This is a genomic window from Streptomyces sp. SP17BM10 (genome assembly GCF_036322405.1).
Taxonomy (GTDB): domain Bacteria; phylum Actinomycetota; class Actinomycetes; order Streptomycetales; family Streptomycetaceae; genus Kitasatospora.
On record NZ_JAQYXB010000539.1, the window covers coordinates 1 to 114,703 of the forward strand.

A 114,703-nucleotide genomic window follows, 5' to 3' on the forward strand; every position below is an offset into this window, starting at 1 on the left:
CCGCCCCGCCACCACCGTCCCCACCGGGATGTCATTGCCCGCACCCAACCGCGACAACAACACCGCCCACCCCGCCCGCAGCACCATGAACAACGTCGCACCGCACTCACGCGCCAACCCCACCAACCCGGCGTGCACGTCGGCGGGTATCGCGAGGTCCACGGTGTCGCCCGCGAAGGTCGCCACCGCGGGCCGCGGCCGGTCCGTCGGCAGCGCCAGCTCCTCCGGCAAGCCCGACAACCGATCGCGCCAGAAAGCGATCTGACGCTCCATCAGTGAACCGGGGTCGTCCTCCTCGCCCAGCACCTCCCGCTGCCACAACGCATAGTCCCCGTACTGCACCGGGAGTTCGACGGGCCAGGCCGGCGCCTCGCCCGTCGCCCCGCGCGCGCCGTACGCGGCGGCCAGGTCGCGCAGCAGCGGGCCCATCGACCAGCCGTCGCACGCGATGTGGTGCACGACGAGCAGGAACACGTGCTCCTGCGGCGCCGTCCGAAACAGCGAGGCCCGCAGCGGCAGTTCACGCGCCAGGTCGAAGGCCCGCGCCACGGTCGCGTCGACCAGGCCGGACACCTCCCCCTCGGCACACTCCCGCACCTCCAGCGGCACCAGCGGTTCGCCCGTCACCGGCACGACCTGCTGCCACGGCACGCCGTCCACGGCCGGGAACACCGTCCGCAGGCTCTCGTGCCGGCCCACCACGTCCTCCAGCGCCGCCCGCAGCGCCCCCTCGTCCAGCTCGCCCCGCAGCCGCACCGCGACGACCTCGTTGTAGACGGCCGCGTCCTCCTCCAACTCCCGCAGGAACCACAGGCGTTGCTGCGCGTACGAGAGCGGGAGCAGCTCGGGGCGCGCCATCGCCTGCAGCGGCGCCCGCTTCTCCGCCGCGCCGCTGTCGAGCAGTTCGGCGACGCCCGCGACACTCGAGGCGTCGAAGAAGTCCCGGATGCCGATCTCCACCCCGAAGACCGCCCGGATCCGCCCGAGCAGCCAGGTGGCCAGCAGTGAGTGCCCGCCGAGGTCGAAGAAGTCGTCCTCCACCCCGACCCGCGGGCGCTCCAGCACCTGCTCGAACAGCCCGCACAGCACCTCCTCGCGCGCCGTCCGAGGCACTCGGGTCTCACCGGCGAAGGGCTGGTCGGGGTTGCTCGGCATGGCGTCACCTCATCGGGATCGTGGGGCTGTGGGGGCTCCCTGGGCGGACGGGCGCAGGGGCGTCGCAAGGGGCGTCAGAAGGGGAGAAGCGCGCGGCTCAACGCGCGGGGACGGACGAACCGCCGATGCCGTCGCAGCGCATCATGACCCGGGCGGCCGGGCGTCCACCAGGCCCGCGGTCAGCCGAGCGCCAGGACGAACTCGACCTCCGGCGGCTCGCCGGCGTCCGGGGCGTGCCGGGCGAGCGCCTCGCGCACCGCCCGTCGCCACTCCTCCGAGACGGCGGGCGGCACCAGTTGCTGACGGCACCCCGCGCCCGGCGCCGTGACGGGCACCGCGACGCGGTAGTGCGCCTGCCCGTCCGCGTCCGGGCCCGGGAACCACGCGTCGTAGTCCCCCGGCCGCCCGTCCGGGTTCCAGCGCAGCCGGACGGGCCGCCCGTGCCGCTCGGCCAGGCGGTGGACGGCCTCCGGGTCGAGGCCGGGCGCGCACGGCCCGTCGGCCGGCTCGGCCCGCCGCGCCGCGTGCAGCCGGCGGGCCTCGCCCAGGCGGGCGTTGGCGATCCCGCTGACGCCGAACCCCGCCGCGTCGCCCGCCAGCAGCCGGTCGAGCTCGTCCAGGCCGATCCGCGCGGCGGGCCGCCACGGTCCGGTCCGGTCCGGGGCCGGGCAGCCCACGTGCAGGACGGCGTCGTAGCGGAACAGGGTCATCTCGGTGGGCGCCGCGCCCAGGCGCGGAGCGAGCTCCACCGCCGTGATCGTCGGGAAGCGCCGCGGCAGGTCCGCCAGGTAGGCGGGGTCGACGCTCAGCTCGACGTCGCCGGCGAGTTCGACCGCCACGTGGTCCAGCCGCAGCCCGCTGCGCGGTCCCGGGTCCCGCCGCAGCTCGTGCTTGAGCACCGCGAAGTGCTCCAGGAGGCGGGAGTCCCGCAGGTCGCCGAGGAACACGTGCCCGCCGGGCGCCAGCCGCGGCAGCGTCGCGGCGATCACCGACTCCAGGTACGCGACCGAAGGGAAGTACTGGACCACCGAGTTGAGGACCGCCGTGTCGTACCCGCCCGGCGCAGCGGCCGGCGGCGCGGGCACGTCGGCGGCCGCCTCCGCCACCGTGATCACGGCCTCCGGCCGGCCCCGGCGCAGGTCGTCGCCCAGCCGGCGCAGCAGGCGCCCCGCCTCGGCGGAGAAGTCCGTCGCCGTGTACTCGCGGACGCCGAGGCGCTCGACCAGCGGCCGCGCGAGCAGCCCGGTGCCGGCGCCGATCTCCAGGACGGCGCGGGGCCCGAGCCGGGCGAGCCGCTCCACCGTGGTGTCCACCCACTCGGCCATGTGCGCGGCGCCGATCGGGCGGCCGGTGAAGCTGTCCGTCCACCCCGCCAGCCGGCCCGCCTCCGGGCCGTCGTCGTCCGCGACCAGCCCGTACGCGTCCTCGAACACCGCCTGCCAGGACTCCACCACGACGGCCTCGTCCTGCGCGTCGCCCGCCGGCCCGGGTTCGGGCAGCACCTCGACGACCAGGCGCCGCACCCCGGCCCCGCCGGCTCGCACGGTCACGGCACGCACCGGTACCAAGGGGGCCAGCGCGGCGGCGACCACACCGGACAGGTCCGGCAGGGCGTCGTTCTCGTGCTCACGCTCTCGCACTGACACAGCATCAACTCCGCGCTAGGACCGGAGGACCGCCCGCGAACGGCGGGCCACTGCTGCGCCATTTACCTGGAGCCCCGAACGGTCTGTCAATCGACCACCGCGGCCCCGGTGTCCAACCGCGCACGCCCGCAGTCGAACACCCCGCACCCCCCGGCCACCCGCCTGCGGACGCCCGCCCCGCGCTGCTACGCTCGCGCCGCAACCGTCCTCCGCACCAGGTCGACCGGCGCCCCCGGCCGTTTCGACCACCCCCTGGGGGCCCGCGCGCCATACGCTTGACCTCGTCGTCCGCGCCGCCCCGAGGAGAACCGTCATGGCCGACCAGACCCGCGCCCACCTGCTCACGGCCATCGAGATCTCGGCCTCCGCCCGGGCCCACGGCAACCACCCCTTCGGTGCCCTGCTGACCGACCACTCCGGCGCCGTCCTGCTCACGGCCGAGAACACCGTGCTGACCGACCACGACGTCACCGCCCACGCCGAGACCAACCTGGTCCGCCAGGCCTCCCGCCACCTGGCCCCGCCCCAGCTGGCCGAGGCCACCCTGTACTCCACCACCGAACCGTGCGCCATGTGCGCCGGAGCGATCTACTGGAGCGGCATCCGCCGGGTCGTCTACGCCCTCGCCGCCACCGAGCTGAACGCCATCGCCGGCGCGGACCCGGACGAGCCCGTCCTCGACCTCCCCTGCCGCGAGGTCTTCGCCGCCGGCGGCCACACCGTCACCGTCTCGGGCCCCCACCTCTACGACGAGGCCGCCGCCGTCCACACCGGCTACTGGAGCTAGCCTCCTGGGGGGCGACCTCCCACCCCTCCGACACCGACACCGCCGTCACCGTGCGGCTCCTCGACCCGTCCCGGCCCGAGGACGACCGCGCGCCGTACGCCGTCGAGACATCCGCATGCGGACCTACCGACTGCTGTTCCATCGACGTTCAACCGCGTGCTCCTGACGCCGCCCCGCGCACCCCCTACCTTCCGTGGGGGACTGCGAGAAGGGGCCATGACAGACGGACAACTTGCCGTACGGGCATGTGGATTGACGAAGCATTTCGGTGACGTCGTGGCGCTCGACGGGGTCGGGCTCGACCTGGCGGCCGGGCGGATCCACGGGCTGGCCGGGCCGAACGGGGCCGGGAAGACGACGCTGCTCGGGCTGCTGCTGGGCCTGGCCGTCGCCGACGGGGGCGAGTTGGAGGTGCTGGGCAGGCCCGTCGGACGGGCGCTGCCCGCGCCGCACGGCGTGGCCGGGTTCGTTGACGGTCCCGGCCTGTACCCGTCCCTCACCGCCCGCCGGAACCTGGCCGCCCTCGCGGCCCTGACCGGCCAGGACGCCCGGAGCGGACGCATCGACGAGGCCCTGGCCGAGGTCGGGCTGACCGACGTCGCGGACGACCGCGTGCGCGGCTTCTCCCTCGGCATGCGCCAGCGCCTCGGCCTGGCCGCCGCGTTGCTCACCAACCCGCGCCTGCTGGTGCTCGACGAGCCGTCCAACGGCCTGGACCCGGCGGGCAAGCAGCACGTGCACCGGGCGCTGCGCCGCCTCGCGGACGACGGCGTGACCGTCGTGCTCTCCAGTCACCGCATGGACGACCTGGAGGCGCTCTGCGACGAGGTCACGATCCTCGCGACCGGCCGGGTCCGCTTCTCCGGCCCGCTGGAGAAGCTCGCGGCCGGCGGCCCCGCGCTCGACCACCGTCTGCTCACCTCCGACCCGGAGGCCGCCCGGGCCGTGGCGGCCGAGACCCCGGGCGTCCGGGCCGTCACCGACACCGGACCCCGGCACGCGGCCGGGACGCTCGTCGTGCGCGCGGCGGCCCCGGCCGTCGAGCGGTTCGTGAACGCCCTGGTGCACGCGGGCGTGGGGGTGCGGGAGGTCGCTCCGGTGGTCCCGCCCCTGGAGGCCGCGTTCCTCGCCCTCACCGGTCAGCAGGAGGACACGCGATGAGCACCGCGCCCGCCCCCGCCAGAACGACCCCCGGCGCGACCCCCGGCGCGACCCCGGTGCCGGTGGCCCGCGTCTACCGCTTCGAGGTCGTCAAGCTCGTCTCCCAGTGGCGGATCCGCCTGATGGTGCTGGCCTGCTGCACACTGCCGGGCCTGTTCGTCGCCGCCGTCGCCCAGCAGGGCACGCTGCCGTCCGACACGCTGTTCGGCCGCTGGATGCACGCCACCGGCTGGGCCGGCCCGCTGGTGGTGCTCGGCTTCGCCGGCTCGTGGGCCCTGCCCCTCCTCACCTCCGTGGTCGCGGGCGACGTCTTCGCCGCGGAGGACCGTCTCGGCACCTGGCGCCACCTGCTGGTCGCGATCCGATCCCCGCGCCGGATCTTCGCGGCCAAGGCGCTCGCGAGCGCCACCGTGCTCGTCCTGCTGGTGGCCGCACTGGTGGCCTCCGCCACGGCCGGCGGGCTGGCCGCGGTCGGCGACGGACCGCTGGTCGGCGTGGACGGCCACCGACTGGCGCCGTCCGACGCCGCCGGCGGCGTCCTGCTCGCGTGGACCTGCGCCCTGGCCCCGACCTTCGCCCTGGCGGCGATCGGACTGCTCGGTTCCGTCCTCCTCGGCCGCTCGCCGATGGGCCTGCTCGTCCCCGCCCTGACGGCGGTCGCGATGCAGCTCGCCCAGCTGCTGCCGCTGCCGGTGGCGCTGCGCCTCGCCCTGCCCGGCTACGCCTTCGTGGCGTGGGACCGGCTGTTCGCCGACCCGGCGCACCTCGACGAGCTGCTGATCCCGGTCGCGGTGAGTCTCGTGTGGGCGGTGGTGGCGACGGCGGTGGCCTACCGCCTGTTCCTCCGGCGGGACTTCACCAACGGCAGCGAGGACGGCGGGGAGCGCCGCGCGCTCAGCGCCGGCGTCCTGCCGCTGGCCGGGCTGCTCGCGCTGACCTTCGGCGCGGTGGCCGTGGCCACGCCGTCGACGGGCTCGGGGATCACCCAGGCGAAGGTGCAGCAGGAGGTGTCCACGGTGTTCGCGCACCTGTACCGGTTGCAGACCGAGCAGCTCCACCGCCCCGTTGTCACCGAAGAGCGGCTGCGGGTCACGTCGGCGTGCGACCGCGGCGACGGACATGTCGGCCCGAAGGGCCCCGGCAACGACTGGCGCTGCGTCGTCACCTGGCACCTGCCGGGCGTGGCCGCACCGGGGACGGCCGTCTACCAGCTCGACGTCGCCCCGGACGGCCGGTTGACGGCCGACGGCGACGGGCCCAAGGAGGTCAACGGCTACTTCCTGGTCCGGACCCCGCACGGGGACGCGCCGAACCCGCTGTGGCAGTTCGACGGCCAGCTCGCACTGCTCTCCCCCTCGCCCCGCTGAACGCACCGCTCACCCGCCCCACCTTCCGATCCGCCCCACTCAACGAAGGAATGACGCCATGCAGGTAACGCGTCGCCGCCGCGTCCAGGAGGAGCACTCCGCCCTTCTCGGCCGGCGCATCGGCCGCCGCGCCACGCTCGCCACGGCGTGCATCACGGCGGTGGCCGTGGCCACGGGCACGGCTTTCGCGACCACCCACCAGTTCGGCACCGACCAGGTCGGCCAGGTCACGGCCAACGGCCAGGTGATATCCAGCGACCAGTACATCGCCCCCTACGGCAACCGGTCGGTCCTCAACGACGGCAAGATCATGGGCTCGCGGGTCAGCCCGGACGGCGCCCACCTCGCCGCGTCGCTCGCCGACGGCGGCGCGTCGCTGGTCATCGTCGACCTGGCGACCGGGCAGGTACGCCAGCGCATCGGCACCGCGAAGGCGGACGACCTCCGGCTGACCGACGGCTCGGTCGGCCAGGAGGCCCCGGTGTACTCGCCGGACGGCAAGCAGCTGTGGCTGGGCCAGCTCGACGGCTACACCCGCTTCACCGTGAACGCCGACGGCACCCTGGCCAACCCGGTGAAGGTCGCGATCCCGCCCGACGGCGCCAAGCACGCGCTCGCCTCCGGCGCGGTGTTCTCCGCCGACGGCTCGACGCTCTACGCGGCCGTCAACGGCCAGAACCGGGTGGTCGCGATCGACGCGGCGAGCGGCGCGGTCAAGCGGAGCTGGACGGTGGGCAACGCGCCGCGCGGCATCGCCCGGGTCGGCCACGAGCTGTACGTCGGCAACGAGGGCGGCCGCCCGGCCACCGAGGACGACGACACGCTCAACTCCTACGGCACGCAGGTGCCGGCCGACCAGGACACCGGCGCCACGACCTCCGGCACCGTCAGCGTGATCGACCTCGGCGACGCCTCCGCCGCCGTCGGCTCCATCGACGTCGGCCTGCACCCGACGGCGCTGTACGCCAAGAACGGCGTGCTGTTCGTCGCCGACACCGGCTCCGACACCGTGTCGGTCGTCGACACCGCGCGGGACCGGGTCGTGCAGACCGTCTCCACCAAGCCGTGGCCGGAGGCCTCGGTCGGCTACGAGCCCACCGCGATCACCCTCACCGACGACGGCCGCCTGCTCGTCACCCTGGGCCGCGCCGACGCGGTGGCCGTCTACCGGTTCACCGGCGCGCAGGAGCCGGTGAGCTACGTCGGCCTGCTGCCCACCGACTACTTCCCGGCCGAGATCACCACGGTCGGCTCGAAGGTCGTCGTCTCCAACACCCGCGGCGTCGACGCCCGCCGTCCCCACTCCTCCGGCGCGCACAACACCCACGACACCACGTCGAGCATCACCTGGTTCACGCTGCCGGGCGACCGGGAGATCCGGGAGCAGACCGCCAAGGTCTTCCAGCAGAACGGCTGGACGAACGGCGCGGTCCAGACGGCCGACCACAAGAAGGCCAAGCCGGTGCCGGTGCCCGCGCGGATCGGCGACCCGTCGCCGATCAAGCACGTCTTCATGATCGTCAAGGAGAACCGCACCTACGACCAGCTCTTCGGCGACATGGGGAAGGGCGACGGAGACCCGAAGCTCGCGCAGTTCGGCGCCGACGTCACCCCCAACCAGCACGCGCTGGCCCGGCAGTTCGGCCTCTACGACAACACCTACGACATCGGCACCAACTCCGCCGAGGGCCACAACTGGCTGATGCAGGCGGACGACCCGGAGTACACCGAGTCCTCGGCCGGCGAGTACCAGCGCAGCTACGACACCGAGGACGACGCCCTCGGCCACCAGCGCTCGGGCTTCCTGTGGACCGGCGCCCAGGCCGCCGGCAGGGACGTGCGCGACTTCGGCGAGTTCCACCAGTTCCTCACCAAGCCCGATGGCGCGAGCTGGCAGAACCTGTACTGCGACGCGAAGACCATGGACGCGACCGGGCAGGACACCGCCTACCCGCTCAACTCCTCGTCGCCGATCCCCTCGCTCAACGCCGTGTCGGTGCCCGGCTTCCCCAAGTTCGACCTCGACGTGCCGGACCAGTACCGGTACCAGATCTGGAAGCAGGACTTCGAGCAGAACGGCCCGGCCGACCTCACCATGCTGTGGCTGTCCAGCGACCACACCGGGGGCCCGGCGAGCCCGGCCGCGCAGGTCGCCGACAACGACCTCGCGGTCGGCAGGATCGTCGACGAGATCTCGCACAGCGAGTACTGGAAGGACTCCGCGATCTTCGTGGTCGAGGACGACTCCCAGGCGGGCCTCGACCACGTGGACGGGCACCGCGCCCCGATCCAGGTCATCAGCCCCTGGGCGCAGCACGGGGCCGTCGACAGCCGCTACTACTCGCAGATCACCATGGTCCGCACCATCGAGCAGATCCTCGGGATCCACCCGATGAACCAGAAGGACAGCGCGGCCAGCCCGATGACCACGGCCTTCACCGACGAGCCGGACTTCACGCCGTTCAGCGCGGTGCCCAACCGGACGTCGCTGACCGACGGCCTGAAGACGCCGCCGTCCTGCGGCGTCGACGTGCCCGGCGCGGGCCCGGACCGCGCGGCGGCCCCGGCCCCGGCCACGGTCGCACCGCCGGCGGCGCGGCAGGGCGTCGCGGCGCAGTGGGACGCCTGGAAGTCCGAGCAGCGCCTCACCGGCTCGAACGCCGCGCCGGACCGCGCGAACCCGGCGCAGATGAACCACCTGACCTGGTACCAGACGCACAACTGGACGACCCCGTACCCGGGCGAGTCCGAGATCCACGCCCCGAACGACGTCCCCGGCGCGTACATCCCGTCCCCCGAGAACGACGGCTGATCCTCATCTGGAACCCTCACCGGGCGCACTGAGCGGGCCCCGGGCCGGCGCGTCGACGCCGCCCCGGGGCCCGCGCGCATGCGTCCGGGTCTGCGCGATGCACGACTCACCGTTGTTGAGCAGGGAGGAGAACTTCAGCCCGTGCACGGCCTTCGCGATGTCCGCGTCCGGCAGGATCACCGCCGCCGGCCTGCCGCCGAGTTCGAGGCTCACCCGCTTCGGCTGCTCCCCCGCGATCGCCGCGATGCGCCGGCCGGCCCGGGTGGAGCCGGTGAAGGCGATCTTGTCGACGTCCGGGTGGGACACCAGGTGCTCGCTCGTCTCGCGGTCCGCCGGCAGGACGTTCACCACGCCCGCGGGCAGGCCCGCCTTGTCGAGCAGCTCGGCCAGGAACCCCATGCTCGGCGAGTTCTCCGGACAGACCTTCAGAACGACCGGGTCGCCCGCCGGCAGCGCCGGGATGAGCTCGGACGTCGCCGAGGAGAACGGCGAGTTCCACGGGATGACCGCGGCCACGACCCCGACCGCCTCGCGCCGCACCACGCTGCGCACCGGCGAGGCGGGGTCGGACGGCACCAGCCGTCTCCTCCCAGCCGAACTCTTCCGCCGGCTTGGGAGTCCGATACGCCTTCAAGTGACCCGTTAAGCGGGTTACCAACTGGACCCAAAACGGCATCACAGCCGACAGAAATCCAGCCATCCGGCACCAAAATGGCAGCGTATTCAGCCAGTTGGACCAGCCGATGCCTTGACAGTCGCCCAGTCGGGATCAATAGTCGTCACCAGCCAGACCGGTTACCGCTATGGCGGCTCACCGGACGCGAGAGTCAGCGCGAAGCGCAAGCAGAGCAAGAGGAGACAGGGCCATGGCAGTCAGCTACACCGGCGTGGTCACCGTGACCGGCGAGGGCCGCAACGGTGGGCAGGTCGTCGCCGACGACGGCAACCTCACCACGGCACTCGCCATCCCGAAGGAGTTCGGCGGCTCCGGCGGCGCCACCAACCCGGAGCAGCTGTTCGCGGCCGGCTGGGGCGCGTGCTTCCTGGGCGCCGTCCGCCGCGCGGCCGGCGAGCGCAAGGTACGGCTGACGAGCACCGCCGTGAGGGTCGAGACGACCCTGACCCACGGCGACGACGGCGAGTTCGGCCTCGGCGCGGTCCTCAATCTCGAACTGGGCGGCGTGGACCAGGCGACGGCCGTCGAACTGGCCGCCGCGGCCCACCGGCTGTGCCCCTACTCCAAGGCGACGCGCGGCAACATACCGGTCACCGTCAACGCGACCGCCGTCGCCGGCTGACGCCACCACAGACCCCGCCCGGATCCCCGACGGGCCCGGGCAGCGCGATTCCCCCGGCGGGCGTCCTCCTCCGGCGGCAGCACCACGCCCGGCGGCCCCGAGACCCCAGGCCTCACGGCCCTGAGGCCCAAGGGGGCTGTCAGCTCCCGGAGTTGCCGTGCTGACGCGCCCGGTAGGTCGCGGCCTTGACCCGGTTCCCGCAGGTCCGCATGGCGCACCACTCGCGCCGGTAGCCGCGCGACCGGTCCAGGTAGACCTGGGTGCACTCCGGCCGGGCGCACTCGCGCAGCAGCACCGCGTCGTCGCCGCCGAGGATCCCGACGGCCTCGCGGGCCAGCGCGGCCAGCCCCTGCGCCACGGACCCCGTCCTGGTGGCGCCCGACGGGTGCAGGCGCAGCGTCACCGGCAGTCCCGCCGCGTGCCGGTTCACCTCGGCGATCGCCCGGGTCGGCATCGGCTGCCCGTCGAGCCGGGAGGCGACGAGCGCGTAGATCGCCTCGCGCAGGTCCAGGGCGATCTCGAGGTCCGTCGCGTCGGCGCCGGGCGCGGCGTCGAACATCCCCGACTCGACGAACCAGGCGTCGAGGTGACCGGGCGCGGCCAGCTTCTCCAGCGGCACCTCGTTGCGCCGCGCGCGGTAGGTGCCGACGAAGTCGAGGGGCAGGGTTCCACAGGGGAAGGCATGCATCACGTCACCATACTGACCAGTGACCGACCGATGCGCAATGCCCGCGCCCCGGCCGCTGCCCTTGCTCCGGCCCCACCACCATCACTGCCCAGATCACCGCCCAGACCGGTCACGGCGTAGGACGGCTGCTCGATGCCGACAGTCAACTGACCGATGTCACCCACGAGCGCAGCGGACGAGTGACCTGCGCTCCTCCCCACCTCCTCGAAAGGAAGCACATGATCGACAGGCGCAGCTTCACCAAGGCCGTCGGCGTCGCGGTGGCCACCGCCTCGCTCACCGGCCCCCAGGGCGTCGCCGGGGCGGCACCCGCCTCCGGGCCGGCCCCCGTCGTGCCGGACACCGCACCCGGCACGCACACGTCCTTCCCCACCCTCAAGCAGGTCACCGCGGGCGTACTCGACGTCGGCTACGCCGAACTCGGGCCCGCCGACGGGCCGGTGGCCCTGCTGCTGCACGGCTGGCCGTACGACATCCACAGCTACGTCGACGCGGCCCCGCTCCTCGCCGACCTCGGCTACCGCGTGCTCGTCCCCTACCTCCGCGGCCACGGCACCACGCGCTTCCTGTCGCCGCGCACTCCCCGCAACGGCCAGCAGGCGGCGATCGCCCACGACATCATCGCCTTCATGGACGCCCTGCGGATCGATCGCGCGGTCGTCGCCGGCTTCGACTGGGGTGCGCGCACCGGCGCCATCATGGCGGCCCTGTGGCCGGAGCGGGTCAAGGCGCTGGTGTCGGTGGGCGGCTACATCATCACCGACCGCGAGGCCCAGATGAGGCCCCTCGCGCCGGGTGCCGAGCGCACCTGGTGGTACCAGTTCTACTTCGCCACCGAACGCGGCAAGGCCGCCATGGAGGACCGCACCCACCGCCGCGACCTGACCCGGTTCGTCTGGCAGACGGTCTCCCCGACGTGGCACTTCGACGACGCCACCTTCGACCGCACCGCAGCCGCCTTCGACAACCCCGACTACGCGGCGGTCGTCATCCACAACTACCGCTGGCGCCTGAGCATCGTCGAGGGCGAGCACCACTACGACCACGACGAGCACCTCCTGGCCCGCAAGCCCACCATCGCCGTGCCGACCGTCACCATGGACCCGGTCCTGGACCCGTTCACCGCCACTCCCACCGACGGCTCGACCTACCGCGCCATGTTCACCGGCCCCTACGACCACCGCACCCTCACGGACGTGGGCCACAACCTCCCCCAGGAAGCCCCCACCCGCTTCGCCCAAGCCGTGGTGGACGCCGACCACCTCTGACCCCCGAGGGCCTTCGGAGGCCGGGAACGGCCGTGGAGACACGGGCTCGATCACCCCCAACCAAACGCATAACCGCTCTGAACAGTGATTATGCCGGCGATCACCCGACGCCCCGTCAAGGAGCGCCAGTCACACGGCCGCCCCGGAGACCCACCGCGGCCACCAACCCGAACTGGTACGCTGACGAACCGCGAGAACCTCGTGACCGACACGTGGAGCAGACATGGCAGGCGACGACGACATCTCCGGGTGAATCCCGGACCAGGAGGCCGTAGCGGGTGCGTGGCACCCAATGCTTCGGCCCGATGTGTCGCGCCCAGCACCCCTGTCCTCCCTGTCCTTTCGGGCCGGACATGCCTCCGCCCACTCACTCTCAGGTCGCCTCCATGTCCTCTGCTTCCATCGTCTGCTCCCACCTCTCCTTCTCCTGGCCGGACGACACCCCCGTCTTCCGCGACCTCTCCTTCGCCGTCGGCCCCGGCCGCACCGGCCTCGTCGCCCCCAACGGCTCCGGCAAGTCCACGCTGCTCAGGCTGGTCGCCGGGCAACTGCCGCCCACCGAGGGCACGGTGGCGACGGCCGGTACGGTCGCCTACCTCCCCCAGGACCTCCCGCTGACGGCCGGCCTCACGGTCGCCGAGGTGCTCGGCGTCGCCGAGGTGATCCGCGCCATCGACGCGGTGGAGTCCGGCGACGTCGCCGAGGAGCACTTCACGGCCATCGGCGACGACTGGGACGTCGAGGAGCGCAGCCTCGCCCAGCTCGAGCGCCTCGGCCTCGCCGGCCTCCACCTCGACCGACCGCTCGGCACGCTCAGTGGTGGCCAGGTCGTCCAGCTCGGCCTCGCCGCCCAACTGCTGCGCCGCCCTGACGTGTTGCTGCTCGACGAGCCGACGAACAACCTCGACCTCGGCGCCCGGCGCCGCCTCTACGACGTGCTGGACGACTTCTCCGGCTGCCTCCTGCTGGTCAGCCACGATCGCGCCCTGCTCGACCGGATGGACCGCATCGCCGAACTCGACTCGGACGAACTGCGTCTGTACGGCGGAGACTTCACCTCCTACGAGGAGACGGTGCAGGCCGAGCGCGAGGTCGCGGAGAAGAACGTCCGCAGCGCCGAGCAGGAACTCAAGCGCGAGAAGCGCGAGATGCAGCAGGCCCGCGAGCGCGCCGAGCGCCGCGCCGGCAACGCGGCCCGCACCCTCAAGAGCGCCGGCCTGCCCCGCATCTTCGCCGGAAACATGAAGCGCGGCGCACAGGAGTCCGCGGGCCGCTCCGGCCAGGTGCACGCCGCCCGCGTCGACGAGGCCAAGTCCCGGCTGGACCAGGCGGAACGCGCCGTCCGCGACGACCAGCGCCTCACCCTCGACCTCACCGGCACCCGGGTACCCGCCGGCCGCGACCTCTTCATCGGCGAGGACCTGCAAGTGCTGCGCGACGGCGCCCCGTTGTTCGCCGGGGACGGCGTCGGCCTGGCCGTCCGGGGCCCGGAGCGCATCGCCCTCCTCGGCCCCAACGGCGCCGGGAAGACCACCCTGCTGCGTCTGATCGCCGGCGACCTCACGCCGGACGGCGGGCGGGTGAAGCGCGCCGACGGCCGCGTCGCCTACCTCTCCCAGCGCCTGGACCTCCTGGACCCGGACCTCACCGTGGCGCAGAACTTCGCCGCGGCCGCCCCGGAACGACCGGAGGCCGAGCGGATGAACATCCTCGCCCGCTTCCTCTTCCGCGGCACGCGGGCCCACCTGCCCGTGCGCGCGCTCTCGGGCGGAGAACGCCTGCGCGCCACCCTGGCCTGCGTGTTGTGCGCCGAGCCCGCCCCGCACCTGCTGCTGCTCGACGAGCCGACGAACAACCTCGACCTGGTCAGCATCGGGCAGCTCGAAGGCGCGCTCGACTCCTACCAGGGGGCGTTCCTCGTGGTGAGCCACGACGAACGGTTCCTCACCGGGATCGGCGTCGACCGCTGGCTTCGACTGGCGGACGGGGCCCTGGAGGAGACGAACACTCCCATGATCTGACGATCCATCAAGAAACAGGGGCGGCCGACACATGCGCCTTCCGGCCACCACCACATGCGCGAACGTCACCTGACCGAAGGGTTATTTCGCGTTCGACGACGTGCGTCGGCGCTATACCCGGGTACCATGCGCAGCAACGTCCAAAGGCAGGAGTGACCGGTCGTGACCAGCCAATCAGCCGCCTCGCTCCGATCGCGGTACGCCGTACAGGCCGCGTCGGATCTCGAGGGGAACCGCCGTCGGCAGCAGGAGCTCGCCGACGAACTCACCAAGCTCCGGCAGGAGGAGGCGCTCCTCGTCGACATCATGTCGGTGGCCGAGCGCCACAGCGACGGCACCGGGACCGCTCCCGTCCAGGGACAGGCCCCGGAGTCGTCGCCCGCCGCGGAGCAGCCCCGCACCCAGGACGGGCCGGCCCCCGCCGACGCGTCCGCTTACACACCCAGCGACACACCCAGCGACACACCCACCGAGGCACCCGCCGAAGCGCCCGCCGCGAAGGCACCGCGTCGCAAGCGGGCGCCGCGCACCCCGTCACCGCGGGCCGGCTCCACGGCCGCCTCCACGGTGAAGGCGGCCGCCAAGTCCCGCCGCGTCGCGAAGGTCCCCGCGCAGCGCCCGCTGCTGGGCGACGTCCTGACGCAACTGCTCGCCGGCCACGGCGAACCCCGCACCGCCAAGGAGCTGCGCGACGAGTTCCTGGTGGCGCACCCGGACCGCGAGCCCACCCCGCAGGTCGTGCGCAACGCCCTCGGCGCGCTCGTCGCGAAGGGCCGCGTCGAGCGCCGCAAGGACCAGCGCTCGGTGATGTACAGCCTCGTCGAGGACGGCGGCACCCAGGCCGGCTGACCCTCTCGGGAAACACCAGCGGGGCGGCCCGGGAACCGACCACTGTCGGTCTCCCGGGCCGCCCGCCGTCTTCAGGCGCCTCTCGGCCACGCCGCCGTCGATCCCTTGCGAGCGATTCCTCGATCCCGCCGGACGTCCATCGGCCTGCCCGGCACCCGGGGCCCCGGGCATCCCGGCTCTCCCGGCCCCGTGCGGCACCACATCGGTCATCTGACGGTCGACCCCACGCCGCGACGCCTGCAGTCATCCCGGACACACCACCCGCCGCCCGAAACCCGCCGCGGCCACCGGCCATCCGAACGAGTGATTCCCGAGACGGCTACACGTGATCGACTTGAACACCTCGTTCGAACAGCACCGTCATCACTGTCCGCGAGCCCGTCGGCCGGGACAACTCCACGTCCGCACACCGGACTTGCCGAGCCCGCCCGCACCCGGCGCGACCCCTCGCGTTCGAATCGCCTCCCACTCTGGAGACCCCCATGGCAAACCCGCTGACCCTCGTCGTCGGAGTCCACCTCGTGCTCGTCGAGGAGGAACACGTCCTGCTCGGCCTCCGGCGGAACACCCCCTACGCCGCCGGTCTCTGGCACGTTCCGAGCGTTCACTAGGCAAGGCTGCTGTCGAGTTTGACGTTGTCGAGTTTCGAACCCACCGTACCGGTCGAGGAGAGGACGAGGGATATGTTGGACGCAGGTCCGCTGACAACCACTGGATTGAGCGAGAGCCTGCTGAACTACTGGTCCGTCCGTGAGCAGCTCGTCGAGGCCGGTCTGGCGACGAACCCCAGCGACCCGATTGGTGGACTGGCCGAGGCGCTGACAGCGGCTGCCTTGTGGCCAGGCCGCTCCGTCCAGGACGCCTACGTGCGGGCTCGGGGAGTCCGGACGAGTTTCGACGCCTCGGGCACCTACGGCCCCGCCCTCGGGTCGATGCCTTCGTCGGCGACCAGGCGGCGCAATCCACTCGTGGTCGATCTCGCTGTGTCCTGGAAGGCGATCGCTGAAAGGGTCGTGTCGATTCGCGACTTCGCTCGGCAACGCCGAGGGGAACGCTGGGCCTGGGACACGGCGACCAACACCGCGCCCTGCAGCAGTGCTGACGTGCCGCCAGAAGACCGCTACTCGGGTTTGGCTCGGGTTCAAGTCAAGGCGCGCTTCGCGCCCGACGCACCATTCCACGGCGACCTCGATGCTCTGCCATTCAGTGCAGTTCGAGATGGTGCCATCCCGGCCAACGATCTGTTCGTGCTGGTCATGTTCGCTCGCATGGACGAACTGGAACGATCCCTTCAGCACGCAAACTTCGTCTGGACGGCGATCCTGCTCTCCAACGAGTGCGTGCGCTCACTTGACCCGGGAACTGGCTCAGCGAAACTGAGTTGGAGGACGGTGCATGGTTGGTACGGGGAGGCTGGCATGCCCCCGGCGCAGTTGACGTGACGCCGTTGCTCAGGGCAGTCCCTCTCCCGAACTGGTGAGCCGCCCACGACGCTATGGCTCTTCATCGTCTTGGACCAGTCGGGCCCACCGGCGGTGGCCCATGCGCTCGGTCTCGTCACACACGATGCGGGTAACGGTCCATTCCGGTCCGAGGGGGTGGTTCCCGCGATGGTCCGTCGAAACCGCCACCGTCTGGAATCCACGGGCCGGCGAGCCGAGAAGAGCAGTGGCCTGGTGGTAACCGCCCCAGTCGAGCCCGTTCAAGAATGGGTCGAGGAGGAGCAAGGTCGGGTGAGCCCGTGCGTACGTTTCAGCGAGCGCGACCAGAACCTCCAGTCCGACGAGAGGGTGAAGCCGGCGATCACCGTTGCCTGTTTCAACACAGCTTCCGAGCACGAAGTCGGCGCGGATCCGATCGTCGACTATCCGGGTGCGCTTGACCGCCCCGCCGACGATCTCAGGAAGGTCTGAGATCACCTTGCGCATCACCCAGTGGTCAAGGCCCAGGTCCGTGGCAAGGTCATGGACGTCGGCGGGAAAGTCACCGCTCCACCGGGGTACTCGGACCACTTGGTAGGGGGAGGCCACGAATGGAACCTCATGACCGTCGGCGAAGAAGTGGAGCCTGTCACCCTCCGCCTTGAACTCGGCCCGCCGCGGCTGAGGGTCATACCAGGTGAGTGCCGCATGTACACGGGACTCCGGGCGGGCGACCCGCTCCATGATGTGGGACGGGGCTGCCAGCCCCGACAGAAGCGAGATGAAGTGACTTTTCCCGATTCCATTCGTGCCCAGGAAAATGTTGCACCGGGAGAAGCGCACCGTAGTCGGCTCCTTCAGCCACACGTCCTCCGTGATCTCGATCGAGTGGATCCATCCGAAGGGTCGGGCGACGCCCCCGTGCTCCATACGGACCCGGGCCTCGTGGAGATCTCGCCAGCTTCGCAGAAGCGACGCGGGATAGGCGTCGCCGGCGTTGGTATCGACAAGACGCGCGCATCGGGCGCAGAGCCAGATGCCGTTGAGAGGATCGCTTCGCTGGCCGGCGTTCAGCCCGCCGGTACCGCGGGGCCCGCCCGGTGCCGCGGCATAGATGTGAGCGGCGGTCCCGGTCATCTCGACGTCGTCGATGCCCCTTCCGGGCCCGATGGTGAGTGCCCCGCAGCCGGGATTCGAGCAACGAAAGGCCGCCCGAAGCGCGAGGGCACGCTTCGTTACCTCACTGAAGTCAGCGCGTCGGCCAGACCCAGTCCCCATTGCTCCCCCACCCATCTCGCTCTCAGCACACCGTAGCCCTGCCGACGGGCAGTGACCGAGTGTCAGCAGCCACCCTGGCTAATCGAAAGCGCGGCGGAGTCCTCTTCGACCCTCGCGGCCCCGCGCCCGCTGGGCGAGCCGAGCTAACTCAGCAGCCCCTGTGCGTTCACCAAGGACCGGGGAGACTCCGAGGCGTAAGCGCCAGCCGCCGGGTAACGAGAGCTCGGAGGTCGGGCCGTGTCGACCGGACACGGTCAGCCGTGCACCAAGTGAACTCATCGTGTTCTGTCTGGTTGATCCGGACCGGCCATTGACCGGGCGGTTCCTCGGCGGCGAAGAAGAACCCCCTGCTGGCGGGCAGCAGGGGGTTCTCGCGGGCTGGGTAGTCCAGGTGGCCGATGTACAGCGCGCTGGCGATGGCCAGCCCGGCCTCCTCCTGGACCTCACGTGCGAGAGCTTCGGCGAGGGATTCGCCGGTCTCGACGCCGCCGCCGGGCGGTTCCCAACGGCCGGCCCAGGAGTCCGACGCCGTACGTCGGAGCATCAGGAGCCGGCCGTGGCGGACGATGAGTGCACCCACGCAGAAGGCGTCGTATCCGTCTCCGCGGGCCTGGTCAATGAGCTCATGGTGCACGATCAGCGGGTGACGAGTTCCCGTACGGCGTCGCTGACGGCTGGGATCTCGTCGGGCCCGGCCCACTCGTGCGCGTCGTGCTCGGTGAGGGTGACCGGGCCGGTCCGGGTGACAGTGACCTCGAAGGTCAGCTGCCGGGTGAGGGCGCCGCTGCCGGACGTGTAGTCGAAGTGCCCGAGGTACTTCTCGACCGCGTCGATCCGCAGGCCGGTCTCCTCGTCGACCTCCCGCAGCAGGGCCTGCTCGATGCCCTCGCCCTTCTCGACCTTGCCCGACGGCAGCTCCCACAGGCCGGCCATGAACTCGCCGGCCGGGCGCCGCAGGAACAGCATGCGGTCGCCGTCGGCGATCACGGCGGCCACGACGAACCGCTCCACCCCGTCCGTCTCGGCGGCGACACGGATCGTGTCCTCGAACGTGGGGTCGGCGAAGGGAGAGTTCACAGCAGCTCCTTGTGGTGGTCGCTCACCTTGATGGCCGCGCTGATGTACTGCTCGGCCAGCGGACGATCCTGTTCACGATGCCAGACCGGGAGCTTGATCGTGTGCGCGTGGGTGTGCTCGGCGACCGGGAAGTCCCCTACCTGGTAGCGGCGGTGGGCGTGCGGGTGGCCGGGGAACAGCATGGCCGGGCTCTGGTACAGCGGTAGCTGGTTCATGGGGCAGGTGGAGCCCGGCCGGTCGAACTCGACCGCGCCCTCGGCGACCAGGGCCTGGTGGAACCGCTCGACACTGAGGCCACCGAGCTCCTGCGGGCGGTAGGTGAGCGTCAACCCGTACCAGGACGGGACCACTCCTTCGGGCATCGGGATGACCTCGAGCCCGGGGATGCGGGCGAACTCCTCGGTCAGGTAGCGGGCGATCTCCGCCCGTCCGGCGAGGTAGCCGTCGAGGCGGCCGAGCTGGTCGTGCGCGATGGCGGCGGCCAGCGGGTGGATCCGGAGCTTGAGGCCGGACCCGGTGACCGCGTACTTCGCGAGCGGGTGCTTGGCCGGGATCTCGGACTTGGCTCGCTTGTTGTAGTGGCCGAACGTCAGGAGCCGGTAGTACGTGTCGTCGTCGTCCGTGAGGACGAACCCGCCCTCGCCGCCGGACAGCGGCTTGGGACCGTTGAGCGAGAACGCGCCGCCCAGCCCGAAGGTGCCGACCTTCTTGCCGCCGTGGGAGGCGCCGTGGGCGTGGGAGCCGTCCTCCAGCAGGAGGAGGTTGTGCGTCATGGCGATGGCCTGGATGGCGAGCATCGCGGCCGGCCTGCCCCACAGGTGGGTGACCATGATGGCGCGGGTGCGTGGAGTGATCGCGTCCTCGATCGCGGTGGGGTCGATGTTGCCGTCCGGGCCGGTCTCGACCAGGACCGGCACCGCCCGCAGGTGGAACAGGGGCGAGGCTGTGGCGTGGAACGTCCAGGCGGGGACGATCACCTCGTCCCCGGCCTTGATCCTGGCGGCGTCGTAGGTGGCGTGCAGGGCCGCAGTGCCGGAGCTGAAGGTGACCGCGTGCCGGACGCCGAAGTAGTCCTGGAGGGCGTCCTCCAAGTCGGCGACGACGCCCGAGCGGCCGGGGATGGAGATGGCCGAGCGGAGCTGGGCAATGACCTTGCCCTCGGTGGTGTCGTCCATCGGCGGCCACTCGAAGTGCGTGCCGCCGGCGGTCACCGCGGGCTCGCCGCCCAGCAGGGCGAGGTTGTTCGTCACAGCATCTCCTTGGGGTCGATGTAGCGGCCGGCGGCCTTGGACTCGTAGCAGGACGCGATGAAGGCCATGTGGCCCAGGTGTTGTTCGGGCCCGGCGGTGTTGGGGCGTTCGCCGTCCAGGACCCGGCAGAAGTAGTCGATCTGGGCGGTGGCCGCGCTGGCCGGGGCTTGCGGGCGCGACAACTCGTCGACGATTTTGCCGTGCACATCGAGGCGCTGGACCTGGCCCTTCGTCAGCAGGACGGAGCCGCGGGTGCCGACCACGTGCAGTTTCTCGGTCTTCGGGGCCATCCAGCGGGACAGGAGCACGGTGCCGTACAGGTCGTTGTCGTAGCCGAGCTGGATGACGGCGGTGTCCTCGGCGTCGTACCCGCCGTCGGGCAGCGCGGCGGTCGAGAAGTCGGCCATGATCCGGTTGGGCATCCCGAAGTACCACAGCAGCAGGTCGACGATGTGGTAGCCCATGTCGATGATGCAGCCGCCGCCGGCCTGGCTGACGTCTCCGCGCCAGCCCGCGCCGGGGTCGTCGGTGTGGAAGGTGTACTGGCCGTCGATGAGGAACGGGGTGCCGATCTGGTCCAGGAGCTGGACCACCGACGCGTGGAGCGGGTTGAAGCGCCGTTGGAGCGTGACCATCAGCTCTACCTGGGCCTGCTGGCAGATCGAGGCGAGCTCGCGCGCCTCCGGCAGGGAGGTGGCGAACGGCTTCTCCTTGAGGACGTGCACGCCTCGGACGGCGCACTCCTCGATCACGGCCCGGCCGGCGTGGTGCGGGACCGCGACGATGACGAAGTCCGGCGCCACATTGTCCAGCAGGTCGGCGGCCCGGGTGAAGCCCGGGACGTCGTGCGTGTCCTGCTGGGCCCGCAGGGTGTCCGGGTCGTTGTCGCAGACCGCGACCAACTCGGCCCGGTTGGAGGCGAGCAGGCCGGGAAGGTGGTCTTCGAGTGCCTGGTGTCCGAGGCCGATGACCGCCGCGCGTCGTTTCATGGGCTGACTCCTTCCGCTTCGTGAGGGAACTTGTCGATGCGTGTCGAGTACAGCGCCAACTCCGCTTTCCTGGACAGGCATTGTCTGTAGTCCCGGGGTTGTCCCGCGCTCGCGCGCAGTAGGCTGCCTGTCACTGTCGATGATGGAATTGGCCCCGTGGACGACCCGATCCGGCACCCCCTCGCCTACGCCCGCGAACTGCGCGGGTGGTCACAGAACGACCTCGTCGTGTTCCTCGACCGGGCCGCCCGCAAGCACGGGCTCCGCTCCGGCGCGGACAAGACGGCCGTCAGCCGGTGGGAGAACTGGCGCAAGCAGCCGAACCTGGACTCCCAGATCCTGATCGCGGAAGCCTTCGACGTTCCGATCGCCGACATGGAGCTGTTCGGGTGGCCCGATTGGCTGCCCGGCCGCGAGGTTCCGCTGCCACTGGGATCGGCGTACACCGTCCAAGCACTTCGAGATGCACAGAGAGCCGCCATGGACCGCCGCAGCTTCATGACCTTCAGCGCCGTCTCACTGGCCGGCCTCGCCGCCCAGTGGGCCACGATCGAGCCCGATCGCCTGACTTCCGCCCTGGACGGCAGGACGGCCGTGGACCCCGGGCTCGTGGACTGGCTGGAGGAAACCAGCGCGAAGCTGACGACGCTGCCCACCGAACAGCGCCAGCACACGATCAAGCTGATGGACGCTCATCTCGCCACCGTCACTGACCTGATCGAGGGCGGCGGCCACGCCGAGCCCGTCGCCAAGCGGCTGCACCTCCTGGCCGCGTCACTGGCCACCACCTGCGGCTGGTACCGCTTCGACCAGGGAAAGCACTTCGCCGCGGGAAAGCTCTGGGCAGGGGCCTTGCAAGCCGCCAACGCCGCAGGTGACCGCGACTTCGGCGCCGGTGTGCTCTCCGACTTCGCCTACCAGTCGAACTGGATCGGCCAGCCGAACATCTCGGTGGACCAGCTCGGCCACGCACTGTCCGGTACCAAGCATCCCACCGCCCGGTCGCTGCTGTTCCTCCGGCGGGCCAGGGCCTACGCCGCGCTCGGCGAACGCTCCGCGTGCTACCGCGACCTGTCCGACGCTGAGACTGCGCTGTCGACGGGGGCTAGCGACCCCGCGCCAGGCTGGTGCGCGTGGATGAGCCCAGCGGACCTCGCGGTCGACTCCGGCCAGTGCCTGCTCGATCTCGGCCGGGCCGACGAGGCGCACGTCAGGATGGCCGAGGGCCTGGCCCTCCTGCCCAAGGCCCGGGACAAGACGCGTGGCATCTTCCTGACCTACCAGGCCAAGGGCTTCCTGCAGTCCAACGACGTCGAGCAGGCTCTCGCCGTCACCACCGAATCCCTCGATCTGGCCACCCGCATCGGCGCCGAGCGGTGCGTCACCCTGGTCCGCGAACTCGCGCCGGCGTTCAAGCCGTACCGCCGGGTTGACGGCGTCGCCGATCTCATCGAGCGCGTCCGGGCTGCGTGACGGGCGCTCGGATCAGAGTCGCGGTGATCAGCGGCCCGGAGAGGATGATCCGAGCCGCCGTCGTCAGGAGGCTGCCAAGCGCCAGTCTGCGATTCCCGGCCCCATGCGGGTCGCGGGGCCGGGCTTCGCGCCGCTGTCAGCGAGAAGTGCCGGATGTGCTCGCAGGAGCGCACGTCTTGGGGGTGGCGTCGTGGTGGTGTCCGGCGAGCCAGAGCCCGGCGAGGAGTCCGGCGATCGCCAGGACCTTGTGCCGGTTCTGCTTCCACCATGACGGTGATCCGGCTGCCATGAAGCGCAGTTGTGTGTACTCAGGATGCTCGCGGGGCGGCGTGTCCTTGAACAGTGCCATCTCCGGTGAACCTCCTCTCCCCCTTGGGAGGTTCATGACCATACGGCGCTCTCTGCCATGATCGCAGACATTTACTGTATTTCCACAGCACGCGGATGCCCGGAGAACGGCCGGCCACCTGGAGGCCGGGGAGACGGTGACCGGGGCGATGGCGTGCGAGGCGGCCGAGGAACTGGGCATCACCATCGCCCCGGAGGACCTCCGTCTCGTCCACACGCTCCACCACCTGGACCCCGACGACGGATCCGACCGCCTCCAGCTCTTCTTCCGCCCGGTCCGCCACGACGGCGACGCCGGCGACCGGGAGCCCGAGAAGTGTGAACGCCTCGCCTGGTGGCCGCTCGACCGGCTGCCCGCGAACACCGTCGACTACACCGTCCAGGCCCTCGACGAGATCCGCCTCGGCAACACCCTCTCCGTCGCCGGCTGGCCGCTATAGCGCGCGGGCGGAGAGCCCCGCCTCCCGCAGGAAGCCCGTCGGCGCCGACCGCAGGACCACCGCGGGGTGCGGGCCGTCCGGCTCCAGGGCGGCCAGCACCTCGGCCGCCGGGTAGCCGAAGAGATCGACGTCCCCGAGCACCACCGGCACGGCGGACGGCCCGGTCGGCGAGGAGTCGTGCCGCAGGACACAGACGGACGCCAGCCCCTGTACGTCCAGCTCGGTACGGCCGTACCGGTCGACGACGTCCCCGTAGGCGAGCACCTCCAGGCCCTCGTACCGGGCCGAGAAGGCCCAACCGACCTGGCAGACCCAGTACTCGTGGACGTCCGCCAGGGTAGCGGCGGCCCACTGCGCCTCACGCTCGGACATGCCGAACCGCAGCACGCCCGCACCGCGGGGCAACACGAGGCCGGTCTCCGGCAGCAGCTCGAACATCCCCCGATCCTGACCCGGCCGCCCTCACCCGCGCAACGCGGTACCGGACCGCACACCTGCCTGGGTACCCGCTCCCCGATCCGCGTATCCCTCGGCGGCGCTCCTCGCCTTCCTGCTCACTGTCCTCAGCCGAAACCCCGGACGTAGCGAACGCCTGGCGGCGGCTCCCGGGCCCCACACCGGGCCCCGGGAGCCGCCGCCGCAAACCCCAAGGCCTCAGCCGATCGCCCAGCGCTGGAGCGCCGAGCCGCTGTCCGGCTGCTGGCTGACGAGCGCGCCGTCGCCCGTCGAGGCGGTGGTCAGCAGGAGGCCGCTCTTCTGCGAGGCCAGTGTGTACCCGCCGCCCGCCACCGGTGTCGCGATCCAGCGCTGGTTGGCCGCGCCGGTGCAGGGCCACTGGATCACCTGCGCCCCGGCCGCCGTCGAGCCGCCGCTGACGTCGGCGCACAGCTTCGACTCGCCGTTCGCGAGCTGGTAACTGCCGTCCGCCTGACGGGTGAAGACCCAGTTCTGGTTCCGGCCGCCGTTGGGCGTCCAGGTGATGAGCCGGGTGCCCTGGCCGGTGGAGTGGCCCGGGTCGTCCAGCGCCTTGCCCGAGGCCACCACCGTCCGGGGGCCGTCGAGCCCGGTGCCGGCCGGGCCGAGGGCGGTGAGCATCAGGGTCTGCTCCGCCGCCGTGCGGCCGCCGCCGACGGTGCTGCCGCTGCTGTCCGTCCAGCTCCGGTTCGGCGTCGTCTCGGTGAGCCGGTGGGCGTTCGCCGAGAGCCCGAGGACGAGGCCGCTGTAGCGGTTGACGATCCGCAGCACGCCGGTCGCGGAGCCGTCCGCCGCCGTGCCGGGCACGAGCCACCACTGTTGCCCGACCGTCGGCCCGCCCGCCGGGGCCGCTCCGACGACGGGCCGGGCTCCCCACGCGCGCCCGCCCACCGCGCCCGAGTCGACCCCGAGCAATCGCCCGCTCGCGCCGTTGGCGATCCGGTACGACCCGTCGCCGTTCGCCGTGAACGTCCAGGACTCCCACGCCGAGCCGGTGGCCGCGACCAGCGAGGTGGTGTCCGGACCGCCCGCGACCTGTGCGAGGACCCGCCCGTCCCCGTTCGCGATCCGGTAGGCCCGGCCGGTGTCGACCGGTGGCGCGGCGGGCACCGACGCGTCGATCGTGACCGGCACGTACTCGCCGTCCGCCCCGCCGGAGCAGCCGAAGGCGCAGTAGGCGCGGAACGTCCGCCCGACGACCGCCGAGCTCGTCCGGTTGGCACCGTCGAGGAACCAGCGGTACCAGGAGGCCGTGTGGTAGGCGCCGGTGTCGCCGATCGGCACCCACTTCTGGGTCGAGAGGTCGGCGGTGGCGTAGTAGTGCTGGGGCGCGTTGCCGCTCTGGTCGACGGCCTGGGGCTCGCCGACGTAGAGGCCGAGGTGGGCGTCGTAGGTGACGTCCATGACGAACAGCGGCGAGGTCGCCGGCATCGTCCCGGCGGCGATCTGTTGCTCCGAGGTCCCGGTGTTGGCCGGGTCGTACTCGTCGGAGGCCGCCGTGTACCCGGTGGAGCCGTCCGCGTCGACGGGCACCATGTTGCTCTCGCGGCCGCCGGTGCCGGGCTCGGCCCAGGAGCCGTCGTACCACTTCCGCCAGGAGCCGGGCGCCATCTTGGAGGCGATCGGCGCGCGGGCGACGTGGGAGTGGAACGCCTTCCAGCCGCCGCTCTTGTCGACGATCCGCGAGCCGTAGAAGACGTAGAAGTACCCGGAGGCGGTGTCGACGAGCAGCCGCTGGTCGCCGTCGCCGTAGGAGTAGGTCTCGTTGGGGAACTGCGCGGTGTCGCTCCGGGTCGTGCTGTAGGGCGAGGTGATGACGTGGTCCCTGATCGCCCAGGTGCGGCCCTGGTCGGTGGAGACGGCGTAGTCGACGGCGTCGTAGTGGAGCCCGTCACCGAACGGCTGCGGGGTGAACTCGTTGTGCACCAGCCCGTACCAGTCGCCGGTGTCGGGGTCGATCCACACACCGGACAGGTCGCAGTAGTTCTTCTGCGCGTACCCGCTGGCGCCCCCGGCGAACGTCGCCGTCCGCCCGGTGGGGCTGTTGTTGCAGCGCGAGGTCGTGTCGTCGTTCCGGTCGGCGGGGTCGGCCGGGTTGACTGCGCCGCTGATCGCGGCGGACCGGGTGGCGGTGTCGAAGTCCGTGCCGGTGAAGAAGTCCCAGTAGCGCGGGTCGTTCTTGCCGTAGAGCGCGGCGGACTGCTGGAAGTAGAACGTGCCGTCCTTGTCGACGTACGGGACGGCGGGGGTGTCGGTGGGATGGCCGAAGGGAGTCGGCGCCCCGACCGTGACGGTGTAGGTCACCGGGCCGTCCGGCTCGTCGGCCGAGGCGGTGGCCGGCAGCGCGGAGGCGGTGGCCGCCAGCAGGACCGCGGCCGTCAGCAGGGTGGCGAATCTTCGAAGGGGGCGAGGGGACACGGGCACTCCTTAGCGGCAGCCGTACTCGCACACGATCGTCGCGAACTTGCTCAACTTAACTCTGATTCAAGCAACTTCGAGCATGACAGTGACAGGATGAGCCACCCGGGTCAAGACCGCCGACGAACCCGCCCCGCCGCAACGGCCCCTGGCACCTGCCGTCGGCACACCACCCCCGCCTTCACCGGACAACGGCCCGTCATCACTGAATAAGCCGCCCGTAATCTGTTCAGCAGGAAATCCGAGATCGCAACAGCCCGCCCGCGTGCGGATTTTCCGAATCCGTGGACTTCAGATGAAATCCCTTTACTCGTACGGCCGTTGACCCCCATTTCCCGGCCCTGCTTTGCTGTGCCGTGGCAGGCTGCGCTGTTCTCCCCACCCCCTCCACCAGCGCGTCCGGCGATCGGCCGGGCCATGCTCCGGCGCGGCCCGTCGTCCTCAGTCCTCACCCCGCACAGCCCCGCTGCCACCAGGCACGCGGGTGGTCGGCATGAGAGAGGCTCCCCCACCATGGGTATTTCCCGCACGCCCCACAAGGCGGGCAGACCGACCCGCAAGGCCAGAACGTCGGTGCTGTCCGGCGTCGCGGCGCTGGCCCTCGCGGCCGCCGGATTCGCCTCCACGGCCGCCCAGGCCCAGCCCGAGGCGGCCGGCCGGCCGAGCGCGTCGGCGGCGAACCCGTTCAGCCCGCAGTACCAGCACCCGTACCGGCACGGCGCCGTGCCGACCATCGGCCAGAGCGCCAAGATGAAGGCCTGGGCGGACACCCACGCCGGCACCGCGGCGACCGGCCCGGAGACGCTGTCCTACGGCGGCGGCATCAACGGCGTCGGCGTCCTCGACGGCCACGCCAAGGTCTACCTCGTCTTCTACGGCAGCCAGTGGGGCAGCCAGGGCACCAACAGCAGCGGCGACGCGACCTTCTCCGGCGACCCGGACGGCGCCGCCCCGGTCACCCAGGAGATGTTCAAGGGCATCGGCACCGGCGGCGAGCTCTGGTCCGCCGACCTCACCCAGTGGTGCGACGGCCCCAACGTCGCCTCCGGCGCGGTCAGCTGCCCGTCCAACGCCAGCTTCGTCCCCTACCAGAGCGGCGGCGTCCTGGCCGGCGTCTGGTACGACAACTCGGGCGCCTCGCCGAGCGCGGCCAGCGGCAACCAGCTCGGCCAGGAGGCCGTCAAGGCGGCCGGCCACTTCGGCAACACCACGGCCGCGTCCAACCGCGACGCGTACTACGTGGTCCTCTCCCCCACCGGCACCAACCCGGACAACTACCAGAACCAGTACTGCGCCTGGCACGACTACACGGGCGACACCACGCTCACCGGCGGCGCCGTCAACTCGCCCTACGGCGACCTCGCGTTCTCCAACCAGCCGTACAACATGGACTCCGGCGCCGGCTGCGGGGTCGGATTCGTCACCTCCCCCGGCACGCTGGACGGCTGGACGATGACGCTCGGCCACGAGTGGCACGAGACGATGTCCGACCAGTTCCCGGCCGGGGGCTGGACCAACCACGTGTCCGGCAGCAGCTACAACGGCCAGGAGAACTCCGACGAGTGCGCCTGGCTCTCCCCCGGCACCACGGGCGGCGCGGCCATGGTCACCATGGGCACCGGCTCCTTCGCCGAGCAGGCCAGCTGGTCCAACGACACCAACTCCTGCGCCATCTCGCACCCGATCGTCGGCGGCGGCACCGGCCAGAACACCGTGACGGTGACCAACCCGGGCAGTCAGAGCAGCACCGTCGGCACGGCGGCGAGCCTGCAGATCCACGCCACCGACTCGGCCTCCGGCCAGGCGCTCACCTACTCCGCCACCGGCCTGCCGGCCGGCCTGTCGATCAACTCCTCGACCGGCCTCATCTCCGGCACCCCGACCGCGGCCGGCAGCTCCTCCGTCACCGTGACCGCCAAGGACAGCACCAACGCCTCCGGCAGCGCGTCCTTCGGCTGGACCGTGGGCACCGGCGGCGGCAACACCATCACCAACGGCGGCTTCGAGACCGGCAACCTGTCCGGCTGGACCTCGACCGGCTCCACCTCCGCCTCCACCTCCGCGGCGCACAGCGGCGGCTACGGCGCGATGGTGGGCTCGGCCAACCCGAGCGCCACCTCCTCGATCGCCCAGACGTTCACCGCTCCGGCCGGCTCCAGCAAGCTCTCCTTCTGGTACAGCAACACCTGCCCGGACACCGTGACCTACGACTGGGCCACCGCCACCCTGAAGGACAACACCACCGGCACCACCACCACGGTCCTCGCCAAGACCTGCGCCGCGACGTCGGCCTGGGTCAACAAGACCGCCACCGTGACCCCGGGCCACAGCTACACCCTGACCCTCACGAACCGCGACGACAACTACCCGGGTGACCCGACCTTCACCTACTACGACGACGTGACCGTCTCCTGACGTCCGTCCGACAGCCGGCACCACCGCCCCTATCGAGAACCAGCGAGAATGCGCCGCCCGTTTCCCCCGTCCCCCCGACGGGGGAAACGGGCGGCTCTCGTCATTCGACCCTAATCGAGCCCGTCTTACCGAACGCTTACCAACCGCATTCTCCCGCCCCGGCCCCCGTCAGGCCCCTCCACCACCCGCGGTCTAGGCTCGGGCACGATCAAACGAAAGAGCGGAAGGAACCACGTGGGCAGCTGGGAGCGCGCGCTCGACGCCGCGGGGATCGACGACCCCGGACTGCGCGACGACTACGGCCGGCAGCGCGGCCAGGTCGCCGCCTACCGCCGCGAGGCCGCCCTCGCCGCCGGCCTGCTCCTGCCGCCCCGGCTCGTGCCGCACGTGATCGCCGCCACCGCCTTCATGCACCGCACCGACGCCCTCCTCGACAGCGGTCCCCTCGACGGGCGGAAGGCCGCATACGCGCGCTGGGAGCAGGAGGTCGTCGAAGGCCTAGCCACCGGCCGCACCGACAACCCCGAGCTGCGCCCGCTGCTGGCCTCCGCCGCCGCGCACCCCGTCCTGCGCGACCGCGTCCCGGGGCACCTCGCCGGGGCCCTCGCCGACCTCGACTTCACCGGGTTCGCGACCGAGTCCGACTATCAGGCCTACCTCGACGGCTACGCCCTGCCCGCGTTCATGGTGGTCGCCGCCCTGCTCGGCCCCGACGGCGACCAGAGCGCCTACGAGGCCGCCTGCCGGGTCTTCATCGACGCGAGCCAGCGCCTCGACTTCGTCAGCGACCTCGCCGAGGACCTCGCCGACGGCCGCCTGACGATCCCCGCCGAGACTCTCGACCGGCACGGCGTCACCCGCGCCGACCTCGAACAGGGCCGGGACACCCCGGCGTTCGGCGCCCTGATCACCGAGCAGCTCGACCAGGTGGATCGCACCCTCGCCGCCGCCTGCACGGTGGTCGACCTGGCCCCGCCGGCCCACCGCCCGATGGTCCGCTGCATGGTCGGCCTGGAGGGCCTCACCAGCACCGCCGCCCGCGCCGACGTCCCCGCTCTGCTCCACCGCTCCGCCGGCCCGTCCAAGCTCGGTGCCCTGCGCCTGCTGGCCCGCGAGTACGTGCGGGCCCGCCGCGTGGCCCGCTGACCACGCAGGCCCCGGCCCCCGCCCGAGCGGGCGGGGGCCGGGGGCCGCCGGTCAGCAGCTGGGCACGTCCGGCAGCCACGCCGGGGTCGCCGGGCTTCAGCACGCTGGTGTCGGTGCCCCCGCCGTCACCCGTGCAACGCCCGTCAGAGGTGCTTGAAGTCCTCGATGGCCGTCCGGATCACCTGGTTCAGCTCCTCGCTGCCGGCGTGCCCGGAGTCCTCGATGATGTGGAGCCGGGCGTCCGGCCAGGCCTTCGCCAGCTCCCACGCCGTGTTCGGCGGGCCGCCCATGTCGTGCCGGCCGTGGGCCAGCACGCCGGGGATGCCGGCCAGTTTGTGGGCGTCGCGCAGCAGTTGGTCGGGCTCCAGCCAGGCGCCGTTGCTGAAGAAGTGGGAGCAGATGCGGACGAAGGCGATCTGGTCGTCGACCTCGCGGTTGCTGTACATGCCGGGGATGGTGTTGGGCTCGCCCGAGATGACCGCGTCCTCCCAGGCGAGCCAGTCTGCGGCGGCCTTCGCCCGGACGGCCCGGTCGGGGTGCTCCATGAGCCGGGAGTAGGCGGCGAGCAGGCTGCGCCAGTCGCCGTCGAGGGCGTCCCGCTCGTCCTCGGGGACACCCTCGCGGAAGCGGTCCCAGGCCTCGGGCCGGAAGCGGGCGGCGCCGCGGTAGAGCCACTCGGTCTCGGCGGGCCGGGTGGTCGTGATGGCGGCGATGACGATCTGGGTGACGCGCTCGGGGTGTTGCTGCGCGTACGCGAGGAGGAGGGTCGAGCCCCAGGAGGCGCCGTTGAGCAACCAGCGCTCGATGCCGAGGTGTTCGCGCAGGCGCTCCATGTCGTCGATCAGGTGCTGCGTGGTGTTGAGGCTCATGTCGGCGGCCGGGTCGCCGGCGTGCGGGGTGCTGCGGCCGCAGTTGCGCTGGTCGAAGCGGATGACGCGGTAGCACTCCGGGTCCCAGGAGCGCGCGGGCCTGCGCATCGCGCCCGAGCCTGGCCCGCCGTGGACGATGAGGGCGGGCTTGCCCTCGGGGCTGCCGAGTTGCTCGTAGTAGATGCGGTTGCCGTCCCCGGTGTCGAGGAATCCGGTGTCGTAGGGCTCGGTCGGAGGATAGAGATCAACCATGGCCGTCGAGCCTATGGGTTGCGACCGGCGAACTCACCTGATTTGTTCGTTGATTGACGCAGGCTCAGCGGCGGCCGAGCAGGTCGTCCAGCTCGGCGGCGTAGAGCAGCGCGGGGTCGAAGCCCATCCCGGTGAAGTGCCCGGCGAGCTCCAGGGACAGGACGCCGTGCAGGCGGGTCCAGAACGACAGCGCCCGGTGCAGCACCTCGGGCGGGGCGGGGTGCCCGCCGTCCCAGGCCCGGTGGTCGGCGAGGTGGGCGTCGAACGCCGTCGCGGGCGCGTGCGGGGCGGAGGCCGTCCAGGCGTCGAGGAGGATCGCCATGATCTCCCCCGAGATCGCGGTGGTGTCGTCCGGCGCGTGGTAGCCGGGCACGGGGGTGCCGTAGATGAGGAGGTAGCGGTGCGGATGCTCCAGTGCCCACCCGCGCAGCACGTGCGCGAGCCCCGGCAGGTCGGCCCCCTTGGCGACGGCGGCCCCGAGGGCGTCGGCGAGCCCGCGGTAGGCGTCCCGGACGAGTTCGGTGATGAGGTCGTCCCGGCTGGCGAAGTACCGGTAGAGCGCCGGCCCGCTCATGCCCATCTGCTTGGCGATCGCGTTGAGCGACAGCGCCGAGGCCCCGGCCGAGGCGATCTGCTCCCAGGCGTGCTGCTTGACCTCTCCCCGCACCTGCGCCCGGTACCGCTCCCGCGGGGTGTCCGCCCCGGTCGTCGCCATGGCCGCTCCGCTCCCGTCGCTACCCGTCGCTACAGATTGAAGGTTTCGCTAGAAGCTATCACGCCATGCCGGGAACCGGCCCGCACCGGGCCCTTGACCCGCCGCACGGCGAGAGTTAGACCTTATAGCGAGAGCGAATGGCTATGCCGATCGGGATCGGCACCTCATCCAACCACCGGAGGACCACCATGCCCAGCCATTCGCACTGCCCTGGCCGGCGTCGCCTTTGCCGCGAGCCTCCTCGGCCTCGTCGCCTCACCCGCCTTCGCCGACCCTCCCCGCGCCGCCGGCGACTCGCTGACGTGTCGTGGGGAGGGTGTTGATCCGGGCGCCGCCGTCCGGTACCGGGCCTCGGTCGTCGTCCATGCCCCTCTGGGCACCGTCTGGCGGCTGCAGACCGACGTCGAGCGCCGGCCCTCCTGGCAAGCGGCGGTCGGTTCGGCGGAGCGGCTCGACGACGGGGGACTGCGGCGCGGGTCGGCCTTCCACTGGACGACGCCGATTCCGCCGAAGCTGCCGACGACGCCCAGGCCGTCGATGACGATCGCGAGCACGAAAAGGCCTTCCTCACCGGTGGCTTGACGGCCGGTCGCGACGGGCGAGCCGGCCTTCGACGAACCCGCGGAGGGAAAGACGGACCAGCAAGTCCAGAAGGCGACGGGCGGATCTCCCTGGGCGTCACGCCCAGAGCGGCTCCCCCAGGACGGAGCCCTCCCGGGCGCCGGGCAGGACGTAGGCGACGGCCGAGGCCGTGTGGTCCAGGAACGGGTTCAGGGCGTCGCGCGCGGCGAGGCGGGTCTGGACGCGGGTGAACTGGACGGGGTCGCGCATGAACGCGCAGAAGAGCAGGCCGCGGTCGGCTGGGCCGTCGTCGAAGCTGTAGCCGCGGCGCAGCATGCGGGCGCCGCCGTCGAGGCGGGGGCTGCTGAGGCGGACGTGGGCGGTGGCGGGGATGACGTAGGAGCCGTCGGGGTTCTTGGCGTAGATGTCCGGGTCCTCGTGCTCGGCACTGCCGGTGAGCGGGGCGCCGTCGGCCGCCCGGCGGCCCATCGCCTGGTCGCGACGGTCCGCGGGGAGGGTGGCGAAGGCCGCGGTGTCCATGCGGATGCGGCGGTAGACCAGGACGGTGCCGTTCTCGTGCGGGCCCGGCGGGCCCCACACCCACTGGCGGGCGGCGTCGTCGTCGGGGTTGGCCGTGCCGTCCTTGAAGCCGAAGAGGTTGCGCGGGGTCACGCCGGAGGGTGTGGGCGGCAGGAAGCCGGACTGCGACCAGCGGGGCGTGGCGCCGGCGGCGCGGGTGGCCGTGCCGACGAGTTCGGCGACGACGGCCAGGCTCCAGCGGTCGTCGGCGCACAGTTGCAGGAGCAGGTCGCCGCCGCTGCGCGCCGGGTCCAGGTGCTCCCCCGGGAAGGGCGGCAACTCCCCCAGTGCGGCAGGGACGTTGAGGCCGAGACGGGAGGCGATCGCGGGTCCGATGCCCACCAGTGACGTGAGCCGGCTGCCGGTTCCGTGCTCCAGGCGCGGGTCGGACGGCCGATCGGAGACGGCCCCGGCGAGGACGCGGGTCAGCTCGGCGAGGAGGGCACGAAGGGCATCCCGGTCGGCGGCCCGGGAGGTCTGCGGGAGGTCGAAGGCCAGGAGTTGCGTCGTCTCCTGCTGAGGGAGCGTCACGCCTGCTTGTCGGACGCCGTGGAAGGGCGTCGGAGCGGGCGGAGGAGTCGCCGGACGTCCCGACTCGGGCTCATCGCGCACCAGTTGACCGGCCGCTGCTCCCACACCCGCGGCGAGCACCGCCCCGGCGGCGAACAGCGCCCTCCGCCGGCCGAAGCCGGGGGCGGCTTCGCGGGCCGGTTGCTGCGCGTTTTCCGGTTCGGTAGGCATGCGCGCTATTGGAGACGATAGAACACTGACTATGCAACTCCACACCTCCGGACGTGTGTTCGCCGCCCTGCTGACCGCCACCGCGCTCGCGGCCGGCGGGTGTTCCGCCACGGGTGCCGGTGCCGGCTCCGACGACGCCGAGCACCCGGCCGGGAGCGTGCTGCGGGTGCCGCAGGACTTCCCCACCGTCCAGAAGGCCGTGGACGTCGCCCGGGACGGCGAGACGGTCCTCCTCTCCCCCGGCGTCTACCGCGAGAGCGTCCGCGTCACCAAGGCGCGCCTGACCCTACGCGGCACGGACCGCAACGGCGTCGTCCTCGACGGCGGGCTCAAGCTGGTCAACGGCGTCACGGTGACCGGGCCCGGCTCGGTGGTCGAGAACCTCACCGTCCACGGCTACCTCGCCAACGGCGTGCTGTTCACCGGCGTCACCGACGAGAAACTGCAGCAGCGAGGCGCCGGCGGCTCCGCGTACGACCCCCTGGACACCGCCCGCTTCCCGGTCGTCCAGGGCTTCCGCGCCAGCCGGGTGACGGCGTACGACAACGGGCTGTACGGCATCTACGCGTTCGACGCGCGCGGCGGCGTGATCGAGGACTCGTACGCCTCCGGGCAGGCCGACTCGGGCATCTACGTCGGGCAGTGCAAGCCGTGCGACACCCTGGTGCGCGGCAACACGGTGGAGCGCAACGCCGTCGGCATCGAGCTGACCAACGCCTCGGACGGGCTGTCGGTGCTGGGCAACCGCGTCGTCGGCAACCGGGTCGGCGTCACCGTCAACTCCAACGACCTGGAGGCGCTCGCCCCGCAGCACGGCGCGGTGATCGCCGGGAACGTCGTCGCCGACAACAACGCCTCCGACACCCCCGAACAGGCGGACGGGGGCTTCGGCATCGGCATCGGGATCGGCGGCGGGACGGCCAACGTGGTGCGGCGCAACCTCGTCCGGGGCAACCGCGCCGCGGGCGTGATCGTCACCGACCCGGCCGGGCACCCTGCGAGCGGCAACCGCGTCGAGGGCAACCGCACCGACGGCAACGGCGCCGACCTCGTCCTGGCCTCGGCCGACCCGGGCAACTGCTTCACCGGCAACCAGCCGGCCGTCCAGAGCCCGGAGGGGCTGGAGGGCCTGGCGGCGTGCGGTGCCCAGGGTCGCGGTGCGGTGCCCGGCGGGCGGGCGGCCCCGGTCCAGGCGCCGCCCGGCGTGCCGTTCAGCCAGGTCGCCGCGCCGCCCGCACAGCCGTCGCTGCCGGATCCGTCCGCGCCCGCCCGGCCCGCCACCGACCTTCCGGGGACGGTCGACCCGGAGGCGTACCCGCTGCCGACGGACGTCACCGCCGTTCCGCAGCAGCCGAGTTGAGCCAACCGGCGGTCACGCCGTCGCCGTCCAGGTGACGGGCAGCGCGTGGACACCGTAGATCTGCATGTTCGTCCTGAGTTGCACCTCCTCGGCGGGGACGGCGAGCCGGAGGTCCGGGAAGCGGCGCAGCAGCCCGGCGAACCCGGCGCGCATCTCGATGCGGGCCAGCATCTGGCCGAGGCACGCGTGGACGCCGTGGCCGAAGGACAGCTGGCCGCGGGCCTCGCGGTGGACGTCCAGGGCGTCGGGGTCGGCGAAGCGCCGGGGGTCTCGGTTGGCGGCGAGCAGGGAGACGAGGACGGTCGAGCCCTCGGGGATCGTCTCGCCGCCGAGTTCGAGGTCCTCGGTGGCGTAGCGGTAGAGGACGTCGACGACGGACAGGTACCGCATGAGCTCCTCGACGGCGCCGGGCACCAGGCCGGGGTCGGCGCGCAGTTCGGCGAGCTGCTCGGGGTGCTCCAGGAGCGCGAAGGTGCCGATGCCCAGCATGTTGGCGGTGGTCTCGTGGCCGGCGAGCAGCAGCAGGAAGGCGATGCCGGTGAGTTCGTCGAGGCCGAGGTCCTCGTCGCGGGCCAGGTCGGAGAGGAGGTCGTCGCCCGGCTCCGCTCGCTTGCCGGTGACCAGTCCGGCGAGGAAGGCGCTCATGGCGCCGTACGCGGCCATCTTCTCGTCGAACGGCAGCTCCCGGTCCATGAACCGGGCCGTGTCGGCCTGGAAGCGCTCCCGGTCCGCGTAGGGGACGCCGAGCATCTCGCAGATGACGAGCGACGGCACCGGCAGCGCGAACTCCATGACCAGGTCGACCGGCGGGGCAAGCCGGGCCATGGCGTCCAGCTGCCGTTCGACGATCGCGGTGATGTGCTCCTCCAGCTGCTTCATGCGCCGGACGGTGAACGCGCCGGTGAGCTTGCGTCGCAGCCGGGTGTGGTCCGGCGGGTCCATCGCGATGAACATGCCCGGCACCTGCGGGGACGGTTCGGTGATCTCGGGCATGCCCGGGACCTCGTGCGGCACGTGCAGGACGCCGAGGTCCTGGCGGGAGCTGAACCGGTTGTCGGCCATGAGGCTGCGGACCTCGTCGTAGCCGGTGACGATCCAGCCCTCGTGGCCGTCGGGGAAGAGCATCGGGCTGACCGGACGGGCGTCGCGCAGCCGGCTGATGGCGCCGGGCGGGGCGAAGGGGCCGGCGTCGCGGTCGGTGGGCAGGCCGTGCGGGACGGGGACCTGGTCGCTCATGGGGCGTCCTCTCGTGGTGGTCGGTGCGACCACTGTCCCCGGGGCGCCTGACACCGCGCTGACACAGCTCTGACACGGGCCGGGCCCCGGCTCAGCCGGTGAGCCAGGGCGCCTCGGGGAGCTTGGCCTCGCCGGCGTGCCCGGTGAACTCCACCGCGGTGGGCGTGCCGAGGCCCGCCAGCCGCATCGTCACCCGGCGCAGCGTGCCGTCGCCGTCGACCCAGTACGTGAGGGGCGAGCGCCCGCCGTCGGGGGCGGCGCCCTGCGCGCGCGGGCCGGCGAAGCGGTCGTAGTCGCGGCCGTCGATGCGGTCGTGGCCGAGCCGGCGGGCGCCGGCCTGGGCGAGCAGCAGGGGGTTGTCGGGCCGGTCCGCGCCGAGCTGGACCATCAGCTGGAGGCCGGAGTCCAGCGGGTCGGCCGTGTAGGTGCGCGGCGACCAGCCGGCGCGGGGGACGTGCTCGGCCTGCTCCCAGGGCTTGCCGTCGTAGCCGGGCGGTTCGGGGGCGAGGCCGAGGCCTCCCGTGTCCCAGACGACGAGGCCGTGGTCCGGCTGGGTGCCGGGCCCGCTGGTCGTGTAGCGGCCGACGCCCCGGCGGGTCCGGTAGTCGACGACGCCCTCGACGCGGATCTCCACTCCCCCGCCCTCGGCCGCGGTGAGGACCACGCCGACGGGGCTGGCCTGGTAGAGGTTCAGCCGCGAGAGGGCGAGCCTGGACGCCTCCTCCGTGGTGACCGGCCGCTCGGCCGTCTCGTCGGAGACCGTCCGGTGGATGACGAAACCACCGACGGCCAGGGCGCACACGACGACGGCGACGAGTGCGCCGAGCCGGGCGCGGCGTGGTGTGCGGGGCATGCGGCTGCCTTCTCTCTCGGATGAGTCACGCCCGTCGGGCGGGCCTCCCGGACACCTCCGGGAGACCCGCCCGATCGAGCCCTTCCGGACCGTCAGCGCCCGGACTTTCGCCTGCGGGTCAGCACGAGCAGCGCGGAGCCGAGGACGGTGAGCACCACGGCGCCGGCCACGGCCACGGGGATCGCCCGGCTCGCACCGGTGCCGGGCAGCGTGCCGGGCACCGGCCGGGGTGCGGACGGCGGCAGCGGGTAGTCCGGGTTGCCGGGGTTTCCCGGGGCCGGGTTGCCGGGGTTGCCGGGCACGGCCGGGCCGGGCTGGGCCGGCGGCGAGGACGGCGACGGCGTTCCGGTCGGCACCGGGGTCGGCGTCGGCGAGGCCGTGGACGTCGGCGTGGGCGTCGGGGTCGGGGTCGGCGTGGCGATGAGCCGGTTGACCATCGTCACCGAGACCCCGGCGTCGAGGTTGTCCGCGGTCAGCACCAGCGGCGCGGACACCGACGGGTCCGGCGCGGAGTAGCCGTCCGGCGGGCTCACCTCCTGCCAGTAGTACGTCCCGGGTGTGCCGCTGCCCTGGCACACGCCGTCCGCCCCGGTCGTGCAGGGCTCACCGACGGGCGTGTCCGGCTTGTCGCCGGTCGTCTGGAGGCCGTCGGTGCCGTTGCTCTCCTTCCAGAGCCGGAACGTGGCGCCGGCCAGCGGTCTGCCGTCCTGGTCGTTCTTGACGACCCGCAGGACGCCCTCCTGCCGGCGGTAGCCGAAGTCGTACGTGTGGTCGTTCTCGCCGGGTCCACCGGTGGTCAGCGACCGTTCGGGGAACCTCGCCCCGGCCGGGACGACGCCCTTGGAGTCGATGAAGTGGTTGTCCCCGACGTCGGCGGCGGTGGGCACCCACTGGTAGAGCGGGCCGCCCTTGGCGTAGTCCGCCGGGTTGTCGATCCGGATCGTGTACTTCGTCCGGGGTTTGAGGCCGCCGGTGACGTCGGAGTCGTCGAAGTAGTACTCGCCGCGCCCGGTCGTCGTCGTGGTGCCGACGACCTTGCCCGACTCGTCGTAGAGGTGGACGGTGGCGCCCGGCACCGGGCGCTGGCCCGGGTTCTGGATGCCCTTGCGCTCGGGGTCGTACCAGACCCGGTTGCCGATCTGCAGCGGCGCCCGGTCGCAGAGCACCTCCAGGTCGCCCATGGAGGCGCCCTTGCCGAAGGGCGCGTTGTCCTTGGCCGGGTTGAGCCGGAAGCCGAGCTTCGGGTCCTGCTTGCCGTCCGCCCGCTGGAGGAACGACGTGCCGTACCCGAGGGCGGTGTGGTTGGGGTCGAAGGCGGAGACCGCGATCGTGTCCTCCACCTTGGAGAGCGCCATGCCGGCGAACGCCGTGTTGTGGTGGCCCACTCCGGCCCAGGCGGTGTCGAAGAAGCGGTTGCCCCGGGGGGCGAGGCCGCAGCCGCCGTTGGTGTCCAGCACGTACGTGCCGTTCACCGGGCACGCCTTGTTCAGGTCGCCGCCGGACATGACGCGGGCGGGGGCGCCCGGGTTCGGGGCGCCCGGCGCGCGGTCGCCGAAGCGGTCGCGGAAGGCCAGCAGCATCGACCCGTCGGTCTCGAAGCCGATCTCGCCCAGCTCCGGTTCCGGGTTGGCCATCGTGTTGAGACCGCACGGACGGCCGCCCTGAGCGGTCGGGAAGGTGCTCGTCCACGGGAACCAGCCCGCGCCGTCGCACGGGCCCGAGCCCACGGTGGACTTGCGCGGGTAGTCCAGCGGCTGGTCCAGCACCGGCCTGCCGAACACGCCGGTGCCGAGGTCGAACGGCAGGACCACCGCGCGCACGTCGGTGAGCTTGCCGGTGGACTCGCCGGAGCACACCCCGCCGAGGTAGCCGGTGCCGTCCTGGAGGCCGAGGCCGAAGGGCCGCCAGTCCCCCGCCGCCGGGCACCCCGGATCGGGGATCGGGTAGGCGGCCGACGGCGCCCCGGCGCTCGGGGCGGTGGCGTCGTAGCGGTACAGCCTGCGGTCGTTGAGGTTGACGACGAACAGGCCCCTGCCGTCGTCGGTGATCTTGATGCCGCCGAGGCTCTCCTTGCCCGGGGCGTCGGTGAAGGCGTCGTCCGTGCCGTCGCCGTGGATGCTGGTGCCCGCGTCCGGGACGGTGGTGAACAGCGTCGTCTTCTTCTGCGCGAGGTCGGTGACGTAGATGCCGCCCGCACCGCCCGGGCCGTACCCGGTGGTGCGCTTGGCGACCGCCGTGGAGAACACCCGCCGGTCGGCCTTGTTCCAGGCGATGCCGAACAGCGTGCCGGTCTCGGCGTTGGTGGCGATATTGGTGGCGCTCACGCCGTCGCCGTCCTGGCCCCGTGCGCTGTACGGGAAGGAGACCAGCGTGCGCTGGGCCCCGCCCTCGCGGGCCATGGGCTGGCAGGTCGTCACCAGCGGCGCGTTCTTCTGGCAGTAGTCACCGGGGTTCCACAGCCCGGTGGTGTAGGACACGTTCTTGCCGCCGGAGAGGTCGACGAACTCCTCGTTGCTGCTCAGCGCGCCCGGCGCACCGTCCAGCCCCTGGCGGGAGGCGAAGGCCGGGAACAGCACGCCCGGCTTCGGATTCACCACCTGCACGCGGTACTTGCCGCCGCCCGCCTTGCTCGTGGCCGGCGCGAGCGTCACCAGGCCGTTGGCCGCGGTGGTGCCCTCGATGCCGACGCCCGCGTCGTCCGTCAGCGTCACCTTCACGCCCGCGATGCCGGGCTCCAGCGCGGACTTGTACACGCCGCTCGTGTCCACGGCCCGGACCACCCGGACCGTCACGGACCCGTCGCCCGGCTGCGGGAACGCGGCCGGGGCCGCCAGCAGTGAGCAACTGCCCACCCCGACGGCGAGCACCGCGACGCTGCCCGCCGCGCGGCGGCCGGATCTGCGCCCCCGCCTCCGGGCCGGGCCGCGCGCGGTGCCGTTGGGCTCTTCGTCTGTCGTTGTCATCCCCTGCTCTCATCGTCCGGAAGGGCCTTGCGGCCCGGCCTCGTCGGGGCGTCCACGGAGTGACGTGAAGCCGTCATCCTTAACGGGAGCTTAAAGCGATTTGACGCAACCTGGATGAAAAACAGGAACTCTGACGGCACATCAGGCAGAAGCGGGCGCCCTGATCGAACGCTTCCTCGATTGCACACATCTTCTCCGGCACCTGCCCACACGCGCCGGACGGCAACTCCAAGCGCTTCTTTGGAGTCGCTAAAGTTTCCCCAATATACGGCAAAACGGACAGAGTTGACGTAGTGTCAGATGTTTGCAAAGTGGCTGGTGCGGCCGCTGGGAAGATCTTGACACCCCTTCGTCACAGCGGTTTCACTGACAGCGCTCCTGCCGGAGCCACATCTTCCTGAGCCGCACCGAGGGCCGGACTCCCGTACCGAGATCACGTCCTCGCACCGAGATCACGTCCTCACCGAGATCCCGCACGTTTGCGCTCGGAACCACCAGGAATGGGAGAAGCCAGATGGGGAGCGGACAGAACACCGACGGTGGCTGTTGTCCCACCGAGTCACCCGAAGCCGATGAGCCATTCCCGCTGACCGAGATCCAGTACGCGTACTGGGTCGGGCGCGGGCCCAACTTCGTCCTCGGCAACGTCGCACCGCACGCCTACTTCGAGCTGGAGGGCCGTCGCCTCGACCCGGACCTCCTGAACCGCACCTGGCGCCGCCTGCTGGAGCGCCACGGCATGCTGCGGGCGGTCGTCCACGAGGGCGGCGAGCAGCAGATCCTCGCCGAGGCCCCGCCCTTCGAGATCGCCTTCGAGGACCTGTCCCGGGTGCCCGCGGAGGAGGCCGAGGCGCGGCTCGCCGAGGTCCGCCTGGACCTGTCGGAGCGCGTCTACGACCCCTCCGTGTGGCCGCTGTTCGACGTCCGGCTGACCCGCCTGCCCGAGCACGACCGGCTGCACGTGAGCCTCGACCTGCTCATGGTCGACCTGGCCAGCATCGCCGCCCTGTTCAGCGAGTGGAGCGCGCTCTGCCGCGACGAGCGGGCCGAGCTCCCGCCGGTCGACGTCTCCTTCCGCGACTACGTCCTCGCGCTGGAGAACGGCACCCGGTCGCCGCGGCACAAGCGCTCGATGGAGTACTGGGTCTCCCGCGCCGAGGAGCTCGCCCCGCCGCCGGAGCTGCCGCTGGCCAAGCCCCCGGCGCGCATACCCAAGCCGCGCTTCACGCACCGCGAGTACCACCTCCCGCCGGCCCTGTGGCAGCGCTTCCAGGCGCGCTCGGAGGAGGCGGGCCTGACCCCGACCGCCGTCCTGGCCACGGTCTTCGCCGAGACGCTGCGGATGTGGAGCGGCACCCCGAAGTTCGCGCTGAACCTCACGCTGTTCAACCGCCTGCCACTGCTCCTCGCCGAGAACGCGAAGGGCCACCGCACCGTCCACCCCCACCTGCAGAACCTGATCGGCGACTTCACCTCGATCTGCCTGCTGGAGATGGACACCACCGGCGACCTCCCCTTCGAGGACCGCGTCGCGCGCACCCAGACCCAGCTCCAGCAGGACCTGCGCCACCGCTACGTCAGCGCCCTGCACGCGCTGCGCGAGCGCCGCCGGCGCGGCCTGCAGACCAACTTCGAGACCATGCCGGTCGTCTTCACGAGCGGCCTGGGCACCGTCGCCGACGTCTCCGGGCCGATGGCCTACTTCGGCGACATCACCTACCGGCTCAGCCAGACCCCGCAGGTGTGGCTGGACCACCAGGTGGTCGACTTCACCGGCTCGCTGGACCTCACCTGGGACGCCGTCGAGGAGCTCTTCCCCGAGGGCCTCCTGGACGACATGTTCGCCACCTACACCGCGGCCGTCCGCGCGCTCGCCGAGGACGACGCGGTCTGGACGGCCGGCCCCGCCCTCGCCCTGCCCGCCGGCCAGGCCGCCGCCCGCGACGGCGCGAACGCCACCGCCGGCGAGCTGCCCGAGGGCCTGCTGCACCAGGGTCTGCTGAAGGGCGCCGCCGAGCACCCCGAGCGGCCCGCCGTGCTGCACGGCTCCGGGACCGTCACCTACGGCGCCCTCGCCGCGCAGGCCGCGTCCGTCGCCGAGCGGGTGCGCCGCACCGCCGACGGCGCCGGCCTGCGCGACCGCCTGGTCGGCATCACCCTGCCCAAGGGCCCGGACCAGGTCGCCGCCGCCCACGGCGTGCTGCTCGCCTCGGCCGCCTACCTGCCCGTCGGTCCCGCGCTGCCGTCCGCCCGCCGGTCGGCGCTGCTGACCGACGGCGAGGCGCTCGCCGTCGTCACGGACGCCGCGCACCTGGACGCCCCGCACTGGCCCGAGGGCCTCCCGCGGCTGGACGTCGAGGGCGCCGCCGACCCGGCCGCCCCGGCGGACGCCGCGCGCCCCGAGGACCTCGCCTACGTCCTCTACACCTCCGGCTCCACCGGGCGCCCCAAGGGCGTCATGATCGAGCACCGGGCCGCGCTCAACACCGTCGCCGACATCAACGAGCGCTTCGGCGTCGGCCCCGCGGACCGCGTGTTCGGCCTCGCCGACCTCGGCTTCGACCTCTCGGTCTACGACCTCTTCGGCACCTTCCTCGCCGGCGGCGCCCTCGTGCTGCCCGACGAGGACAAGCGCCGCGAGCCGGGCCACTGGGCCGAGCTGATGGCCCGGCACGGCGTCACCGTGTGGAACTCCGTCCCGGCCCAGATGCAGATGCTCGTCGACCACGTCGAGCTCACCGGCGACGTCCCCGAGGGCCTGCGGCTCGTCCTGCTCAGCGGCGACTGGATCCCGCTGGACCTGCCCGAGCGCATCCTCGCGCTGTGGCCCGAGGCCCGCGTGATCAGCCTCGGCGGCGCCACCGAGGCGTCCATCTGGTCCAACTGGCACCCGGCCGACCAGGTCCCCGAGGGCTGCCCGAGCGTCCCGTACGGCAAGCCGCTGCGCAACCAGGCCTTCCACGTGCTCGACGAGCGCATGGAGCCGTGCCCGGTGTGGGTGCCCGGCGAGCTGTACATCGCCGGCACCGGCCTCGCCCGCGGCTACTTCCGCGACCCCGAGCGCACCGCGGCGAGCTTCGTCCACCACCCGCGCACCGGCGAACGGCTCTACCGCACCGGCGACTTCGGCCGCTACCTGCCGGACGGCGTGCTCCAGTTCCTCGGCCGCCGGGACGGCCAGGTCAAGATCGGCGGCCACCGCATCGAGTGCGGCGAGGTCGAGGCCGTCCTCCAGCGCCACCCCGGCGTGGAGAACGCCGTCGTCGTCAAGTCCGCCGACGACCCGACCAACGCGCGCCTGCTCGGCTACGTCGTGCCCGACCGCGCCGACGGCTCCCTGCTGGTCACCGAGACGGCCGACCCCGCCGAGACCGGCCGCCGCCGCGCGGCCCTCGCCTCGGCCGCGACCTTCGCCGCCCCCGGCCCCGACGCCGCCACCCTGGTCGGCGCCTGGTCCGCGCTCGACGACCTGCACGCCGCGGCCGCCGCCGTCGCCTTCCGCACCCTCGGCCTGCCGCACCTGCCCGGCGAGCGGTTCGACCCGTCCGCCGCCACCGCGGCCGGCGTGGCCACCCGCTACGAACGCTGGCTGGCCCGGGCCACCGACGCCCTGGTGCGCCACGGCGACCTGCGCACCACCGAGGACGGCCTCGAAGTGGCCGTCGAGTTCCCGCAGGCCGTCCCCGACGCCGTCGCCGAGGCCGCCCGCAGCGCGCTCGGCGGCACCCTGGACGTGCCCGCGGACCTCGTCGACTGGATGCTCTCGCTGGCGGGCAACGTCGCCGCCGTCCTCACCCAGTCCCTGCACTCGGCCGAGCTCTACGCCTCGGACCGCACGCCGGAGGTGTACGCCCGCCTCTTCGGCCCCGCCTACGCGGTCGCCACCGAGGCGGTGGCCCGGCTCGTCGCCGACTGGCCGGCGGACCGCCCGCTGCGCGTCGTCGAGGTCGGCGGCGGCTACGGCACGCTCACGCGGCACCTGCTGCCGCTGCTGCCCGCCGACCGCACCGACTACCTGTTCACGGACATCTCGACCTACTTCACCGACCGCGCCCAGGAGAACTTCGGGGAGTACGAGTTCGTCCGCTACGGGCTGTTCAACCTCGACCAGGAGCCCGAACTCCAGGGCCACGACGGCCTGTCGGCCGACCTCGTGATCGCCGCCAGCGTCCTGCACGACACCCGGGACATCGCCACCAGCCTCGCCACCCTGCGCTCCGTCCTCGCCCCCGGCGGCCTGCTGCTGATGGTCGAACAGACCGCCATGCACCCGTGGTTCGACCTCACCATGGGCCTCCAGCAGGGCTTCGACGGCTGGACGGACACCGAGTTCCGCACCTGGGGCCACCCGCTGCTCGACTGCCCGCAGTGGGCCGGGCTGCTTACCAAGTGCGGATACGGCGACACCGCGGTCCTCACCCGCGAGGGCGACGGACCGGCCGCGGTCGGCTTCGACGTCCTGGCCGCCGAAGGCCCCGCGGAGCAGCGGCGGTTCGACCGCGACGCGCTGCTGGCGCACGCGGCGGCGCACCTGCCCAAGCACATGGTCCCGGCGCGGCTCAGCCCGCTGGAGCGCATCCCGCTCAGCGGCACGGGCAAGATCGACCGCTCGGTGCTGGCCAAGGCCGGCGCACGGGGCGTGCAGCGCGGGCGGCCGGTGCGTCCGCCGGTCACCGACCGGCAGGCCAAGCTCGTCGAGATCTACCGCTCGATCCTCGGCGTGAACCAGATCGACCTCGCCGACGACTTCCTGGAGGCGGGCGGCGACTCGCTGCTCGCGGCCCGGATCGCCGTCTCCCTGCAGCGCACCTTCGGCATCGAGGTGCCGGTCGCCGTCGTCCTGCAGAACTCGACGGTGGCCGACGTCGACGCGTGGTTCGAGCCGCAGCTCGGCCCGGCGAACCCGCTCGACGTGCCGGCCGCCGACCGGTCCGAGGCTCCCAACGCATCTCAGGAGGACGTGTGACACGCGAGAAGCTCGTCGAGTGGCTCGCCGACTACATCGCGGAGCTGCTGGACATCGCGGTCGAGGAGGTCGGCACCGACCTCCCGCTGACGGCGCTCGGCGTCGACTCCGCCACCACCCTGGTGCTGGCGGCCGACCTCGGGACGAAGCTGCGCCGACGGGTGCGGCCCAAGGAGATCCTGGAGCACCCGACGATCGACGGCCTGGCCGAGTACCTGGCGTCGACCGGGGCCGAGGCGGACGTCGTCGCCGCCGGAACGGCCGAGGTGAGGTGACGTGACCGGCATGGCGGAACCGCACACCCCCCAGTGGACCATCAGGGCACCCGGCCCGTCCGGGCCGCGCACCGTGTACTGCTTCCCGCACGGAGGCGGTTCCGCCGCCGAGTACGTCCGGTGGGGCCGCCAGCTGGAGGGCCTGAACGTCCTGGCCGTCCAGCTGCCCGGCCGGGGCTCCCGGCTCGACGAGGAACCGTGCACGTCGATGGCCGACCTCGTCGACCAGCTCGCGAAGGAGATGCCGCTCAGCACTCCCTTCGTGTTCTTCGGGCACAGCTTCGGCGCCCTCGTGTGCTACGAACTCACCCACCGACTCATCGAGTTGGGTCGCCCGCTGCCGGAGCGGCTGATCCTCTCCGGCTACCCGGCGCCCGAACTCGCCCGGCACGAGCAGGGGTTCCACCTCCTTCCGGACACGGAGCTGCTGAGCGCCGTGAACGAGCGGCACGGCGGCATCCCCGAGGAACTCCTCGCCGACCCCGAGCTGGCGCGGCTCTCGGCGGCCGGGCTGCGGGCTGACTACCGGATCCTGGAGACCTACCGGTGGCAGGAGCGGCCGCCGCTGCCCGTACCGTTCACGGTGCTCGGCGGCGACCGCGACCTCATCTCCGAGGAGCAGCTCACCGCGTGGGAGCGGCACACCGACGCCGGACCGGTCCCGGTCCGGCTGTTCCCCGGGGGCCACTTCTACTTCCGCGAACGGCAGCACGCGGCCGTCCTGCGGAACGTCCGGGCGGCGGCATGCTGACGTTCGCCGTCGCCGCGCTCGTCCTCATCATGATCCCCGGCCCCGACCAGGCGCTCATCACCCGCAACGCCCTGGTCGGCGGTCGGGGCGCCGGGCTGTACACCACGCTCGGCGGCATGCTGGGGCTGAGCGTGCACGTGTCGGCCGCGTCGCTCGGCGTCTCGTCGCTGCTGGTGGCGTCCGCCGTGGCGTTCACCGTGCTGAAGACCGTCGGGACGCTGTACCTGGTGTGGATGGGCATCGGCACGCTGCGCGCCGCCCGGAAGTCCGCGCGGGCGACGGCCGACGCGGCGGCGCCGGACACGGCCGGGAACACGTGGCTGACGTACCTGCGGCAGGGCTTCCTGTCGAACGCGCTCAACCCGAAGGTGGCGCTGTTCTTCGTCACCTTCCTGCCGCAGTTCCTCCCCACGACCGGGCACACCCTGGGCCGGGCGCTCGTGCTCTCGGCGGAGTTCGTGGTGCTGTACCTGCTCTGGTTCGGCCTCTACACCGTCACCGTCGACCGCTTCGGCGCCTTCCTGCGCCGCCCGAAGGTCCGCAGCCGCATCGAGCAGGTGACGGGTGTGCTCCTGATCGGCTTCGGTGTGCGGCTGGCACTGATGCAGTGACACCGCCGTGGGGGCCGCCCTCCACGGCGGCTGTTCCGGCCACGGCCGGGGCCGGGTTCCGCCCGGCTCCGGCCGTCCTGCATCATGTCGGCTTCCGACGTCATTTCGGGTGGGGAACGGGGGAACGGTGCCGCTGAAGGATCCCAGGACCCGGGCGGGGCGATGGCTCGTCGTGCCGCTCGTGGTGCTGGCGGGGCTCGTCATGGTGCTGGCCGGCGTGGCGATGGCCACCGTGTGCCTGCGCACCATCGAGTACCCGCTCCGCCTCGCCGGGGAGCCCGGCCTGCTGGCCGTCTCGGGCTGCGTCACCGAGGGCAGCGGCAAGCGGGCCCACACCACCTGCTTCGGCACCTTCACCCCCGACTCGGGCGCCGCCGCCGTACCGACGTCCTACGACGGCTCCCTGTCGGCCCGCGCCCGTGTCCCCGTCCAGTACGTCCCCTCCGAGGACACCACCTACCGCGTGGGCGTGGCCTACACGGGCGTCCGCGTCCTCGGCACCTGCTTCGGCCTGTTCACCGTCATCGCGGGCGGCCTCGGCCTCGCCCAGGCCGTCCGGATCGCCGCGCCCGGCCGCGCCGCCCGCCGGCGCGAGGCCTTCCCCGGTCGCGCCGTCGGGTGGGTCGTGGCGGTCCTGCTCGTGCTGACGGCGGCCTCGGGCCTGACCAGCCTGGTGGCGTACCTGATGGCGTACCTCCTGGCGGACTGACCGGCGGCGGGGGCTGGGGCCCGTCGTCGAACCCCCGCCTGCCCTGCGTTCCGGCCGTGGCACTCCGCCGCGACCGTCCCGCTGACCGTCGCGGTCGTGGTCGCGGCCGGTCGCCATCACCTCACCGCTCGGGGATGGCGACCGGTCCGTCGACCGGGGCGACCGGGGTGCGTCAGCCCTTGCCGAGCGACACCGTCGGCGGGGTCGGCTCCAGGGCCTGCGCCGGCTCCGGTTCCTCCGTGCCGCCCGGCTCCTCGATGCGGTTCAGCAGCCGCGCGACGGCGTCCGTGCGCTCCCGCAGGGCCGCGACGTGGGCCGCCCGCGCCGGCTTGACGGCCTCCTCGGCGGGCCGCACCACGATGCCACGGCGGCGGGCGGTCGCGATCAGGCTCTCGCCGACCTGGCCGGACACGACGAGCGTGGCGACGGCGAAGCAGCCCGCGTCCAGGGTGCGCTGCCGGCCGAGCAGGCCGCGGTACACGATCCGCGCGGGCACGGCCAGTTCGTCCAGGCGCTGCTCGACCGACCCCCGCTCCAGCGCCGCGAGGACGACCGTCGCCAGCGCTTCGCCGATCTTGGTGACGGCCCACTTGCGGCCCGGCACCGGCGGCAGGAACTCGCGGACCTTGTCCACCTCCTGCTCCAGGGCGGTGGTGGTGAGCACCTCGAAGGCGTTGCGGGTCTGCACCTCCACGACCTTGTCCCACTCGATCTCCTCACCGTCGAACCCGGCCTTCACCGGGCCCAGGTGCACGGCCCCGACGCCGTCGAGGAGTCCGAGTAGCTTGTGCACCGCGGCGGGGGTGCGGGGGTGGCGCCCGAGCAGCGTGCCGACCGACAGTTTCCACGGCTCGGTGGCCGGCACGGGCGGCGGCGCGACGGACGTGAGCGCCGTCAGCGCCCACCGGCCGCCCGCCACCGACCGCCCGCCGCGCAGCGCGGCCTGCCAGCCGGCCTGCAACCCGGCCTCGCCCCGCTCGGCCGCCACGCCTATCAACCGCCCCAGACCACTCATCAGCTCCCCGTCCTCACATCGGCAACCCGCCGATGGTAGGCGGTCGGGCGTGCGGCGCCCGCACCGGTCACGCCCTCACGGGGCACGCAGGCCCGCCAGGACCGCCCGCTCCACCGGGGACGGATCGGCGGCGGCCAGGTCGAGCAGCCCGGCGGGCTCCAGCGGCGGCTGGGCGATGAACCGCGGCACCGTCCCGCCGTGGCGCTGGGCGGCGTGTATCAGGAAGGGGTGGCACAGGTAGACGTCCCCGGCCGCGCCGGTCGCCACCACCTCCTGGCGGCCCTCCGAGACCGGCACGGCCTCCCCGCACAGCGAGAACCACTCCCGGCCCTCCTCCCCCGCGGCGGTGAGCAGCGGCGGCACGTCCAGGTGCGAGCCGACCCGGATGCGGGTCGGGGCGTCGTCCGGGCCGACGTCGGAGAACAGGAAGAGCATCAGCAGCGCGCGTCCGCGCGAGCGCAGGCCCACCCGGTACTCCCCCGCGTCCCCGGTCCAGCCGGCGTCGAGGTGCCAGCCGTCGTCCCCGGGGGCCTTCTCGCTCGGGAAGCGGATCGGGAAGGTGCCCATCCCGAGCGGCGCGCGCCACCGCCCCGCGCCCACCAGCCGGTCGTACGCCTCGTGCAGGGCGGGCGTGTTGGCCGCCTCGACGAACGCCGGCGTGGCCATGCCTCCGATCCGCACGACCGGCTCCGTCCACGTCCCGGGATCGTCGGGCGAACACCCGCTCGCCGCCCAGAGCTGCGCACGGCACTCCTCCACCACGGCCCCGGGCACGGCCCCCGGGACGCGGACGAACCCGTCCGCGACGAAGGACTCGATCTCGGCTTCGGTCAGCACCGACACGCTCCAGGGACTCGGCAGGTCAACTGCCCCGCAGCCTCGTCGACGCCCCAGGTGACGGCAACTCAATTTCCGAGCCTGTGGACAACCCCGCACAGCAGTGCCCTGCCACGCGACGAGGGGGTACCGGGCACGGCCGCCCGGGCCAGTTCGACGTGCCGTCGGCATTCCCGCCGGTTACCGTGACCGGAGCCGAGGAGCGCAGGGCCGACAGAGGGGTGCCGATGACGGAGGTCGCCGGACGCGGGGAGCGCGCGGGCGGAGCGGGCGGAGCGGGCGGAGCGGGCGGAGCGGGCGGAGCGGGCGGGCCGGATCCCAGGGCGCGACTGTTCGCGCAGACCGCGGTGCTGTGTGCGGTGGCGGCCGTGGTCGCGATCGCGTTCACCGGCCTGCACGGCCTGCTGGTGGTGCTCACCGAGCTCGCCGGGCTGGCGGTCACGGCGGTCGGCCTGTGGTGGGCGATCTCCCGGCGCGGCCTCCTGCGCGCCGCCGGTGTCGTCCTGGCCGTCGGGGCGCCGGTCGGCGTCGTCGTGCTGGCCTACCACGCGCACGCGTTGCTGCTCTCCCTGGCCGTCCTGGTGCTGTGGCTCGCCGCGCTCGCCTGCGCCCGATCCGCGCTGCGGGCGGCCCGGCCGCCGAAGCCGATGCCCGTCCGGGAGACCCCGCCGCCGCGGCGGCCGGTGCTGATCATGAACCCGAAGTCCGGCGGCGGCAAGGTCGAGCGCTTCCGGCTCGCGCAGCGGGCCGAGGAGCTGGGCGCCGAGGTGGTCCTGCTCGACACCTCCGCGGAGCAGGACGTGACCGCCCTCGCCCGCATGGCCGTCGCCGACGGCGCCGACCTGCTCGGCGTCGCGGGCGGCGACGGCACCCAGGCGCTGGTCGCCGCCGTCGCCGCCGAGCACGGGCTGCCGTTCCTCGTCGTCTGCGCCGGCACCCGCAACCACTTCGCGATGGACCTCGGCCTCGACCGGGACGACCCCGCCACCTGCCTGGACGCGTTGCGCGACGGCGTCGAACTCACCGTGGACCTTGGCCGGGTCGGCGACCGGCCGTTCGTCAACACCGTCTCCTTCGGCGCCTACGCGGCCATCGTCCAGAGCCCGGAGTACCGCGACGCCAAGACCGCCACCGCCCTGGACGCCCTGCCCGACCTCCTGATGGGCACCGACGGCCCGCACCTGACCGCCGACGCGGGCGGGCGGCGGATCGCCGCGCCGCAGGCGCTGCTCGTCAGCAACAACCCCTACGCGGGTGGCGATCCCGTCAACCTCGGCCGCCGCCCGCGCCTGGACCGGGGCGTCCTCGGTGTCCTCGGGATCCGCGTCGACGGCGCCGCCCAGGCCGCAGAACTCGCCCTGCGCGGCGACCGGGCCGCCGGTGTGACCGTGCTGTCCGCGCGGCAGGTCACCGTGCGGGCGGACGAGCCGGAGATCCCCGTCGCCGTCGACGGCGAGGCGCTGCTCCTCCCGACCCCGGTCGTCTGCTCGCTCGACCGCGGCGCCCTGCGGGTGCGCGTCCCGCGCGACCGCCCCGGCGCCGATCCGGCCCAACAGCCGCACGCCCCCCGCCTGGACTGGCGCCGCGTCGCCCGCCTCGCGTTCGCCCGGACGGAGACCCGCGCATGACCACCCCTCCCACCGCCACGGTGCTGCACGACCTGGCGGCCGTCGACCGCGCCGTCTACGCCGCCATCGCCGCGACCGACACGCCGGCCCTCGACGTCGGCCTGCGGCGGCTCTCCGCCGCCGCCGACCACTCGAAGATCAACCTGTCGATCGCGGCGGCCCTGCTCCTCGCCCCCGGCCGCTACCGCCGCGCCGGCCTCGCGGGCGCGGCGGCCGTCGGCCTGGCCTCCTTCACGGCGAACCTCCTCGGCAAGGAACTGGTGCGCCGCCCGCGCCCGGACCGCGACGCGGCGAGGGTGATCGCCGGCCGCCACGTCCCGATGCCGGTCTCGGCGTCCTTCCCCTCCGGGCACACCGCCTCGGCCTTCGCCCTGGCCACGGCCGTGGGCACGCTCCTGCCCGCCACCGCCACCCCCCTGAGCCTCCTGGCCTGCGCCGTCGGCTACTCCCGCGTCCACACGGGCGTCCACTACCCCGGCGACGTGGTGGCCGGTGCCCTCCTCGGCAGCGCCTGCGCGACGACCGTCCTGGCCACGGGCCGGAAGCTCTTGCTTCGCCGGAGCCACCTCGCGGCTCGGTGCCACGGGTCCTGACGGATCGGGCAGGCGGCGGGGCCGAGGAAGGCCTCCTGCATGGCGTCGCGCCGTTCCCGGCGGATGCGTAGGCGGCGGGAGCCGTCGGGCCGGGCGACGGCGCGCTCGACGTTCCAGCGGTGGGCGCCCAGGTCGGAACGGCGCGGCGGGAGAGCGGTGGGCGGCCCGGGGAGCCGCCGACGGAAGGCACGGCGACCACGGGGGCGGGCGGCGAGCAGCCCCCAGTTGAACACGTTCAAAGATGTGCGCCATGATGATGCCCAGCGGGCACCTCCCGGCCGTGACCACCGGTGCGGGCGGTCCCGCGCTGCCCCGCCGCACCCCGGCGCGGTCACGCGCCCCGGCGAGGCAGCAGGAGGAGGGGGGAACCGTGACGGTACGTCAGGACAGGCTCGCCGCCGGGGCGGTGGCGCTGATGTGGGGCTACGAAGGGCTCTGGTGCAAGATCTGGCCGGGCCGGGCGGACCAGCGGGCCATCGTGGAGTCGGTGCCGCTGCTGCCGGGGTGGGCGGTGACACCGGTGCTCCTGGCCGTCGGGGCGGCCGAACTGGCCCTCGGCCTCTGGGTGCTGACCGGCCGCCGGGCCCGCCTCTGCGCCGTCGTGCAGACCGTCCTCGTGGTCGGGTTCAACACCGGCGGCCTGCTGTTCGGCGCCGACGAGATCCCCGAACCCGGCCGGCTGATCGTCCAGGACCTCGCCTTCCTGGCGCTGATCCGGACCGTCGCCACCACCCGGCACCACCCTGGCGCCCGTGCGGCAGTGACGGCGTGAGCACCGCGACGCCCTGGGCCGACGGCCGACTGCTGAGCCTGCGACCCCGCCGCCCCGGCGTGCTGTTCGGCCGGATGTACGAGGACCCCGGCGTCGACCTCGCGGCCTTCCCGCCGCCCGGCGCCCGCGTCCTGTGCATCGCCTCCGCCGGGGAGACCGCCGCCGCGCTGGCCGCCGCCGGCCACCACGTCACCGCGGTGGACCTCAACCCCGCCCAACTCGCCTACGCCCGAACCCGCCTGGCCACCGGTGGACCCCCTGAGACCGGCGCCGCGGAACGGCTGCTCGCCCTCGGGCGGGCCGCCGCCGCGACCGCCCTGCCGGCCTGGCGCCCGGCGGCGTTGGAACGGTTCCTGCGCCTCGACGACCCGGCCGCGCAGGCCCGTCACTGGCACCGCCGCCTCGACGGCCCCGGCCTGCGGCTGCTGCTCGGCGCCGCACTCCGCCCGGCCGGCGTGCTCGCGGGCGGCCTGCACCCGGCGTTCCGGGCCGTGCTGCCGCGCCGCTTCGACAGCGTGCTGCGGGCCCGACTGGCCCGCGGCTTCGCCCGGCACCCCAACGCCGACAACCCGTGGGCCTGGCGGCTCCTGCTCGGCCGCGAACTGCCCGGCGCCGGTCCGGTCGGGGCCGGGCCAGTCGAGGCCGGGCCAGTCGGTGCCGGGCGAGTCGGCCGCGAGCCGCCGGGCGGCGGGCCGCCCGTCCGGCTGCTCCACGTCGACGTCCTGGAGCACCTCGAATGCTCCCCCGCCGCCACCTACGACGCGGTGACGCTCTCCAACGTCCTGGACGGCCCCGACCCGGCCTTCGCTCGCCGGCTGCGCGCCGCCGTGCGCCACGCCGTCCGGCCCGGCGGGGTCGCGGTGCTGCGCAGCATCCGCGAACCGGGACCCGCCGGCCCGGGGGCCGCCGCCGAGGACCGCTGCCCGCTGTGGGGCGTCGTCCGGGTCGTCCGCCTCTGAAGCCCAGGTGCAGCCCACCCGAACCCCGGTACAGACCAACGGAGTCGACCATGCGATACCTCCTCCAGCGCCACCCCGTTCCGATCCGCACCCGCTTCGCGCACTCCCTCGTCCTCACCTACGCGCTGCCGCCCCGGCTGCTCACCCCACTGGTGCCGCCCGGGCTCACCCTGGACACCTACACCGACCCGGCCGGCACCGAGCACGGCTTCGTCGCGGCCGCCGTGGTCGACACCCGGGCGCTGCGCCCGGCCGCGCTGCCGGCCCGGTTCGGCCGCGACTTCATCCTCACCGGCTACCGGGTCTTCACCCGGTTCCCCACCCCCGGCGGGCGGACCATGCGCGGGCTGCGGATCCTGCGCTCGGACACCGACAGCCGGCTGATGGTCGCCGGCGGCAACCTCCTCAGCCGGTACCACTACCGTCACGCCCGGATCGGCACCCGGGTGGTCGGCGACACCCTGGAGTTCAAGGTCCTCAGCGGCGACGGCCACGCCGACCTGCACGTGCGCGCCGACCTGGGAAGCGCTCCGGCCGCCCTGCCGCCGGGCAGCCCCTTCCCGGACGCCCGGGCAGCCCGGCGGTTCGCCGGTCCGCTGCCCTACACCTTCGAGTACGAGGAGCGGACCCGCTCGGTGATCGTGGTCAGGGCCACCCGCACCGAGTGGCAGCCCGTGCCGGTGAGCGTCGAGGTCCCGCGGCTGACCTTCTTCGACCACGGCCCACTGGCCGGCAGCCGGCCGGTACTCGCCAACGCCTTCCACGTCGCCGACATCGACTACGGCTGGCATCCCGGCAGCCGCCGCACCATCGAGGGGGCCGCCCTGTGAGCACCGCCCCACCGCCCCGGCGCCCGTCCGGCGTCCGCGAGGTGATCCGCTACAACTGGCCGCTGTACGCCGCGGGCGTGCTCACCGCCGCCGGCGGCTGGGCGGCGGCCCGCCACCTGCCCCGGCCGGCCGCCGTGCTCGCCCGGGCCGCAGCCGCCACCGCGGTCGCCCACCTCACCGTCAGCACCCTCGCCACCTGGCAGGTCTACGACCGCTCCGGGCTGTACGGCTTCGACTGGCTGCCCGCGCTGCTGCCCGACGGCCCCGGCACGCACCTGGTGGTCTCCGCCGGGCTGGACGAGGTCAGCCACCCGATCTCCGCCCGCCATCCGGACGCCCGCCAACGCATCGCCGACCTGTACGACCCGGCGCTGACCACCGAGGGCTCGATCCGGCGGGCCCGGCGGCACCGCCCGCCCGCCCCCGGCAGCGTGCCCGCGCGCCCTGACGCGCTGCCCGCAGGGACCTCCTCGCTGGACACCGTGTTCGCCGTCTTCGCCGCCCACGAGCTTCGCCGACCCGCGGACCGCCGCGCGCTGTTCGCCGAGGTCGCCCGCACGCTGCGCCCGGGCGGCACCCTGCTGCTGGTCGAGCACCTGCGCGACGCCGCCAACATCGCCGCCTACGGCCCCGGGGCCTGGCACTTCCTGCCCCGGGCGGTGTGGCTGCGCCACGCGGCTGAGGCCGGGCTGCGGCCGACCTCGGAGCGACGGATCGCCGGGCTGGTCGCCGCCTTCACCTTCCGGAGCACCGAGAGATGAGCGAAGTCCTCAGTCTGGTGGGCCAGTTACGGCTGGTCGGGCTGGTCCTGGTCGGGCTCGGAGTGGGCCACGCGGTGCTGCCGTGGGCCATCGGCTGGCCCGCCGACCTGACCGGCACCACCCTGCTGACCCGCCAGGTCTCCTACGTCCACGTCTTCTTCATCGGCCTGGTCTGCGCCCTGTTCGGACTGCTGCCGCTCTGCCTGGCCCCCGACCTGCTGGCCGGCGGCCGGCTGGGCACCGTGCTGCTGGCCGGTCAGACCCTGTTCTGGGGCCTGCGCTGGCTCTTCGAGTTCGTGGTCTTCTCCCCGAAGCTGTGGCGCGGTGACGCCCTGCGCACCGCCGCCCACGTCGGTCTGTCCCTGCTCTGGACCTGGGTGACGGCCGTGTTCGCGGCCGCCCTCTGGCAGGTGCGGTGAACGGCCGGCGGCGGGCCCCGTGTCGATTCGGGTCTCGAGAGTCGGGTCTCGAGGGCCGGGCCTCGGCGGGGCCCCGCCGGCCGTGTCCACAGGGGCTCAGCCGCTGACGCTCGCGGCGCCCGTCTCGATGTGCCCGGTCGCGCGGCGGGTCCAGGACTGGTCGCTGCTCACGGTGACGGTGAAGTCGTACCAGCCCTTGGCGATCGTCACCGCGTTGAAGTAGTCGCTGACGGTGGCGCCGGGGGCGACCCGGTAGGTCCAGGTGCCGGTGCGGTAGTTGGTGGCGGTGATGGTGAACGTGACGGTGCCGGTGCCGGTGTTGGTCATCGTGAACCACAGCGCCGGCTTGCCGGTGTCCGGGGCCGGCGCGTAGGAGGTGGTGGCCTCCGCGGTCTTGCCGGCCGTCGTCGCGTTGCCGGTGAAGCGGCGCAGGAAGCGGTTGGGGCCGAGCACGGTGAGGTCGTACTGACCGTTGCCGTCGTTGGCGCCGATGTTGAAGTAGTCGCTCGCGCGCCCGTCGGTGCCGGAGGCGGCGTCGTACGGCGCGACGGTGTACTGCCACGGGCCGCCGCCGCGGTAGGCGTTGGCGTGGATCGAGTAGTGCGCCCAGGAGGTGGCCTGCGGGCCCTGGTTGGCCATGTCGACCCACAGCAGGATCTGGTTGTCGGCGTCGTACTCGATCCGGTCGACCCACGCGTTCGGCTGGTAGGGCAGCGCGCGGGCGGGCTTGGTGCCGGGTTCCTGGACGGGCATGGAGTTGGTGCCCGGGGCCGGGTTGATCTGCAGGTTGGCGGTGGCCTGGCTGATGGTCGCGCTGGTGTCGGGCAGCGCGGGCACGCCGTAGACGGGGTTGGCGAAGTCGAAGGCCCCGGTGAGGTCGCCGCAGACCCGGCGGCGCCACGCGCTGATGTTCGGGCAGACGGCGGGGGTGCCGATGGCGGCGGTCCAGGTCTCCAGGAAGCGCAGCACGGACGTGTGGTCGTAGACGCGGGAGTCGACGAAACCGCCGCGGCTCCACGGGGAGACCACGATCATCGGGACGCGGAAGCCGAGGCCGATGTTGGTGCCGTTGTAGAACTCGCCGGCGGTCCCGGCCGGGGCCACGGGCGGGGGCACGTGGTCGAAGAAGCCGTCGTTCTCGTCGTAGTTGAGGAACAGGACGGTCGAGTCGAAGACGTCCGGGTTCGCCGCGAGGGCCTGCAGCACCAGGTTGACGAAGTGCGCGCCGTTCTCCGGCGGGCCGTCCGGGTGTTCGGAGAACAGCTGGTTGGACACCACCCAGGAGACCTGCGGCAGCGTGCCGGCGACCGAGTCGGCGCGGATGGCGGCGGCGATGTCGTCCGGGGTGGAGCCGGTGCCGGGCACCGAGCCCATGCCGCGCTGGGCGAGCGGGCTCGAACTCGGAGCGCTGGTGAACTGGTTGAAGTACGCGAGGGCGTTGTCGCCGTAGTTGTCGTTCGCGTTCTGGTAGACCCGCCAGCTGACGCCGGCGTCCTGCAGCGCCTCGGCGTAGGTCTGCCAGCGCAGGCCCTTCTCGTCGCCGCCGTCGTAGGCGGGGCCGCCCGCGGTGCCGGCCGGGTCGATCTGGCCGGACCACAGGTAGGTGCGGTTGGGACCGGTGGCCGACAGGATCGAGCAGTGGTACGCGTCGCAGACGGTGTAGGCGTCGGCGAGCGCGTAGTGGAACGGTATGTCCTCGCGGGCCATGAACCCCATGGTTCTGTCCGAGCCCTTGGCGGCGATCCAGGAGTCCATCTTCCCGTTGTTCCACGCCTGGTGCTGGGTGGACCACGAGTGGTCGAGCGAGCCGTCGCACTGCGCGAGCTGTTCGCCGCTGACGCCCCACCACCACGTGCTGGTCCTGCTGAGCTGCCACGGGTACTGCCGGCCGCTGCCGTTGGGCTGGTTGAAGACGCTGGTGCCGCCCGCGATCTGGATCGCGGTGCGGTCGCCGAAGCCGCGCACGCCCTTGAGGGCGCCGAAGTAGTGGTCGAAGCTGCGGTTCTCCTGCATCAGCACCACCACGTGCTTGACGTCGCGGATCGTGCCCGTGGTGGCGGCGGAGGCGCTCGGCACCGCGCCCGGCAGGGCGGCGTCCAGGCCGATGGCCGCGCCGAGGGCGGCGGCCGAGCCGAGGAAGGTGCGGCGGGTGACTGGCGACACGTGAGGCCTCCGAGAAGTATGGACAACTCCGGCGCACTGTCCGGCAGCGGAGACTGTCGGGCAGCCAGATGGCTACCGGTCGGTAGCCGGGTGGCGGAGAAGTTACACGCGGCCGACGGTTCGCGGAAGCCTCGCGGCATGAACACGCCGCCGCGGCGGTGATGACCGGTCCGCCGCCGGTGCCGGGAGGCGGGGAGGGCGGAGAACGGCCGGGGCTCCTGCGGGCGGCGGGTCGACCTGCCCCGGGCCGGACGTTCGGCGGCTGCGACTGCGACTGCGGCTCGCTCAACGCGATGATCCACGCCCGGCGCGCCCGTGCCGAGCCGCGCGGGAACACCCACGCGCCCACGATCACGGCGGCGGAGAAGGCGGCGGACCCGATCGGGGGCGGGTCCACGTCCTGATGCCCCATCGAGTCGGCCGCCCGACCGGCACGGGCGGGAGCCGCGCACCGCTCGTGGCCTTCACCCGTCCGGCCTATAGTGGGAAGCGCGGCCGCCCGTACCCGGACACCGGGACGACATTCCGAGCGGGGAGGCCCAAGTCGTCCGCCGTGCGCCTCGACGTGAGTCCGTCCGCCGCTTCACCCGCGCGTGGCAGGAGACCGTCCATGTCGAACAACGGCCGGTTGGACCAGATCGACCACCTCGTGGTCCTGATGCAGGAGAACCGCTCCTTCGACCACATGCTGGGGTTCCTCTACCCCGACAAGCAGACCCCGTCCGGGTCTCCCTTCGAGGGCCTGAAGGGAGACGAGAGCAACGCCGGGCCCGACGGCGAGCACACCGTCTTCAGGATCCTCCGCACCACCCCCGACGCGTACTTCATGCCGGGCGCCGACCCCCGCGAGGGGTACAAGCCCACCAACACCCAGCTGTTCGGGACGGAGGACCCCGGCACCCCCGCCCCCGCCGCGACCATGTCGGGCTTCGTGACGAGCTTCGTCGACGCCCTGCGGTTCGACCCTCCGCACGGCCGCCCGGTGCGCCCCGGCACCGGCCCTGGCAGCATCATGGGCTGCTACACCCCCGACGCCCTGCCCGTCCTGTCCGGCCTGGCGCGCGGCTACGCGGTCTGCGACCACTGGTTCAGCTCCGCGCCCACCGAGACCCTGCCCAACCGGGCGTTCGCGCTCGCGGGCACCAGCCAGGGCCGGATGGACGACCACCAGCAGGCCGGCACGCCGCCGTTCGACTTCCCGAGCGTCTTCGGCCTGCTCGGCAAGAACGGCACGGACTGGGCGATCTACAGCGACGGCAAGCAGCTGACCCGCTTCGACTTCCCCGACACGACCCAGGCCGACCCGAGCCACTTCGGCGCCTTCACCCAGTTCCGCAACGCCGCCAGGAACGGCACGCTCCCCAAGGGCTTCGTCTTCCTGGAGCCCGACTGGGGCCTGGCCGGCAACGACCAGCACCCGGTCCACGACGTCTCGCACGGCGAACAGCTGATGCTCGACGTCTACACGGCGCTGCGCACCGGGCCGAACTGGAACAAGACGCTGCTCGTCATCACCTACGACGAGCACGGCGGCTGCTACGACCACGTGCCCCCGCCCTCCGGCGCGGTCCCGCCCGACGGGGCCGAGGGCGAGTTCGGCTTCGACTTCACCCGCTTCGGCGTCCGCGTGCCCGCGGTGCTGGTCTCGCCCCTGATCCCCGCCGGGACGGTCTACCGCCCCGCCGGAGACACCCCGCTGGACCACACCTCGTTGCTCAAGACGATCGAGCAGCGCTGGGACCTGCCCCCGCTGAGCAACCGCGACAAGGCGGCCCCGGGCTTCGGCGACGTCCTCACCCTGGACGCGCCGCGCACCGACGACCCGCTGACCCTGGTCCCGACGTCCGGCGGTAAGACCATGGCCGCGCACAGCGAGTCCTACCTGGACCGGGTCTGCGACGCCTTGGCCCGCCAGGCCTGAACCCGCCACGCCTCAGCCCGCCACTCGTGAACCCGGCAGGCCTGAGCCCTGCCCTCAGAGGGCCTTCGCCTGCCAGTACGTGAAGCGCTCGACCGGGTCGCCCTCGAGCGACCACGGCCACGCGGCGACGGTCTCGCCGATCGCGTCGAAGACGGCGCCGCCCTCGCGGACGCGGCCGGCCTGGACGAGCGCGTAGGCCAGCACGTTCAGGTCGGCCAGGGCCGCGGCGTGCCGCAGGTAGCCCTCGCGGGGCCAGGTGACGAGGGCCGTGTCCAGCGCGCCGGCGGCCCGGCTGTGCGTCCAGAGGCGGCGGGCCAGCAGCGCCTCGACGCCGCCCTTGGCGGTGGTGCGGTCGTGCTCGTCGACGAGGGCCGCCAGCTCCACGCCCACGGTCGGCGAGACCGGCGGCGCCGAGGCCCTGAGCGTCTCCACGAAGTCGAGCTGGCCGCTGCGCGAGCCGCACTCCTCCGGCGAGAGGTAGCGCAGCATCTGCAGGTGGGCCTCGCGGTTCCAGGGGTCGCGCGCGGTCACCTCCTGCCAGACGGCGTACAGCTGGCGCGGCTCGGCCCGCATCAGGCGCAGCATCCCGAGCAGCACCACCCAGGGCAGGGGGTCGGCCGGGGCGAGCTCGGCCGCGCGGTAGCAGTGGTCGGCGGCGGCCCGGGCGTCGTCCATCCGCCCGGCCGCCCGGCCCCGGACCAGTTCGACCCAGCCCTCGAAGACCATCGGGTCCGAGCCGCGCCTGCGCAGCCGCCAGGACCGCGCGAACGCCGTCGGCGCGGCCGTCTCGGCGAGCACGGCGAAGCGGTGGGCCCGGCGGTCCGGGTCCCGCCCGGCGTCCTGGAGCAGCCGCTCGACCTGGTCGATCTGGATGTCGTCCGGCCCCAGCCGCCCGGCGGAATTCATTTGCCGCCGCACGCGGCCGAGTTGCACGTCATCGAGTTCCGGCCGCACCCGCGGACCGGAAGCGCGGAGCCTTCGGAATATCGACACGCGCCGCAGCGTAGAACCGGTGGGGGAATTTCGAACAGCCCCGGGCGGCCCCCGAGAGCGAATTGTTATTTCCGGCCGGTCCGGCGAACCTACCGCCCCGTACGGCAACCGGCCGCCGGGATTGTTCAGGCAGGTTCCGCAATAGTCCCTCGCGCGGGCGGACCTTACCACCCCCGGCCACTACGGGCCAGTACCGCACTTCACAAATCGTTCACCGCCTCGGCTTGCACTTTCAGGGCCCCTGGGCAGAATGCGCCGATTTCTTCCACCGCCCCATCGACCACGCCGGGCGAAGAACGCGCAGAATTCAACCGGGAAGAATTCCGGAGAGATGCGCGTGAACCTTCGCACCCAATGCCCGATCAGAAACCCCACGGAACCGATGAATTCCCGGCCACGCCTCACTGGCGCGATCCTCTCCGCTGTCGAGCCGCACGCCGCCGAGCACCCGGCGTCCGGGCGACGCCTCCTGGACCGCCGGCGGCCCGGCCGCGACCACGCCGAGATCACCGTGCGGACCGACCGGCCGTACCCGTTCACCAACGGGCAGTTCGTCAGCTGCCGTTCGACCGCGTCCACCACGCCCCGTTCGTCCGGCTCGACGTCGCGCTCCGCACCCGCGTCCGCCGGGCCACCGGGAGTCGTCCTCCCGGTTCGACGCGCCGAAGCTCCGAATCCGCTCCTGATTTGACAGTCGTTCGCACCCTGCAGAACAGTTCCCCCGCGGCGGACGATCTTCCACACCACCGGATCCGCCGCAGGGGGAGGACTTCACCGATGCGTTCCGGATTCCGGCGGACCGCCGTCTGCGCCGCCGCGGCCCTGGTCGCCGCGACGGTCACACCGCTCGTCGGCGCGGCGGCGGCCGAGACCGCGCCGACCGCCGACGGCTACCTGCAGATCGTCGCCCACCAGGACGACGACATCCTGTTCATGAACCCCGACCTCGCCCGCCAGTACAGCGCCCCGTCCACCACGGTCTACCTGACCTCGGGCGAGCAGGCCACCAAGACCGAGAGCGCCTGCCTCTACGCGCAGCACCGCGAGGAGGGCGCGCGCGAGGCGCACGCGAGACTGGCCGGGGTGGCCGACGACTGGGACTTCGACACGCTCACGCTCGGCAACGGCAAGACCGTCGAGCTCGACACCCTGCGCGGCACCCCGAACCCGGTGCGCCTCGTCTTCTTCCGGCTCTACCAGAGCGGCGACCCGGGCGCCCCCGGCGAGACCTCGCTGGACGACCTCTACATCGGCCCCGTCCCCGTCGACGGGAAGCCCGTCACCCCGAACCCCAAGCGGACCCTGGGCAGCCTGACCAGTGACGGCGAGGAGTGCCGGAGCGCCCCCGGCGACCCCCGGCGGACCCCCGACTACCGGCCCTTCGGCCACCAGACCTACACCCACGAGGAGCTGGTCGCCGCCCTCACCGACCTGATGGGGCGGTACAACCCGAGCGTCCTGCTCGCCCAGGACCCGAAGGTCTATCCGCTGGGCCGGGGACACGACGGCGACGACGGCTACGACTACCGCACCGACCCGCTCAACTTCGGCGACAACTCCGACCACCGCGGCGCCGCCCGCTTCGCCGGCGAGGCCGCCACCGGGTACCACCCGGCGCAGGGCAACGTCCTGCTGCGCTACTACCGCGACTACAACATCCGGCTGCGCCCGGCGAACGTGGACCCGCGCCAGGCCGCCGCCAAGTGGAGCGTCTTCAGAGACGGCTACCTGCCGCACGACTCGGAGCTCCACGAGAGCGGCGCGGCGAGCTGGCAGAACCACTACGCGATGTACGAGTACCGCTCGTACCCGCGCTGGTTCAACGGCACCACCTGGTCGGCCCAGGACGGCAACGGCCTGCTCAACGCCTTCGCGGTGGTCAACGGACAGCCCTCGCAGTGGAAGGAGACCGCGACCGGCGGGGCCTGGACCGGCCCGGCGGGCCTGGGCGGCGGCGGGCAGTTCGCGCCCTACCTGACCGTGGCCAAGGACGGCACGGGCCTGCTCCACCTCTTCGGCATCCGCCTGGCGGACGACAGGGGCAGGAACAACCACGACGAGGTCGTCACCCTCGCGCAGACGTCCGTCGGCGGCGGCTGGGGCGCCTGGACCTCACTGGGCAACCCCAATGCCGACGACGTCGGCGAGATGATCGGCTCGCCGGTCGTGTCGGCCAACGCCGACGGCGCGCTCACCGTCTTCGTACCCAACGCCGGAGGCGGCGTCAGCGCCGTCACCCAGCAGCGGAACGGCACGTGGCCGGGCGGCTGGGACGACCTGCGCGGCGCGTGGGTCCAGGACGGCCTCGCGGCGAGCCTCGGCACCGACGGCCTGATCGACCTCTTCGCCCCCACGGTGACCGGCCAGGGCGGCATCCTGCACTGGCGCCAGTCCACGAGGAACGGGCCCTTCGTCCAGGACACCGCCTTCAGCGCGCCGACCCCGGCCGGCCCGATCGGTGTCGCGCGGACCGCCGGCGGCCGCAAGGAGATCCTCTTCTCGCACCCCGACACCGGCAAGACCGTCAACCAGTGGGTGCGGGACGACCGGATGTGGACCCCGGTCTCCTCGTCCACCGGCGGCCCGGTCAGCGTGGACGGCCCCGCCGTCGCCACCGCCAACGGCCGCGTCGTCGTCGCGACGCGCAACGGCGGCGGCGGCCTCAGCCTGGCCACTCAGACCGAGGCCGACGGCGCCTTCACCACCGTCTGGCAGGACCTCGGCTCGGTGATCGTCGGCGCGCCGTCACTGGCCACCGACGCCACCGGTCGCGTCGTCGTGCTCGCCCTGGGCACCGACGCCCAGCTGCACCTGCGGCGCCAGAGCGACGCCCGGGCGGACAGCCCGTTCGCCGACTGGCAGTCGGCCGTGTCCTCCTAGCGCTTCCCGTGCACCTGGACGACGGCGTGGCGCCCGCTGGTGCGCCACGCCGTCCCCGAGGCGTCGAGGCGCCCGACGGTCGGGGCGTCGAGGCCGACGATGACGTCCGACTTCAGCGTCCGCAGGGCCGCGACGGGCGACGGGAAGTACCCGGCCGCCCGGGCGAAGCGGGTGGTCGGGGGCCAGAGCCGGTCGCCCACCAGACGGCGGTAGTTGAGGTCGCCCTTGAGGATCGTCAAGGCCGCCCCGGCGAACTCCGCGCGGAGGTCGACGGGCATGTCGGCGTACGGCAGCGGCGCGCAGGAGAACGGGTGGGCGCGGACCACGAGCGCACCGCCGTTCATCGCCTCCCACAGCCGCGTGCCCACCGCCGACGCGGCCGACTCCGTTGCGGTGCACAGGCGTTGGAGCGCGGCGAGGACGTCCTCCATCGTGGCGTCCGACACGAAGTACGGCTGCGGCTTCACGTGCAGGACGACCTGGCCCGCCCACCCGCCGGTCAGGAAGTGATCGATCAGCACGAGGTCCGGCAGCAGTTCCCGCCCCGCGTTGTCGGCGACGACGCAGACCCGCCCGCCCCGCGCGTGCTCCAGCACGGCCCACAGCTCCGCGCTGTCGTCGGCGACGAGGTCGTACTCGCCCGGTCCGCCGGTCTGCGCGGTGAGCTGGAAGCTCAGGTCCGCCCGGTTGCCCCACAGCGCGGAGGACAGCAGGACCTCGGCGCGCCGCGCCTCCGGCAGGCCGTCGAGCCCGCCGAGGGCGGCGAGTTCCTCGTCCACCGCCGACCCGGCCAACTCGGCCCCCTTGAACGGCGCGAACGGGTCGACGCCCTGCCACGCCCCGGGCCGGAAGTACCCGGTGGCCTCGAGCAGCCGCCGGTGGAAGTAGCTCTCCGCCCAGAGGAACGGCGCCTCCTCCCACGGCGTGCCCCAGAGCCCCGCGCCCCACTGCGCCCACAGCGCGGCGTCCGGAGCGTCGTCCGCCGGCGGCTCCAGCACCCCGGTCCTGCTCTCCTGCAGCAGCCGCTCCACGGCCGCCCGCTCCCCCGGCCCGTAGGGCAGGGCCGCGAGCAGCCGCCGGACGAGTTCGGGATGGCGCTCGTGGAAGACGTCCCGGGCGAAGGAGCCCGGGACGTCGATGCGGATCACGGGTGCGTTCGACACGCTGGGGCTCGTCTCCTCGATCGGGGCCGCGACCCGGCGACGGTAGCAGCGGGCCCGGCCCGGCTCAGCCGCGGGTGAAGGTCCCGAGGCCCTCGTGGTCGTACTGCTCGGCCACGGCCTTCGACGCCCGCCCGTCGGCGCCGACCGTGAAGGTCAGCCCGGTGAGGCCGACGGCGTTCTCGCCCTTGCTCTGGTAGCTGAAGACGTCGCCGCTGTAGTGCTGGAGCGGGAACTGCTGGTTGTCCGGCCCGAGGGTCATCACCAGCCCGCCGTCCTTCTCGGTCACGGTCATCGGCCCGTAGTAGTCGTTGGTGTACGTCCCGGTGTAGGCCGCGTTCGGCTTGGCCGGGGCGGCGTCGGCCGGCGGCGTGGCGTAGTCGGTCGGCGAGGAGGCGGGCGCCGCGGTGGCGGGGAGGAGCTTGCCGAACAGGCCGAGCCAGTCGACCGTCTCCCGGCCGTGCTGCGCGATGTCGAAGAACTCCTCGGCCACCGCCTCCGGGACGCCGATCGGCTGGCCGTTGGTCAGGACGACGACGCCGAGCTGCTCGGTCGGCAGCAGGGTCACCACGGTCGCCGCGCCGAGGTCGAAGCCACCGGAATGGTTGAGCCGCAGCCGGCCGAGGTTGTCGTAGCCGACGTTCCAGCCGAGGCCGTAGAAGCCGGCGTTGCCCGCCGGGGACCTCGGCGGGCTGTTGACGGCGTGCGGCACCCGGGTCTCGTTCAGGCCGGCCGGGTCGATGACCTGCTTGCCCTCGAACGTGCCGTCGGCGAGCTGCATCCGCATCCACCGGGTGAGGTCATTGGTGGTGGAGCTCACACCGCCGGCCGGCGCCTGCGGGTCCGCGTTCTCGGTGGTGCTGACCTGCCAGCCGCCTGCGGTCCTGACGTGCGCCGACGCCTTGTTCGCGGCGCTGTCGTAGGCGGAGCGCAGGGAGCTGGTGGAGTTCATCCCCAGCGGCTTGTAGAGGACGTCGGCCGCCAGGTCCTCCCAGGCCACCCCCTTGGCCTTCGCCACCGCCACCGCCGCCTCGGTCAGGCCGTAGTTGGTGTAGGCGTAGGTCGCGCGGAACGGCGACAGCGGCTGGTTGCGCAGGTGCTGGAGGATGTAGTCGCGCGGATAGCCGAGGTCCTCCAGCGCGTCCCCGGCGTGGTCCGGCAGGCCGCTGCGGTGCGAGAAGAGGTCGGCGACCGTCACGCGGCTGCTCACCCACGGGTCCGCGAGCGCGAATCCGGGGTCGTACTTGGTGACCGGGTCGTCCCACTGCACGGCCTTCTGGCCGACCACCCCGGCGACCACGGTCGAGGAGATCGGCTTGGAGACCGAGGCGAGCTGGAACACCGTGTCCGGGTCGACCGGCTCCGGCCGGCCCAGCTGGCGGACCCCGAAGCCCTTCGCGTGGATCACCTTGTCCTGGTGGACGACGGCCAGCGACAGGCCCGGGACTCCCGTCTTCGCCATCACGTCCTGCACGTAGCCGTCGATCCGGTCCACCGCCGAGGACACCTGCTGCTCGGTCAGCTGGGGCGCCGGCTGCGCGGGCGGCGCGGTGGCCGGGGCGGACGACGGGCTCGGCGTGGGGGCGGCCTCGGGACCGGTGCCGGCCGCGGACGTGCACCCGGCGAGCAGCGCGCCGGCCAGCAGCGGGGCCGCGGTGCGCAGCCCCGGCCGGGTTGCGGTCCGACCCGGCCCGGCGACGGTCCGCGGGGCTGCGCCGTGACGATGCATGAAGGTCCTCCCTCGTCCGGGCGGCATGGCCCGGAATCCGGCGGCACCGCCGTCCGCCGCGCGGCGCCGAGTGGTCGACGGCCCATACCCGGCCCGGCCGCCGGGCTGCACCGCCGCGCCCGCATTCCACCCGTCCGGCGGCGCCGGTCACTCGACGTAGTCGACGATCTGCATCATGCCGAGGTCCTCGTGCTGGAGCTGGTGGCAGTGGGCGACGGTGCGGCCGGTGAAGTCGTCGTACCGGACGAGGAAGGTGACGCGGTCGCCGGGTTCGCCGCCGGCCAGGCCGACGGTGTCGTGCCAGACCGGCGGGTCGAGCCGGGTGCCGTTGCGGTGGGTGACGAGGACGTGGTTGGTGTGCAGGTGGAAGGGGTGGTTGAAGGCCGGGTTCGTCTCGTCGGTGCGGACCGTCCACCGTTCGACGGTGCCGAGCTTCAGGGTGTGGTTGACGTACCGGGGGTCGAACAGGCCGTGGGCCGGGTCGCGGGCGGGGTCGCCGGTGGGGTCCGCCGCGGGGGTCGGGTGGGTGCCCAGACAGCGGAAGGCGTTGGGGAACGGGGCCGCGAAGACGCCCGGGTCGACGTGGAAGACGACCTCGCGGGCCGCGTCCGGGTCGGCGACGTCGCGCTCGTCGAGGAAGGGCTTGCCGGGTGGCAGCGCGGTCGGCAGGGCCATCGGCGGTTCGACGGGCGGGCCCGCCACCTCGACCGTCATCAGGGGGACGGGGACTCCGGCGGCGCGCAGTCGGTACGTCCCGGGCTCGCAGCCCCGGACGAGGACGTCGGCGCGGTTGCCCATGGCGAGGGTCAGGGCGTCGGAGGCGACGACGGCGGGGAAGGTCACGCCGTCCTGTGCGATCTGGTGCAACGTCATGATCGATTCATCACACGTGAGGTGGAGCTCGAGCGCTCCGAAGGCGGTCGCGGCGACCAGCCGCCAGCGCTGGACCTCTCCCGGGCGCAGCGTGAGGGTGGGGTTGACGGCGCCGTTCACGGTGTAGGTGGCGGGCACGGCGGCGAGCGCACCGCCCGAGGTGAAGTCGGGCACCCGGCCGTCCTTGAGCCGGAGTTCGTTGACGCACACGACGACGTCGGCCGCCGCCGCGATCTCCGGCACCTCGTCGACGTCACCCCCGACGACGAGGACCCCGGCCATGCCGCCGACGATCTGCGCGGACGTGGCCCCGTGCAGGTGCGGGTGGTACCAGAAGGTGCCGGCCGGGTGGTCGGCCGGGATGTCGATCGTCGTGACGTAGCACGGCTCCGGGGCCCCGGCGGTGACCTCGGCGGCGGTGCGCGGCGCGAACGAGCGGTGGACGTTGTCGGCGTCGCCGGACGGGGAGACGTGCAGTCCGTGGGTGTGCAGGTTGAAGCTGTTGAAGTCGTGCGGCCGGTTGTGGTCGCCGGTGTGCTCCGGGTTCGGCGGCAGGCCGTTGACCTGCGTCAGCCGCAGGGTGTCGCCGCCGCGCACGCGCAACGTCGGGCCCGGGATCGTCCCGTCGTAGGTGCGTGTGGTGACCTGTCCGCAGCCCGGGACTTCGACGTCCGTGAAGCGCACGTCGAGGGTCTGCTCGAGGACCCGGGCGGACGAGCCGGGTACCGGCTGCGCGGCCCACACGACCGGCTGGGGGAACTCGACCGGGGCGGAGGGCGGTAGGGCGGAGGGCGGTGGGGCGGAGGGCGCCACGGGCGCCGCCGCGCTCCGGCCGGCGAGGAGCCCGCCGGACGACGCCGCGAGGACGGCGGCCGCGGGGATGGCCTTGAGCATCGATCGACGGACGATTCCCTCTTTTTCGCTCATAGCCGGGCAATCTAGATCAACCGGACAGGGGCGGTCCGGAGGCACACCGCAGCCGGCGGCGCTCAGGCACTGCTCAGGCGGCGGGCGGGTAGCCGCGCGTGCGGACGAGGTCGTGGGTGAGGCGGGTGAAGGCGCGGGCGGCGGCGCTCTCGTAGGCGTCGGTGCGCCGGAGGAGGGTGACGGCGCGGGTCGGGAGGGCCGGGTCGAGCGGGACGGGGGTGAGGCGGGGGTGGTCGTGGGTGACGGCGTCGGGCAGGACGGTCGCGAGCGGCGTGCGCTGGACGACCTCGGTGCGCCTGGATGGAGTCGGCCTCGACGGCGATGCGCGGGCTGACGCGGTGCCGCGCGAAGTAGCCGTCGATGTGACCGCGGGTGGCGAAGTCTGCGCTGAGCGGGGCCAGTTGCCGGTCGGCGAGCTCCCGGACCGGCAGCGGGCGGTCGGCGGGGCCGGCGGCCGGGTGATGCGGGCCGGTGACGAGGGTGAGCGTCTCGGTGAACGACGCGGTGGCGGTCAGGCCCGCCGGATCATACGTCTTGGACACTATAGGCACACGCTCGTCGTGGCGAGCGCGGACGACCGGATCGTCCCGCCGCACCACCAGCGCGAGTTGGCCGAGGCCATCGAGGGCGCGGAATACGTCGAGGTCCCCGGCGGACACGGCCTCCCGTTCGAGGACCCGGCCACGCTCTTCACGCTCCTCGCCGACTACGCCGACCGCCGCCAGGCGCAGGAATCCGCTCAGTAGGCGCACCCCACCGAGCCCACCAAGGCTGCTGTCGGCGGGGGTGGTTAGGGTGCCTGGCATGACCGGTGAATTCCCGAGGGGTGGTCCGGGCCGCGAAGTCGTGGCCGCGGGTGAGCGGTTGGCCGATCCGGGGTGGCTGGTGAACGGCGACCCGGAGCAGGTCGTGGCAGCACTGGACGGTGCCACCGGGCGGGAGGAGGCGATCGCGGCCGCCGTGTACCGGGCGTCGGGGCACCTGCACCGCGGATCCGGCGCGCGGGTGCGGCGGCAGGTGCTGGCGCTGGACGCCGCGCGCTGCGGGGACCGGGAGCTGGCGGGGCGCCTCGCCGCGGTGGCGGTCGGCGGGGACGGCGGGGACGCCTGGGCCGTGCGGTGGGCGACCGGTACCGGGGTGGACTCGCGGCTGCGGTACGCGTTGCCCGCCCCGGACGAGGTCCTCGTGGTGGCGGCCGTGGTCGCGGAGGGCCGCGGGATCGCCGTCGCCGGCTGCGGGGACAGCACGCTGCACTGGTGGGACGTGACCACCGGCCGGAAGCTCGGTGCGCTCGCGGCCGACCCCGCCGACACGGTGCGCGCGCTGGCGGCCACGGTGCTGGACGGCCGTCCCGTCGCCGTCACCGGCCACGCCGAAGGAATGGTCCGGGTGTGGGACCTCGTCGAGGGAAGACCGGCTGCCGCGCATCAGGGCGCCGCCGGCTCCTGGGTCAACTCGCTGGCCACCACGGTCATCGAGGGCCGGCCGGTCGTGGCGAGCGCCGCCACCGACGGCATGGTGCGACTGTGGGACCTAGCCTCCCCCACCCGGAGCAGCGAGCTCCTGGGCATCCGCACCGGCTCCGTGCACGCACTGGCGACGGCGGTGCTGGACGGCCGTCCGGTCGCGGTCACCGGCCACGCCGAAGGAACCGTCCGGAGGTGGGACCTGCTCACGGGACGGGAGCTCGGTGACGCGCCCGTCCCCGAGGCGGGCGGGAGCGTCGGCGGCGGACGCCACTGCGCCACCCTGGAACTCAACGCCAGGACGCACCTCGTGGCGACGGACCCGGCGTCGACGTACCCGCTGGCCGTCAGCGCCAACTCCTACGAGAGCCACGTCCGGCACCTCACCACCGGCGAGCCCGCGGGCGAGCCCGGCCCCGGGTTCGTCGAGGCGGCGGCACTGACCACGATCCGGGACCGCCCCGCCGGCCTCTTCGCGTTCAGCGGCCACGGACCGGTCGAGGTGTGGGACCTGTCCACCCGCACGCACCTGCGCCAACCGCTGGTCGGCCACGAGGGCACCGTCCGGGCAGTGGCGACGGCGGTGGTGCGGGGGCGCCGCCTCGCCGTCACCGGGGGCGACGACGGATCGGTGCGGGTCTGGGACCTCGACGGCGAGCGGCGGGCGGATCGGCCGCCCGGTCACACCGGGCTCGTGCAGCGGGTCACCACGGCCGTCGTGGACGGCCGCACCGTGATCGTCACCGGCGGCTCGGACCGGCGGGTGCGGTTCTGGGACCTCGACAGCGGGGAGCAGCTGGGGGAGCCCCTGGCCGGACACACCACCGCCGTGGGCCTGATCACGGTGGGCACGGTGGACGGCCGGCCCGCCCTCCTCACCCGCGGCCGGAACGACGAAGTGCGGCTCTGGGACCTCGCCACCCGGGAACACCTGCACGGACGCTCGACGAGCGAGTACGCCAGCTCGTACATCAGTCTCTTCGCGGCGGTCGACGGCCGGTTCGTCGGCGTGACCGGGGAAGGACGCGCCTGGGACCTGACCACGAGCCGGTGGATCGGCGTGCGTCCCGCGCACGGCGGTGCCCTGGCCCTGGAGCCGCTCGAAGGCCGCCACGTCGTCCTGACCGGCGCCTGGACGGACACGGTCGACCTGTGGGACCTGGCCACCGGTGAACGGATCGGCCCGCCCCTGTCGGGGCACGCCGGCAAGGTGCGGGCGGGCGCGGTGGGGCTGCTGGCCGGCCGCCCCGTCGTCGCCGCCGGAGGAGACGACAGGACCGTGCGGCTGTGGGACGCCACCAGCGGCCGGGAGCTCGGCACGTACGCCTTCCCGGCCCGCATCCGCGGACTGGCGGTGGCCCCGGACGGGCGGCTGGTGGTCGGCTTCGGCGCGGATCTCGCGGTCGTCGCCCCGCGTCGACCGCTCGCGGAGCCGCGCCCCGGACCGGCGTCCGGCTGATCGTCGCGGTGCACTGGGGACACTTCGGGTAGCCGCGGGCACCACGGGGCTCCCGTCCGTCACGCCCCGCCACCCCGGGGGCCGCCCAACTCGTGCCGGACGGAGTCCGGGGCCGGCTCCCCGAGCTCGATCCCGTTCTCGTCCAGGGCGTTGACGATCCGCAGGCGGCGCGGCGCCCGGTGACCGCCGTCGTCGGTGCCGAAGTCGTCGCCGAAGTCGAACTCCACCCCGACCGTGCCGACGTCCAGGTAGCACCGTCCCGACTGCGGTCGCCGCTCGACGAGCGCGACCCCGCGCAGGTCCCGGCCGACGAACGGTTCGAGGCGGTCGTCCCGGTGGGACCACTCCGGCGTCAGCTCGGAGTGCTCCCACCCGGAGACGGCCGAGGCCGTGTCGATCGTGCCCCACCCGATCGAGAGGTCGTGGAGCCTGGAGTGGCAGACCTCCACCCGGACACCGTCGAAGTCCAGCACCACCGGGCAGTCGGCGAACCAGTCCCCGTCCTCGGCGAAGCGCACCACCGCGAATCCCGTCAGCCGCCGCCCGACGAGCGCCGCCAGACGTGCCGCGTGCTGCTGCCGAACGGCGTCGATCCCGACGAGGAAGGTCGGGCTGAAACCTGAGATCCCCATGTCCACGGGCCCCAGTCTCGCCTCCGCCCGCTCCAACGGACAACCCGTGGGCGGTAGTACGGTGAGCGGACGCCACGCGTGCGCGACGAAACGACCTCTCCTGCGACACCCGCCGCCCCGCGCTCTCGCTCGACGCCGCCGCGGACGCGCCCGGCCGGCCCTCCGACCTCAGCGGGCCTGCGCCGACGGCGACTTGACGGCCGCGAACCGCAGCGCCCGGTCCGTCACCGGCCCCTCGATCAGCCGCTCGACGTCCTTCTCGTACGCCATCTCGACCGTCCACGGCCCGCGCGTGCCCGCCCGCGGGAAGGCCGCGATCCCGCGCTGGACGTAGCCGGAGCTCAGGTCCAGGAACGGCACGCGCTCCACCAGCGGGTCGTCCAGGACCGGTTCGACGACGTCGTGCCCGTGGGCGTCCATGTGGTCGAGCAGGCGGCAGAAGTGCCGGCAGACGAGGTCGACCTTGAGCGTCCAGGAGAGGTTGGTGTAGCCGAAGGCGAACGCGAGGTTGGGCACGCCGGAGAGCATCATCGCCTTGTAGACCGTCGTGTCCGCCGGGTCGACGGGCCGGCCGTCGACGCTCAGGCGCACCTTGCCGAACGGCGACAGGGCGAGCCCGGTCGCCGTCACGACGAGGTCGGCGGGGAGTTCCTCGCCGGAGGCGAGCAGGACGCCCGTCCTGGTGAACCGCTCGATCCGGTCGGTGACCACCGAGGCCCGCCGGGCCGAGATCGCCTTGAACAGGTCGCCGTCGGGCACGATGCACAGCCGCTGCTCCCACGGGTCGTAGCGCGGCGTGAAGTGCGTGTCGACGTCGAAGCCCTCGGGCAGTCGGCGGCGCACGTCGGCGATCAGCACGCGCCGCATCAGCTTCGGCGCGCGCATGCAGGCCCGGTAGAGGCCGCGGCCGAGCAGGATGTTCTTGCGGCGCACGATCCGGTGGGCGAGCCGGGGGCCGAGCAGCCGCAGGAGCAGCGCGGCGATGCCGTCCTCGGCCCGCGCCGAGAGCACGTAGCCGGGCGAGCGCTGGAGCATCGTGACGTGCCCGGCCCGGACGGCCAGCGCCGGGACGAGCGTGACGGCGGTGGCTCCGCTGCCGATCACGACGACGCGCTTGCCCTCGTGGTCGAGGCCCCGCGGCCAGTGCTGCGGGTGGACCACCTGGCCCTCGAAGTCCTCCAGGCCGGCGAACTCCGGTGCGTAGCCCGCCTCGTGGTCGAAGTAGCCGGTGCCGAGGAAGAGGAAGCGGGCCGTGAACGTCACCGGTTCCGTGCTCCCGGCCGCCTCGGCGGTGACGGTCCAGCGTCCCGTTTCCGTCGAGAACTCCGCGCCGACCACCCGGTGCCCGAAGCGGATCCGCCCGGCGATCCCGAACCGGGTGACGGTCTCCCGCAGGTAATCCAGGATGCTGTCGCCGTCCGCGAGGAACTTCCGGCTCGTCCACGGCCGGAAGCCGAACCCGAAGGTCGGCATGTCCGAGTCGGAGCGGACCCCGGGGTAGCGGAACTGGCGCCACGTGCCGCCTATCGAGTCGTGCGCCTCCAGGACGGCGAAGGACGTGCCGGGGCGGCGCGCCTTGAGGTGGCAGGCGGCGCCGATGCCCGAGATGCCGGCACCGATGATCAGCACGTCGACGTCCGTGCCGGGAGCCTCGCTGGTGGTCCTGGTCGTCACTCGTGCCTCCTGGGCGTCGCCGTGCGCGGGACATGTCAGTATCGAGCATCCCCCCACAGGGCCGAAACGTTCCACCCCGCAATCACGCTCATTCGTCCGGGGCCCGGCACCGGCCACACCGGCACCGGGCCCCGTCGACGGCGTCACCGCGGGCGGAGGTCCAGGACGAGCTCGCGGGGCAGGCCGTGGGTGTCGTGGAGGTAGTGCAGGTCGTCCTCGGAGAGCGGGCCGCGGAAGCGGGGGCGGGAGAGCACCTGCCGGCCGCGGTCCAGGAGGCGGCCGAAGCGCTGCTCCTCGTCGAGGAGGATCCGGCGGACGACGCACGGGTCCACGTCCTGGCGGAAGCGGTCCAGGGTGTGGCGGATCACCTCGTCCGGCAGGTCGCCGAGTCCGCGCCGCGGGTCGTCGCGGCGCAGCACGGTGAGCACCCGGCGCACCAGGCGGCGCAGGACGTAGCCCCGGCCGGTGTTGGACGGGCGGACGCCGTCGCCGATGACGACGATGCCCGAGCGGAGGTGGTCGGAGACGAGGCGCAGGGACGGCTCGTCGAGGTCCCAGAGGGTCGGCATGAGGCGGCGCCAGGGGTCGAAGACGTCGCACTCGAAGACCGATCCGCGGCCCTGGAGCAGCGAGGAGAGCCGTTCCAGGCCGAGGCCGGTGTCGACGTTGCGCTGCGGGAGCGGGACGAGCGAGCCGTCGTCGAGGCGGCGGTGGCGCATCATGACGTGGTTCCACACCTCCACCCATCGGTCGTCCTGCGTGGGCGTCGACCGCGGCGGGGTGTCGCCGGTCCACAGGAAGATCTCGGAGTCGGGGCCGCAGGGCCCGGTCGGCCCGTTGGACCACCAGTTGTCCTCGACGGTGAGCTCGACCGGGACGCCGCGGTCCTGCCAGAGCTCCAGCGAGCCGGTGTCGGGGCCCACCTGGTCGTCGCCGCCGAAGACGGTGACGTGGAGCAGGCCGGGGTCGATGCCGAAGCCGTCGGTGAGCAGGCCGTAGCCCCAGTCGAGGCTCTGCGGGCCCTCGTAGTCTCCGAGGGACCAGGTGCCGAGCATCTCGAAGACGGTCAGGTGGGTGCGGTCGCCGACCTCGTCGAGGTCCGTGGTGCGCAGGCATCGCTGCACGTTGACGAGCCGCCGGCCGAGCGGGTGCGGGCGCCCCTCCAGGTGGGGTGTGAGGGGGTGCATGCCGGAGGTGGTGAACAGCACCGGATCGCCGGGCGGGGGCAGCAGGGTCGAGCCGGTGATGCGGCGGTGGCCGCGGTCCTCGTAGTACTCGATGAAGGTGCGGACGAGCTGGTCGGTGTTCACGGGGTGGCTCCTTCGCGTGGGCGCACGCACGTGCGCTGGAGGGATGGCACCGGAGAACGGGCCCACGCGATCGTCGGAACCGAGGAGGGAACACCTCGAAGGCACCACCGGCGGACCGTTTCCGGTCGCCGGGGAGAGGGGGTACGTCAGGCGGCGGCAACCGGCGAGCTGGTCGCTCGCGCGGCTGCGGTGGTGCTTCGGTCCATGACGTCCATGCACCCCAGGCTATCGCCCGGGGTGCACCACGTGCCACGGGTTTTGCGCTCAGCCGCCGGCGGCGTCCGGGCGGGCGGCCTCGGACGACGAGCGGCTCCCGGGGCCGCCCTCGGGCCCCGGGAGCCGTCCTCACGCGGCGGCGGACGTCACATGTTGATCATGTGGCCGGCCAGGCCGTGGATGGCCTCCTTGACGGCCTCGCCGAGGGTCGGGTGGGCGTGGACGTTGCGGGCGACCTCGTGGACGGTGAGGTCCCACTGCTGGGCGAGGGTCAGCTCGGGGAGCAGCTCGGTGACCTCGGGACCGATCAGGTGGGCGCCGAGCAGCTCGCCGTGGGTGTTGTCGCAGATGACCTTGACGAAGCCGATCGGGTGGCCGAGGCCGTGCGCCTTGCCGTTGGCGGTGAAGGGGAACTTGGCGACCTTGACGTCGTAACCGAGCTCGCGGGCCTGGGCCTCGGTGTAGCCGAAGGAGGCGATCTGCGGCTGGCAGTAGGTGGCGCGCGGGATCATGGCGAAGTCGACCTCCATGGTCTCCGCCCCGCCGATGGTCTCGGCGGCGATCACGGCCATCGTCTCGGCGGCGTGGGCCAGCATCAGCTTGGCGGTGACGTCGCCGATGGCGAAGATGTGCCCGGCGCTGGTGCGGCCCCGGCCGTCGACGGCGATGGCGCCCCGGTCGGTGAGCTTGACGCCGGCGTTCTCCAGGCCGTAGCCGTTGACGCGCGGCGCGAAGCCGATCGCCTGGAGCACCTTGTCGGCCTCCAGCACCTGCTGCTGCCCGTCCTTGGTGACGGTGACCCGCACCTTCGCGTCGGGGTCGCTGTCGTCGATCGACTCCACGCGGGTCGAGGTCAGCACCTCGATCCCCAGCTTGCGGTACTGCTTGGCGAGTTCGGTGGAGACCTCGACGTCCTCCAGCGGCACCATGCGGTCCAGGAACTCGACGATGGTGACCTTCACGCCGTAGTTGTGCAGCACGTAGGCGAACTCGACACCGATCGCGCCGGCGCCCGCGATGATGATGCTCTCCGGCAGCTGCTCGGTGAGGATCTGCTCCTCGTAGGTGACCACGCGCTCGCTCAGGCTGGTGCCGGGCAGGAGGCGGGTGGTGGCGCCGGCCGCGATGATGCAGTGGTCGAAGGTGACGACGTCGAAGCCGCCACCGCTGAGCGCGACCTGGAGGGTGTGGTCGTCGACGAACGTGCCCCAGCCGTCGTACTCGGTGATGCCGTTCTTCTTCATCAGGTAGTGGACGCCCTTGACCCGGCCGTCGGCGACGGCGCGGCTGCGGCGGAACGCCTCGCCGAAGTCGAAGCTGACCTGGCCCTCGACCTTGATGCCGAAGGTCTTGGCCTCCTTGGTGAAGATGTGCGCCAGCTCGGCGTTGCGCAGCAGGGCCTTGGAGGGGATACAGCCGACGTTGAGGCAGACGCCGCCCCAGTACTTGGCCTCGATGATCGCGGTCTTCAGGCCCAGCTGGGCGGAGCGGACGGCGGCGGTGTAACCGCCGGGGCCCGCGCCGAGGACGACGACGTCGTAGTGCGTGCTCATGGTGCTGACTCCTCCGAGGGTGTCACGGTGTCGTGATCTCGGTCCCATGGTGGCAGGACCGGGCCCGGCGCACCCACCGGGTCTCGGCGGGCACGCTCCGCGCGGCACCGTACCCGCCCGGGGGCGGACTTGTCAGTGGCGGCCGTCGCCTTGAGCGATGTCGCAGGCCACCGGGGTGGGCCGGACGACGGGCCCGCGGTTCCGCGGCCGGCGGAGACGCGCGGGGCGTAGGAGATGGCCGTCGGTGGCCGCGGGACGCCGTCGGCGCCGGGCTGACGGCCGGGTGGGCCCGCCGCCCGAGGACGGCAGCGGGCCCACCCGGTCGTCAGGCCGCCACCTCGTGGGCGTGGTCGGCGCTCAGGCCGCCGCCGGCACCGCCGCCGTCCGCCTGCGGCACCACCGTTGCCGGCCGGTCGAGTTCGCCGAGGTCCCAGGCGAACGTGCCGACGGCGTGGGCGATCACCGCGATGTTCTCGCCGAAGGCGTCCCGGTCGAGGTTGTTCAGGTCGTCGCAGGCCTTGTGGTAGCACGGGTCGAAGGCGGAGCCCGCCGTGCCGCCGTAACGGGCCTGTTGCGCGGGCGACTTGACGGCCTCGGCGCCGGTGTCGGTGCCACCGGCCGGGATGCCGGCGTCGATGAACGGGCCGTAGTCGGAGCGCCCGTTGAACGCCACCGGCTCGTGCGGCACGCCGCGGCCGTCGAGGAAGTCGGAGATGTGCCGCTGGATCTGCGCCGAGCCCGCGGGACCGGCGCCGCCGCCGGTGCTGCCGGAACCGTCGTAGACGAACTGGGCGTGGTTCGGCGAGGCGATCATGTCGAAGTTGAGGTAGAGCCGGATCTTCTTGCGGTCCGCCTCCGACAGCGACTTGACGTACGCCTCCGAGCCCTTGAGCCCGAACTCCTCGGCGGACCACCAGGCGAACTTCACCTTGTTCCGCACCGGCCGGACGCCGAGGTTGCGGGCGACCTCCAGGATGCCCGCCGAGCCGGAGCCGTTGTCGTTGACGCCCGGACCGGCCGGGACGGAGTCGAGGTGGGCGCCGACGAAGACGGTGTCGTTCCCGTCGCCGCCGCGGGTCTCGGCGAGGACGTTCCAGGTGGTGCGCGGCTCCATGAAGGTGCGGATGTCCAGGTCCACGTCGACCGGTCCGGCCGCCGCCTTCGCCGCCAGCGCCTCCCCCGCCGCCTTCGAGACACCGCCGACGGGGATGCGCACCCCCGCGTTCGGCTCGCCGAGCGTCCCGTTCAGGTCGCCGTCCGCGGTGTTGTAGACGATCGCACCGGCCGCGCCCGCCGCTGCCGCCGCGGCCTGCTTGACGGCGAACCCGCAGCCGCCGCGCCGGATCAGGGCGATGCGGCCGGCGAACTCCCCCGCCGGGTAGTCCGCGGCCGCGCAGCCGGTGGCCGCGCTGACCGGCACGACCGCCAACTCGCCCTTCACGCCCGACTCCGGGCCGCTCGGCGAGTACGTCATGGCGATCACCGGCACCTGCTCGGCCTGCGGCGACACGACGTCGAGGCGCTGGGTGCGCGCCTCGAAGAACGTGTAGGTGAAGTCCTGCCGCGAGACCTTCAACCCGGCCCGGCGGGCCTGCTCGTAGACGTAGCGGGCCGACTCCTCGTGGCCCGGCGAACCGGCCGCCCTGGTACCGCCGTTGCGGTCGGCGATCCGCTGGAGGGCCTTGAGCGTGTCGAGGGCGTCGTCGGCGCTGCTCCGGGCGACCAACCGGGCGGCGAGCTGCGCGCCCCGGCGGGCCGGGTCCGGGTCGGCGCCCGCGGTGCCGGCCCCGGCGAGCAGCAGCGGGACGGCCAGGGCGGTCGCCGTCAGGGCGGCTCCCGCGGGGTGGGCGAGCGGGGTTCTCGTGCGGCGGGTGCGCGGGCGGCGGGTGCGCGGGCGGCGGGTGCGCAGCGTCAAGGCGAGTCCTTCCGACGGTCCGTGGACTCCGATTTGACATGACCGTCACCAGGCCTGCCAAGACCACCGCGTCCGTCCGGGGAGAGGGCGCCACGGCGCGACGGGATGCGGACCGGTCGCCGCGCGGTGATCCTGGAGAGGCGGGGGACCTCTTCCAGGAGCGTGACCATGTCCATGCTGGATAAGCTCAAGCACATGCTGAAGGGCCACGAGGACCAGGCCGAGAAGGGCGTCGACAAGGCGGGCGACACCTTCGACGAACGCACCGAGGGCACGTACAGCAGTCAGGTGGACACCGCCCAGGACAAGCTCAAGGAACAGTTCCGCGACCAGCCGCCGCAGTAGGGCCGCCGCTGTCCCGAGACCCGAGGCCCCGGTCCGGCCGCCGTGCCCGGCCGGGGCTCAGTCGTCCCTATCGCCGTCTCCGTCGCCGTCGGTGCCGTCGTCGCCGGGCTCCGGTCCGGCGCCGCAGTTCTCGCACGGCCCGGGCCCGGGCCGCTCGCGCAGCCGCCCGCACTCGGGACACACCCGGTCCAGCCAGCAGGCCGCCTCTCCGCCATCGTCCATGCCGTCGATTGTGTCGCGCGGCGCCGCACGAGGGCGAGTAGACACTGTCTACTACCTCTTGGTAGACAGTGTCCATGACCGAAGAGGAGAAGGACCTCCGCACCCGCCTGGTGGCCGCCGGAGTCGAACTGCTGGCCCGGGACGGCGTCCAGGCGCTCGGCCTGCGCGAGATCGCCCGCCAGGCCGGCGTCTCGCACGGCGCGCCCCGCCGTTACTTCCCCACCCACCGCGAACTGCTCGCCGCCATCGCCCGGCACGGCTTCGGCAAGCTCACCGACACCCTCGCCACGGCCGACGCGCTCGCCGCCACCGACGGCCTCCCGCCCCGCGAGCGGCTCACCGGCCTGGCCCGCGCATACCTCCGCTTCGCCGCCGCCAACCCCGGCATGTTCGAGCTGATGTTCCGCCACGACCTGCTGGAGGGCAGCGGCGCCGACCTGCGCTCGACCTCCCTGCCGCTCTTCCGCACCTTCACCCGCCTGGTCGGCGAGGCCAGCCCCGAGCGCGACGCCACCACCACGGCCGTCGCCCTGCTCGCCAACCTGCACGGCCTCGCCCAGCTGCGCACCTGGGGCAGCCTGCGCCTGCTCACCGGCGACGACGACGTGGCGCCGCTCCTGGCGGCGATCGTCGACGCCCACGTCGGCGCCCCGGCGCAGCGGTGAGCGCCGCCCGCCGTGAGCGGCTCGCCCTCGCCGCGAGCATCACCGGCGCCGTCGTCGTGGCCCTGGACGGCACGGTGCTGTCCGTGGCCCAGCCCAGCCTCCAGCACGACCTCCACACCACCGCCGGGGCCGTCCAGTGGACCAGCACCGGCTACCTGGTCGCCGTCGCCGCCCTGCTGGTCTTCGCGGGCCGCCTGGGCGACCGGTACGGACACCGGCGCGTGTTCACCACCGGCGTGGTGGGCTTCGCCGCCGCCTCGGCCGGGATCGGCCTGGCGCCCGGCATCGGGTGGGTGATCGCCCTCAGGGTCGTGCAGGGCATCGCCGGGGCCCTGCTCCAGCCCGCCACGCTCGGCATGCTGCGCGCGGTGTTCCCCGCCGACCGGCTGGCCGGGCCGATCGCCCTGCGCACCGGCGCGATCGGGCTCGCGGCCGCCGTCGGGCCGCTCGTCGGCGGCGCGCTCACCGCCCACTTCGGCTGGCGGGCGGTGTTCTTCCTGACCCTGGTGCCCGCCGCCGGCGCCGGGCTGCTCATCCTCGCCGTCCCGCTGCCCGGACCCGCGCGCGGCGAGGACACCGGCGGGCTCGACCTGCCGGGTGCGGCCCTGCTCGCGCTCACCCTCGGCTGCCTCGTCCAGTCCCTGGTCGGCCTCCCCTCCCCGGGCAGCGCGCTCGGCCTGGCGGCTGCCGCCGCCCTCGGCCTCGCGTTCGCCCGGCACGAGCGGCGCACCGCCCGTCCGCTGCTCCCGCCGGCCGTGCTGCGCTCCGCCGGGGTGGCGCCCGCGCTGGGCGCCCTGCTCGCGGCGTCGGCGGCGCTGTCCGGGACGCTCTTCCTCGGCACCTACTTCCTCCAGGACGTCCTGGCCCTGGACCCCCTGCGGAGTGCGCTGCGGGCGCTTCCGCTCGCCGTGACGATGGTGCTCGCGGCGCCCGCCTCCACCTGGTTGGCGAAGCGCCATGGCGCTCGTGAGACCGTCGTGTCGGGGATGGTGCTGGTCGCCCTGGGCGTGCTGCTGATCTCCGGCTCCGACCGGTCGTCGGGGCCGGTCGAGATCGGAGCCGGTTTCCTCCTGCTCGGCGCCGGGTTCGGCACGGTGCTGGCCACCGCCACGGCGGTCGTGGTCCGCGCCACGGCGGCCTCCCGGGCCGGGGTCGCGGGCGGCCTCCAGCAGACCGCGATGAACGTCGGCCCCGCCCTCGGGGTCGCGCTGGCCACCACCGTCGCCGGACCCGCCGCCGTCGGCACGGCGCTCGGCGCCGCGGGCCCGGTCCTGGCCGCCGTCGCCGCGGGCGGCGCGCTACTGGCCGCCCGCATCCCCGGCGCGCAACGGGGCGCGGCCGTGCCGGAAGGGCGCTGAGCGCCCTCGGCGAGCCCTCTCCAGCGCCCGCACGCGTCCGGGCCTGCGCCCCGTGCGGGCGCTCCCGAGGGCACCGGGCTCGACCGGCCCTCACCCGTTCAGCCGACATAGGCTGGCTCTGACCACCACCGCCCCGACCGCCGGAGGGCCGATGAGCAGACGCCGCCCCGCCGGCCAGCCGAGCGCCGACGACCTGCTGACCCAGCTCGAAGGGCTCACGGCGCGCGCCCTGGCGCACGCCGAGCTCCAGCGGGCCCAGGTCGAGCTGGCCGAGGCGCTCCAGCGGGAGCTGCTGCCCTCCGCACTGCCGCAGCGGCCGGAGCTGCGGGCCGCGGCCCGGTACGCGCCGGCCCGGCACGGCCTGAGCGTCGGCGGCGACTGGTACGACGGCTTCCCCCTGCCGGACGGCTCGCTGGCCTTCTCGCTCGGCGACGTCCAGGGCCACGACGTGGAGGCGGCGGCGCTCATGGGCCAGGTCCGGGTCGGCCTGCGCGCTGTGGCGGCCACCGCCGCCGACCCCGGCGAGGTCCTCGCCCGGGCCAACGACCTGCTGATCTCCCTGGACAGCCGCCGCTTCGCCACCTGCAGCTTCCTGCGCTACGACCCGGCCACCGGGGACCTGTCGCACGCCCGCGCCGGCCACGTCCCGCCCGTGTGGGCCAACCGCGACGGCCGCTGGGGCCACTGCGCCGACGAGGGCGGCCCGCCGCTGGGCGTCCTGCCCGGCGCGACGTACCCCGTGACGCACCGCTCGCTCACCGGGAGCGGGGTCCTGGCACTGGTCACCGACGGCGTGATCGAGGGACCCGCGTTCCCCATCGAGGCCGGGCTGGACGAGGTCGCGGCCGTCCTTCGGGCGGGGGTCGGGGCCGACCCGGACGAGCTGGCGGCGGCCGTGCTCCGGGTGGCGGACCTGACCGGGCACACCGACGACGCCGCCGTCCTGGTCCTGCGCCACGACCGGTAGCGCCCTGGCCGGACAGGTCCACCGCGTTGCGACGCCCGGCACGGCACCGGACACGCCCCAGCGGCTTCGGGCGTGGCCCCGGGGAGCGGGCCACGCGTGTCACGCCCGCATCGCCGCCCGGGCCGTAGTGAGATGCTGCCGTGCCGCTGACTACGCCGTTCCGCGCCCGCGCCCCGCGCCACCTGGCGGTGACCGCCATACGACTGCTCGCGGTCACCGCCGCCTACCTCGCCGCCGGCAGGCTCGGCCTGCTGCGCCAGGTGGTGATCGCCGGGGCCAAGGTCACCCCGCTGTGGCCGCCGACCGGGATCGCGCTGACCTGCCTGCTGCTCCTCGGGCTCGGCATCTGGCCGGCCGTCGCGCTGGGCGCCTACCTGGTGGTCATCACCACCGGGCCGGCGCACTGGAGCTCGCTGGGCATCGTCGCCGGCAACACGCTCGCGCCGGTCGCCGCGTACCTCATGCTGCGCCGGGTCGGGTTCCGGATCGAGCTGGACCGGCTCCGCGACGGGGTGGCGCTGGTCTTCCTCGGCGCGTTCGCGGGCATGCTGGTCAGCTCCACCGTCGGCGCCACCGTGCTGCTCCTGAACGGCTCGCTGCCGGCGGACGGGTTCTGGTCCACCTGGTCGGCCTGGTGGACCGGCGACGCGATGGGCGTCCTGGTGATCACCCCGCTGCTCCTGGCGCTGCGCACCGCCCGGCCGCCCGCCGATCCGGGCCCGCTCGACTGGGTGGAGCCGGTCCTTCTGCTGGCCGGGACCGCCGCCGTCACGCTGATCGCCACCTCGACCACCGTGAACCTGCTCTTCCTGGTCTTCCCCTTCCTGATCTGGGCGGCCCTGCGCTTCCGGCTGATCGGCGCGGCGCCCTGCGTGCTCCTGATCTCGGTCATCGCGATCATCGCGGCCACCGACCGCAGCGGCCCGTTCGCCCGGCACGGACTCGTCGCCGACATGGTGGTGCTCCAGGCCCTCAACGGCTGCGCGGCGCTGACGGGCCTGCTGCTGTCCGCGATCATCGCCGAGCAGCGCAACACCTACCGCCGGATCGAGCAGGCCTGCGTCGAACTCGCCGAGGTGGTCAACCGGTTGGCGCCGGGCAAGGCGGACACCAGCCAGTGGCTGCCGCCCGAGGACGGCAGCCGCTAGCCGGGCGCTCAGCGCCTGGTCGCGACGGGCCCGGCCGCCCGCGCGGCGTCGACGGCGCCCTCGACGGTCGTGCTGGTCGGCTGGCGCCGGGTGAGCGCCACCAGGAGCGCCAGCTGGACGACCGCGCCCACCGTGAGCCCGGCCCACACGCCGTCCACGCCGAGCGGGCCCGACAGGGCGGCGGCGGAGCCGAGTTGGGCGCCGAGGCCGGCCGTGACGGAGACGACCAGCGCCCGCCCGGCGCCCGCGGCCTGGTGCACGCCGCCGACCGCGACGACGAAGGCGTACGGCAGCAGGTAGGGCGCCGCCAGGTGCAGGAAGCCGGCGGACTGCCCGGCCACGGCGGGGTCGTCGGTGAACAGCCCGCTCACCGGGCCGCCGAGCGCCGCGCACAGCACGGCCGCGACCGCTCCCAGGAGGGCGGCGAACCAGCCGGTGGCGCGGGCGAACCGGCGGAGCTCGGCTTCCTCCCCCGCGCCGGCGAGCCGGGCGGCCCCGATCGCTGCGGCCTGGCGCAGCGCGTAGAACGCCATCGTGAGGACGAGCAGCACGCGGTAACCCACCCCGTACCCGGCCACGGCGGCCACGCCGAAGCCCGCGACGAGGGCCAGTTGGGCCGTCCCGACGGCCATCCGGGCGGTGAAGTCGAGGCCGAACGGCGCCCCGGCCCGGGCGATCCGCCGCAGCTCCGGTCCGACGCCGTCGACCGGCCCGCCCGCCCGGCGCCTCGCCAGCAGCCGCAGCGTGACGGCGAGCGCGGCGGCCCGGGAGGCGGTGAGCGCGAGCGCGGCACCCGTCACGCCGAGGCCCGGGACGGGTCCGGCGCCGAGGACGAGCAGCGGGTCGAGGGCGAGCAGCAGCGCGTTGGAGAGCAGCGCGATCCGCATCGGGGTCCGGGTGTCGCCGGCGCCCTTGAACAGTTCGTCGGCGACGCGCTGGCCGGCGAACAGCCCGAACGCCGGGAAGGCGACGGCGAAGTAACCCGCGGCGAGGCCGGCCGCGGGGCCGTCGAGGAACCCGGCGGCGAGGCGCTCGCGCAGCAGGAAGCCGGGCACGGCCAGGGCGGCGGTCACGAGCGCGCAGAGCCGCCACGCCGCGCGCGCCGTGCGGGCGGCCCCGGCGGCGTCCCCGGCCCCGAGGGCGCGCGAGAGCCGCAGGCTCGTCCCGGAGGCGACCACGAGGACGAGGCCGAGCAGCAGGTTCTCGACGGTGCCCGCGAGGGTGACGGCGGCGACGGCCGCGCCGCCGAGCCCGGCCACCCAGAAGGCACCGATGACGGAGGCGACGACGCCGGACAGGAGTTCGGCGTAGACCGGTCCGGCCAGGGCGGCCAGTCGTGCCAGGTGTGTGCGCATGTTCCCTCTCCCGGCAGCACCGCGGCCGCTCCCCTGAGCCGCCTCCCCGTCTGCCTCGAATAGAGATACCTCGGATCGAGGCACATCGACAAGAGGTAAAGTAGCGCGCGCACCGGGCGCACTCCGACGAAAGGGCTTCACCGTGCTGACGCTCGCGATCCTGGGGTTCCTCTACGACCAGCCGCTGCACGGCTACGAGCTCAAGTCCCGGATCACCGGCCTGACCGGACACGTCCGGCCGGTCAGCGACGGCGCGCTCTACCCCGCCATCACGCGGCTGGAGAAGGCCGGCCTGCTGGACCGCAGGACCGAGCCGGGCACCGGCGCCGTCCCCCGCCAGACGCTGGCCCTGACCGCGGCCGGGCGGGCCGAACTGCGGCGCCGGCTCGCCGATCCGGAGCAGGCGGAGATCACCGACCAGATCCGCTTCTTCGCCCTGGCCGCCTTCCTCCACCACCTCGCCGACCCGGCCCGCCAGGCCGCGGTGCTGCGGCGCCGGCTCGACTTCCTGGAGGCGCCGAGCAGCTTCTTCTACGACGGGCGGGGCCGGCCGGTCACCGCCGAGCGCGAGCCGAACCCGTTCCGCCGGGGCATGCTGCTGGTCGCCCGGGCCTCCGGGGCGGCGGAGCGGGCGTGGCTCGCGGAGACGATCGAGCAGCTGACGGGGGCGGGCCCCGGGGGATCGGCAGGCTCAGACTCGGCCGGCTCCGGCGCGGCGGAGCCGGGCGCGGCGGACTCGGGCGCGTAAGCGGGGCTCCCACGCCCCTGCCGAACAGCACAGAAACGGCACCGAAACAGGACCGAACGGGACCGAACGGCAGGGTGCGCAAGCGGAATTGCCCCCCTCGCCACCTGGTCCCACCGGGCCCCTCCGTCGCTATGATGATCCGCCTCACGCCCGACGGGTCCGAGCGGCACCGGTGCGGCGTGACCCCGCCACCGGGCCCCGCCCGCTCCCCTGGAGGCCGCCGTGACCACGTGCGAGACCGCAGCCGTCCAACCCGCCCCGACGAAGCGGGACGACATCCCCGGCTGGTTCTTCAGTCTCGACCGGGCGGCCTTCGGGCACCTGCTCACCGCCCAGAGCGCGGCCGGGGTCACCGGCGACATCCTCGAACTCGGCAGCTACCTCGGCCGCAGCGCCGTCCTGCTCGGCGACCACCTCCGGCCCGGCGAGCGGCTCACCGTCTGCGACCTGTTCGACTCCGACGCGGGCGACGCCGACAACGCCGCCGAGATGGAGATGTCCTACCGCAGGACCCTCACCCGCGGCGCGTTCGAGGCCAACTACCTCGCCTTCCACGCCGCGCTGCCGGAGATCATCCAGGCCCCCACGTCCGTGCTGGCCGACGGCCGGATCCCGGCCGGCAGCTGCCGGTTCGTCCACGTCGACGCCTCGCACCTGTACGAGCACGTCACCGGGGACATCGCCGTCGCCCGCGCGGCGCTCGCCGACGACGGCCTCGTCGCGCTCGACGACTACCGCCAGGAGCACACCCCCGGCGTCGCCGCCGCGGTGTGGGAGGCGGTGTTCACCGGCGGCCTCCGGCCGGTGCTGCTCACCCCGTCGAAGTTCTACGGCACCTGGGGGGACGCCGCCGCCGCACGCGAGGTCCTGCTCGGCCGCGACTGGCGGGCGGAGGGCTACACCGTGGACGAGGACACCATCGCCGGGGCGCGCGTCCTGCGGCTCAACCACCAGGTCAAGGTGCCGGTCCAGCCCTCCGCCCCGCGCCGGCTCGCCCTGGACCTCCTGCCGCCGGTGGCCACCCGCGCCACCCGGCGCGTGCTCCGGACGCTGCGCGAGCGCCGCGCCGCCCAGGCGGTGCGCCCCGCCTAGGAGCGCGCGGGACAGCGCCCCGACGGGGTCGGACGCCGGGCGGCGTCCGGCCCCGTTCGCGCGTGCCCACGTGGTGGCGCCCCATTGCCGTAATGGCCGATTTCGCATCACCCACACGGGTGAATCACCCTAAAAGATTTGCCCAAGGAACATTAAAGAGCACATAGTGATGCCACCTCGACTTGGTCTAGGAAACGCCAAGTCCAGGCAAAGTCATCGCGGGTGAATCACGTGAAACACGAGTGGATCGCGAGTTGATCGCGGGTGAGGAGAAGGCCTTGTTCCACGGAAGCACGGCGGGCGGATACGGTCAGCGCCTGCGCGAGGACATCGCGCGGACGGGAACCACGCCGCCCATCGGGGTGTACGACATGTACTCGGCGTCCATCGCGGCCGAACACTACGACGGAATGTTCGTCTCCGGATTCGGTTTCGCCGCCTCCTACTACGGCCTGCCCGACATCGGCTTCATCGCCTGGCCGGACATGCTCTCCTTCGTCGAACGACTGCGTGGCGCCTTCCCGCACCACCACCTCCTGGTCGACATCGACGACGGCTACGTCGATCCCGAGGTCGCCTGCCACGTCGTGCGCCGGCTCGAACGCACCGGCGCCTCCGGCGTGATCCTCGAGGACCAGAAGCGCCCGCGCCGCTGCGGCCACGCGGACGGCAAGCTCGTCCTGCCGCTCGACGAGTACCTGGAGAAGCTGAACCTCGTCCTGGAGAACCGCACCGACCTCGTGGTCGTCGCCCGCACCGACGCCACCGAGGAGCAGGACATCCTGCGCCGCGCCCGCGCCCTGGCCGAGACGGACGCCGACGTCGTCCTGGTCGACGGGGTGCGCAGCGAGGAGTGGATCCGGCGGATCCGCCGTGTCGTCGGCGACAAGCCGCTGCTGTTCAACCAGATCGCGGGCGGCAAGTCGCCCCGGCTGTCGCTGTCGGAGCTCGGCGACCTCGGGGTGGACGTCGCGATCTACAGCACGCCCTGCCTCTTCGCCGCGCACCGGGCGATGGACGAGGCGCTCGCCGGGCTGAAGGTCAGTGACGGCCGGCTCCCGGCCGCCCCGGCGAACGGCCAGCCGGTGGGTGTGCGGGAGTCCACCGAGTTGTTGGAGCGGAACATCGCCCGCTCCCGGGGGCTCGTGGAGGTCACGGCGTGACGCTCGGGTCACCCGGTCCGGTCCGTCACCGGGCACACGCCCGGTGGCGGACCGGCGCCGCCGGACTCGCCGGGGCGTGTGCGCTGCTCGCGGGCGGTGCACCGCCCGCGGCGGCGGGCGGACTGATCACCGTCATCGACAACTCGAACGCCGACTCCTGGCTGGAGGTCGACCGCACCGCCAACGTCCAGCAGGGCGGCGGCTCGGCCGGCAGCGACCACGACGGCGCCGGGTCGGTGGTCGGCGGGGCGGTGGTCGGCGGGGCGGGCGCGCTGCTGGGAGCGTCCGGGCCCGGGACGAAGGGAGGTGATCGATGAGCCTGCAGTGGCTGCGGCGGCGCGGCGTGGATCCGTACATGGCGGCGCTGGCCGGCACCGTCGGGCTGGCCGCCCTCTTCCCTGCGACCGGCAGCGCCGCCCGCGCGGCCGCGGTGGCCTGCGACGTCGCGGTGGCGCTGCTGTTCTTCCTGTACGGCGCGCGGCTGTCCACCCGCGAGACCCTGGCCGGGCTGCGCCACGTGCGGCTGCACGGGCTCGTGCTCGCCTGCACCTTCGTCCTGTTCCCGCTGCTCGGGCTGGCCACGGCCCTGCTGACCCCCGCCCCCCTCACCGATCAACTGCGCACCGGCGTGCTGTTCCTGTGCCTGGTCCCGTCGACGGTCCAGTCCTCGGTCGCGCTCACCGGAGCGGCCGGGGGCGACGTCCCGGCGGCGATCTGTGCGGGCACGTACTCCAGCCTGGCCGGACTGGTGCTGACCCCGCTGCTCGCCGCCTGGCTGCTGGGCTCGCACGCCGCGCTCTCGGCCGACGGACTGCTGCGCATCGCGGCCCAGTTGCTCGCGCCCTTCGTGCTCGGGCAGGTGCTGCGGCAGTGGATCGGCGGCTTCCTCGGACGGCACAAACGGCTGCTGACGCCGGTCGACCGCGGCTCGATCCTGCTCGTCGTCTACACGGCCTTCAGCGCGGCGACGGCCCAGGGCATCTGGCGCCTCGCCACGCCCGGCGCCCTGCTCGGCCTCGCGGGGGTGCTGCTCGCCCTGCTCGCCGCCTCGCTGGCCGCCGCCCGGCTCGGCGCGCGGGCCCTGGGGCTCGGCCGCCCGGCCGTCGTCGCGGCGATGCTGTGCGGCTCGCAGAAGAGCCTGGCCAACGGCCTCCCGATGGCCACCGTGCTGTTCGGCGCGGAGGCCGGGCTGATGGTGCTGCCACTGATGCTCTACCACCAGCTCCAGTTGGTGGTCGGCACGGTCCTGGCGACCCGCTGGTCCCGCGGCCCGGGAGAGGCGCCGGCACCCCGCGACCCGGCGCAGACCGGCCCGGAGCAGACTGCGTCGGCGCTGCGGGGCTGAGTGCCGGGCCGGCGCCGGGGTGGCACCGCGTCCTGCCGCCCCGGGCCTGGAGCTGACCGGCAGGTGCGGAGGAACCGGTCCGCCCGGCCGCACCGGGGCCGGTCAGCGGATGTAGTACGGCCGGTTGTGGGCGGCGACCGGCGGGGACTGGTAGGTCCACACGCCCGCGGCCGGCGCGTCGGCGACGAGGTGGGCGAGGTCGCGGGCGGGCTCCTCGGCCGGGTTGCCCACGTCGAGGCGGACGCGGTCGGCCGAACGGTCGTCCAGGGCGTGGAAGCGGTAGGGCTGGTAGACGTTGAGCGGCCCGGCGAGCAACCGCCCCTCGTCGTCGGTGCCGTACCCGGTGATCGGCGTGTTGGTGACCGGCTCGGCCGCGAGGCCGGTCAAGTCCGCCTCCAGCGACAGCAGTTCCTCCTCGTGGCGCTGGAGACCGCCCTCGTCGATGCTGCCCCGGCGGCAGGAGACGGACCAACGCTCCTGCACCGAGGGCGCGTTGAGGGAGGGCATCAGCGTCTCGAACCAGCCCGCCCGCTTCGGCTCGGCGTAGAGGAGACGCCCGGCGTCGATGGCGAGCGGGTTGTCGCACAGCACGTGCAGCCGCGCGATGCCGAGCAGTTTGGTCTGGTCGTAACCCCGGGCGTACTGCCCGTAGGTCAGCTCGGGCAGCCGCTCCTCGGCGAACTCCGGGTGGGCGACGAGGTTGATCTCCACCTCCTGGGTCATCCCGCCGCCGCCCGGGTACTGCGCGAAGTACAGCTGGTAGTTGACCGACACGCAGGCCCGCCCGTCGAACAGCGCCGGCACGAGCCCCGGATGGCGCTTGCGCAGCAGCTCGCGCGCGCGCTCGGGCGCGATCAGGAAGTCGACGCCGATGTTGTGCAGGGCGCCGTAGTGGAAGGGGAGGTAGTACGGCTCCGGCACGGGCGGGAGCGGAAGGCCGGTCATGGCGTCTCCGGGTTCGGGGCGGGGCGGTTGGCGCTGGACGGCGGGGTGGCCGCACTTGAGGCACCGACGGCGAGCGGGCGGCGCAGCTCCAGCAGGTCGAGGTGCATCCGCTCCGCGCTGCGCAGCGCGAGCGCGGCCATGCTGAGCGTCGGGTTGGAGGTGCCGAGGGAGGGCATCGAGCCGCAGCCGACGGCGTACAGGTTGGGGTGGTCCCAGCTGCGCTGCCACTGGTCGACCACGGACGTGCCGGGGGTGTCGCCCATGACGTGGGTGCCACCGGCGTGGCCCGCACCCCGGTAGCCGTACACGGCTCCCTCGTGCTCGACCCGGCCGGGCCACTGCGATCCGGCCGGGTAGGCGGTGTGGTCCTCCGCGCCGAGCAGCGCGAACAGCTGGTCGGAGACGGCCCGGGCGGAGGCCATGCCGTCGCGGACGTACGCGGTGAGGTCGTAGCGGATCGCCGGGCTCGGCAGGCCGAGCGGGTCGCGCCGGTCGGGGTCGAGGGTGACGCGGTTGGCCGGGTCGGCGGGCTGCTCGAGCTCGAACTGGAGCGAGAACTGCCGGCCCAGTCGGTCGCCGAGGCGTTCGCGCAGCTCCTTGCCGCGCAGTCCCGCGGCCAGCGCGGCGCGCGCCTCGGACTGCGGGTCCCCTCCGGCCCAGGACCAGCCCCAGTTGCCGATCTCGATGCGGAACGGCGCTCGCCGCTCCCGTCCGGCGCCGAAGCGGAAGGCCTCGAGGCCGCTCGTGGAGCCCGGCCCCCGGTAGGGCCCGACCGGGCCCGGCATCAGGCCCCAGGTGAGCAGCGCGGGGTGGTCCATGAGGTTGCGCCCGACCTGGTCGCTGCGGTTGGCGAGCCCGGAGAGGAGCAGCAGCCGGGCGTTCTCGATCGCGTGCGCGGCGAGGACGACGAGGCCCGCGTCCACGCGGTGTGCCTCGCCGCCGTACGTCAGGTACTCCAGGCCGGTGGCGCGGCCGGTCACCGGGTCGGCGAGGACGCGGCTGACGACGGCCTCCGTGCGCAGTTCGACGCTCGCGGACCAACCGGCCTGGGTGCGCCGCGGCGTGTACTTGGCACCGGTCGGGCAGGCCGGGACGCAACTGGCGCTGCCGGCGCAGAGCGGGCCGGTGGCCTCGCCGGGCCGGGTGGGCCGGCCGTTGCGGGCGTGCGGGGTCGCGGTGACGGCGACGCGGGCCGGCGCGCGCACGGCCGGGTCACGGACGGTGCGGCCGTCGAGGTCGCGGGCGAGTCGACGGTCGAGGTAGGAGGGCGGGAGGGCGCGCATCGGGAACTCGTAGCCGTCGGGCAGGGGCAGTCCGACGGCGGTGCGCTGGTCGTGCGCGTCGGCCGCGACGCCGAGTTCGCGTTCGGCGTCGCGGTAGTGGGGCTCCAGGTCGTCGTAGCCGATCGGCCAGTTGCGGCCGTGCCCGAGGTCGGCGGTGCGGAAGTCCTCGGGGTGCATGCGCGGGGTGAGGCCGGTCCAGAGCAGCCCGGTGCCGCCGTTGGCGCGCAGGTAGCCGCTGGCGTAGGGCAGCGGGCCGTGCTGGACGAGGTGGCCGCCGGGACCGGCGAGGTCGCCGACGTCGGGTGAGGGCGCGTCGGGGTTGTGCGGGTACGGCGAGGTGGGCGGGCCGCCGCCGGCGGCGCGGTAGGCGGCTGCGGTCTCGGCGGCGCCGGGGACGGTGCGACCGGCTTCGAGCACGAGCACGCGCCAGCCTTGCGCCCCCAGCCGCTGGGCGACCAGCGAACCCGCGATGCCCGCCCCCACGACGACGGCGTCCCAGCGTACGCTCACAGCTCCTCGCCTCCCCGGGGCGCGTCGCCCCAACTCCCGTGCCCCGGCGCGGCGGCGCCGGGCGGGTCGGCGTGGAACGTCCGCCACACCAGCGCCCCGTCGTACGCCCGCGCGGAACCGGGCGACTCCCCCGGCCAGGCCCCGACGTACCAGAGGTGGACGAGCGCGTGCTCGTCGCGCACCCGGTGCGCCAGCACGGTCCGGTGGTGCTCGTGCGCCATGCCGGTGGCCCGCAGCTCCGGTTCGTCGAAGCCGGTCAGTCCGGCGCAGACCCGGAGGAACTCGTCGAAGTCGGCGAGCTCGTCCAGCCCCTCGAGGTCATCGAGTTCGTCGGTCCCGTCGTGGTCGTCGAGGTCGTTGTCGAAGTCGTCGTGCACACTCAAGCGGGCACCCCCACGCAGTCACCGACAGGTGGCCAGGCCATGACACCCGAACCCGCCCGCGATCCTGCCTCCTGCGCCCACCGTCAAACCATCCATGCCAGAAAGCGCCCGAAATCGATCACACATGATCGCTGCTGGCGTGATCGCGCATGACTCCCGATCATGACGTGCCCGGGTGGGGCACTCAGTCCGGGCGTGGAGCACCCAGGGATCTCCCAGGAACCCCCTGCAATTCGTTATCGCCCGGTAACTCTTCACCGCCGACGCGCGGCGTTACCGTTGTCGACGCTTGGTCAACTCCACTCCCTCACACAGGAGTAGCCATGTCCATAGCCCGTCGACGCACGCCCCGACGCGCCCTCGTCGCCTCCTCCGCCGCCCTGCTGACCGTCCTCGGCGGCGCGGCGCCGGCCCTCGCCACCACCGCCCCCACCATCGTCCACGCCCCGCTCGGCCACCACGGCGGCGGCGTACTGCGCAGCACCAGCAGCAACTGGGCCGGTTACGCCGCGACCGGCGGCAAGTTCACCAGCGTCAGCGCCAGTTGGGTCCAGCCGTCCGTCTCCTGCTCCGGCACCGACACCTGGTCCAGCTTCTGGGTCGGGATCGACGGCGACGGCAGCAACTCGGTCGAACAGCTCGGCACCGAGGCGGACTGCTCGGGCGGCTCGCCGGTGTACTCGTCCTGGTACGAGATGTACCCGGCGTACCCGGTGAACTTCTCCAACTCCGTGCGGCCCGGCGACCACTTCACCGCGAGCGTCACCACCAACGGTTCCGGGTCGTTCACGCTCACGCTCTCCGACACCACCCAGGGCTGGAAGCGCAGCGTCAACAAGACCCTGCGCAGCGCCGCCCTGGCCTCCGCCGAGGTCATCGCGGAGGCGCCGTCCAGCTCCACCGGCGTCCTGCCGCTGTCGAACTTCGGCACCGTCGGCTTCACCGGGGCGACCGCCAACGGCCAGAGTCTCGGCTCGGCCGGCGCGTCGAGCATCACGATGGCCTCGGGCGGCACCACGAAGGCCACGACCTCCGGGCTCAGCGGGGGCAACGCCTTCTCGGTGACGTGGAAGCACAGCTGACGTAGCGCCCGCCCTCCTGGCGCGTCGCCGCTACCGGCGGCGCGCCGGCAGGACGGGCTGCTCCAGAGCTGCGGGCCCCGGTGCAGCCGGCCTCAGAGCAGCGGGCCGAGGACGGGCAGCACCGGCTTGCACGGCACGGGAACGGGATGCGCCGGGTCGAGCGCGTTGCGGACGTCGGCCAGCGCGATCGGGTCGTACGGGCCTTCCAGGTGGTCGGTGGCGTCGGCCACGCACTGGTCCTGGACGGTGAGGTTCGTGACGTGCGGCCCGGGCGGCAGGTAGGAGTTGGTGTACGGGGTGATGACCTCGTCGAACCTCGACGCGATGACGGTGTACTCGACGCCCGGGAGGGTCGCGCCGCCCGCGTCGAGCGCGGCGATGAACGGCGACCCGGCCTCCTGCTCGACACAGGCCGGGCAGGCGGTGTCGAGCACCGCGTTCGCCCGCTTCACGAGGCGCAACTCCAGCGCCAGCGCGCTGAGACCGTCCAACGTCGTGCCCTCGTTGCTGGGGGTGATGCCGACGAGCTTGGCCACCTTCGCGGCGCCGCCGTCGTTCTTCAGGTAGTAGCGCGGCAGCACGCCGCCGCCTTGGGAGTGCCCGACGAGATCGACCTTGGCCGCCCGCGTGGACGCGAGGACCGTGTCGACGAACGCGGACAGCTGCCGGGCGGAGTCCTCGATCGGCCCGAGGCCCTGCATCGGCGCACCCGCGGCGCCGCCGTAATCGAACGCGTAGACGCAGTACCCGGAGTCGGCGAGCAGCGGGGCCGCGCCGCGCCAGTTGTCGTTCATGTTCTCGGCGGTGCCGTGGACGAGGACGACCGGCTCCGGATGGGCGGCACTCGGCCGGCACGACCAGTCGTTCGCACCGGGCGGGCTGACGTCGGGGGTGAGGAAGCCCGCCGGGTATCCGACCGCGAAGTGGTACTCGACCGGGTACGCCGGAGCCGCTGCCGCCGGGAGGACGACGGTGCCCAGCAGGCCGCCCCCGGCGGCCGCCGTGACCGCGAGCGCCCGTCCTCGACGCGTTCTCATGGGGCACGCCTTCCGGCTGCGCTCTGGAATTCCCGGCGATGCCCCGGCATTCGCCTTTTCCCGACTGCCGATAATCCATTCTGCACGAACCAAAAACTAGCACCGGAGCACGCCCGGCGCAGGTCATGGACCGCTGGACCGTCGCGTTACCTCTCTGCTGGAACATTGAGTGATCAGCAGCCGATCAGACATTCACATGGCGTGACCATGCCTTCGCCGCAAGAGGTTCCGGAATTCCCGAGCCGGATATGATCAGGTCGATTCGTCCGCCTCCCGCACCCACCTGACGCGTCGCAATCGTCATATCCGTGTCCTTGCCGCCGTCCCCGGGCCGATCAGGCCGGGGGGTGCGCAGCAACAACGGACTCCTCAGCCCGCGAGCGCCTCCGGGACCGGGGAGGCCTTCTCCGGGCTGCGCGACACGGTCAGCGGGCCCGCCGCGAAGACGGCCAGGCCGGCGAGGACCGCCAGGCAGGCGCAGACGGGCCAGAGCAGACCCGGGGCGGACTGGTAGAGGGCGCCGCCCAGCGGAGGCGCGAGGACGGTTCCGCTGGTGGAGGCCCCGGCGTAGAGGCTCTGGAAGCGGCCCTGGTACTCGGGCGGCGCGGCGTCCGCGACGAAGGCCGTCGCCGGGGTCTTGTAGAGGATCTCGCCCGCGGTGACCACGACCATCATCACCACGGTGGTGAGGACCGACGCGCCCGCGACCAGGGCCGCGAAGCCGGCGCCGACCAGCAGCAGGCCGGTGCCGATGATCCGCAGCGGCGCCCGGTCGCGCAGCGCCATGGTGACGACCACCTCCAGCGCGAGGATCAGGCCGCCGTTGATCGCCAGCACCACGCCGTACACGCCGGTGCCGATGCCGTGGTCGGCGAGGAACACCGGCAGGACCGAGTACTGCTGCCGGTAGACGGTGTCCACGACGACGATCGCGGGCAGCAGCACCAGCACCGCCGGCCGCTCCCGCAGCGCCGCCCACAGGCCGCCGCGGATGACGGTCCGACCGTTGCGCGGCCCGTCGGCGGTCAGCACCCTGGCGGCGTACGCGGCGAACAGCAGGGACCCGAGCCCGTCGATGCGGAACAGCCACTCGTACGACCAGTGGGTCGCGATGAACGCGCCGAGCACCGGCCCGATGGTGAAGCCCGCGTTGCCCGCGAAGCGCATCACGGCGAAGCCCTGCCGGCGGTCGCCGGGCGGCACGGCCACCGCCACGAGCGCCGAGTTGGAGGCGCGCACGGTGCCGGCGGCGTACTGGAAGACGGGCAGCAGCACGAGCAGCGCGGAGGTCGGCAGCACCGGCAGGGCGAGCAGGCCGGCGCCGGAGACGGCGGAGCCGGTGAGCAGCGTGCGGCGGTGGCCGAAGCGGTCCCCGAACCAGCCGCCGGTGAAGTTGCCCGCCACCAGGCCGAGTCCGCCGGCCCCGGCGATGGTGCCGGCGGCCGCCGTGCTCAGCCCGCGCGGGCCGGTCAGGTAGACGAAGAGGTAGACGAAGGTGAAGGACACCACCATGTTGGCGAAGCCGCCGGCCGCCAGCAGCCAGACCGTCCTCGGCAGCGCGCGCAGCGCGCCCCCGTTCCGCGCGCCGCCGCCGATCCCGTTCCGCTCGGCCACCCGGCCACCCCCGTAGTCCGTTCATGTAAGTTCCTTCTGGGAACGGACTATGTCAGGCTGACGGGGCTAAGGTCAACGCCGTACCCACCCCCGGAAGGAGACCAGGATGGTCCGGCGCGGCGGCCCGGCGGACGACACCTGCGCGATCGCCCAGGCCCTCGACGTGGTCGGGGACGCCTGGACGCTGCTGATCGTCCGCGACGCGGCCCGCGGTCTGCACCGCTTCGAGCAGCTCCAGCAGGAGCTCGGCCTCTCCCGCAAGGTGCTCGCCGAACGCCTGCGCCTGCTGGTCGACTCCGGCGTGCTCGCCCGCGAGCAGTACCAGGACCGCCCGCCACGCCACGAGTACCGGCTCACCCCGCGCGGGCGCGCGCTGCTGCCCGTCCTCGTCGCCCTCCAGGACTGGGGCGACAGCTGGGTCCTGGGCGACGGCACGCCGACGGCCACCGCCGCCGAGCACTCCCGGGAGGCGGAGCGCGTCCACGCGCTGCGCGGCACCCGGATCCCCGAACTGCTGCTCCCGGGCGCCGACGGCCAAGCACTCGATCCCGTCGCCCCGGACTCCACCACCGTCCTGTACTGCTTCCCCGGCGCCTTCGTCCGCGCCGAGTCCTACCCGCCCGGCTGGTCGACGGTGCCGGGCGCGCCCGGCTGCACCCTGGAGTCACGGACCTACCGCGACCACCTCGCCGACTTCACCGCCGCCGGCGCGGCCGTGCGCGGCATCTCCACCCAACGCCCGGACGAGCAGCGCGCGTTCGCCGAGGCCGAGGGCCTGACGTTCCCCCTGCTCTCCGACCTCGCCCTCGACCTCACCGGCGCCCTCCGCCTCCCCACCGTCCGCGCCGCGGGCACCACCCGCCTGAAGCGCCTCACCCTGGTCGTGGACCGGACCCGCACCGTCCGCGAGGTCCTCTACCCGGTCACCGACGTCGCGGGCAGCGTGACGGCGGCCCTGACGGCGGCCCGTGCGATCGGGTGGTCCGCGGCGTCGGTCCGGCCCGGCGGTGGCGGGAAACCCTGACGACACCCTGCCCTCGCGGAACCGTCATCGAGGTGAAAGCCGCGCGCCCCGCGTCACGCCCTCGCCCTCAGCGCGTCGACGGCCAGGCGGGCGGTGGTACCGATCGCGGCGTCGGCGGCGGGGAGGGTGATGGTGGTGGCGGCGGCGCGCGTGAAGACGGCGAGGGCGTAGCGGCCGCCGTCGGGGTACTCGACGACGCCGACCTCGTGGCGCAGCGTCGGGAGGGTGCCGGTCTTGCCGTGCACGCGGACGTCGTCGAAGGGGAAGCCGGAGGCGAGGCGGTGGGGCCAGACCTGGAGGCCGAGGAGGCGCCGCAGGGCGGCGCCGTGGTCGCCGGGGCAGGCGTCGCCGTGCCACAGGGCGGCGAGGAGGGTCGTCATGTCGCGCGCGGTGCTGTGGTTGGTGAAGGCGGGGTCGAGGACCCTGAGCCGGGCGACCACCGCCGGGTCCACCGGGGAACCGTCGCCGGTGTCCTCGACGAGGGCGGCGGTCAGCTCACCGAGCGTGTGGACGGCCACCGTGCGGGTCAGGCCCAGATCGGCCATGGTGCGGTTGACGGTGTCGAGGCCGACCTCGGCCCACAGCACGTCGGCGGCGGCGTTGTCGCTGACGGCGACGGTCAGGTAGGCGAGGTCGCGCAGGGACAGGCGGGCGGCGTCGAGCATGGCCGCGAGGCCCGTCCGTCCCGGGGTGCGGCCGGCGGCGGGGACGTCCACCCGGCGGGTGAGGTCGATCCGGCCCTCGGCGGCCTCGCGGAACAGCGTGACCAGGAGGCACAGCTTGTGGACGCTCGCGGTGCTGACGGCCGTGTCGGCGCCCAGGGCGATCTCGGCGCCGGTGTCGAGGTCGCGCGCGTGCAACAGGCCGCTCACGCCGGCGTCGGCGAAGGCGGCGGCGATGCGGGCGCGCGCGGTACGCGTACCGGCCGTGCGGTCGGCACTCGGGCGCTCGGTTCTCCTACGGTCGCCGGGTGCGCGGTCGCCGGGTGCGCGGTCGCTGGTCACAGCGGGTACTCCATTGCGGGCCGGGGGTAGAGCGGACGGGTGGGAGGCTGGGGCAGGAGGCCGCCGGCTCCGGTCAGCGCCACGTGGGCGGCCTCGGCGAACAGCCGCACGGCGGGCCCGCCGTGCCCGGACGGCCAGGCCGTGGAGGTGCGCCAGGCCAGCGGGGTGCCGGTCAGCGGACGCCACACCGTACCCGGTGGCGGCGCGGTGCGCGGCACCAGGGCGACGGCGCTGCCGGTGAGCACGAGCGCCCCGGCGACGTCCGGCCCCGGCGGCTCGACGACGGCCTCCGGGGTGCAGCCGTGCCGGGACAGGGTGGTGAGCACCTCGTCGTACAGCGCCGGGGCCGTGGCACGGGGGAACAGCACCAGGCGTCGGCCGGTCAGCTCGGCCACCGCCAGCTCGGCGCGGTCGGCGTACGGACTCCCGGCCGCGACCAGGACGCCGAGCGGCTGGTGCAGGACCGGCCCGAAGGCCAGCCCTTCGGCCGGGCAGGGGTGACGGACGACGGCGACGTCCACCGTGTGCTGCGCGAGTTCGCGCGCGACGGCCGCGACCGGCAGTTCCCGCAGTTCGAGCCGGGTGCCCGGGGAGGCGCTCTCGAACCCGGTGAGCAGCGCGGCCAGGGCGGCCGGCCCGAGCTCGGGCGGCACCGCCGCACGCAGCGTGCCCGCCCGGCCGCTGCGCAGGTCGGCGGCGACGGCGAGCAGCCGGGCGGAGCTCTCCAGCACCTCCTCCGCCTCCGCGAGCAGCAGCCGGCCCGCCGGGGTGAGCTCGACCCCGCGCGGACCCCGGTCGAACAGCGTCACGCCGAGTTCGCGCTCGAGGCGCTGGATCCGCTGGGACAGCGAGGGCTGGGCGATCCGCAGGAGCTCGGCGGCGCGGCCGAAGTGCCGTTCCTCGGCGACGGCGCGGAAGTGGCGGAGGTGCCCCAGCAGGTCCATGGGCAGCAATCATAGGCAGTTTCCTATCGATCCGTTCACCATCATGGTCTTGGACTGAGCGCCTGACGGGCTGTTTAGCTGGGGCCGCGGCGCCACAGCGCCACCGACGAATCCCCGACCTGGGAGGACACCCATGCCGTCCGTGCTCCGGCACCCCCGCACCACGCTGCCCGCCATCGCCCTGCTGGCGGTCGCCCTGCTGACCGGGTGCGGCCACAACGCCACGAGCGCCACGACACCCACCACCGCCGCCACTGAAACAACCAGCGCTTCCTTCAAGGGACTTGAGCAACAGTTCGGCGCCCGCCTCGGCGTGTACGCGCTGGACACCGGCAGCGGCCGGGAGGTCTCCTACCGCGCCGACGAGCGGTTCGCCTTCGCGTCCACGATCAAGTCGCTCGCCGCCGGGGCCCTGCTGCGCAAGGCCTCCGACGACCAACTGGACAAGGTGGTCCCGTACCGCCAGGAGGACGTGCTGTCCTGGGCGCCGATCACCTCGCAGCACGTCGCCACCGGCATGACGGTGCGCGACCTGGCCGCCGCCGCCATCCAGTACAGCGACAACACCGCGGCGAACCTCGTCACCGCCGAGCTCGGCGGCCCGGCGGCCGTCCAGCAGACCCTGCGGGACCTGGGCGACACGACCACCAGCGTCGACCGCACCGAGCCCACCCTCAACGAGGCCACCCCCGGCGACACCCGCGACACCAGCACGCCCCGCGCCTTCGCCGCCGACCTGCGCCACTACGCGCTCGGCGACACCCTCACCGAGGACCGGCGCCGGCTCCTGACCGACTGGCTGGTCGGCAACACGACCGGCGGCCCGTACATCCGCGCGGGCGTGCCCTCCGACTGGAAGATCGGCGACAAGACGGGCAACGGGGGCTACGGCACCCGCAACGACGTTGCCGTCGCGTGGCCGGCCGGCGGGCGCAGCCCGATCGTCATCGTCGTCCTCTCCGACCGCGGCAAGGCCGACGCCACCTCCGACGACGCCCTGATCGCCCAGGCCACGAAGACGGTCGTCGGCACGCTCGGCTGACCCCCGTCCCCACCCGCAACGACGGGATGACCGTTCGTGTCCTCGAAGCGACGGGCGAACGATCACCGTCGGGCCGGTCGGCGGCGTCCTGCGCGCACGGATCCCGCGGTCTCAGTCGATGAGCGCCTCGGGGTCGTCGGTGGTGTGCATGGCCGCCTCCTCGGCGCTCGCGGCGCCGCCGGAGATGCCGACGTCCTCGGCGATCAGGTCGCTGCGCGAGCCGGAGGAGGCGATCAGGCGGCCGGAGCGGATCTCGCCCGCCTCGGTGTCGATCGGCTCGCCGTCGGTGCCGTAGGCGTCACCGATGCCGTCCCAGTCGGGCGTGGCGACGTCCGGCAGTTCCTCCGCCAGGCGCTGCGCGAGGCTCTCGCGGGTGCGCTGCTCCGCCGCCGTGATCCCGTGGCGTTCCACGGCGAGCGGGCGCTCGGGGGGCGCGTAGCCTTCGTCGAGCGCCGATTCGAGGCCGCGGTCGACCAGGGTGTCCTGCGGCTCCAGGGGGCCGACGTCGTCCTGCACCTCGGAGCCGTCGGGCTGGTACACCTGGTCGCCCATCAACGCTTCGTCCGACATCAGGTCCTCCTTCACGGACCACCGACCACCGCGCCGAGCCGTCACCGCCCGTCCGTCGTCACTCCCCCAGAGTCCCACGCTGCGGCCGGACCCGCAGGGAACGGCGGCCGGGCCGGTGGCAGGCTGGTACCAGGACACCCCAAGGACCAAGCCCCGGAGGCGCCCGCATGACCGGCCGCCGCGACGACCTGTACGCCAGGATCCTGCTCGCCTGCGCCCGCTGGGCCGATCGGGCCGAGCGCTGCGCCGCGTGGACGGTCCGGGGCGCGGAGCGGTGCCGCGCGTGGGCCGGGGAGGGGGCGCGGCGGCCGGGCGAACTGGCGCCGCCGTCGTGGTTCGCCATCGCGCTGCCCTTCGGGATCGGGTGGTACCGCGTGGCCGGGGGCCTGGCCCGGACGTGGTGCCGGGTCGCACGCCGCTGCTGCTGGGCCCTGGGCCGGGTGCTCGGCGGCCAGCCCGGCTGACGCGCTTCTCGGGGGGGGTGGGCCCCGGCCACGTCCAGCGTGAACCGCGACCAGGTCGAGGCGGAGCTCAGGAAGGTCCTCGGCGTGACGAAGGTGCTCCGGCGGGCCGGCGTGAAGGGGTCGTCTCCTCGTACGTGAACCGCCGCCGCTTCCTCCGGTCTTTCCTCTGAGCCTTCCTCCGACTCAGCGCGCACACGCGGCAACCACCTGTCGCAGGAGAACGGTCGAGGAGACGCCGACGGCGGACCAGGTGTTCTCCGTCTCGTCCTCCGCCCGCGTCCAGGCGGCGACCACGGGGAGTTCGCAGTGGTCGCCGGCCTCCAGTGGGGGGAGGGTCCAGGTCATGCCGTGGTGGTCGCCGACGTCGACGCCCCACGTCGTGAAGGTGCGGGCGTGGACTTCGTCGATCAACTCCGCCCAGCGGCGCGGGGCTTCGGCCGCGGTGGCCGCGTGGCAGATCCCCTCCTCGTCGGGGCCGCCGAGGGTGAGACGGGTCGTGTCGTCGCCCACCGTGGTCGCGGCCAGGCCCTGTCCGCCGTCCCAGCCGGCGTCGGCGCCGTCCGGCAGCCGGTCGGGCAGGCGCGCCGCGAACGTCACCCTTCCCAGCGGCGACGCGGCCTCGATCCGCCACACCGCCGCGAGGCAGCCGGTCAGCGGGCCCCACACCTCCGGGTCCAGCTCAGGGTCGTACGGGGTCAACAGCAAATCCACGCGTGCCGCGTGGTGCTTCCAGCGCGCGACCGTCCTCCCGCCCGGCAGCTCGAATCGCTCGTCGGGCAGCGGCGCGAGTGTGGTGCCCCCGATCGTCGTCGCGAACGCCACCGCGCCGAAGGGTGTTTCCATGACGGGTCTGACGACGGACCACACACGCGTGCGCGCGACGGTGGGGAGCAGCACCGGCCCAGCGTACCGGCCCTTTGCCCGGCCGCACCCGCCGTGGTCACCGAGCTGTGACAACAACCGTGCCACGCTCGGACATTCGGACCGATACCTTGTGGCTCCGGACGTGCCGAGGGGAGCGTGGCGCATGCAGTCGCTGGAGGATGACGATCCGCGGCGGGTGGGCGAGTACCGGCTGCTGCGTCGGCTCGGGGCGGGCGGGATGGGTCGGGTGTACCTCGGGCGGTCGGCGCGGGGGCGGACGGTGGCCGTCAAGGTGGTGCGTCCGGAGCTGGCCGGGGACCAGGAGTTCCGGGCGCGGTTCCGGCGGGAGGTGGACGCCGCCCGGCGGGTCGGCGGGGAGTGGACGGCGCCCGTGCTGGACGCGGACACCGAGGGCGAGCGGCCGTGGGTGGCCACCGGGTACGTCGCCGGGCCGTCCCTGAGCTCCGCCGTGCGGGAGTTCGGGCCGCTGCCCGGGGCGTCGGTGCGGGCGCTCGGTGTCCGGCTCGCGGAGGCGCTCGCCCACGTGCACGCACTCGGGCTGGTGCACCGGGACGTCAAACCGTCCAACGTGCTGCTCGCCCCGGACGGCCCGCGCCTGATCGACTTCGGCATCACCCGCGCCCTCGACGCCAACACGAGCCTCACCAGGCCCGGCTACATGGTCGGCTCGCCCGGCTTCATGTCGCCCGAGCAGACGCGCGGGAGCAACGTCGGGCCGGCGAGCGACGTGTTCTCGCTCGGGGCGGTGCTCGCGTACGCGGCGACGGGCGTGCTCCCGTACGGGGAGGGGGTGGCCCCGGCGGTGCTCTTCCGCGCGGTGTACGAGCAGCCCGATCTCCTCCTGGTGGACGAGACGCTGCGCCGGAACCTCCTCGGCTGCCTCGCCAAGGACCCGGCCGCGCGCCCGTCGCCGCAGCTGCTTCGCGCCTGGCTGGACGACGACCGGGAGGCCACCAGGGATCTGGCGAGGGGGAGTTGGCTGCCGCTGCCGGTGGCGGCCGCGATCGGACGGGCGGCCGCCGAGCTGCTGGACCTGGAGACGGACCGCACCGGGACGACCCACGCCGTGCCGCCCCGACCGGCGTCCACACCGCCCCGCCCGGAGCCGACTCCCCGTCCGACGCCGGGCCCGACGCCGACGCCGCGCAGGCCGACGGTGCCGCCGCCGGGCCCGGCCCCGACCGTCCCCCACCACCGCCCCACCGACCCGACGCGCCCGGCCACCCCCACGAGACAGTGGCAGCCCCTCCCGCCCGAACCCATCCCCGTCTACGGCCCACCGCGCTACCAGCCGCCGCGCCGCCGGCGCGGGAGGCTGGTGCTGGTGCTCGTCGTGCTGGTCGTCCTGCTGATCGCCGCCGCTGGGTACGCGCTGACGCACCAGGAGGCACAGTCGTCCACCACCGATTCCGCGCCGGCCGCCGCGGGGACGGCGCCCGGGGTCCCCGTCGGCGGCGCGGCACGCAACGTCGTGCCGGCCGCCTACCTCGGCACCTGGAGCGGCCAGGCCGTCCACTCGGACAGCACTCCGGCCGGAGTCGTCACCCTCACCGTCGGCCCGGGCGGCATCGGCGACCAGAGCACGGATTCGCGCCTCGACAACGGCGCCACCCGGTGCGAGGCCGTGTGGACGCTCGTCGAGGTCTCCGCGCTCTCGTTGACCTACACCTCGCGGCTGGTGCGCGGCACACCCGGCGGCGGGTGCACGGGAGGCGACGCGAACGACCGCCGCACGCTCCTCATCGAGCGGGACGGCACCATCCACTACGGGGTGAGCCGGGCCGGCGTCGTGTCCCAGGTCGCGGTGCTGCGGAAGACCGGGTGACTCCCGGCCCCGCCGTCACAGCCCCTCACCCCAGCGCGCGCACCGCCGCCAGGACGTCCAGCCCCAGCGTCGGGTCGGCGTCCTCAGGGAGGCTGACGGACAGCCGGGTGAACAGGCCCGCGTAGCGACGGGTGATCTCGCGGGCGACGTCCTCCACCGGGCCGGACACCGCGAAGGCGTCGAACACCTCGTCGTCGATCATGGCGGCCATCTCCTGCCAGCGCCCGCGCACGGAGAGCGGGTGCAGGCGCTCCTGGAGGTCCTCCCAGCCGTGCTGGGCGAGCACCGGGCGGTAGGCGGGCGTGGAGGCGTAGAAGGCGAGCCGTTCGCGGACGGCGGCGCGGTTGGCGGCCACTTCCTCCTCCGTGCGCCCGGTGGCGGTGAGGACGCTCCCGGCGATCTCGAACGGGCGCGCCGTCCACGCGGCGCCCTCCGCCTCGGCGGCCGCCCGGGCCTCGGTCAGGCCGGGCAGCACCTGCTCGGTCAGGTAGGCGGGGGACGAGAACGGGTGGCTGAGGAACCCGTCCGCGACGGCGCCGGCCGTGCGGGTCATGAGCGGGCCGACGCCGGCCAGGAGGATGCGGGGCACCCCGCCGGGCACCGGATCGGGCGAGAAGACCGGGGTCATCGTGGTGTGCGTGTAGAACTCGCCGCGGAAGCGCAGCCGGGCGCCGGTCTGCCAGGTGTCCCAGATCGCGCGCACGGCGTGGACGTACTCGCGCATGCGCGCCGCGGGGCGCTCCCACGGCATCCCGAAGCGCTTCTCGATGTGCGTCCTGACCTGCGAGCCCAGACCGATGACGGCACGTCCGCCGGAGGCCGCGTGCAGGCCCCAGGCCTGGTAGGCGAGGGTCATCGGGGTGCGGGCGAAGGCGACCGCGATGCCGGTGGCGAGCTCGATGCGCTCGGTCCGGTCGGCGGCGCGGGCGAGTTGGAGGAACGGGTCGTACGCGGTCTCGGCGACGACCAGGCGGTCCATGCCGGCGCGCTCGGCCTGCTCGGCGGCGGCCAGGATGCCCGCCGGGTGCCCGGAGGCGGTGGCGTCGAGGCGGAGGGCGGCGGTCGGGCGGTCCATGACGGGGCTCCTGGTCGGGGTCTTCGGCGGTACGCGGGTGGTGCGCGGGTGGTGCGCGGATGGTACGCGGCCAGCCTGCCATGCCGTCACCCGCGGGCCGCCCGGCTCCCCCGTCGGGCCCACCTACGACCTCTGCGTGCCGAACCCGCCCGCAGATGCCCCGGGGAACTCCGACAGGTAGGCGTGCAACGCCCCCGCGCCCGCCAGCAGGGCCAGGCCGCGCGTCGTCAGACGGCCGCGCCACTCGCCGAGCGTCGCCCGGAGGGGTTCCGGCCCGCCCGCGGTCCGGACGCGTTCCAGCACCTGCGCGATGCGCTCCAGGCCGTACCCGCCGCGGCGCAGTTGGTGGGCCAGCAGGACGTCGCGCACGTCGGCGGGGGCGTACACGCGGTAGCCGGTGCGCGGGTCGCGCCGGGGCACGACCAGGCCCGCGCGCTCCCACGTGCGCAGGGTCGCCGGGCGCAGGCCGAGGCGGTGCGCGAGCGGGCCGATGAACGTGCCGCCGCCGTCGGGTGCCGCGTGAAGGCCGGAGGACGGGACGAGCTCTCGCAGCGCCTCCTCCACCGCGTCCAACGTGGCCCGGTCACCGGCCAGTTGCGCGTGGCTGCCGTCGATCAGCCGCAGCGCCTCGCCGACCTCGTCCGCGTGCACGGCCCGCATGACGGCCCCCGCCGTCGCGTGGCCGTGCCCGGGGAGCAGCGCCAGGAACGCCCGGAGCGCCGCCGCGTGGCGCGGGCCGTACACGCGGTAGCCGCTCGGCGTTCGCCCGGCCGGCGGCAGGAACCCCGCCTCCTCGTAGTTGCGCACCGCCTGCGTGGACAGGCCGTGCTCGCGCGCCAGGTCGACGGGCCGCAGCTTCACTTTGAGACTTCACTCCCCAGTCACCGCGCTAAATGGGACCAAAGTTTACACCGAGCCTTCAGCGATACGGTTGACGTCATGACCGCATCGATCCGGGACGCGGCCCGTCCCTTCTCCGGCCACGCCCTCACCTCGCTCCTCTCCCCCGCCACCCGACTCCTCGGCCTCGGCGAGCCCACGCACGGCGTCGAGGCCTTCCCCGAGCTGCGCAACGAGCTGTTCCGCCACCTGGTCGAGCACGAGGGCTACCGCTCGATCGCGATCGAGAGCGACTGCCTCGCCGGTCTCGCCGTCGATGCGTACGTCACCGACGGCATCGGCACGCTCGACGACGCCGTGGCGCACGGCTTCAGTCATGGCTTCGGCGCCTCACCCGCCAACCGTGAACTGCTGCGCTGGATGCGCGAGTTCAACCGACAGCAGCCGCACGAGGAGCAGGTCCGCTTCTACGGCTTCGACGGCCCGCTGGAGATCACCGGCGCCGCCGGACCGCGCCAGTGCCTGATCGCCCTGCACGACTACCTGGCCGCCCACCTCGACCCGCCGTACGACCGCGCGGCCCTCGAGGTCCTCCTCGGCGACGACGGCCGCTGGACCGACGAGGCCATCATGTACGACCCGGCCAAGTCCGTCGGCCGCACCGCCGAGGCCCGCGAACTGCGGGTGATGGCTGATGACTTGAGCGCACTCCTCACCGCACACGCTCCGCGCCTCACGGCCGCGGGCTCCCCCGGCGCCTTCTGGCGCGCCGAGCTGCACGCCCGCACCGCCACCGGGCTCCTGCGCTACCACGCCGCCATGGCCGACACCGGCCCCGACCGCATCGCCATGCTGCTCTCCCAGCGGGACGCGATGATGGCCGACAACCTCGACGCCGTCCTCCGCCGCGAGGAGCGCCGCGGCCCCACCCTCGCCTACGCCCACAACGCCCACCTCCAGCGCGAGGAGAGCAGCATGCGGTTCGCCGGCCGGCTCACCCGCTGGTGGAGCGCGGGCGCGCTCGTCGGCACCCGCCTCGGCGACCGGTACGCCTACGCGGCCACCACCTTCGGCAGCCGCGGCTGCGACGTCCCGCCGGCCGACACGCTCGAAGGGCTCCTGTCGACGCTCCCGCACGACCGGTCCGTCCTCGATCCGGCCCAACTCGGCGCCGTGGCGGCGGACCTGACGCCACGCGTCCCGGCCGACCACACCTACGCCGCCCTCGACCCGGCCACCACCGGCCAGGCCGACGCGATCGTCTTCGTCCGCGACCTCCGGTAGTCACCGCGGTCGGCGGGTCGGTGCCCGCCCTCCCGTGAGGCTCGGTACGGTGGCGGAAGCGGACCGGCGGCGCCCGACCGCTGTGGGGCGGGTGCCGCCGGTACCGCGAATCCCGACGGCCGATCAGCTCCCCCATCAGCCGGATCAGCCGATCAGGTCCGCCCGCGCGGATCAGCCCAGCAGGCGCAGCAGCTCCTCGGCCGCCGCCGCGGACGACGCCGGGTTCTGGCCCGTCACGAGGTTGCGGTCGACGACCACGTGCGGCGCCCACGGCTCGCCCGCCACGTATTCCGCGCCCAGCTCCACCAGCCGGTCCTGGAGCAGCCACGGCGCCTTGTCGGCGAGGCCGGCCAGGCGCTCCTCCTCGTTGCTGAAGCCGGTGATCCGGTACCCGGCGAACGGCGACCCGCCGTCCTCGGTCCGCGCGGCCAGCAGCGCCGCCGGACCGTGGCACACGACGCCGAGCGGACGGCCGGAGGCGAGCGCCCGGGTCAGCAGCCGGCCGGACTCGGGGCTGACCGCCAGGTCCTCCATCGGGCCGTGGCCGCCGGGGTAGAACACGGCGTCGTAGTCGGCCGGGTCGGCGTCCTCCAGCTTCACCGGCCGGCGCAGCTCGGCGAGCGCGGCGAGCGCCTCGGCCGTCGCCTCGTCGGGCACGCTCGCCCGGTCGGCGACCGGCACCACGGCGCCCGGGGTGGCCACGGTGACCTCGTGGCCGGCCTCGGTGAAGGCGCGGTACGGCACGAGGAGTTCCTCGGCCCAGTAGCCGGTCGGGTGCGCGGTGCCGTCGTTCAGCGTCCAGACGTCGGCGCCGGTCACGACGAACAGGATGGTGGCCATGGTGCAGTCTCCAGGGGTGCGGTCCCACGCTCCGGCGGTGCTCCGCCGGAGTGCTCACGGCCCCGACGCTAGACGCGTCCCGCCATCGCCCACCAATGACCGTGGCGATGTCCGGTATCGGGAAACCGATGGCTGAGGACCGCACCCCGGCCATCGCCGTCCCGTAGGCTCGGGCCCATGAGCGATCGGGTGGTCAATGGCTCGGGCCACGGCTCCGGCCCGCTGGACCTGAACCAGCTGCGGACGTTCCTCGCCGTCCACCGCGTCGGCTCCTTCACGGCCGCCGCCCACCGGCTCGGGCTGTCCCAGTCCACGGTCACCGCGCAGATCCGCGCCCTGGAGCAGCGGCTGGGCCGGGAGCTGTTCGAACGCGGCGCCCGCGGCGTCGCCGCCCTGCCGTACGCGGACGACCTCGCCGCCCGCCTCGCCGACCCCCTGGACCGGCTCGCCGAGGCCACCGGCGAGCGGGGCGCGCCCGAGCCCGTGCACCTCGCCGGGCCCGCCGAGTACCTGGGTACCGTCCTGCTCCCCGCGCTCGCGCCGCTCGTCGCCCAGGGCGTCCAGCTGCGCGTGACCACCGGCCTCACCGACCCCCTGCTCGCCGAGCTGCGCGCCGGACGGCACGACCTGGTCATCGCCACCAGCCGGCCGCGCGGCCGGACGCTGAGCGCCGAGCCGCTGGCCGACGAGGAGTTCGTCCTCGTCGCGGCACCGGTCTGGGCGCGGCGCCTGGAGGGCCGGGAGCTGCCCGCCGCCCTGGCCGACGTTCCGCTGCTCAGCTACGCCGAGGACCTTCCGATCGCCCGCCGGTACTGGCGGCACGTGTTCGGCGAGCGCCTGCACGCCCGCGCCGCCGTCACCGTCCCCGACCTGCGCGCGGTCGTCAACGCGGCGGCGGCCGGCGCCGGCTGGAGCGTCCTGCCGAGCTACCTGTGCCGCACGGAGCTGTCCTCGGGCGCGCTGCGCCTGCTGCACCGGCCGCAGGACCCGCCGATCAACACCGCGTACCTGGTGCAGCGCCCCGCCGCGTCCGCCGATCCGCACGTCACGCTGGTCCGCGAGCGGATCGTCGCCGCCGCGCGCGCCTGTTGAGCCCCGTCCGCCAGGGTTCCGTCAAGATCGGCGGCCGGTTCACGGAGGAGGACTATCCTTCGAGTGGTTCGTGGCGGCACCGATCGCTTCCATCTGCGAAGCGGCACCGAGCGGGAGGGAGGCGAGAGAGATGGACTCCAGTAGTAGTCCGGGTCCCAGTCGGCCCCGTCCCCCGCTTTCCGCACCCCGCCCCGGCGCGCGCTGACGCCAGTCGGTCCGCTCGCGCGCGCCCTCCCCCGCCCCGGCCGTCGGAGGTCCGCCATGACCCGTCTGTCCTTCTCCCCGTTCTCTGCGTTCTCGCGCACCCCGGCGCGCAGCACCGGTCTGCTGCGCGGCCTGCGCCGCACGTCCCCGCACCTGCCGCCACTCGCCGCGCTGCCCGCCGACGCCCCGATCGTCCGCGGCCGGCTGCGGCTGACGCTCCACGACGGCGCCCCGCGCCTGTACCTGCTCGACCACCGGGACTTCGCCGCCACAACGTCCCCCGACGTGGCGTACGACGCCCGTGTGCAGACCGCCTACGTGTTCGCGCTCCAGGGCCACCGCCCCGACTGCCTCGCCCAGCACCTCGGCCTCCCGCTCGCCGCCGCCGAGGCCATCGCCGAGCACGCCGCCCGCGCCGGCGCGACTGCCACCGCGTAGGGGTCAGATCGCCAGGTCCCGCCGCTCCAGCAGCCGGAACGCGGCGAGCAGCCCCACCGCGCCGACACCCACCAGCACGCCCAAGGACGCCCACGGCACGCCCCCGTGGGCCAGGACGTCGCCGGGCGCGTAGTAGTGGAACGGGCTCACGTACCGCAGCGACGAGGCCGGAGACCACGCCAGGGCGATGAAGTTGAGCGCGAAGCCGACCGCGCCGAGGGCCACCGCCGCGCCGATCACGTACGCGCGGCGCCGGCTGAGGGCCGAGACGGCGAGCACCGGGCCGGTCAGGCTGAACGCCAGGGCGCAGCCCATCAGTCCGGCCGCGAACACCCCGCCCTCGGGCACGGCCGCGCGCAGCGTGGGCGAGAACGCCACCCCGAGCGCGATGGTCAGCGTCGCCGCCGCGTTGAGCAGCACCGACGCCGCGACCAGGGCGCCGGCCCGCTCGGCGAGCAGGCGGCGGCGCGAGAGCGGACGGGTCATCAGGAGCTCGACGGTGCCGGATTCGACGTCGGCCGCGACGGCGGCGGCGCCGAGCGAGCCGATGACGGTCAGGTGCAGCGCGATCCAGAACGGGTGGGTGAGTCCGGCGCCGAGCAGCCCCGGGTAACTGGCGATGGAGACGTCGCCGTTGGAGCCGCTGAAGGCCTTGAACGCGCCGGGCGGGGTGCGGCGGGCGCCGAAGAGGTCCCCGGGCGGGACGGTGCTGGTGATCACGGTGATCAGGGTCTCGAAGACGACCATGCCGAACAGCAGGCCGAGCAACATCCGGCGCCGCCGGTGCAGGGCGAGCCAGACCAGCGGGAGGCGACGGTTGACGGTGCGCGCGATCACGGCCGTTCCTCCGGCTCTTCCGAGTTGCGGTAGAGGTCGAGGAACGCCTCGTCCAGGCCCGCCTCTTCGACGGTGAGGTCCGCCACCGGCAGCACCCCGAGCAATTCCCTGACGGTCTGGACGAGTTCGTCCGGCGGAACCACGAGCTCCACGCGCTGCCCCTCCCACTGCGGGGACCACCGGTCGGCGGCGCCCAGCGGCCTGGCTCCCCGCCCGTCGGCGAGGACGAGCCGCACCCGCCGCGCCCGCGCCTGACGCAGCTCGGCGACCGAGCGGACGGTCACCAGCCGCCCGCGCCGGACGATCGCCACCCGCTCGCAGGCGCGCTGCACCTCGGGCAGGACGTGACTGGAGAGCAGGACGGTCCGCCCGGCGGCGGTCTCCTCGGCGAGCAGTTCGAAGAAGGTCTCCTGGACGAGCGGGTCGAGGCCCTCGGTCGGTTCGTCCAGCACCACGACGCCGGGCCGGTGCTGGAGCGCCTGGACGAGCCCGAGCTTCTGCTTCATCCCGCGCGAGTACTCCCCCACGGCCCGCCCGAGGTCGGCGCGCGTGAGGGCGAGCCGCTCGCACAGCTCGCCCTGGCGGGGCACCGGCGCGCCCTGGAGGGCGGCGAGGAGGTCGAGCGTCTGCTGCCCGGTGAGCTCGGGGTAGAGCCGCAGTTCGCCGGGCAGGTAGCCGATCGACGGCGCGAGGCGGCGGTGGTCGGCCACCGGGTCGAGGCCGAGCACCCGCACCTGCCCGGCGGAGGGTTGGAGCAGCCCGACCAGGCAGCGCAGCGTGGTCGTCTTGCCCGCGCCGTTCGGCCCGAGCAGGCCGAAGACCTCCCCGGCGGCGACCTCGACGTCCAGCCGGTCGATGCCGACGGTGGCGCCGTAGCGCTTGGTGAGCTCGCGCAGTTCGATCACCGGTCTGCTGCCGGACATGGCCCGCACCTCCGCTCGCGGCCCCGCGGCCCGCGACCGGGCCCGACCCCGGGCCATCAAAGCCTTCCCCGCCGGGGGTGTCGAGCAACACCGCCGGACGGGAGCGGGGGTCAACCCTTGCAGACGCCCAGTGGCACCAGCCGGGCCACCCGGCGCGCCAGCCCGGCGCCCTCGGTGACGGCGGCCACCGCGTCCACGTCCTTGTACGCCTCCGGCGTCTCCTCCGCGAGCGCCCGGTAGGAGGCGGGCCGGACGGCGATGCCGCGCGCCTCCAGCTCACCGTGCAGCGTCTCGCCGCGCACCGTCCGCAGCGCCTGGTGCCGGCTCCACACCCGCCCGGCGCCGTGGCAGGCGGAGCGGAACGCGTCGTTGCCGGGGAGCCCGACCATGACGTACGACGCGGTGCCCATCGTGCCGGGGACGAGCACCGGCTGGCCGGCCGGGAGGAGGTCGGCGGGCAGCTCCGGGTCCCCGGGCGGGAGCGCCCGGGTGGCGCCCTTGCGGTGGACGCACAGGCGCCGGGCGAGGCCGTCCACCTCGTGGGTCTCCAGCTTGGCGAGGTTGTGCGAGACGTCGTAGACGAGCTCCAGGCCGACCCCGAGCGCCGTCGCGAAGGCGCGGCGGGCCGCCTCGGACAGCAGCTGCCGGTTGGCCCGGCCGTAGTTGGCGGCGGCGGTCATGGCGCCCAGGTAGGCGCGGCCTCGCGGCGAGTCGACCGGGGTGCAGGCGAGCTGGCGGTCCGGGACGTCGATCCGGTAGCGGTGCAGCTCCCGGTCCATGGCGCGGACGTGGTCGGTGCAGATCTGGTGGCCGAGGCCGCGCGACCCGCAGTGGATCATGACGCAGACCTGCCCGAGCCGCAGGCCGAAGGCCTCCGCCGTCGCCGCGTCCCGCACCTCGTCCACCGCCTGCACCTCCAGGAAGTGGTTCGCCGAGCCGAGGCTGCCGACCTGCTGAAGCCCGCGCTCGACGGCCCGCGTGCTCACCTCGCCCGGCGCCGCGCCCGTCAGGACCCCGCCGTCCTCGCAGCGCTCCAGGTCGCGCGGCACGCCGTGGCCGTGCTCGACGGCGTAGCGCGCGCCGCCGAGGAGCAACTCGTCCAGCTCCCGCGGTCCCTCCAGCCGCCACAGGCCACCGCGCCCGAGGCCGCGCGGGACGCTCCGGTCGAGCAGGTCCATCAGCCGGCGCAGCCGCTCGGCGTCGATCTCGTCCCGGCCGGCGCCGGCCGCCAGCAGCCGCACGCCGCACGAGATGTCGAAGCCCACCCCGCCCGGCGAGACGACCCCGCCCCGCTCGACGTCGGTCGCCGCGACGCCGCCGATCGGGAAGCCGTAGCCCCAGTGCACGTCGGGCATCGCGAAGGAGGCGCGGACGATCCCGGGCAGCGTCGCGACGTTCACCACCTGTTCGAGGGCCTTGTCCCCGGCGGCCTGCGGCAGCAGCTCGCGGCTCGCGAACACGACGCCGGGCACGCGCATCGGCGGGGTCCGGTCGATCCGCCAGCGGTGGCGGGCCTCCTCGGTGAGCACGATCTCCACGGCGTCCACCACCTGCCTCACACGTCTGCCTCACACGTCGACGGTGACCCGGCCGGTCCAGCCGCCGGGGCCGGAGCGCAGGTCCAGGCCGTGCAGCGAGACGGCCTTCGGCACGGCGCCGACGAGCGCGGCGGTGGCGGTGTCGGCCATCCGGAAGCGCACCTCCAGGGTCCGGCCGCCGTCCGCGTCGTGAATGGTCCCCAGCGCGAGGGCCGTCGGGAGTTCGCCGTTCGCGTCCATCCGGTAGATGACCTCCTCCAGAACGCCCGCGAGCAGGTCGGCGTCGCTCGCCGCGACGACGGTGCAGGCGCGCTCGCCCGCGGGGCGCGCGGCGGTGAGGTCGGCGAAGCCGTCGACGACGGCGCGGACCAGCTCGCCGATGCAGCCCTCGGCCGTCGGCGACCACGCCTCCACCTGGAGGTCCGCCGTGTGCGGCACGGTCCGGTGTCCGCTCGCGGCGCCGTTGGTCCCGCCCTCTCTCCCGTCCACGGGGTCACCTCCTCCGCCGTCCTCTACCAGCGTCTGCCCTGGTGGCGGGCGGCGGCAAGAGCGGCCGGGCCGGTCACTACCCGGACACGCCGACCGCCGCCAGGTACGCCGCCGTCAGCTCCGGCGTGGCCAGCCACTGCGCGTGGTCGCTCGGCTCCGGATACGTGTTGACGAGCCGGCGGGCCACGGCCTCGTGCCGCGCGGCGGCCGCGAACACGCCCTGCACGTGCTCCGGCGCGGTGAGCATCGTCGCGGTGAACTCCACGGTGTGCCGGGCGTGGTGCCGCCAGAAGTCCTCGGCCGTCGCCGCCATCCAGGCCGGCGTGAACGCGGCCTCGCCGTGCTCGACGATCGCCCGCAGGTACGCGTCGGCCGCGCGGGCGGCGCTGTTGGCGCCCTGGCCGGTGATCGGGTCGTTCACCACGACCGCGTCGCCGATGCCGAGCACGTGCACGTCCCGCACGCCGCCCAGCGCCGCCACCGGCCGGCGCACCGTCGGCGTGACCGCCCCGAACAGCCCGGCCCCCGCATCGGTCGGCTCCGCGCTCCGCCAGAGCTCCGCCTCCCAGGGCAGGTGCTCCGCCAACAGGGCGCGGATCCTGGCCAGTTGGACGTCCGGGGCGGGCGCGTCGGTGAACGCGTCCAGCGGCCCGCCGGGCACCGCCTCCCACAGCAGGATCGCGCACGGCCCGGACAGCGTCAGGGCCGGCTGGAGGTAGAGGTCGGCGAGGCCGGGCAGCGCGTACATCCGGGCCCGTGGCTCGACGGCCGGGTCGGGCGCGCCGACGCCGTGCGCGTAGAGGCAGGACAGCGAGCGCTGCGGCCGCTCGAACGGCGAGCGGGCCGCGTCCCGTTCGAAGATCCCGGCCAGGCGGCCGCGCCCGGCCGCCACCACCGTCAGCTCGTGCCGCTCGGCGAGCGCCCGCAGGCCGTCCCGGTCGAGCGTGCGGTACTCGACCCGGCCGCCGCGCTCGGCCAGCAGCTCCAGCCAGCGCGCCAGTTTCAGCCGCTGGTCGACGGACTGCGCGGGCTCGTCCAGCGTCGCGGTGATCTCCAGCGCCCGCACGCCCGGCGGCACGGCCAGCACCATCGTGAGCGTGTCGACGGCGGGCGCGTCGGCGGCCCACAGGTCCAGCCCGGCCGCGGCCTCGATCCGCCGCGCCGGGCCGAACATCGCCTGCGTGGACAGCACCCGCCCGCCGACCAGCTGCTCGGGCGTGCGCTCGGCGACCAACGTCACCTCGTACCCCGCCCCGACCAGCCCGAGCGCGAGCTGCAACCCGGCCTGACCCGCTCCGACGACGGCGATCCGACGCATGCACGCCTCCCGGGCGCTCGACCGACTGGACGTCAGATGTGCACGCTAGTGCCGTGGCCGGGACAGGTCCACCGTGCTGCGACGCCCGGCACGGCACAGGCCGGGCCGGCGGGCGGCGTCACCGGCCCGTACCGGACCGGCCGCGCAGGTGCGCCACGAGCAGGTCCAGCACCGCCGGGGCCTGCTCGGTCAGGTAGAAGTGCCCGCCGGGGAAGACCCGCAGGTCGAACCCGCCCGTGGTGTGCCCGGCCCACGGCCGCGCCTGCGCGATCGTCGCCCGGTCGTCGGCGTCGCCGACCAGCGCGGTGATCGGCTGCGGCACGGTGTCCCCCGGCGCGCAGCGGTACGTCTCGATCGCCGTGTAGTCGGCCCGCAGCGCCGGCAGGATCAGGGCGCGCAGCTCCGGATCGGCGAGCAGCCGCTCGTCGGTGCCGCCGAGCCGCCCGATCTCGGCGAGCAGCCCGTCGTCCGACATCAGGTGCACCTCGGTGTCCCGCGGCTCCGACGGCGCCCGCCCGGCCGACACGAACAGGTGCTCCGGTCCGGCCACCCCGTCCCGCGCGAACCGCCGGGCGACCTCGAAGCACACCGCGGACCCCAGACTGTGCCCGAAGAACGTCAACGGCCGGTCCGCCCACGCCCGCAGCTCCCGGTACACGCACTCCGCGAGCTCCGCCACCGAGTCGATCCCCGGCTCCGCGAACCGGTTCTGCCGCCCCGGGTACTGCACCGCGAGGACGTCTGCGTGCGGCGCGAGCGCGGTCGCGTAGTCGACGAAGAAACTCGCCGCCCCACCCGCGTGCGGGAAGAACACCACCCGCGAGGGCGCCGAGTCGCTCGGACTGAAGCGCCGGAACCACGGACTCTCGACAGCAGCACTACCGAACATGCGGGGCGA

At 73.7% G+C, this 114,703-nt stretch carries 98 protein-coding genes and 2 pseudogenes; 49 read left to right on the plus strand and 51 right to left on the minus strand.

The features are described 5' to 3' along the window. On the minus strand, positions 1-1,155 hold a 1,155-nt coding region (locus PUR71_RS11915), incomplete at its 3' end, for a condensation domain-containing protein (RefSeq protein WP_329926876.1). A 179-nt stretch (positions 1,156-1,334) separates the two neighbouring features. Then, entirely contained in the window at positions 1,335-2,795 is a 1,461-nt protein-coding gene (locus PUR71_RS11920; protein ID WP_329926878.1) for a class I SAM-dependent methyltransferase, read from the minus strand. Between the two features lie 319 nt (positions 2,796-3,114). On the opposite strand from PUR71_RS11920, the gene PUR71_RS11925 reads away from it, so the two are divergent. The 4 genes from PUR71_RS11925 (at position 3,115) to PUR71_RS11940 (ending at position 8,928) form a co-directional block, all read left to right on the plus strand. Further along, on the plus strand, positions 3,115-3,588 hold the full coding sequence (locus PUR71_RS11925; protein ID WP_329926880.1) for a nucleoside deaminase: 474 nt from the start codon (positions 3,115-3,117) through the stop codon (positions 3,586-3,588). 216 nt (positions 3,589-3,804) lie between these two features. Further along, positions 3,805-4,749, plus strand: a complete 945-nt coding sequence (locus PUR71_RS11930; protein WP_329926882.1) for an ABC transporter ATP-binding protein — start codon at positions 3,805-3,807, stop codon at positions 4,747-4,749. Continuing rightward, positions 4,746-6,116 (plus strand): ABC transporter permease, encoded by a 1,371-nt coding sequence (locus PUR71_RS11935; RefSeq protein ID WP_329926884.1) that lies wholly within the window; start codon positions 4,746-4,748, stop codon positions 6,114-6,116. The genes PUR71_RS11930 and PUR71_RS11935 overlap by 4 nt, the downstream gene beginning before the upstream one ends. A gap of 58 nt (positions 6,117-6,174) precedes the next feature. Then, complete coding sequence (locus PUR71_RS11940; RefSeq protein ID WP_329926886.1) at positions 6,175-8,928, plus strand: alkaline phosphatase family protein; 2,754 nt, start codon at positions 6,175-6,177, stop codon at positions 8,926-8,928. A gap of 75 nt (positions 8,929-9,003) precedes the next feature. Here PUR71_RS11940 and PUR71_RS11945 read toward each other — a convergent pair. Then, a pseudogene (locus PUR71_RS11945) lies at positions 9,004-9,556 on the minus strand (aldehyde dehydrogenase family protein); the annotation flags it as partial. 238 nt (positions 9,557-9,794) lie between these two features. Here PUR71_RS11945 and PUR71_RS11950 point away from each other — a divergent pair. Further along, positions 9,795-10,226, plus strand: coding sequence for an Ohr family peroxiredoxin (locus PUR71_RS11950; protein WP_329926888.1), 432 nt, complete (start codon positions 9,795-9,797; stop codon positions 10,224-10,226). Positions 10,227-10,365: 139 nt separating this feature from the next. Here the strand turns inward: PUR71_RS11950 and PUR71_RS11955 are convergent, their stop codons facing one another. Continuing rightward, positions 10,366-10,914: a CGNR zinc finger domain-containing protein gene (locus PUR71_RS11955; protein WP_443077428.1), complete on the minus strand. Its 549-nt coding sequence runs from the start codon at positions 10,912-10,914 to the stop codon at positions 10,366-10,368. Between the two features lie 218 nt (positions 10,915-11,132). Here PUR71_RS11955 and PUR71_RS11960 point away from each other — a divergent pair, with 218 nt between their 5' ends. The 5 genes from PUR71_RS11960 (at position 11,133) to PUR71_RS11980 (ending at position 16,494) form a co-directional block, all read left to right on the plus strand. Next, complete coding sequence (locus tag PUR71_RS11960; RefSeq protein ID WP_329926893.1) at positions 11,133-12,182, plus strand: alpha/beta fold hydrolase; 1,050 nt, start codon at positions 11,133-11,135, stop codon at positions 12,180-12,182. A 386-nt stretch (positions 12,183-12,568) separates the two neighbouring features. Then, on the plus strand, positions 12,569-14,203 hold the full coding sequence (locus PUR71_RS11965; protein ID WP_329926894.1) for an ABC-F family ATP-binding cassette domain-containing protein: 1,635 nt from the start codon (positions 12,569-12,571) through the stop codon (positions 14,201-14,203). 162 nt (positions 14,204-14,365) lie between these two features. Continuing rightward, positions 14,366-15,052: a hypothetical protein gene (locus PUR71_RS11970; protein ID WP_329926895.1), complete on the plus strand. Its 687-nt coding sequence runs from the start codon at positions 14,366-14,368 to the stop codon at positions 15,050-15,052. Positions 15,053-15,534: 482 nt separating this feature from the next. Next, positions 15,535-15,663 carry a hypothetical protein gene (locus tag PUR71_RS11975; RefSeq protein ID WP_329926897.1) on the plus strand — a complete coding sequence of 43 codons (129 nt, stop codon included), beginning with the start codon at positions 15,535-15,537 and terminating at the stop codon, positions 15,661-15,663. A gap of 105 nt (positions 15,664-15,768) precedes the next feature. After that, on the plus strand, positions 15,769-16,494 hold the full coding sequence (locus PUR71_RS11980) for a hypothetical protein (protein WP_329926899.1): 726 nt from the start codon (positions 15,769-15,771) through the stop codon (positions 16,492-16,494). A 51-nt stretch (positions 16,495-16,545) separates the two neighbouring features. Here PUR71_RS11980 and PUR71_RS11985 read toward each other — a convergent pair whose 3' ends face one another. The 5 genes from PUR71_RS11985 to PUR71_RS12005 all read right to left on the minus strand — a co-directional run bounded on the left by PUR71_RS11985 (position 16,546) and on the right by PUR71_RS12005 (position 21,067). Next, positions 16,546-17,610, minus strand: coding sequence for a hypothetical protein (locus tag PUR71_RS11985; RefSeq protein ID WP_329926900.1), 1,065 nt, complete (start codon positions 17,608-17,610; stop codon positions 16,546-16,548). Between the two features lie 307 nt (positions 17,611-17,917). Next, a complete protein-coding gene (locus tag PUR71_RS11990) occupies positions 17,918-18,385 on the minus strand; it encodes an NUDIX hydrolase (RefSeq protein WP_329926901.1) in 468 nt (155 codons plus the stop codon). 2 nt (positions 18,386-18,387) lie between these two features. Continuing rightward, positions 18,388-18,828, minus strand: coding sequence for an NUDIX domain-containing protein (locus PUR71_RS11995; protein WP_280703645.1), 441 nt, complete (start codon positions 18,826-18,828; stop codon positions 18,388-18,390). Next, positions 18,825-20,078 carry a DegT/DnrJ/EryC1/StrS family aminotransferase gene (locus PUR71_RS12000; RefSeq protein ID WP_329926904.1) on the minus strand — a complete coding sequence of 418 codons (1,254 nt, stop codon included), beginning with the start codon at positions 20,076-20,078 and terminating at the stop codon, positions 18,825-18,827. The genes PUR71_RS11995 and PUR71_RS12000 overlap by 4 nt, the downstream gene beginning before the upstream one ends. Further along, positions 20,075-21,067, minus strand: a complete 993-nt coding sequence (locus PUR71_RS12005; protein ID WP_329926906.1) for a Gfo/Idh/MocA family protein — start codon at positions 21,065-21,067, stop codon at positions 20,075-20,077. The genes PUR71_RS12000 and PUR71_RS12005 overlap by 4 nt, the downstream gene beginning before the upstream one ends. Positions 21,068-21,223: 156 nt before the next feature. Between PUR71_RS12005 and PUR71_RS12010 the strand changes: the two genes are divergently transcribed. Next, a complete protein-coding gene (locus PUR71_RS12010) occupies positions 21,224-22,540 on the plus strand; it encodes a helix-turn-helix transcriptional regulator (protein WP_329926908.1) in 1,317 nt (438 codons plus the stop codon). A 136-nt stretch (positions 22,541-22,676) separates the two neighbouring features. Here the strand turns inward: PUR71_RS12010 and PUR71_RS12015 are convergent, their stop codons facing one another. After that, on the minus strand, positions 22,677-22,889 hold the full coding sequence (locus PUR71_RS12015; RefSeq protein ID WP_329926910.1) for a hypothetical protein: 213 nt from the start codon (positions 22,887-22,889) through the stop codon (positions 22,677-22,679). A gap of 118 nt (positions 22,890-23,007) precedes the next feature. Here PUR71_RS12015 and PUR71_RS12020 point away from each other — a divergent pair, with 118 nt between their 5' ends. Next, positions 23,008-23,328: an NUDIX domain-containing protein gene (locus tag PUR71_RS12020; protein ID WP_329927169.1), complete on the plus strand. Its 321-nt coding sequence runs from the start codon at positions 23,008-23,010 to the stop codon at positions 23,326-23,328. Here the strand turns inward: PUR71_RS12020 and PUR71_RS12025 are convergent. After that, positions 23,323-23,766, minus strand: a complete 444-nt coding sequence (locus PUR71_RS12025; protein WP_329926912.1) for a hypothetical protein — start codon at positions 23,764-23,766, stop codon at positions 23,323-23,325. The genes PUR71_RS12020 and PUR71_RS12025 overlap by 6 nt on opposite strands. Before the next feature lie 216 nt (positions 23,767-23,982). Then, positions 23,983-26,220 carry an RICIN domain-containing protein gene (locus PUR71_RS12030; RefSeq protein WP_329926914.1) on the minus strand — a complete coding sequence of 746 codons (2,238 nt, stop codon included), beginning with the start codon at positions 26,218-26,220 and terminating at the stop codon, positions 23,983-23,985. Between the two features lie 513 nt (positions 26,221-26,733). Here PUR71_RS12030 and PUR71_RS12035 point away from each other — a divergent pair. Continuing rightward, on the plus strand, positions 26,734-28,635 hold the full coding sequence (locus PUR71_RS12035; protein WP_329926916.1) for an Ig domain-containing protein: 1,902 nt from the start codon (positions 26,734-26,736) through the stop codon (positions 28,633-28,635). A gap of 234 nt (positions 28,636-28,869) precedes the next feature. Then, complete coding sequence (locus PUR71_RS12040; protein ID WP_329926918.1) at positions 28,870-29,781, plus strand: phytoene/squalene synthase family protein; 912 nt, start codon at positions 28,870-28,872, stop codon at positions 29,779-29,781. Positions 29,782-29,924: 143 nt separating this feature from the next. On the opposite strand, the gene pip is transcribed toward PUR71_RS12040, so the two are convergent. The 3 genes from pip to PUR71_RS12055 form a co-directional block, all read right to left on the minus strand. After that, positions 29,925-30,902, minus strand: coding sequence for a prolyl aminopeptidase (gene pip, locus PUR71_RS12045; protein WP_329926919.1), 978 nt, complete (start codon positions 30,900-30,902; stop codon positions 29,925-29,927). 64 nt (positions 30,903-30,966) lie between these two features. Beyond that, positions 30,967-31,617, minus strand: coding sequence for a TetR/AcrR family transcriptional regulator (locus PUR71_RS12050; RefSeq protein WP_329926921.1), 651 nt, complete (start codon positions 31,615-31,617; stop codon positions 30,967-30,969). 678 nt (positions 31,618-32,295) lie between these two features. Next, positions 32,296-33,288 (minus strand): Dyp-type peroxidase, encoded by a 993-nt coding sequence (locus tag PUR71_RS12055; protein ID WP_329926923.1) that lies wholly within the window; start codon positions 33,286-33,288, stop codon positions 32,296-32,298. Positions 33,289-33,529: 241 nt separating this feature from the next. On the opposite strand from PUR71_RS12055, the gene PUR71_RS12060 reads away from it, so the two are divergent. After that, positions 33,530-34,858: a right-handed parallel beta-helix repeat-containing protein gene (locus PUR71_RS12060; protein ID WP_329926924.1), complete on the plus strand. Its 1,329-nt coding sequence runs from the start codon at positions 33,530-33,532 to the stop codon at positions 34,856-34,858. Between the two features lie 12 nt (positions 34,859-34,870). On the opposite strand, the gene PUR71_RS12065 is transcribed toward PUR71_RS12060, so the two are convergent. From PUR71_RS12065 to PUR71_RS12075, 3 genes are all read right to left on the minus strand, one after another. After that, entirely contained in the window at positions 34,871-36,094 is a 1,224-nt protein-coding gene (locus PUR71_RS12065) for a cytochrome P450 (RefSeq protein ID WP_329926926.1), read from the minus strand. Between the two features lie 91 nt (positions 36,095-36,185). Next, on the minus strand, positions 36,186-36,947 hold the full coding sequence (locus tag PUR71_RS12070; RefSeq protein ID WP_329926928.1) for a hypothetical protein: 762 nt from the start codon (positions 36,945-36,947) through the stop codon (positions 36,186-36,188). Between the two features lie 92 nt (positions 36,948-37,039). After that, a complete protein-coding gene (locus PUR71_RS12075; RefSeq protein ID WP_329926930.1) occupies positions 37,040-39,910 on the minus strand; it encodes an SdrD B-like domain-containing protein in 2,871 nt (956 codons plus the stop codon). A gap of 514 nt (positions 39,911-40,424) precedes the next feature. Between PUR71_RS12075 and PUR71_RS12080 the strand changes: the two genes are divergently transcribed. The 5 genes from PUR71_RS12080 to PUR71_RS12100 all read left to right on the plus strand — a co-directional run bounded on the left by PUR71_RS12080 (position 40,425) and on the right by PUR71_RS12100 (position 47,222). Next, on the plus strand, positions 40,425-44,876 hold the full coding sequence (locus tag PUR71_RS12080) for a non-ribosomal peptide synthetase (RefSeq protein WP_329926932.1): 4,452 nt from the start codon (positions 40,425-40,427) through the stop codon (positions 44,874-44,876). Further along, positions 44,873-45,151 carry an acyl carrier protein gene (locus PUR71_RS12085; protein WP_329926933.1) on the plus strand — a complete coding sequence of 93 codons (279 nt, stop codon included), beginning with the start codon at positions 44,873-44,875 and terminating at the stop codon, positions 45,149-45,151. The genes PUR71_RS12080 and PUR71_RS12085 overlap by 4 nt, the downstream gene beginning before the upstream one ends. A 10-nt stretch (positions 45,152-45,161) precedes the next feature. Further along, entirely contained in the window at positions 45,162-45,902 is a 741-nt protein-coding gene (locus PUR71_RS12090) for a thioesterase II family protein (protein WP_329926935.1), read from the plus strand. After that, positions 45,896-46,513 (plus strand): LysE family translocator, encoded by a 618-nt coding sequence (locus PUR71_RS12095; protein ID WP_329926937.1) that lies wholly within the window; start codon positions 45,896-45,898, stop codon positions 46,511-46,513. The genes PUR71_RS12090 and PUR71_RS12095 overlap by 7 nt, the downstream gene beginning before the upstream one ends. 127 nt (positions 46,514-46,640) lie before the next feature. Further along, a complete protein-coding gene (locus PUR71_RS12100) occupies positions 46,641-47,222 on the plus strand; it encodes a hypothetical protein (RefSeq protein ID WP_329926939.1) in 582 nt (193 codons plus the stop codon). 172 nt (positions 47,223-47,394) lie between these two features. Here the strand turns inward: PUR71_RS12100 and PUR71_RS12105 are convergent, their stop codons facing one another. Together PUR71_RS12105 and PUR71_RS12110 are read right to left on the minus strand one after the other, a co-directional pair. Then, positions 47,395-48,237: a hypothetical protein gene (locus PUR71_RS12105; protein ID WP_329926941.1), complete on the minus strand. Its 843-nt coding sequence runs from the start codon at positions 48,235-48,237 to the stop codon at positions 47,395-47,397. 75 nt (positions 48,238-48,312) lie between these two features. Then, positions 48,313-49,071: a phytanoyl-CoA dioxygenase family protein gene (locus PUR71_RS12110; protein ID WP_443077433.1), complete on the minus strand. Its 759-nt coding sequence runs from the start codon at positions 49,069-49,071 to the stop codon at positions 48,313-48,315. A gap of 230 nt (positions 49,072-49,301) precedes the next feature. Between PUR71_RS12110 and PUR71_RS12115 the strand changes: the two genes are divergently transcribed. The 7 genes from PUR71_RS12115 to PUR71_RS12145 all read left to right on the plus strand — a co-directional run bounded on the left by PUR71_RS12115 (position 49,302) and on the right by PUR71_RS12145 (position 55,036). After that, positions 49,302-50,702 (plus strand): diacylglycerol/lipid kinase family protein, encoded by a 1,401-nt coding sequence (locus PUR71_RS12115; protein ID WP_329926943.1) that lies wholly within the window; start codon positions 49,302-49,304, stop codon positions 50,700-50,702. Beyond that, entirely contained in the window at positions 50,699-51,295 is a 597-nt protein-coding gene (locus PUR71_RS12120) for a phosphatase PAP2 family protein (RefSeq protein WP_329926944.1), read from the plus strand. The genes PUR71_RS12115 and PUR71_RS12120 overlap by 4 nt, the downstream gene beginning before the upstream one ends. A 370-nt stretch (positions 51,296-51,665) precedes the next feature. Beyond that, a complete protein-coding gene (locus PUR71_RS12125; RefSeq protein ID WP_329926945.1) occupies positions 51,666-52,067 on the plus strand; it encodes a DoxX-like family protein in 402 nt (133 codons plus the stop codon). Beyond that, positions 52,064-53,026: a DUF3419 family protein gene (locus PUR71_RS12130; protein ID WP_329926946.1), complete on the plus strand. Its 963-nt coding sequence runs from the start codon at positions 52,064-52,066 to the stop codon at positions 53,024-53,026. Before PUR71_RS12125 ends, PUR71_RS12130 begins: the two co-directional genes overlap by 4 nt. A 50-nt stretch (positions 53,027-53,076) precedes the next feature. Then, entirely contained in the window at positions 53,077-53,856 is a 780-nt protein-coding gene (locus PUR71_RS12135; protein WP_329926947.1) for a DUF2071 domain-containing protein, read from the plus strand. After that, entirely contained in the window at positions 53,853-54,617 is a 765-nt protein-coding gene (locus PUR71_RS12140; RefSeq protein WP_329926948.1) for a class I SAM-dependent methyltransferase, read from the plus strand. The genes PUR71_RS12135 and PUR71_RS12140 overlap by 4 nt, the downstream gene beginning before the upstream one ends. Beyond that, a complete protein-coding gene (locus PUR71_RS12145) occupies positions 54,614-55,036 on the plus strand; it encodes a hypothetical protein (RefSeq protein WP_329926949.1) in 423 nt (140 codons plus the stop codon). The genes PUR71_RS12140 and PUR71_RS12145 overlap by 4 nt, the downstream gene beginning before the upstream one ends. A 96-nt stretch (positions 55,037-55,132) precedes the next feature. Here PUR71_RS12145 and PUR71_RS12150 read toward each other — a convergent pair whose 3' ends face one another. Next, a complete protein-coding gene (locus tag PUR71_RS12150; RefSeq protein WP_329926950.1) occupies positions 55,133-57,199 on the minus strand; it encodes a phosphocholine-specific phospholipase C in 2,067 nt (688 codons plus the stop codon). Between the two features lie 610 nt (positions 57,200-57,809). On the opposite strand from PUR71_RS12150, the gene PUR71_RS12155 reads away from it, so the two are divergent. Next, positions 57,810-59,120, plus strand: a complete 1,311-nt coding sequence (locus PUR71_RS12155; protein WP_329926951.1) for an alkaline phosphatase family protein — start codon at positions 57,810-57,812, stop codon at positions 59,118-59,120. Positions 59,121-59,174: 54 nt separating this feature from the next. Here PUR71_RS12155 and PUR71_RS12160 read toward each other — a convergent pair whose 3' ends face one another. Beyond that, positions 59,175-60,026: a hypothetical protein gene (locus tag PUR71_RS12160; RefSeq protein WP_329926952.1), complete on the minus strand. Its 852-nt coding sequence runs from the start codon at positions 60,024-60,026 to the stop codon at positions 59,175-59,177. An 864-nt stretch (positions 60,027-60,890) separates the two neighbouring features. On the opposite strand from PUR71_RS12160, the gene PUR71_RS12165 reads away from it, so the two are divergent. Continuing rightward, entirely contained in the window at positions 60,891-62,993 is a 2,103-nt protein-coding gene (locus tag PUR71_RS12165; RefSeq protein ID WP_329926953.1) for a PIG-L family deacetylase, read from the plus strand. Here PUR71_RS12165 and PUR71_RS12170 read toward each other — a convergent pair. From PUR71_RS12170 to PUR71_RS12185, 4 genes and pseudogenes are all read right to left on the minus strand, one after another. Next, positions 62,990-64,156 carry a damage-control phosphatase ARMT1 family protein gene (locus PUR71_RS12170; protein ID WP_329926954.1) on the minus strand — a complete coding sequence of 389 codons (1,167 nt, stop codon included), beginning with the start codon at positions 64,154-64,156 and terminating at the stop codon, positions 62,990-62,992. The genes PUR71_RS12165 and PUR71_RS12170 overlap by 4 nt on opposite strands. Before the next feature lie 64 nt (positions 64,157-64,220). After that, positions 64,221-65,882: a serine hydrolase gene (locus PUR71_RS12175; RefSeq protein ID WP_329926955.1), complete on the minus strand. Its 1,662-nt coding sequence runs from the start codon at positions 65,880-65,882 to the stop codon at positions 64,221-64,223. Positions 65,883-66,029: 147 nt separating this feature from the next. Continuing rightward, entirely contained in the window at positions 66,030-67,649 is a 1,620-nt protein-coding gene (locus PUR71_RS12180; protein WP_329926956.1) for a multicopper oxidase family protein, read from the minus strand. 106 nt (positions 67,650-67,755) lie between these two features. Further along, positions 67,756-68,200 (minus strand): annotated as a pseudogene (locus PUR71_RS12185) (LysR substrate-binding domain-containing protein); the annotation flags it as partial. A 42-nt stretch (positions 68,201-68,242) separates the two neighbouring features. On the opposite strand from PUR71_RS12185, the gene PUR71_RS12190 reads away from it, so the two are divergent. Both PUR71_RS12190 and PUR71_RS12195 read left to right on the plus strand, forming a co-directional pair. Further along, positions 68,243-68,428 carry an alpha/beta fold hydrolase gene (locus PUR71_RS12190; protein ID WP_329926957.1) on the plus strand — a complete coding sequence of 62 codons (186 nt, stop codon included), beginning with the start codon at positions 68,243-68,245 and terminating at the stop codon, positions 68,426-68,428. A gap of 58 nt (positions 68,429-68,486) precedes the next feature. Then, positions 68,487-70,607, plus strand: a complete 2,121-nt coding sequence (locus tag PUR71_RS12195) for a WD40 repeat domain-containing protein (RefSeq protein ID WP_329926958.1) — start codon at positions 68,487-68,489, stop codon at positions 70,605-70,607. A 59-nt stretch (positions 70,608-70,666) separates the two neighbouring features. Here the strand turns inward: PUR71_RS12195 and PUR71_RS12200 are convergent, their stop codons facing one another. From PUR71_RS12200 to PUR71_RS12220, 5 genes are all read right to left on the minus strand, one after another. Next, positions 70,667-71,239 carry a hypothetical protein gene (locus PUR71_RS12200; protein ID WP_329926959.1) on the minus strand — a complete coding sequence of 191 codons (573 nt, stop codon included), beginning with the start codon at positions 71,237-71,239 and terminating at the stop codon, positions 70,667-70,669. A gap of 168 nt (positions 71,240-71,407) precedes the next feature. Further along, positions 71,408-72,913 (minus strand): flavin-containing monooxygenase, encoded by a 1,506-nt coding sequence (locus tag PUR71_RS12205; RefSeq protein ID WP_329926960.1) that lies wholly within the window; start codon positions 72,911-72,913, stop codon positions 71,408-71,410. A gap of 143 nt (positions 72,914-73,056) precedes the next feature. Further along, positions 73,057-74,223, minus strand: coding sequence for an alanine--tRNA ligase-related protein (locus tag PUR71_RS12210; RefSeq protein WP_329926961.1), 1,167 nt, complete (start codon positions 74,221-74,223; stop codon positions 73,057-73,059). A gap of 362 nt (positions 74,224-74,585) precedes the next feature. Next, on the minus strand, positions 74,586-75,992 hold the full coding sequence (gene lpdA / locus PUR71_RS12215) for a dihydrolipoyl dehydrogenase (RefSeq protein ID WP_329926962.1): 1,407 nt from the start codon (positions 75,990-75,992) through the stop codon (positions 74,586-74,588). A 325-nt stretch (positions 75,993-76,317) separates the two neighbouring features. After that, positions 76,318-77,820 carry a M28 family peptidase gene (locus tag PUR71_RS12220; RefSeq protein ID WP_443077434.1) on the minus strand — a complete coding sequence of 501 codons (1,503 nt, stop codon included), beginning with the start codon at positions 77,818-77,820 and terminating at the stop codon, positions 76,318-76,320. Between the two features lie 255 nt (positions 77,821-78,075). Between PUR71_RS12220 and PUR71_RS12225 the strand changes: the two genes are divergently transcribed. Further along, positions 78,076-78,252, plus strand: coding sequence for an antitoxin (locus tag PUR71_RS12225; RefSeq protein WP_329926964.1), 177 nt, complete (start codon positions 78,076-78,078; stop codon positions 78,250-78,252). A 57-nt stretch (positions 78,253-78,309) separates the two neighbouring features. On the opposite strand, the gene PUR71_RS12230 is transcribed toward PUR71_RS12225, so the two are convergent. Then, positions 78,310-78,474 (minus strand): hypothetical protein, encoded by a 165-nt coding sequence (locus PUR71_RS12230; RefSeq protein ID WP_329926965.1) that lies wholly within the window; start codon positions 78,472-78,474, stop codon positions 78,310-78,312. A gap of 74 nt (positions 78,475-78,548) precedes the next feature. Between PUR71_RS12230 and PUR71_RS12235 the strand changes: the two genes are divergently transcribed. The 4 genes from PUR71_RS12235 to PUR71_RS12250 all read left to right on the plus strand — a co-directional run bounded on the left by PUR71_RS12235 (position 78,549) and on the right by PUR71_RS12250 (position 82,612). After that, complete coding sequence (locus PUR71_RS12235) at positions 78,549-79,139, plus strand: TetR/AcrR family transcriptional regulator (RefSeq protein WP_329926966.1); 591 nt, start codon at positions 78,549-78,551, stop codon at positions 79,137-79,139. Next, entirely contained in the window at positions 79,136-80,497 is a 1,362-nt protein-coding gene (locus PUR71_RS12240; protein ID WP_329926967.1) for an MFS transporter, read from the plus strand. The genes PUR71_RS12235 and PUR71_RS12240 overlap by 4 nt, the downstream gene beginning before the upstream one ends. A gap of 151 nt (positions 80,498-80,648) precedes the next feature. Further along, positions 80,649-81,464, plus strand: a complete 816-nt coding sequence (locus PUR71_RS12245; protein ID WP_329926968.1) for a PP2C family protein-serine/threonine phosphatase — start codon at positions 80,649-80,651, stop codon at positions 81,462-81,464. A 140-nt stretch (positions 81,465-81,604) separates the two neighbouring features. Beyond that, positions 81,605-82,612 carry an MASE1 domain-containing protein gene (locus PUR71_RS12250; protein WP_443077429.1) on the plus strand — a complete coding sequence of 336 codons (1,008 nt, stop codon included), beginning with the start codon at positions 81,605-81,607 and terminating at the stop codon, positions 82,610-82,612. Between the two features lie 8 nt (positions 82,613-82,620). On the opposite strand, the gene PUR71_RS12255 is transcribed toward PUR71_RS12250, so the two are convergent. Then, a complete protein-coding gene (locus PUR71_RS12255) occupies positions 82,621-83,967 on the minus strand; it encodes an MATE family efflux transporter (RefSeq protein ID WP_329926969.1) in 1,347 nt (448 codons plus the stop codon). Positions 83,968-84,109: 142 nt separating this feature from the next. Between PUR71_RS12255 and PUR71_RS12260 the strand changes: the two genes are divergently transcribed. The 5 genes from PUR71_RS12260 (at position 84,110) to PUR71_RS12280 (ending at position 88,315) form a co-directional block, all read left to right on the plus strand. After that, the gene (locus PUR71_RS12260; RefSeq protein WP_329926970.1) at positions 84,110-84,715 is read left to right on the plus strand and encodes a PadR family transcriptional regulator; all 606 of its coding nucleotides are present in this window, start codon (positions 84,110-84,112) and stop codon (positions 84,713-84,715) included. 222 nt (positions 84,716-84,937) lie between these two features. After that, positions 84,938-85,807 (plus strand): class I SAM-dependent methyltransferase, encoded by an 870-nt coding sequence (locus tag PUR71_RS12265; RefSeq protein WP_329926971.1) that lies wholly within the window; start codon positions 84,938-84,940, stop codon positions 85,805-85,807. Positions 85,808-86,085: 278 nt separating this feature from the next. Further along, on the plus strand, positions 86,086-86,970 hold the full coding sequence (locus PUR71_RS12270) for an isocitrate lyase/PEP mutase family protein (protein ID WP_443077430.1): 885 nt from the start codon (positions 86,086-86,088) through the stop codon (positions 86,968-86,970). Then, complete coding sequence (locus PUR71_RS12275; RefSeq protein ID WP_329926972.1) at positions 86,967-87,287, plus strand: hypothetical protein; 321 nt, start codon at positions 86,967-86,969, stop codon at positions 87,285-87,287. The genes PUR71_RS12270 and PUR71_RS12275 overlap by 4 nt, the downstream gene beginning before the upstream one ends. Continuing rightward, entirely contained in the window at positions 87,284-88,315 is a 1,032-nt protein-coding gene (locus PUR71_RS12280) for a bile acid:sodium symporter family protein (protein WP_329926973.1), read from the plus strand. The genes PUR71_RS12275 and PUR71_RS12280 overlap by 4 nt, the downstream gene beginning before the upstream one ends. Positions 88,316-88,417: 102 nt before the next feature. Here PUR71_RS12280 and PUR71_RS12285 read toward each other — a convergent pair whose 3' ends face one another. From PUR71_RS12285 to PUR71_RS12295, 3 genes are read right to left on the minus strand one after another with little or no spacing between them, the layout of a single operon-like run. Beyond that, positions 88,418-89,260 (minus strand): hypothetical protein, encoded by an 843-nt coding sequence (locus tag PUR71_RS12285; RefSeq protein ID WP_329926974.1) that lies wholly within the window; start codon positions 89,258-89,260, stop codon positions 88,418-88,420. After that, positions 89,257-91,053 carry a GMC family oxidoreductase gene (locus PUR71_RS12290; RefSeq protein ID WP_329926975.1) on the minus strand — a complete coding sequence of 599 codons (1,797 nt, stop codon included), beginning with the start codon at positions 91,051-91,053 and terminating at the stop codon, positions 89,257-89,259. Before PUR71_RS12290 ends, PUR71_RS12285 begins: the two co-directional genes overlap by 4 nt. Beyond that, positions 91,050-91,436, minus strand: coding sequence for a hypothetical protein (locus PUR71_RS12295; protein ID WP_329926976.1), 387 nt, complete (start codon positions 91,434-91,436; stop codon positions 91,050-91,052). The genes PUR71_RS12290 and PUR71_RS12295 overlap by 4 nt, the downstream gene beginning before the upstream one ends. Before the next feature lie 323 nt (positions 91,437-91,759). Between PUR71_RS12295 and PUR71_RS12300 the strand changes: the two genes are divergently transcribed. Next, positions 91,760-92,518, plus strand: a complete 759-nt coding sequence (locus tag PUR71_RS12300; RefSeq protein WP_329926977.1) for a G1 family glutamic endopeptidase — start codon at positions 91,760-91,762, stop codon at positions 92,516-92,518. 92 nt (positions 92,519-92,610) lie between these two features. Here the strand turns inward: PUR71_RS12300 and PUR71_RS12305 are convergent, their stop codons facing one another. Together PUR71_RS12305 and PUR71_RS12310 are read right to left on the minus strand one after the other, a co-directional pair. Beyond that, positions 92,611-93,555 (minus strand): esterase/lipase family protein, encoded by a 945-nt coding sequence (locus PUR71_RS12305; RefSeq protein WP_329926978.1) that lies wholly within the window; start codon positions 93,553-93,555, stop codon positions 92,611-92,613. 369 nt (positions 93,556-93,924) lie between these two features. Further along, the gene (locus PUR71_RS12310) at positions 93,925-95,067 is read right to left on the minus strand and encodes an MFS transporter (protein WP_329927172.1); all 1,143 of its coding nucleotides are present in this window, start codon (positions 95,065-95,067) and stop codon (positions 93,925-93,927) included. A 208-nt stretch (positions 95,068-95,275) separates the two neighbouring features. On the opposite strand from PUR71_RS12310, the gene PUR71_RS12315 reads away from it, so the two are divergent. Beyond that, complete coding sequence (locus PUR71_RS12315; RefSeq protein WP_329926979.1) at positions 95,276-96,193, plus strand: winged helix-turn-helix transcriptional regulator; 918 nt, start codon at positions 95,276-95,278, stop codon at positions 96,191-96,193. Positions 96,194-96,246: 53 nt separating this feature from the next. On the opposite strand, the gene PUR71_RS12320 is transcribed toward PUR71_RS12315, so the two are convergent. Both PUR71_RS12320 and PUR71_RS12325 read right to left on the minus strand, forming a co-directional pair. Then, positions 96,247-97,092 carry a serine hydrolase gene (locus PUR71_RS12320; RefSeq protein WP_329927173.1) on the minus strand — a complete coding sequence of 282 codons (846 nt, stop codon included), beginning with the start codon at positions 97,090-97,092 and terminating at the stop codon, positions 96,247-96,249. Positions 97,093-97,193: 101 nt separating this feature from the next. Beyond that, positions 97,194-98,141 carry a LysR family transcriptional regulator gene (locus PUR71_RS12325; RefSeq protein WP_329926980.1) on the minus strand — a complete coding sequence of 316 codons (948 nt, stop codon included), beginning with the start codon at positions 98,139-98,141 and terminating at the stop codon, positions 97,194-97,196. Between the two features lie 133 nt (positions 98,142-98,274). On the opposite strand from PUR71_RS12325, the gene bla reads away from it, so the two are divergent. Further along, positions 98,275-99,183, plus strand: a complete 909-nt coding sequence (gene bla / locus PUR71_RS12330; protein ID WP_329926981.1) for a class A beta-lactamase — start codon at positions 98,275-98,277, stop codon at positions 99,181-99,183. Between the two features lie 111 nt (positions 99,184-99,294). Here bla and PUR71_RS12335 read toward each other — a convergent pair whose 3' ends face one another. Continuing rightward, positions 99,295-99,753 (minus strand): DUF5709 domain-containing protein, encoded by a 459-nt coding sequence (locus PUR71_RS12335; RefSeq protein ID WP_329926982.1) that lies wholly within the window; start codon positions 99,751-99,753, stop codon positions 99,295-99,297. Between the two features lie 167 nt (positions 99,754-99,920). On the opposite strand from PUR71_RS12335, the gene PUR71_RS12340 reads away from it, so the two are divergent. Beyond that, positions 99,921-100,217 carry a hypothetical protein gene (locus PUR71_RS12340; RefSeq protein WP_329926983.1) on the plus strand — a complete coding sequence of 99 codons (297 nt, stop codon included), beginning with the start codon at positions 99,921-99,923 and terminating at the stop codon, positions 100,215-100,217. Between the two features lie 183 nt (positions 100,218-100,400). Here the strand turns inward: PUR71_RS12340 and PUR71_RS12345 are convergent, their stop codons facing one another. Continuing rightward, positions 100,401-101,060, minus strand: coding sequence for a hypothetical protein (locus tag PUR71_RS12345; RefSeq protein ID WP_329926984.1), 660 nt, complete (start codon positions 101,058-101,060; stop codon positions 100,401-100,403). A 184-nt stretch (positions 101,061-101,244) separates the two neighbouring features. On the opposite strand from PUR71_RS12345, the gene PUR71_RS12350 reads away from it, so the two are divergent. Then, positions 101,245-102,927 carry a serine/threonine-protein kinase gene (locus PUR71_RS12350; protein WP_329926985.1) on the plus strand — a complete coding sequence of 561 codons (1,683 nt, stop codon included), beginning with the start codon at positions 101,245-101,247 and terminating at the stop codon, positions 102,925-102,927. A gap of 25 nt (positions 102,928-102,952) precedes the next feature. Here the strand turns inward: PUR71_RS12350 and PUR71_RS12355 are convergent, their stop codons facing one another. Beyond that, a complete protein-coding gene (locus PUR71_RS12355) occupies positions 102,953-104,002 on the minus strand; it encodes a TIGR03617 family F420-dependent LLM class oxidoreductase (RefSeq protein ID WP_329926986.1) in 1,050 nt (349 codons plus the stop codon). Positions 104,003-104,125: 123 nt separating this feature from the next. After that, the gene (locus tag PUR71_RS12360) at positions 104,126-104,863 is read right to left on the minus strand and encodes a MerR family transcriptional regulator (protein WP_329926987.1); all 738 of its coding nucleotides are present in this window, start codon (positions 104,861-104,863) and stop codon (positions 104,126-104,128) included. 78 nt (positions 104,864-104,941) lie between these two features. On the opposite strand from PUR71_RS12360, the gene PUR71_RS12365 reads away from it, so the two are divergent. Next, on the plus strand, positions 104,942-106,126 hold the full coding sequence (locus PUR71_RS12365) for an erythromycin esterase family protein (protein WP_329926988.1): 1,185 nt from the start codon (positions 104,942-104,944) through the stop codon (positions 106,124-106,126). Between the two features lie 171 nt (positions 106,127-106,297). On the opposite strand, the gene PUR71_RS12370 is transcribed toward PUR71_RS12365, so the two are convergent. Beyond that, on the minus strand, positions 106,298-106,966 hold the full coding sequence (locus PUR71_RS12370; RefSeq protein ID WP_329926989.1) for a type 1 glutamine amidotransferase domain-containing protein: 669 nt from the start codon (positions 106,964-106,966) through the stop codon (positions 106,298-106,300). A gap of 177 nt (positions 106,967-107,143) precedes the next feature. On the opposite strand from PUR71_RS12370, the gene PUR71_RS12375 reads away from it, so the two are divergent. After that, entirely contained in the window at positions 107,144-108,058 is a 915-nt protein-coding gene (locus PUR71_RS12375; RefSeq protein ID WP_329926990.1) for a LysR family transcriptional regulator, read from the plus strand. A 261-nt stretch (positions 108,059-108,319) separates the two neighbouring features. Then, a complete protein-coding gene (locus tag PUR71_RS12380) occupies positions 108,320-108,700 on the plus strand; it encodes a hypothetical protein (RefSeq protein ID WP_329926991.1) in 381 nt (126 codons plus the stop codon). A gap of 3 nt (positions 108,701-108,703) precedes the next feature. Here PUR71_RS12380 and PUR71_RS12385 read toward each other — a convergent pair whose 3' ends face one another. The 6 genes from PUR71_RS12385 to PUR71_RS12410 form a co-directional block, all read right to left on the minus strand. Next, positions 108,704-109,537: an ABC transporter permease subunit gene (locus tag PUR71_RS12385; protein ID WP_329926992.1), complete on the minus strand. Its 834-nt coding sequence runs from the start codon at positions 109,535-109,537 to the stop codon at positions 108,704-108,706. Then, positions 109,534-110,460: an ABC transporter ATP-binding protein gene (locus PUR71_RS12390; RefSeq protein WP_329926993.1), complete on the minus strand. Its 927-nt coding sequence runs from the start codon at positions 110,458-110,460 to the stop codon at positions 109,534-109,536. Before PUR71_RS12390 ends, PUR71_RS12385 begins: the two co-directional genes overlap by 4 nt. Before the next feature lie 110 nt (positions 110,461-110,570). Continuing rightward, entirely contained in the window at positions 110,571-112,019 is a 1,449-nt protein-coding gene (locus PUR71_RS12395) for an RtcB family protein (protein WP_329926994.1), read from the minus strand. A gap of 9 nt (positions 112,020-112,028) precedes the next feature. After that, on the minus strand, positions 112,029-112,487 hold the full coding sequence (locus PUR71_RS12400; protein WP_329926995.1) for an archease: 459 nt from the start codon (positions 112,485-112,487) through the stop codon (positions 112,029-112,031). Between the two features lie 76 nt (positions 112,488-112,563). Further along, positions 112,564-113,805 (minus strand): styrene monooxygenase/indole monooxygenase family protein, encoded by a 1,242-nt coding sequence (locus PUR71_RS12405; protein WP_329926996.1) that lies wholly within the window; start codon positions 113,803-113,805, stop codon positions 112,564-112,566. A 118-nt stretch (positions 113,806-113,923) separates the two neighbouring features. After that, on the minus strand, positions 113,924-114,694 hold the full coding sequence (locus PUR71_RS12410; RefSeq protein WP_329926997.1) for a thioesterase II family protein: 771 nt from the start codon (positions 114,692-114,694) through the stop codon (positions 113,924-113,926). Positions 114,695-114,703 lie beyond the last annotated feature (9 nt).

Excerpts from the sequence above, each read along its gene's own strand:
- PUR71_RS11925 (WP_329926880.1), top strand. The coding sequence starts at position 3,115 with ATGGCCGACCAGACCCGCGCCCACCTGCTCACGGCCATCGAGATCTCG.
- PUR71_RS11930 (WP_329926882.1), top strand. The coding sequence starts at position 3,805 with ATGACAGACGGACAACTTGCCGTACGGGCATGTGGATTGACGAAGCAT.
- PUR71_RS11935 (WP_329926884.1), top strand. The coding sequence starts at position 4,746 with ATGAGCACCGCGCCCGCCCCCGCCAGAACGACCCCCGGCGCGACCCCC.
- PUR71_RS11940 (WP_329926886.1), top strand. The coding sequence starts at position 6,175 with ATGCAGGTAACGCGTCGCCGCCGCGTCCAGGAGGAGCACTCCGCCCTT.
- PUR71_RS11950 (WP_329926888.1), top strand. The coding sequence starts at position 9,795 with ATGGCAGTCAGCTACACCGGCGTGGTCACCGTGACCGGCGAGGGCCGC.
- PUR71_RS11955 (WP_443077428.1), bottom strand. The coding sequence starts at position 10,914 with ATGCATGCCTTCCCCTGTGGAACCCTGCCCCTCGACTTCGTCGGCACC.
- PUR71_RS11960 (WP_329926893.1), top strand. The coding sequence starts at position 11,133 with ATGATCGACAGGCGCAGCTTCACCAAGGCCGTCGGCGTCGCGGTGGCC.
- PUR71_RS11965 (WP_329926894.1), top strand. The coding sequence starts at position 12,569 with ATGTCCTCTGCTTCCATCGTCTGCTCCCACCTCTCCTTCTCCTGGCCG.
- PUR71_RS11975 (WP_329926897.1), top strand. The coding sequence starts at position 15,535 with ATGGCAAACCCGCTGACCCTCGTCGTCGGAGTCCACCTCGTGCTCGTC.
- PUR71_RS11985 (WP_329926900.1), bottom strand. The coding sequence starts at position 17,610 with ATGACCGGGACCGCCGCTCACATCTATGCCGCGGCACCGGGCGGGCCC.
- PUR71_RS12005 (WP_329926906.1), bottom strand. The coding sequence starts at position 21,067 with ATGAAACGACGCGCGGCGGTCATCGGCCTCGGACACCAGGCACTCGAA.
- PUR71_RS12015 (WP_329926910.1), bottom strand. The coding sequence starts at position 22,889 with ATGGCACTGTTCAAGGACACGCCGCCCCGCGAGCATCCTGAGTACACA.
- PUR71_RS12025 (WP_329926912.1), bottom strand. The coding sequence starts at position 23,766 with ATGTTCGAGCTGCTGCCGGAGACCGGCCTCGTGTTGCCCCGCGGTGCG.
- PUR71_RS12035 (WP_329926916.1), top strand. The coding sequence starts at position 26,734 with ATGGGTATTTCCCGCACGCCCCACAAGGCGGGCAGACCGACCCGCAAG.
- pip (WP_329926919.1), bottom strand. The coding sequence starts at position 30,902 with ATGGTTGATCTCTATCCTCCGACCGAGCCCTACGACACCGGATTCCTC.
- PUR71_RS12050 (WP_329926921.1), bottom strand. The coding sequence starts at position 31,617 with ATGGCGACGACCGGGGCGGACACCCCGCGGGAGCGGTACCGGGCGCAG.
- PUR71_RS12060 (WP_329926924.1), top strand. The coding sequence starts at position 33,530 with ATGCAACTCCACACCTCCGGACGTGTGTTCGCCGCCCTGCTGACCGCC.
- PUR71_RS12065 (WP_329926926.1), bottom strand. The coding sequence starts at position 36,094 with ATGAGCGACCAGGTCCCCGTCCCGCACGGCCTGCCCACCGACCGCGAC.
- PUR71_RS12070 (WP_329926928.1), bottom strand. The coding sequence starts at position 36,947 with ATGCCCCGCACACCACGCCGCGCCCGGCTCGGCGCACTCGTCGCCGTC.
- PUR71_RS12075 (WP_329926930.1), bottom strand. The coding sequence starts at position 39,910 with ATGACAACGACAGACGAAGAGCCCAACGGCACCGCGCGCGGCCCGGCC.
- PUR71_RS12080 (WP_329926932.1), top strand. The coding sequence starts at position 40,425 with ATGGGGAGCGGACAGAACACCGACGGTGGCTGTTGTCCCACCGAGTCA.
- PUR71_RS12090 (WP_329926935.1), top strand. The coding sequence starts at position 45,162 with ATGGCGGAACCGCACACCCCCCAGTGGACCATCAGGGCACCCGGCCCG.
- PUR71_RS12095 (WP_329926937.1), top strand. The coding sequence starts at position 45,896 with ATGCTGACGTTCGCCGTCGCCGCGCTCGTCCTCATCATGATCCCCGGC.
- PUR71_RS12105 (WP_329926941.1), bottom strand. The coding sequence starts at position 48,237 with ATGAGTGGTCTGGGGCGGTTGATAGGCGTGGCGGCCGAGCGGGGCGAG.
- PUR71_RS12115 (WP_329926943.1), top strand. The coding sequence starts at position 49,302 with ATGACGGAGGTCGCCGGACGCGGGGAGCGCGCGGGCGGAGCGGGCGGA.
- PUR71_RS12120 (WP_329926944.1), top strand. The coding sequence starts at position 50,699 with ATGACCACCCCTCCCACCGCCACGGTGCTGCACGACCTGGCGGCCGTC.
- PUR71_RS12135 (WP_329926947.1), top strand. The coding sequence starts at position 53,077 with ATGCGATACCTCCTCCAGCGCCACCCCGTTCCGATCCGCACCCGCTTC.
- PUR71_RS12145 (WP_329926949.1), top strand. The coding sequence starts at position 54,614 with ATGAGCGAAGTCCTCAGTCTGGTGGGCCAGTTACGGCTGGTCGGGCTG.
- PUR71_RS12155 (WP_329926951.1), top strand. The coding sequence starts at position 57,810 with ATGTCGAACAACGGCCGGTTGGACCAGATCGACCACCTCGTGGTCCTG.
- PUR71_RS12160 (WP_329926952.1), bottom strand. The coding sequence starts at position 60,026 with ATGAATTCCGCCGGGCGGCTGGGGCCGGACGACATCCAGATCGACCAG.
- PUR71_RS12165 (WP_329926953.1), top strand. The coding sequence starts at position 60,891 with ATGCGTTCCGGATTCCGGCGGACCGCCGTCTGCGCCGCCGCGGCCCTG.
- PUR71_RS12175 (WP_329926955.1), bottom strand. The coding sequence starts at position 65,882 with ATGCATCGTCACGGCGCAGCCCCGCGGACCGTCGCCGGGCCGGGTCGG.
- PUR71_RS12180 (WP_329926956.1), bottom strand. The coding sequence starts at position 67,649 with ATGCTCAAGGCCATCCCCGCGGCCGCCGTCCTCGCGGCGTCGTCCGGC.
- PUR71_RS12195 (WP_329926958.1), top strand. The coding sequence starts at position 68,487 with ATGACCGGTGAATTCCCGAGGGGTGGTCCGGGCCGCGAAGTCGTGGCC.
- PUR71_RS12200 (WP_329926959.1), bottom strand. The coding sequence starts at position 71,239 with ATGGGGATCTCAGGTTTCAGCCCGACCTTCCTCGTCGGGATCGACGCC.
- lpdA (WP_329926962.1), bottom strand. The coding sequence starts at position 75,992 with ATGAGCACGCACTACGACGTCGTCGTCCTCGGCGCGGGCCCCGGCGGT.
- PUR71_RS12225 (WP_329926964.1), top strand. The coding sequence starts at position 78,076 with ATGTCCATGCTGGATAAGCTCAAGCACATGCTGAAGGGCCACGAGGAC.
- PUR71_RS12230 (WP_329926965.1), bottom strand. The coding sequence starts at position 78,474 with ATGGACGATGGCGGAGAGGCGGCCTGCTGGCTGGACCGGGTGTGTCCC.
- PUR71_RS12235 (WP_329926966.1), top strand. The coding sequence starts at position 78,549 with ATGACCGAAGAGGAGAAGGACCTCCGCACCCGCCTGGTGGCCGCCGGA.
- PUR71_RS12245 (WP_329926968.1), top strand. The coding sequence starts at position 80,649 with ATGAGCAGACGCCGCCCCGCCGGCCAGCCGAGCGCCGACGACCTGCTG.
- PUR71_RS12255 (WP_329926969.1), bottom strand. The coding sequence starts at position 83,967 with ATGCGCACACACCTGGCACGACTGGCCGCCCTGGCCGGACCGGTCTAC.
- PUR71_RS12280 (WP_329926973.1), top strand. The coding sequence starts at position 87,284 with ATGAGCCTGCAGTGGCTGCGGCGGCGCGGCGTGGATCCGTACATGGCG.
- PUR71_RS12285 (WP_329926974.1), bottom strand. The coding sequence starts at position 89,260 with ATGACCGGCCTTCCGCTCCCGCCCGTGCCGGAGCCGTACTACCTCCCC.
- PUR71_RS12300 (WP_329926977.1), top strand. The coding sequence starts at position 91,760 with ATGTCCATAGCCCGTCGACGCACGCCCCGACGCGCCCTCGTCGCCTCC.
- PUR71_RS12305 (WP_329926978.1), bottom strand. The coding sequence starts at position 93,555 with ATGAGAACGCGTCGAGGACGGGCGCTCGCGGTCACGGCGGCCGCCGGG.
- PUR71_RS12310 (WP_329927172.1), bottom strand. The coding sequence starts at position 95,067 with ATGGTGGTGTCCTTCACCTTCGTCTACCTCTTCGTCTACCTGACCGGC.
- PUR71_RS12315 (WP_329926979.1), top strand. The coding sequence starts at position 95,276 with ATGGTCCGGCGCGGCGGCCCGGCGGACGACACCTGCGCGATCGCCCAG.
- PUR71_RS12325 (WP_329926980.1), bottom strand. The coding sequence starts at position 98,141 with ATGGACCTGCTGGGGCACCTCCGCCACTTCCGCGCCGTCGCCGAGGAA.
- bla (WP_329926981.1), top strand. The coding sequence starts at position 98,275 with ATGCCGTCCGTGCTCCGGCACCCCCGCACCACGCTGCCCGCCATCGCC.
- PUR71_RS12335 (WP_329926982.1), bottom strand. The coding sequence starts at position 99,753 with ATGTCGGACGAAGCGTTGATGGGCGACCAGGTGTACCAGCCCGACGGC.
- PUR71_RS12340 (WP_329926983.1), top strand. The coding sequence starts at position 99,921 with ATGACCGGCCGCCGCGACGACCTGTACGCCAGGATCCTGCTCGCCTGC.
- PUR71_RS12345 (WP_329926984.1), bottom strand. The coding sequence starts at position 101,060 with ATGGAAACACCCTTCGGCGCGGTGGCGTTCGCGACGACGATCGGGGGC.
- PUR71_RS12350 (WP_329926985.1), top strand. The coding sequence starts at position 101,245 with ATGCAGTCGCTGGAGGATGACGATCCGCGGCGGGTGGGCGAGTACCGG.
- PUR71_RS12355 (WP_329926986.1), bottom strand. The coding sequence starts at position 104,002 with ATGGACCGCCCGACCGCCGCCCTCCGCCTCGACGCCACCGCCTCCGGG.
- PUR71_RS12365 (WP_329926988.1), top strand. The coding sequence starts at position 104,942 with ATGACCGCATCGATCCGGGACGCGGCCCGTCCCTTCTCCGGCCACGCC.
- PUR71_RS12370 (WP_329926989.1), bottom strand. The coding sequence starts at position 106,966 with ATGGCCACCATCCTGTTCGTCGTGACCGGCGCCGACGTCTGGACGCTG.
- PUR71_RS12375 (WP_329926990.1), top strand. The coding sequence starts at position 107,144 with ATGAGCGATCGGGTGGTCAATGGCTCGGGCCACGGCTCCGGCCCGCTG.
- PUR71_RS12380 (WP_329926991.1), top strand. The coding sequence starts at position 108,320 with ATGACCCGTCTGTCCTTCTCCCCGTTCTCTGCGTTCTCGCGCACCCCG.
- PUR71_RS12390 (WP_329926993.1), bottom strand. The coding sequence starts at position 110,460 with ATGTCCGGCAGCAGACCGGTGATCGAACTGCGCGAGCTCACCAAGCGC.
- PUR71_RS12405 (WP_329926996.1), bottom strand. The coding sequence starts at position 113,805 with ATGCGTCGGATCGCCGTCGTCGGAGCGGGTCAGGCCGGGTTGCAGCTC.
- PUR71_RS12410 (WP_329926997.1), bottom strand. The coding sequence starts at position 114,694 with ATGTTCGGTAGTGCTGCTGTCGAGAGTCCGTGGTTCCGGCGCTTCAGT.